This window comes from Massilia sp. (genome assembly GCF_031995545.1).
Classification (GTDB): Bacteria; Pseudomonadota; Gammaproteobacteria; order Burkholderiales; family Burkholderiaceae_D; genus Telluria.
Window position 1 is genome coordinate 224,587 of the sequence record NZ_DAMAGA010000002.1, and the last position, 109,096, is coordinate 333,682.

General features: G+C 64.0%; 107 protein-coding genes and 1 tRNA gene (1 of these 108 cut by a window edge). 41 read left to right on the forward strand and 67 right to left on the reverse strand.

What is annotated here, in order from left to right; all coding sequences use genetic code 11:
• The 4 genes from RTQ83_RS02900 to RTQ83_RS02915 form a co-directional block, all read right to left on the reverse strand.
• Nucleotides 1–2,465 carry the 5' portion of a tetratricopeptide repeat protein gene (locus tag RTQ83_RS02900; RefSeq protein ID WP_312511125.1) on the reverse strand. The gene continues 79 nt to the left of window position 1, outside the view, so the window shows 2,465 of its 2,544 coding nt (coding positions 1–2,465); its start codon is at nt 2,463–2,465; its stop codon lies off the left edge, out of view.
• Between the two features lie 8 nt (nt 2,466–2,473).
• Nucleotides 2,474–3,082: a toll/interleukin-1 receptor domain-containing protein gene (locus RTQ83_RS02905; RefSeq protein WP_312511126.1), complete on the reverse strand. Its 609-nt coding sequence runs from the start codon at nt 3,080–3,082 to the stop codon at nt 2,474–2,476.
• Between the two features lie 194 nt (nt 3,083–3,276).
• A complete protein-coding gene (locus RTQ83_RS02910; RefSeq protein ID WP_409456074.1) occupies nt 3,277–5,337 on the reverse strand; it encodes an ATP-dependent DNA helicase in 2,061 nt (686 codons plus the stop codon).
• A gap of 89 nt (nt 5,338–5,426) precedes the next feature.
• Nucleotides 5,427–5,627, reverse strand: a complete 201-nt coding sequence (locus tag RTQ83_RS02915) for a YdcH family protein (protein ID WP_005666222.1) — start codon at nt 5,625–5,627, stop codon at nt 5,427–5,429.
• A gap of 185 nt (nt 5,628–5,812) precedes the next feature.
• Here RTQ83_RS02915 and RTQ83_RS02920 point away from each other — a divergent pair, with 185 nt between their 5' ends.
• Entirely contained in the window at nt 5,813–6,601 is a 789-nt protein-coding gene (locus RTQ83_RS02920) for a serine/threonine-protein phosphatase (RefSeq protein WP_312511127.1), read from the forward strand.
• Between the two features lie 7 nt (nt 6,602–6,608).
• On the opposite strand, the gene RTQ83_RS02925 is transcribed toward RTQ83_RS02920, so the two are convergent.
• The 6 genes from RTQ83_RS02925 to RTQ83_RS02950 all read right to left on the reverse strand — a co-directional run bounded on the left by RTQ83_RS02925 (nt 6,609) and on the right by RTQ83_RS02950 (nt 14,558).
• Nucleotides 6,609–7,295, reverse strand: coding sequence for a hypothetical protein (locus tag RTQ83_RS02925; RefSeq protein WP_312511128.1), 687 nt, complete (start codon nt 7,293–7,295; stop codon nt 6,609–6,611).
• A gap of 14 nt (nt 7,296–7,309) precedes the next feature.
• The gene (gene zapE / locus RTQ83_RS02930) at nt 7,310–8,407 is read right to left on the reverse strand and encodes a cell division protein ZapE (RefSeq protein WP_312511129.1); all 1,098 of its coding nucleotides are present in this window, start codon (nt 8,405–8,407) and stop codon (nt 7,310–7,312) included.
• A 72-nt stretch (nt 8,408–8,479) separates the two neighbouring features.
• Entirely contained in the window at nt 8,480–9,916 is a 1,437-nt protein-coding gene (gene lpdA, locus RTQ83_RS02935; RefSeq protein WP_312511131.1) for a dihydrolipoyl dehydrogenase, read from the reverse strand.
• Between the two features lie 13 nt (nt 9,917–9,929).
• Entirely contained in the window at nt 9,930–10,283 is a 354-nt protein-coding gene (locus RTQ83_RS02940) for a PspC domain-containing protein (RefSeq protein ID WP_312511132.1), read from the reverse strand.
• 72 nt (nt 10,284–10,355) lie between these two features.
• Nucleotides 10,356–11,624, reverse strand: a complete 1,269-nt coding sequence (gene odhB, locus RTQ83_RS02945; protein ID WP_312511134.1) for a 2-oxoglutarate dehydrogenase complex dihydrolipoyllysine-residue succinyltransferase — start codon at nt 11,622–11,624, stop codon at nt 10,356–10,358.
• Between the two features lie 78 nt (nt 11,625–11,702).
• The gene (locus RTQ83_RS02950; RefSeq protein ID WP_312511135.1) at nt 11,703–14,558 is read right to left on the reverse strand and encodes a 2-oxoglutarate dehydrogenase E1 component; all 2,856 of its coding nucleotides are present in this window, start codon (nt 14,556–14,558) and stop codon (nt 11,703–11,705) included.
• A gap of 306 nt (nt 14,559–14,864) precedes the next feature.
• Here RTQ83_RS02950 and RTQ83_RS02955 point away from each other — a divergent pair, with 306 nt between their 5' ends.
• The 6 genes from RTQ83_RS02955 (at nt 14,865) to RTQ83_RS02980 (ending at nt 19,644) form a co-directional block, all read left to right on the forward strand.
• Entirely contained in the window at nt 14,865–15,569 is a 705-nt protein-coding gene (locus RTQ83_RS02955) for a PepSY-associated TM helix domain-containing protein (protein WP_312511136.1), read from the forward strand.
• Between the two features lie 27 nt (nt 15,570–15,596).
• The gene (locus RTQ83_RS02960; protein WP_312511137.1) at nt 15,597–16,121 is read left to right on the forward strand and encodes a DUF2271 domain-containing protein; all 525 of its coding nucleotides are present in this window, start codon (nt 15,597–15,599) and stop codon (nt 16,119–16,121) included.
• Nucleotides 16,122–16,141: 20 nt separating this feature from the next.
• Nucleotides 16,142–16,960 carry a DUF4198 domain-containing protein gene (locus RTQ83_RS02965; protein WP_312511138.1) on the forward strand — a complete coding sequence of 273 codons (819 nt, stop codon included), beginning with the start codon at nt 16,142–16,144 and terminating at the stop codon, nt 16,958–16,960.
• 12 nt (nt 16,961–16,972) lie between these two features.
• Complete coding sequence (locus RTQ83_RS02970) at nt 16,973–17,977, forward strand: FAD:protein FMN transferase (RefSeq protein WP_312511139.1); 1,005 nt, start codon at nt 16,973–16,975, stop codon at nt 17,975–17,977.
• Entirely contained in the window at nt 17,974–19,317 is a 1,344-nt protein-coding gene (locus tag RTQ83_RS02975; protein WP_312511140.1) for a sulfite reductase subunit alpha, read from the forward strand. The genes RTQ83_RS02970 and RTQ83_RS02975 overlap by 4 nt, the downstream gene beginning before the upstream one ends.
• Nucleotides 19,318–19,404: 87 nt before the next feature.
• Nucleotides 19,405–19,644 (forward strand): hypothetical protein, encoded by a 240-nt coding sequence (locus RTQ83_RS02980; protein ID WP_312511141.1) that lies wholly within the window; start codon nt 19,405–19,407, stop codon nt 19,642–19,644.
• On the opposite strand, the gene RTQ83_RS02985 is transcribed toward RTQ83_RS02980, so the two are convergent.
• The gene (locus RTQ83_RS02985) at nt 19,645–20,460 is read right to left on the reverse strand and encodes a YdcF family protein (protein ID WP_312511142.1); all 816 of its coding nucleotides are present in this window, start codon (nt 20,458–20,460) and stop codon (nt 19,645–19,647) included.
• A gap of 146 nt (nt 20,461–20,606) precedes the next feature.
• Between RTQ83_RS02985 and RTQ83_RS02990 the strand changes: the two genes are divergently transcribed.
• From RTQ83_RS02990 to RTQ83_RS03000, 3 genes are all read left to right on the forward strand, one after another.
• Entirely contained in the window at nt 20,607–21,041 is a 435-nt protein-coding gene (locus RTQ83_RS02990; protein WP_312511143.1) for a hypothetical protein, read from the forward strand.
• A 103-nt stretch (nt 21,042–21,144) separates the two neighbouring features.
• On the forward strand, nt 21,145–21,609 hold the full coding sequence (locus RTQ83_RS02995; RefSeq protein ID WP_312511145.1) for a DUF421 domain-containing protein: 465 nt from the start codon (nt 21,145–21,147) through the stop codon (nt 21,607–21,609).
• A 177-nt stretch (nt 21,610–21,786) separates the two neighbouring features.
• Nucleotides 21,787–22,395 carry a CHRD domain-containing protein gene (locus RTQ83_RS03000; RefSeq protein WP_312511146.1) on the forward strand — a complete coding sequence of 203 codons (609 nt, stop codon included), beginning with the start codon at nt 21,787–21,789 and terminating at the stop codon, nt 22,393–22,395.
• On the opposite strand, the gene gluQRS is transcribed toward RTQ83_RS03000, so the two are convergent.
• Together gluQRS and RTQ83_RS03010 are read right to left on the reverse strand one after the other, a co-directional pair.
• Nucleotides 22,379–23,308, reverse strand: coding sequence for a tRNA glutamyl-Q(34) synthetase GluQRS (gluQRS, locus tag RTQ83_RS03005; protein WP_312511148.1), 930 nt, complete (start codon nt 23,306–23,308; stop codon nt 22,379–22,381). The genes RTQ83_RS03000 and gluQRS overlap by 17 nt on opposite strands.
• Before the next feature lie 115 nt (nt 23,309–23,423).
• On the reverse strand, nt 23,424–23,915 hold the full coding sequence (locus RTQ83_RS03010) for a nuclear transport factor 2 family protein (protein ID WP_312511150.1): 492 nt from the start codon (nt 23,913–23,915) through the stop codon (nt 23,424–23,426).
• A gap of 125 nt (nt 23,916–24,040) precedes the next feature.
• On the opposite strand from RTQ83_RS03010, the gene RTQ83_RS03015 reads away from it, so the two are divergent.
• Nucleotides 24,041–24,454 (forward strand): hypothetical protein, encoded by a 414-nt coding sequence (locus RTQ83_RS03015; RefSeq protein WP_312511151.1) that lies wholly within the window; start codon nt 24,041–24,043, stop codon nt 24,452–24,454.
• Between the two features lie 300 nt (nt 24,455–24,754).
• Here RTQ83_RS03015 and rnk read toward each other — a convergent pair whose 3' ends face one another.
• The 8 genes from rnk to RTQ83_RS03055 form a co-directional block, all read right to left on the reverse strand.
• Entirely contained in the window at nt 24,755–25,162 is a 408-nt protein-coding gene (rnk, locus tag RTQ83_RS03020) for a nucleoside diphosphate kinase regulator (RefSeq protein ID WP_312511152.1), read from the reverse strand.
• Nucleotides 25,163–25,586: 424 nt separating this feature from the next.
• A complete protein-coding gene (gene gltA / locus RTQ83_RS03025; RefSeq protein ID WP_312511153.1) occupies nt 25,587–26,888 on the reverse strand; it encodes a citrate synthase in 1,302 nt (433 codons plus the stop codon).
• Nucleotides 26,889–26,979: 91 nt separating this feature from the next.
• On the reverse strand, nt 26,980–27,258 hold the full coding sequence (locus RTQ83_RS03030; RefSeq protein ID WP_312511154.1) for a succinate dehydrogenase assembly factor 2: 279 nt from the start codon (nt 27,256–27,258) through the stop codon (nt 26,980–26,982).
• Nucleotides 27,259–27,485: 227 nt separating this feature from the next.
• Nucleotides 27,486–28,196 (reverse strand): succinate dehydrogenase iron-sulfur subunit, encoded by a 711-nt coding sequence (locus tag RTQ83_RS03035; protein WP_312511155.1) that lies wholly within the window; start codon nt 28,194–28,196, stop codon nt 27,486–27,488.
• Between the two features lie 51 nt (nt 28,197–28,247).
• Entirely contained in the window at nt 28,248–30,026 is a 1,779-nt protein-coding gene (gene sdhA, locus RTQ83_RS03040) for a succinate dehydrogenase flavoprotein subunit (RefSeq protein WP_312511157.1), read from the reverse strand.
• Nucleotides 30,027–30,028: 2 nt separating this feature from the next.
• The gene (gene sdhD, locus RTQ83_RS03045) at nt 30,029–30,397 is read right to left on the reverse strand and encodes a succinate dehydrogenase, hydrophobic membrane anchor protein (RefSeq protein WP_290417034.1); all 369 of its coding nucleotides are present in this window, start codon (nt 30,395–30,397) and stop codon (nt 30,029–30,031) included.
• 3 nt (nt 30,398–30,400) lie between these two features.
• Entirely contained in the window at nt 30,401–30,826 is a 426-nt protein-coding gene (gene sdhC / locus RTQ83_RS03050) for a succinate dehydrogenase, cytochrome b556 subunit (protein ID WP_312511159.1), read from the reverse strand.
• 287 nt (nt 30,827–31,113) lie between these two features.
• Complete coding sequence (locus RTQ83_RS03055) at nt 31,114–31,878, reverse strand: GntR family transcriptional regulator (RefSeq protein WP_312511160.1); 765 nt, start codon at nt 31,876–31,878, stop codon at nt 31,114–31,116.
• A 269-nt stretch (nt 31,879–32,147) separates the two neighbouring features.
• Between RTQ83_RS03055 and RTQ83_RS03060 the strand changes: the two genes are divergently transcribed.
• The 4 genes from RTQ83_RS03060 to acnA all read left to right on the forward strand — a co-directional run bounded on the left by RTQ83_RS03060 (nt 32,148) and on the right by acnA (nt 37,612).
• A complete protein-coding gene (locus RTQ83_RS03060) occupies nt 32,148–33,137 on the forward strand; it encodes a malate dehydrogenase (RefSeq protein ID WP_312511161.1) in 990 nt (329 codons plus the stop codon).
• Between the two features lie 97 nt (nt 33,138–33,234).
• Nucleotides 33,235–34,227 carry an aldolase/citrate lyase family protein gene (locus RTQ83_RS03065; RefSeq protein WP_312511163.1) on the forward strand — a complete coding sequence of 331 codons (993 nt, stop codon included), beginning with the start codon at nt 33,235–33,237 and terminating at the stop codon, nt 34,225–34,227.
• Nucleotides 34,228–34,234: 7 nt separating this feature from the next.
• Nucleotides 34,235–34,792 carry a hypothetical protein gene (locus RTQ83_RS03070; protein ID WP_312511164.1) on the forward strand — a complete coding sequence of 186 codons (558 nt, stop codon included), beginning with the start codon at nt 34,235–34,237 and terminating at the stop codon, nt 34,790–34,792.
• 111 nt (nt 34,793–34,903) lie between these two features.
• Nucleotides 34,904–37,612 (forward strand): aconitate hydratase AcnA, encoded by a 2,709-nt coding sequence (gene acnA / locus RTQ83_RS03075; protein ID WP_312511165.1) that lies wholly within the window; start codon nt 34,904–34,906, stop codon nt 37,610–37,612.
• Between the two features lie 129 nt (nt 37,613–37,741).
• On the opposite strand, the gene RTQ83_RS03080 is transcribed toward acnA, so the two are convergent.
• The 6 genes from RTQ83_RS03080 to RTQ83_RS03105 form a co-directional block, all read right to left on the reverse strand.
• On the reverse strand, nt 37,742–37,999 hold the full coding sequence (locus RTQ83_RS03080; RefSeq protein WP_312511167.1) for a PAAR domain-containing protein: 258 nt from the start codon (nt 37,997–37,999) through the stop codon (nt 37,742–37,744).
• A 20-nt stretch (nt 38,000–38,019) separates the two neighbouring features.
• The gene (locus RTQ83_RS03085; protein WP_312511169.1) at nt 38,020–39,699 is read right to left on the reverse strand and encodes a DUF2235 domain-containing protein; all 1,680 of its coding nucleotides are present in this window, start codon (nt 39,697–39,699) and stop codon (nt 38,020–38,022) included.
• A complete protein-coding gene (locus tag RTQ83_RS03090; RefSeq protein WP_312511170.1) occupies nt 39,699–40,316 on the reverse strand; it encodes a DUF3304 domain-containing protein in 618 nt (205 codons plus the stop codon). The genes RTQ83_RS03085 and RTQ83_RS03090 overlap by 1 nt, the downstream gene beginning before the upstream one ends.
• A 48-nt stretch (nt 40,317–40,364) precedes the next feature.
• On the reverse strand, nt 40,365–41,192 hold the full coding sequence (locus tag RTQ83_RS03095) for a DUF4123 domain-containing protein (RefSeq protein ID WP_312511172.1): 828 nt from the start codon (nt 41,190–41,192) through the stop codon (nt 40,365–40,367).
• Nucleotides 41,189–43,864: a type VI secretion system Vgr family protein gene (locus tag RTQ83_RS03100; RefSeq protein WP_312511173.1), complete on the reverse strand. Its 2,676-nt coding sequence runs from the start codon at nt 43,862–43,864 to the stop codon at nt 41,189–41,191. The genes RTQ83_RS03095 and RTQ83_RS03100 overlap by 4 nt, the downstream gene beginning before the upstream one ends.
• A gap of 238 nt (nt 43,865–44,102) precedes the next feature.
• Nucleotides 44,103–44,786, reverse strand: a complete 684-nt coding sequence (locus RTQ83_RS03105) for a Fe2+-dependent dioxygenase (RefSeq protein ID WP_312511174.1) — start codon at nt 44,784–44,786, stop codon at nt 44,103–44,105.
• Nucleotides 44,787–45,159: 373 nt separating this feature from the next.
• Between RTQ83_RS03105 and RTQ83_RS03110 the strand changes: the two genes are divergently transcribed.
• Entirely contained in the window at nt 45,160–46,410 is a 1,251-nt protein-coding gene (locus RTQ83_RS03110; protein ID WP_312511175.1) for a DUF2863 family protein, read from the forward strand.
• A 144-nt stretch (nt 46,411–46,554) separates the two neighbouring features.
• Here RTQ83_RS03110 and RTQ83_RS03115 read toward each other — a convergent pair whose 3' ends face one another.
• The 7 genes from RTQ83_RS03115 to RTQ83_RS03145 all read right to left on the reverse strand — a co-directional run bounded on the left by RTQ83_RS03115 (nt 46,555) and on the right by RTQ83_RS03145 (nt 51,906).
• Nucleotides 46,555–46,728, reverse strand: a complete 174-nt coding sequence (locus RTQ83_RS03115; protein WP_312511176.1) for a hypothetical protein — start codon at nt 46,726–46,728, stop codon at nt 46,555–46,557.
• A 12-nt stretch (nt 46,729–46,740) separates the two neighbouring features.
• Complete coding sequence (locus tag RTQ83_RS03120) at nt 46,741–47,709, reverse strand: UDP-galactopyranose mutase (RefSeq protein ID WP_312511177.1); 969 nt, start codon at nt 47,707–47,709, stop codon at nt 46,741–46,743.
• A 413-nt stretch (nt 47,710–48,122) separates the two neighbouring features.
• Nucleotides 48,123–49,274 carry a serine hydrolase gene (locus tag RTQ83_RS03125; protein ID WP_312511178.1) on the reverse strand — a complete coding sequence of 384 codons (1,152 nt, stop codon included), beginning with the start codon at nt 49,272–49,274 and terminating at the stop codon, nt 48,123–48,125.
• Nucleotides 49,271–49,747, reverse strand: coding sequence for a CYTH domain-containing protein (locus RTQ83_RS03130; RefSeq protein ID WP_312511179.1), 477 nt, complete (start codon nt 49,745–49,747; stop codon nt 49,271–49,273). Before RTQ83_RS03130 ends, RTQ83_RS03125 begins: the two co-directional genes overlap by 4 nt.
• Nucleotides 49,748–49,751: 4 nt before the next feature.
• Nucleotides 49,752–50,873 carry a M14-type cytosolic carboxypeptidase gene (locus RTQ83_RS03135; protein WP_312511180.1) on the reverse strand — a complete coding sequence of 374 codons (1,122 nt, stop codon included), beginning with the start codon at nt 50,871–50,873 and terminating at the stop codon, nt 49,752–49,754.
• A gap of 123 nt (nt 50,874–50,996) precedes the next feature.
• Nucleotides 50,997–51,401, reverse strand: a complete 405-nt coding sequence (locus tag RTQ83_RS03140; RefSeq protein ID WP_312511182.1) for a hypothetical protein — start codon at nt 51,399–51,401, stop codon at nt 50,997–50,999.
• Between the two features lie 190 nt (nt 51,402–51,591).
• Nucleotides 51,592–51,906 carry a KGG domain-containing protein gene (locus tag RTQ83_RS03145; RefSeq protein WP_312511183.1) on the reverse strand — a complete coding sequence of 105 codons (315 nt, stop codon included), beginning with the start codon at nt 51,904–51,906 and terminating at the stop codon, nt 51,592–51,594.
• 351 nt (nt 51,907–52,257) lie between these two features.
• On the opposite strand from RTQ83_RS03145, the gene RTQ83_RS03150 reads away from it, so the two are divergent.
• The 5 genes from RTQ83_RS03150 (at nt 52,258) to RTQ83_RS03170 (ending at nt 57,516) form a co-directional block, all read left to right on the forward strand.
• On the forward strand, nt 52,258–53,157 hold the full coding sequence (locus tag RTQ83_RS03150) for a hypothetical protein (RefSeq protein ID WP_312511184.1): 900 nt from the start codon (nt 52,258–52,260) through the stop codon (nt 53,155–53,157).
• Nucleotides 53,158–53,432: 275 nt separating this feature from the next.
• Nucleotides 53,433–54,443, forward strand: a complete 1,011-nt coding sequence (locus RTQ83_RS03155; protein WP_312511185.1) for a glycosyltransferase family A protein — start codon at nt 53,433–53,435, stop codon at nt 54,441–54,443.
• Between the two features lie 7 nt (nt 54,444–54,450).
• Complete coding sequence (locus RTQ83_RS03160; RefSeq protein WP_312511186.1) at nt 54,451–56,064, forward strand: glycosyltransferase; 1,614 nt, start codon at nt 54,451–54,453, stop codon at nt 56,062–56,064.
• Nucleotides 56,061–56,951 (forward strand): SDR family oxidoreductase, encoded by an 891-nt coding sequence (locus RTQ83_RS03165; RefSeq protein ID WP_312511187.1) that lies wholly within the window; start codon nt 56,061–56,063, stop codon nt 56,949–56,951. Before RTQ83_RS03160 ends, RTQ83_RS03165 begins: the two co-directional genes overlap by 4 nt.
• A gap of 1 nt (nt 56,952) precedes the next feature.
• Nucleotides 56,953–57,516 carry an HAD family hydrolase gene (locus RTQ83_RS03170; protein WP_312511188.1) on the forward strand — a complete coding sequence of 188 codons (564 nt, stop codon included), beginning with the start codon at nt 56,953–56,955 and terminating at the stop codon, nt 57,514–57,516.
• 130 nt (nt 57,517–57,646) lie between these two features.
• Here the strand turns inward: RTQ83_RS03170 and RTQ83_RS03175 are convergent, their stop codons facing one another.
• Nucleotides 57,647–57,907 (reverse strand): hypothetical protein, encoded by a 261-nt coding sequence (locus RTQ83_RS03175; protein ID WP_312511189.1) that lies wholly within the window; start codon nt 57,905–57,907, stop codon nt 57,647–57,649.
• 156 nt (nt 57,908–58,063) lie between these two features.
• On the opposite strand from RTQ83_RS03175, the gene cadR reads away from it, so the two are divergent.
• On the forward strand, nt 58,064–58,474 hold the full coding sequence (gene cadR, locus RTQ83_RS03180) for a Cd(II)/Pb(II)-responsive transcriptional regulator (RefSeq protein ID WP_312511190.1): 411 nt from the start codon (nt 58,064–58,066) through the stop codon (nt 58,472–58,474).
• A gap of 28 nt (nt 58,475–58,502) precedes the next feature.
• On the opposite strand, the gene RTQ83_RS03185 is transcribed toward cadR, so the two are convergent.
• Nucleotides 58,503–58,742: a hypothetical protein gene (locus tag RTQ83_RS03185; protein WP_312511191.1), complete on the reverse strand. Its 240-nt coding sequence runs from the start codon at nt 58,740–58,742 to the stop codon at nt 58,503–58,505.
• A 258-nt stretch (nt 58,743–59,000) separates the two neighbouring features.
• Between RTQ83_RS03185 and RTQ83_RS03190 the strand changes: the two genes are divergently transcribed.
• The 7 genes from RTQ83_RS03190 (at nt 59,001) to RTQ83_RS03220 (ending at nt 66,199) form a co-directional block, all read left to right on the forward strand.
• The gene (locus RTQ83_RS03190; RefSeq protein WP_312511192.1) at nt 59,001–60,008 is read left to right on the forward strand and encodes a transporter; all 1,008 of its coding nucleotides are present in this window, start codon (nt 59,001–59,003) and stop codon (nt 60,006–60,008) included.
• 117 nt (nt 60,009–60,125) lie between these two features.
• Nucleotides 60,126–62,957, forward strand: a complete 2,832-nt coding sequence (locus tag RTQ83_RS03195; RefSeq protein ID WP_312511193.1) for a PAS domain S-box protein — start codon at nt 60,126–60,128, stop codon at nt 62,955–62,957.
• Nucleotides 62,958–63,026: 69 nt separating this feature from the next.
• Nucleotides 63,027–63,608 carry an XRE family transcriptional regulator gene (locus RTQ83_RS03200; RefSeq protein ID WP_312511194.1) on the forward strand — a complete coding sequence of 194 codons (582 nt, stop codon included), beginning with the start codon at nt 63,027–63,029 and terminating at the stop codon, nt 63,606–63,608.
• On the forward strand, nt 63,605–64,129 hold the full coding sequence (locus RTQ83_RS03205) for a GNAT family N-acetyltransferase (RefSeq protein ID WP_312511195.1): 525 nt from the start codon (nt 63,605–63,607) through the stop codon (nt 64,127–64,129). The genes RTQ83_RS03200 and RTQ83_RS03205 overlap by 4 nt, the downstream gene beginning before the upstream one ends.
• A 157-nt stretch (nt 64,130–64,286) precedes the next feature.
• Nucleotides 64,287–65,444 carry a HAMP domain-containing sensor histidine kinase gene (locus RTQ83_RS03210; protein WP_312511196.1) on the forward strand — a complete coding sequence of 386 codons (1,158 nt, stop codon included), beginning with the start codon at nt 64,287–64,289 and terminating at the stop codon, nt 65,442–65,444.
• 54 nt (nt 65,445–65,498) lie between these two features.
• On the forward strand, nt 65,499–66,056 hold the full coding sequence (locus RTQ83_RS03215) for a cysteine hydrolase family protein (RefSeq protein WP_312511197.1): 558 nt from the start codon (nt 65,499–65,501) through the stop codon (nt 66,054–66,056).
• 66 nt (nt 66,057–66,122) lie between these two features.
• Nucleotides 66,123–66,199, forward strand: a tRNA-Pro gene (locus tag RTQ83_RS03220).
• Between the two features lie 132 nt (nt 66,200–66,331).
• Here RTQ83_RS03220 and RTQ83_RS03225 read toward each other — a convergent pair.
• A complete protein-coding gene (locus tag RTQ83_RS03225) occupies nt 66,332–68,227 on the reverse strand; it encodes an MFS transporter (protein WP_312511198.1) in 1,896 nt (631 codons plus the stop codon).
• Between the two features lie 299 nt (nt 68,228–68,526).
• Here RTQ83_RS03225 and RTQ83_RS03230 point away from each other — a divergent pair, with 299 nt between their 5' ends.
• A complete protein-coding gene (locus RTQ83_RS03230) occupies nt 68,527–68,706 on the forward strand; it encodes a hypothetical protein (protein WP_312511199.1) in 180 nt (59 codons plus the stop codon).
• A gap of 69 nt (nt 68,707–68,775) precedes the next feature.
• On the opposite strand, the gene RTQ83_RS03235 is transcribed toward RTQ83_RS03230, so the two are convergent.
• Together RTQ83_RS03235 and RTQ83_RS03240 are read right to left on the reverse strand one after the other, a co-directional pair.
• Nucleotides 68,776–70,095 (reverse strand): homoserine dehydrogenase, encoded by a 1,320-nt coding sequence (locus RTQ83_RS03235; protein ID WP_312511200.1) that lies wholly within the window; start codon nt 70,093–70,095, stop codon nt 68,776–68,778.
• 77 nt (nt 70,096–70,172) lie between these two features.
• Nucleotides 70,173–71,396, reverse strand: a complete 1,224-nt coding sequence (locus RTQ83_RS03240; protein WP_312511201.1) for a pyridoxal phosphate-dependent aminotransferase — start codon at nt 71,394–71,396, stop codon at nt 70,173–70,175.
• Nucleotides 71,397–71,534: 138 nt separating this feature from the next.
• Here RTQ83_RS03240 and RTQ83_RS03245 point away from each other — a divergent pair, with 138 nt between their 5' ends.
• The 9 genes from RTQ83_RS03245 to RTQ83_RS03285 all read left to right on the forward strand — a co-directional run bounded on the left by RTQ83_RS03245 (nt 71,535) and on the right by RTQ83_RS03285 (nt 79,416).
• On the forward strand, nt 71,535–71,915 hold the full coding sequence (locus tag RTQ83_RS03245) for an Mth938-like domain-containing protein (protein WP_312511202.1): 381 nt from the start codon (nt 71,535–71,537) through the stop codon (nt 71,913–71,915).
• Between the two features lie 279 nt (nt 71,916–72,194).
• Nucleotides 72,195–72,638, forward strand: coding sequence for a peroxiredoxin (locus RTQ83_RS03250; protein WP_312511250.1), 444 nt, complete (start codon nt 72,195–72,197; stop codon nt 72,636–72,638).
• 238 nt (nt 72,639–72,876) lie between these two features.
• Complete coding sequence (locus RTQ83_RS03255) at nt 72,877–74,724, forward strand: PhoH family protein (RefSeq protein WP_312511203.1); 1,848 nt, start codon at nt 72,877–72,879, stop codon at nt 74,722–74,724.
• Between the two features lie 125 nt (nt 74,725–74,849).
• Complete coding sequence (locus tag RTQ83_RS03260) at nt 74,850–75,620, forward strand: hypothetical protein (RefSeq protein ID WP_312511204.1); 771 nt, start codon at nt 74,850–74,852, stop codon at nt 75,618–75,620.
• 64 nt (nt 75,621–75,684) lie between these two features.
• Nucleotides 75,685–76,041: a YciI family protein gene (locus RTQ83_RS03265; protein ID WP_312511205.1), complete on the forward strand. Its 357-nt coding sequence runs from the start codon at nt 75,685–75,687 to the stop codon at nt 76,039–76,041.
• Nucleotides 76,042–76,180: 139 nt separating this feature from the next.
• Complete coding sequence (locus RTQ83_RS03270; RefSeq protein ID WP_312511206.1) at nt 76,181–76,597, forward strand: YciI family protein; 417 nt, start codon at nt 76,181–76,183, stop codon at nt 76,595–76,597.
• Nucleotides 76,598–76,620: 23 nt separating this feature from the next.
• Nucleotides 76,621–77,049, forward strand: coding sequence for a VOC family protein (locus tag RTQ83_RS03275; RefSeq protein WP_312511207.1), 429 nt, complete (start codon nt 76,621–76,623; stop codon nt 77,047–77,049).
• Nucleotides 77,046–78,380: an RNA polymerase sigma factor gene (locus RTQ83_RS03280; RefSeq protein ID WP_312511208.1), complete on the forward strand. Its 1,335-nt coding sequence runs from the start codon at nt 77,046–77,048 to the stop codon at nt 78,378–78,380. Before RTQ83_RS03275 ends, RTQ83_RS03280 begins: the two co-directional genes overlap by 4 nt.
• A gap of 142 nt (nt 78,381–78,522) precedes the next feature.
• Nucleotides 78,523–79,416, forward strand: coding sequence for an MBL fold metallo-hydrolase (locus RTQ83_RS03285; RefSeq protein WP_312511209.1), 894 nt, complete (start codon nt 78,523–78,525; stop codon nt 79,414–79,416).
• A gap of 65 nt (nt 79,417–79,481) precedes the next feature.
• Here the strand turns inward: RTQ83_RS03285 and RTQ83_RS03290 are convergent, their stop codons facing one another.
• The 7 genes from RTQ83_RS03290 to rpsF all read right to left on the reverse strand — a co-directional run bounded on the left by RTQ83_RS03290 (nt 79,482) and on the right by rpsF (nt 84,278).
• A complete protein-coding gene (locus tag RTQ83_RS03290; protein WP_290416992.1) occupies nt 79,482–80,492 on the reverse strand; it encodes an inorganic phosphate transporter in 1,011 nt (336 codons plus the stop codon).
• Between the two features lie 22 nt (nt 80,493–80,514).
• Entirely contained in the window at nt 80,515–81,141 is a 627-nt protein-coding gene (locus tag RTQ83_RS03295) for a DUF47 domain-containing protein (protein ID WP_312511210.1), read from the reverse strand.
• An 83-nt stretch (nt 81,142–81,224) separates the two neighbouring features.
• Nucleotides 81,225–82,622 carry a replicative DNA helicase gene (locus tag RTQ83_RS03300; protein ID WP_409456071.1) on the reverse strand — a complete coding sequence of 466 codons (1,398 nt, stop codon included), beginning with the start codon at nt 82,620–82,622 and terminating at the stop codon, nt 81,225–81,227.
• A 98-nt stretch (nt 82,623–82,720) separates the two neighbouring features.
• Nucleotides 82,721–83,173, reverse strand: coding sequence for a 50S ribosomal protein L9 (gene rplI, locus RTQ83_RS03305; protein ID WP_312511212.1), 453 nt, complete (start codon nt 83,171–83,173; stop codon nt 82,721–82,723).
• A gap of 39 nt (nt 83,174–83,212) precedes the next feature.
• A complete protein-coding gene (rpsR, locus tag RTQ83_RS03310; RefSeq protein ID WP_036249492.1) occupies nt 83,213–83,503 on the reverse strand; it encodes a 30S ribosomal protein S18 in 291 nt (96 codons plus the stop codon).
• A gap of 31 nt (nt 83,504–83,534) precedes the next feature.
• Nucleotides 83,535–83,831, reverse strand: coding sequence for a primosomal replication protein N (gene priB, locus RTQ83_RS03315; RefSeq protein WP_312511216.1), 297 nt, complete (start codon nt 83,829–83,831; stop codon nt 83,535–83,537).
• Between the two features lie 51 nt (nt 83,832–83,882).
• Nucleotides 83,883–84,278 carry a 30S ribosomal protein S6 gene (gene rpsF, locus RTQ83_RS03320; protein WP_312511218.1) on the reverse strand — a complete coding sequence of 132 codons (396 nt, stop codon included), beginning with the start codon at nt 84,276–84,278 and terminating at the stop codon, nt 83,883–83,885.
• A gap of 315 nt (nt 84,279–84,593) precedes the next feature.
• Between rpsF and lexA the strand changes: the two genes are divergently transcribed.
• A complete protein-coding gene (gene lexA / locus RTQ83_RS03325) occupies nt 84,594–85,223 on the forward strand; it encodes a transcriptional repressor LexA (RefSeq protein ID WP_312511220.1) in 630 nt (209 codons plus the stop codon).
• A gap of 67 nt (nt 85,224–85,290) precedes the next feature.
• On the opposite strand, the gene RTQ83_RS03330 is transcribed toward lexA, so the two are convergent.
• The 21 genes from RTQ83_RS03330 to RTQ83_RS03430 form a co-directional block, all read right to left on the reverse strand.
• Nucleotides 85,291–86,019 carry a sel1 repeat family protein gene (locus RTQ83_RS03330; protein ID WP_312511222.1) on the reverse strand — a complete coding sequence of 243 codons (729 nt, stop codon included), beginning with the start codon at nt 86,017–86,019 and terminating at the stop codon, nt 85,291–85,293.
• Nucleotides 86,020–86,140: 121 nt separating this feature from the next.
• Nucleotides 86,141–87,382, reverse strand: a complete 1,242-nt coding sequence (locus RTQ83_RS03335; RefSeq protein ID WP_312511223.1) for a cystathionine gamma-synthase family protein — start codon at nt 87,380–87,382, stop codon at nt 86,141–86,143.
• A gap of 4 nt (nt 87,383–87,386) precedes the next feature.
• The gene (gene purF, locus RTQ83_RS03340; protein WP_312511224.1) at nt 87,387–88,907 is read right to left on the reverse strand and encodes an amidophosphoribosyltransferase; all 1,521 of its coding nucleotides are present in this window, start codon (nt 88,905–88,907) and stop codon (nt 87,387–87,389) included.
• A gap of 83 nt (nt 88,908–88,990) precedes the next feature.
• Nucleotides 88,991–89,479: a CvpA family protein gene (locus RTQ83_RS03345; protein ID WP_312511225.1), complete on the reverse strand. Its 489-nt coding sequence runs from the start codon at nt 89,477–89,479 to the stop codon at nt 88,991–88,993.
• A 28-nt stretch (nt 89,480–89,507) separates the two neighbouring features.
• Nucleotides 89,508–90,497: an SPOR domain-containing protein gene (locus RTQ83_RS03350; RefSeq protein ID WP_312511227.1), complete on the reverse strand. Its 990-nt coding sequence runs from the start codon at nt 90,495–90,497 to the stop codon at nt 89,508–89,510.
• Between the two features lie 12 nt (nt 90,498–90,509).
• On the reverse strand, nt 90,510–91,808 hold the full coding sequence (gene folC / locus RTQ83_RS03355; protein ID WP_312511228.1) for a bifunctional tetrahydrofolate synthase/dihydrofolate synthase: 1,299 nt from the start codon (nt 91,806–91,808) through the stop codon (nt 90,510–90,512).
• A gap of 99 nt (nt 91,809–91,907) precedes the next feature.
• On the reverse strand, nt 91,908–92,780 hold the full coding sequence (gene accD / locus RTQ83_RS03360) for an acetyl-CoA carboxylase, carboxyltransferase subunit beta (protein WP_312511230.1): 873 nt from the start codon (nt 92,778–92,780) through the stop codon (nt 91,908–91,910).
• Between the two features lie 126 nt (nt 92,781–92,906).
• Entirely contained in the window at nt 92,907–93,185 is a 279-nt protein-coding gene (locus RTQ83_RS03365; protein WP_312511231.1) for a hypothetical protein, read from the reverse strand.
• Nucleotides 93,186–93,385: 200 nt separating this feature from the next.
• Nucleotides 93,386–93,676, reverse strand: coding sequence for a hypothetical protein (locus tag RTQ83_RS03370; RefSeq protein ID WP_312511232.1), 291 nt, complete (start codon nt 93,674–93,676; stop codon nt 93,386–93,388).
• A 301-nt stretch (nt 93,677–93,977) separates the two neighbouring features.
• The gene (trpA, locus tag RTQ83_RS03375; protein ID WP_312511234.1) at nt 93,978–94,775 is read right to left on the reverse strand and encodes a tryptophan synthase subunit alpha; all 798 of its coding nucleotides are present in this window, start codon (nt 94,773–94,775) and stop codon (nt 93,978–93,980) included.
• A gap of 84 nt (nt 94,776–94,859) precedes the next feature.
• Nucleotides 94,860–96,122 carry a tryptophan synthase subunit beta gene (gene trpB, locus RTQ83_RS03380; protein WP_312511235.1) on the reverse strand — a complete coding sequence of 421 codons (1,263 nt, stop codon included), beginning with the start codon at nt 96,120–96,122 and terminating at the stop codon, nt 94,860–94,862.
• The gene (locus RTQ83_RS03385) at nt 96,094–96,891 is read right to left on the reverse strand and encodes a phosphoribosylanthranilate isomerase (RefSeq protein ID WP_312511251.1); all 798 of its coding nucleotides are present in this window, start codon (nt 96,889–96,891) and stop codon (nt 96,094–96,096) included. Before RTQ83_RS03385 ends, trpB begins: the two co-directional genes overlap by 29 nt.
• Nucleotides 96,818–97,618: a tRNA pseudouridine(38-40) synthase TruA gene (gene truA / locus RTQ83_RS03390; RefSeq protein WP_312511236.1), complete on the reverse strand. Its 801-nt coding sequence runs from the start codon at nt 97,616–97,618 to the stop codon at nt 96,818–96,820. The genes RTQ83_RS03385 and truA overlap by 74 nt, the downstream gene beginning before the upstream one ends.
• A gap of 28 nt (nt 97,619–97,646) precedes the next feature.
• A complete protein-coding gene (locus tag RTQ83_RS03395; protein WP_312511237.1) occupies nt 97,647–100,694 on the reverse strand; it encodes a FimV/HubP family polar landmark protein in 3,048 nt (1,015 codons plus the stop codon).
• Between the two features lie 330 nt (nt 100,695–101,024).
• Entirely contained in the window at nt 101,025–102,152 is a 1,128-nt protein-coding gene (gene asd / locus RTQ83_RS03400; RefSeq protein WP_312511252.1) for an aspartate-semialdehyde dehydrogenase, read from the reverse strand.
• A gap of 23 nt (nt 102,153–102,175) precedes the next feature.
• Complete coding sequence (gene leuB, locus RTQ83_RS03405; RefSeq protein ID WP_312511238.1) at nt 102,176–103,246, reverse strand: 3-isopropylmalate dehydrogenase; 1,071 nt, start codon at nt 103,244–103,246, stop codon at nt 102,176–102,178.
• 16 nt (nt 103,247–103,262) lie between these two features.
• Nucleotides 103,263–103,910, reverse strand: coding sequence for a 3-isopropylmalate dehydratase small subunit (gene leuD / locus RTQ83_RS03410; RefSeq protein WP_312511239.1), 648 nt, complete (start codon nt 103,908–103,910; stop codon nt 103,263–103,265).
• A 48-nt stretch (nt 103,911–103,958) separates the two neighbouring features.
• On the reverse strand, nt 103,959–104,081 hold the full coding sequence (locus tag RTQ83_RS03415; protein ID WP_312511240.1) for a hypothetical protein: 123 nt from the start codon (nt 104,079–104,081) through the stop codon (nt 103,959–103,961).
• Nucleotides 104,082–104,123: 42 nt separating this feature from the next.
• Nucleotides 104,124–105,524: a 3-isopropylmalate dehydratase large subunit gene (gene leuC / locus RTQ83_RS03420; protein WP_312511241.1), complete on the reverse strand. Its 1,401-nt coding sequence runs from the start codon at nt 105,522–105,524 to the stop codon at nt 104,124–104,126.
• A gap of 234 nt (nt 105,525–105,758) precedes the next feature.
• The gene (locus RTQ83_RS03425; protein WP_312511242.1) at nt 105,759–107,672 is read right to left on the reverse strand and encodes a chemotaxis protein CheA; all 1,914 of its coding nucleotides are present in this window, start codon (nt 107,670–107,672) and stop codon (nt 105,759–105,761) included.
• Nucleotides 107,672–108,529, reverse strand: a complete 858-nt coding sequence (locus RTQ83_RS03430) for a protein phosphatase CheZ (protein ID WP_312511243.1) — start codon at nt 108,527–108,529, stop codon at nt 107,672–107,674. The genes RTQ83_RS03425 and RTQ83_RS03430 overlap by 1 nt, the downstream gene beginning before the upstream one ends.
• A gap of 407 nt (nt 108,530–108,936) precedes the next feature.
• On the opposite strand from RTQ83_RS03430, the gene RTQ83_RS03435 reads away from it, so the two are divergent.
• The coding region (locus RTQ83_RS03435) for a universal stress protein (protein WP_312511253.1) at nt 108,937–109,096 on the forward strand (160 nt) is incomplete at its 3' end.

The window sequence follows — 109,096 nt, forward strand, 5'->3', positions numbered from 1 at the left end:
GACAGCAGCGCATCCTTGTCGCCCTCCTGCAGGTAGACCTGCTTGATCATGGCGGCCCCGCGCCGCCGAAGCGGATGGGCGGCGCTGGGACGCAGCACCGAGGTGCGCAGGCTGTCCGCCAGCGCGCGCGCCTCGCCCGGACTGCGGCTGTCGATCAGGTCCTGCAGCTGCGCCAGCTTGTGGCCGAGGCTGTCGCTCACGTGACCGGCCTCGCTGCCCTCGCGTGCCGGGTCGCGCTCGTGCTGGCGGCGTGCATCGTGCGCAGGCCTGCCATGCGCCATGCCATGATCGGATCCGGACATACCCGGCGCGACACCGTCGCTCGCATCCGGCCGCGCCTTCTCCGGTCGTGGCACGTCCGCGCCCGGCAAGCCATGCCGTACCGGATCATGCTTCAGCGTGCCCGGTCGGCCGGACTCGTCCGCTGCCGCGCCGGCCACTCCGGCGCGGTCCTTCCCCCACCCTTCCGCCTCCTGCAGGCGCTCGCGCAATTCCGCGACCTGCTCGCGCAGGCGGCGCGCGGCCTCGGCTTCGCCCTGCTGGCCGAGCGTCGACGCCAGCCGCAGCTGCATATTGAGCGTCTCCGGATGCCCCGCCCCCAGATGCCGTTCGCGCGTGCGCGCCAGCGATTCCTGGATGCTGCGCACCGCCGCCAGGTCGCCCTGCGCGGCCAGGATCTCGGCCAGTGCCTCGCGTGCGCCGAGGGTGCCGGCGGCGTCCGGCCCGTCATGCCGCTCGCGGGCGCGCAGCACTGCTTCCAGCATGCGCCGCGCATTGCCGAGTTCGCCCGTCTCACCAAGCAATAGCGCCAGCCGCTGGCCGCAGCGCAGCGTGTCCTGGTGTTCGCTGCCCTGCTGCTGCCGGCGGCCATCGAGTACGCGTTCGTAGACGATGCGCGCGCGCGTGTATTCGTGCTGCTGCACCAGGCTCTGGGCCAGGTCTTCGAGGCAGCCGAGGGTCGCCAGGTGATCGTCGCCCAGCGCGCGCTCGCAGGCCGCCACCACCTGCTCGTGCAGGGCCAGCGCGCGCTCGCCCTCGCCCAGGCCGGCCAGCGCACGCGCCAGTTGCGAGCGTGCGGCCAGCGTCTCGGGGTCGTCAGTGCCGGCACTGCGGGCACAGGACTGGACCAGCAGGTCATACTGGCGGCGCGCATCGTGCAGGCTGCCGCTTTCCAGCAGCAGTCCAGCCAGTGCGGCGCGCGCGGCGCGCGTCGCGCCATGGTCTTCGCCGAGGCAGCGTTCGCGCAGCGCCAGGCTCTCCTCGAAGCAGGCGCGCGCCTCGTCGCGCCGCCGTTCACGCCGGCACAGGGAACCGAGACGCGCCAGCACGTCGGCCAATGTACCGGACGCGGCCTGCGCATCCGGCGCTGCGATATGTGCCTGCGCCTCTGCCTGCGCCTGTGCCTGCGCCAGCGCCGCGCGCAGGCGGATTTCTTCGAGCGACTGCCACGGGAAGTGCCCCGGCGCCAGCCACTCGCCCAGTTGCGCGGCAAAGCGCGCCAGCGCGCGCCGGTCGCCACCCGTGCCGGCGGTGGACACGGCATCGGCCAGCGCCAGCTGCACCTCGTCGAAATAACTGTCGAGGTTGACACGCGACCAGCCGTAGCACGAGCGCAGCAGCGCTTCCAGGCGCGGCTGGTAGCCGGGCGTGCCGTTGCGCGCATCGCCGCGGCGCCAGCGTCCGTGCGGATCGCTGCGCGCGCCGTCGACGCTGCAGGCCAGCGGATACACCATCAGCGGCCGCTGTTCGTCCTCGTGCGTGCAGCGGTAGTCGATCGCGCGCCGCACCACCCCTTCGAACCCCTCCAGGCTGCCGGGGGCCGGCGTGAACAGGCCGGCCAGGCGGTCGGGCAGCAGCGTCGAGCAGACCGTGACGGTGGGCGAGCGTCCGGCGCCGGTGGCGACCAGCACATGGCGGAAGTGCTGCGACAGGCGCGCCGCGAAGCGCCGGAACAAGGCCGGACAGGCGTCGAACAGCGCTTCCCAGTCGAGCTGACCGGTGCGGTCGGCATAGCTGCCGTCGAAGCGGCCGGCCCGCATCAGGTACAGCGGGCGGCGGCCGTCGGCGCGTTCGATGTGGGCCTGCCAGGCGGCGGCATCGATCACGCGATCGGCCAGTTGGTCGGACTGCCCCGCCGATCCGCGCAGCTGCGCGCGGCAGGCTTCGAAGAATTCGAGCAGGCCGGCGCGCGGCGTACCGGTGCCGGGATCGGAATCCGCGTCGGCGTCGGCATCGGCCTCGGCGCCCCAGTCGTCTTCGGCGGGCAGCGCGAAATGGCGGTGTAGCGCGGGCGCTTCCAGGTCCCAGTCGAGCACCAGCACCGGCGCGCCGGCGTCGAGGCCGGCCAGGTGCAGCGCCAGCGCCGCCAGCGCGGCGTTGCGCGCGGCGCCTCCTTCGTAGGCATAGAATGTCGTCACCTCGCCGGGCTCGGCCAGCGGCTGGAATGCAATGCGGTTATGGTCCATGTGGCTCCTCAATTTTTTGGGAAAGTCAGATCTGGAACGTCGCGCCATTCGGGTGGGACAGCGGGCAGCACGAATTGGTTGCAATCATGGTCGGGCGGCGTGTGTTTTTTCTGGCAGGCGTAATGCGTGGCGATGCGCTTGACCATCTTGTCGATGTCGGGCAGGAAGTCGGGATTCGACTTCAGGTCGGCGGTGGCCATGGTGTAGTGCGAGAAGTCGACATAGAACGTGGACTCGGAAATCTGGCGCGGCAGCGATTCGGGGTGGCGCGTCATGATCACCGGGATCACCAGGCGGCTGGGCAGCACGTACCACTTGCTGCGCTCGGCTTCGAGCAGCTGCATGGCGGCGTATTCGCGCCGGGTATAGGCGTGGGCTTCGTACTTGGGCGTGTAGATCAGGATCATGCACACGCTCTCGCACATGGCACGTGCGATCTTGCGATCGAGGTCGTCCCCACCGCCGAGCTGCTCGGTGTCGACGAAGAGCTCGTCTTCGTTGTCGAAATAGGGTTCGAGATAGCAGCGCAGCGCGTCCGCCAGGCTGGACTTGAATCGCCGCATGAGCTCGTGCCGCCCATGCGCGTAACTGAAGAAACAACCGTAACGTATCGCCATGCTGGTCCCCGGTCCGCGGCGCTCCAGGCGCTCGCAACGTCATGACTCTAGCGCGCCGACCTCACCGAGCTTTGCGGATGGACAAGCGGACACGGGCCTTCCGCGCAATGCGGAAGGCCCCCGTTCTCATAGGAATTGTGTGGTGGAATTAATGCTCGAGGCCGCTGTCGGAACGGCGCCCGAGCCGCCGCGGATCAGGCCGCGTCCTGGTCGTCCCGGTCGTCCTGATCGGCCGGCTGGGCGGGACCGTCACGGAAGAACCGGATCACGTCTTCCTGCACCCGGGTGCGCTTGAACGACGGCAGGCTTTGCCAGATGCGGCGGCCATACGGCTTGGTGATCAGGCGCGGGTCGCAGATCATCAGCACGCCGCGATCCTCGACGTCGCGGATCAGGCGGCCGGCGCCCTGCTTGAGCGTGATGATCGCTTCCGGCAATTGATGGTGCATGAAGCCGTTCAGGCCCTGCTTTTCCATCACCTCGATGCGCGCCGCCAGCACCGGGTCGTCCGGCGGCGCGAACGGCAGCTTGTCGATGATCACCAGCGACAGCGCATCGCCGCGCACGTCGACGCCTTCCCAGAAACTCTGGCTGCCGACCAGCACTGCATTGCCGGCGTTGCGGAACGAATCGAGCAATTCGGTGCGGCCGCGCTCGCCCTGCACGAACAGCGGGAAGTCCCAGCCGCGCTCGGCGAACTCGGCGCGCAGGCGCTCGGCCACCTTGTTCACCGCGCGAATGGTGGTGCACAGGAAGAAGGTGCGCCCGCCCGCGGCCTCGATCACCGGCAGCGCGCAATCGACCACGGCGTCGGTGTACACCGCGGCCTGCGGTTCCGGCAGGCCGGTCGGCACGTACAGGATGCCCTGGTTCTCGTAATCGAACGGGCTGGGCCAGGTCTTGGCCGGCTCGCCGGTCAGGCCCAGCTGATCCGAGAAATGCTTGAAGTCGTTCTTCACCGCCAGCGTGGCCGAGGTGAAGATCCAGCTGCGCGGCGTGCCTTCGCGCTGGCTGGCGAAGATCGGCGCGATCGACAGCGGCGTCTTGTGCAGCTGCAGCGAAGACGCGAACGCCTCGGCCCACAGCACGGCCTGCTCCGATGCCTTGGCCTTCGGGTCCAGGCGCCAAGCCTCGAAGGCGGCGGCCAGCTCGATCGCGCGCACGCGGCAGGCCTCGACCGTCTCGGCGCGCGCGGCGTTTTCTTCGAGCACCGTGATCATGCCCGAGAGCTCGTCCTTGAGCTTTTCCAGGGCCGGGAAGAACTGCGAAGTCGGCATGATCTGCGGCAGCGACAGGCGCAGGTTGCCGTCGCCGAAGCTCAGGCGCAGGTCGCGCGCGGCCTTCTCGACCACGGTCACCACCTTGGCCCAGTCCGGACCGCCGCGCGCATGCGCCAGGCCCTCGGCCAGCACGTCGCGGCACAGTTCCAGCACCTGCGAGGTCGACACCGACTGGCCGAAGAACAGGGTCGCGGTGTCGGGCAGCTGGTGCGCCTCGTCGAAGATGATGGTGTTGGCCGACGGCAGCAGCTCGGCCACGCCGGTATCCTTCAGCGCCACGTCGGCGAAGAACAGGTGGTGGTTGACCACCACCACATCGGCCTGCTGTGCTTCACGGCGCGCCTTCATCACGAAGCAGTCCTGGTAGTACTGGCACTCGGCGCCCATGCAGGTGTCGCGGGTCGAGGTCACCAGGTTCCAGACAGTGGCGCTTTCCGGCACCTTGGCCAGCTCGGCCTTGTCGCCGGAACTGGTCATCTTGATGAAGCGGGAAATTTCGCGCAGGTGGCCGACGTCGTCGCGCGAAGTCAGGCGTCCGTTCTGCAGCGTGCGTTCGAGGTGGAAATGGCAGACGTAGTTCGAGCGGCCTTTCAGCAGCGCCACCGAGACCGGCGCGCGCAAGGCGGCGCGCACGGTCGGGATATCGCGCAGGAACAATTGATCCTGCAAGTTCTTGGTCCCGGTCGAGACGATGGTCTTGCCGCCCCACAGCAGCGCGGGAACGAGATAGGCGAAGGTCTTGCCCGTGCCCGTGCCGGCCTCGGCCATGAGCACTTGCTGGTCGGCGATGGCCTGGGCGACAGCCTTGGCCATCTCGGTCTGCGAGCGGCGCGGCTTGAAGGTGCCGACGGCGGGCGCGAGCGGACCGCCGGCGCCGAACAGGCGGTCGACGTCGGCGTCGTACTTGCCGGCCGGCGCGCTGGACGCATCAGGCGCGCCGGTCTCGTCCGTCGTCGCGGGAACGATGACGGGCACGGCGGACTGTTCGGCCGGGCCGGAGCCGGGCAGAGGATCGGGTAGATGGTCGGTCAAAATCGTGTTCTGTTGGGCCTGGATGAAGCGCGTCAGGCCGGGATGTCGGGGACCAGCTGCATCTTGAGCAGCGTAATATGGTCTTTGAGCTGTAGTTTACGCTTTTTCAGCCGGCGCAGTTGAAGCTGGTCAGCATGACCGTCGGCCGTGAGCAGCGAGATGACGGCGTCGAGGTCGCGGTGCTCCACATCGAGTTCGATAATACGGCGCTGGATGTCCTGGACGTCGGTCATGATTACTGTTCCAAACAGTGTTAAGCGAAAGTGGAATGCGGCGGGCGGGGCCGGCTGGATGGGCGAAAACATTAGCGCGCTGGCAACTTGGCTTGCAAGGCGGCGGCTTCTCGGTGCATAGTTTAATGCAGGCAGAGGTTGCCGCCAACAAAGAATGGCGTAAGCGCTACGGAAAACACGGATTTATGACTGCATACAAGATCGAAGCGGGAACCGCGCAACACATCGGCAATCGCCCCCAGCAGAACGACCGCGCCGCCCTGTTCACCGGCGCCCGCGCACCCGGCTATGTGCTGGCGGTGCTGTCGGACGGCATCACCGGCGCCGCCGGGGCCGACCAGGTGCTGCATACGGCGCGCCAGGTCTTCGACGAATTCAAGCCGGGCGACGGGGCCGACAGCGAGCGCCTGGCGCGCCTGCTGCACGAGATCATCAGCGAGACCCACACGGTGATCAAGATGAACGCGATCGCCAGCAAGACCGAGATCCAGGCCAGCTTCGTCGGACTGGTGCTCAGCCCGCATGGCGAAGCGGTGTGGGCGCACGTCGGCGATTCGCGCCTGTACCGCTTCGAGGACGGCGCCTGCGCGCTGCGCACCGGCGACGCGGCGTACGTCGAGCACCTGATCCTGAGCGACCGCCTGCCGCCGGACGCGGCGCGCAACCACCGCCGCTCCAAGCTGCTGCTCAATGCGCTGGGCAATAGCCGCAAAGAGCCGTTCGTAACCACCGGCAGCCATACCGGCCTCAAGGCGGGCGACAGCTTCCTGCTGTGTTCGGATGGGCTGTGGCACTTCTTCACCGATGCCGAACTGGGCGGCGTGATCGCGCGTTCGACGCCACGCCAGGCCTCGGAAAAACTGATCGAGAAAGCCGCCGAGCGCTCGCAAAGCAAAGGCGGCAATTGCACCATGGCGATCGTGAAGCTGGTGAAACCGGCCCAGGACGGCTCGTTCGCCGGCCCGGGCCGCTAGGGTTCGCTTATTCCCCGGACGTCGGCGCCGGTGCCGGCGCTGCAGTCCCGTTCGCCTTGGCGGCTTCTTGCGCCGCACGGCGTGCCGCCTTGGCCTCACGCTCGGCAACGCGGCGCGCCACTTCCTTCTGGCGCTCTTCCGACTTGCGCTTGCGCTCTTCATACGCGGCGACATTGGCCGCGCGCTTGGCCGCATCGTCCTCCGACCGCGCCGCATTCTCCTGGGCGCGCCCCTTGCTGCGCGACTGGGTCGTGGCGCGTGGCGGCGGCGTCGGCTCGACCTGCTTGGTGGCCGGCGGGTTGGCGGCCAGTTCCGCTTCTTCCTTTTGATAGGCCGCTTCGGCCTCGGCCATCGCGCGGTCGCGTTCCTCGACCTTGCTGCGGCGCAGGTAGCGCTCGGCCTCGATCTCGATCGCGCGCTGGGCCAGCAGCGCCACGCGGCGCCGTTCATTCGCCTGGTCCAGGCAGCGGTTGACGAAGAATTTGTCGTAGCACACTGCCTGGCGATCGGCGAAGCGCGCTTCGATGGCGGCGCGCTCGGCGGCGACGGCGGCCAGGCGCCCTTCGGCCTGGGCGACGGACGTGCTCGGTTCGGCCGGCGCTTCGGTGGCGGTCTGGTCGACGGTCGAGCAGGCGGCCAGCAGCGCCGCCAGGCATACGCCGGCCAACAGGCGCAGCGTCGGGTGGTAGTTCATGGTGGTCCTTTCGGTCAGGCGATGGCGTCGGCCGCGCCGCGCCGTTCTGCGAGCATGTATTCGCGCGACTGCATCTCGATGATACGCGATACGGTGCGGTGGAATTCGTTTGCCAGCTGACCTTGCGTGTACAGCTCTTCCGGCTCGACCGCGGCCGACATGATCAGCTTGACCTTGTGGTCGTAGAACACGTCGATCAGCCAGGTGAAGCGGCGCGCTTCCGACGACTGGCCGGCCGACATCGCCGGGATGCCGGACAGGATCACGGTGTGGAACTGGTGCGCCAGTTCCAGGTAGTCGTTCTGCGAGCGCGGGCCGCCGCACAGGGTAGCGAAGTCGAACCAGATCACGCCGCCGGCGCGGCGCAGTGCGCGGATCTCGCGTTTTTCGATGTGCACGACCGGCGCCTCGTCGGCGGTATCGGCCACTTTGGCGTAGGCGTCGCGCAGGGCTTTGTCGGATGCAGCGTCGAGCGGCATGTAATAGGCCTCGACCTGTTCCATGGCGCGCTTGCGGTAGTCGTTGCCGGCGTCGACGTTCAGGATGTCGAGCTTGTCCTGCAGCAGCGCGATGGTCGGCAGCATGCGGTCGCGGTGCAGCCCGTCCGGATACAGCGTCGACGGCTCGTAGTTCGACGTCATCACGAAGCTGACGCCGTTATCGAACAGGGCCTTGAGCAGGTTGTACAGGATCATCGCGTCGGCGATGTCCGAGACGTGGAATTCGTCGAAGCAGATCAGGCGGTATTTCTTGGCGATGCGCTTGGCGACTTCGTCGAGCGGATCGGCCACGCCTTTCAGCTCGTCCAGTTGGCCGTGCACGGCGCGCATGAATTCGTGGAAGTGCAGGCGCGTCTTGCGCACCACCGGCACCACCGAATAGAACGAATCCATCAGGAACGATTTGCCGCGCCCCACCCCGCCCCACATGTACACGCCCTTCGGCACGTCGGGACGGTTGATCAGGCGCTTGAAAGCGGACGACCGCTGGGCCTTGTAGTCGACCCAGTCGTCGTACGCCTGTTGCAGGCGGTCCACCGCCATCTGCTGCGCAGGGTCGGACTGGAAGCCGCGCTCTTTCAGCGCGTGCTGGTAGTACTCTTGAACATTCATAGACGGCGCGATGCAAAAAAGACGTGGGGTGGACGGGGACGCGCGTCCCCGTCCACCCCACGATTGAACGACTTAGAAGTTAAGCGAACGCTTGTCCACCGCCAGCGCGGCTTCCTTGGTCGCTTCCGACAGCGACGGGTGCGCGTGGCAGATGCGGGCGATGTCTTCCGACGACGCCTTGAACTCCATCGCGACCACGGCTTCCGAAATCAGCTCGGACGCCATCGGGCCGACGATGTGCACGCCCAGGATTTCGTCGGTGGTGGCATCGGCCAGGAACTTGACCATGCCCGAGGTGTCGCCCAGCGCGCGCGCACGGCCGTTGGCCATGAACGGGAAGGTGCCGGCCTTGTACTGCACGCCTTCTGCCTTCAGCTGCTGCTCGGTCTTGCCGACCCATGCGATTTCCGGCGAGGTGTAGATGACCCAAGGGATGGTGTTGAAGTTGACGTGGCCGTGCTGGCCGGCGATGCGCTCGGCAACCGCAACGCCCTCTTCTTCCGCCTTGTGCGCCAGCATCGGGCCGCGCACGACGTCGCCCACTGCCCACACGCCCGGCAGGCTGGTGCGGCATTCGTCATCCACCACCACGAAGCCGCGCTCGTCGACCTGCAGGCCCACGGTTTCCACGCCCAGGCCGATCGTATTCGGCACGCGGCCGATCGAGACGATCAGGCGATCGAACTCGGCGGTTTGCGCCGCGCCGGTGCTGTCGGCATATTCCACCGTGACGCTGTTGGCGTTCTTGGTGATGGCGCCGATCTTGCAGCCCAGGTTGATCTTCAGACCTTGCTTGGTGAACAGCTTGTGCGCTTCCTTGGCGATCTGCTCGTCAACCGCGCCCAGGAAGGTCGGCAGACCTTCCAGGACGGTGACGTCGGCGCCGACACGGCGCCACACGCTGCCCATTTCCAGGCCGATGACGCCGGCGCCGATCACGCCCAGCTTCGACGGCACCGCGTCGATCGCCAGTGCACCGGTGTTCGACAGGATCAGTTTCTCGTCGAACTCAGCACCCGGCAGTTGACGCGCGTTGGAACCGGTCGCGACGACCACGTTCTTGGCGGTGATGGTGTCCGTGGTCGGGCCCGACACATTGATGGTGTAGCCCGCATCGCCCTCAGCCTTGCCGGCGAACGCGCCGCGGCCGTGGAAGAAGGTGACCTTGTTCTTCTTGAACAGGAACAGGATGCCGTCGTTGTTCTGCTTGACGATGGTGTCCTTGCGCTTGAGCATGGTGCCCAGGTCGAGTTCCAGACCCGAGACCTTGATGCCGTGGTCGGCGAAGGCGTGGCCGGCGTGCTCGAAGTGTTCCGACGATTGCAGCAGTGCTTTCGACGGGATGCAGCCGACGTTGGTGCAGGTGCCGCCCGGAGCAGGCTTGCCGGCAGCGTTGCTCCACTCGTCGATACAGGCGGTCTTGAAGCCCAGCTGGGCCGCGCGGATGGCGGCGATGTAGCCGCCAGGACCGCCGCCGATCACGACGACGTCAAATTGTTTATCGCTCATTACTAATTCCTTTTTATTCTTCCGGAATGAATACCCACAGCAGCAGGTATATCAGGACGCCGAAGCCGAAGGTCAGCACGAACAGCACGAAGATCAGGCGCCAGACCCAGGATTCGAGTCCATAGGTGCGCGCCAGGCCGCCGCACACGCCGCCCAGCCAGCGATCCAGCCGCGAGCGGCGCAGGCCGCTCAACAGGTCGTCGCGATGGGTGGCGAACGAGGTCGAATCGCGCGCCACGTGCTCCTTGCTCAGGCTCACGGTGGCAGCGCCGGACAGGATGCGGGCCTTGGCCTGCTCGAATTCGGCGTCCGACAGCGCGCCGGCCTGGTGCAGCTCGTGCAGCCGCTTGATTTCGTCTGACAGCATGTCATTCTCCGGCAAACAGCAGCTGGAGCGGCCTGTGCCGCGCCAGCTTGTTTATAGGCTCACCTGTGAGGATTACAGGTCCAGCAGCAGGCGGGCCGGATCTTCCAGCGCGTCCTTCATCGCGACCAGGCCCAGCACGGCTTCGCGGCCGTCGATGATGCGGTGGTCGTACGACATGGCCAGGTAGTTCATCGGACGGATCACGATCTGGCCGTTTTCGACCACGGCGCGGTCCTTGGTCGCGTGCACGCCCAGGATTGCCGACTGTGGCGGGTTGATGATCGGGGTCGACAGCATCGAACCGAACACGCCGCCGTTCGAGATCGAGAAGGTACCGCCCGACAGATCGTCCAGGGTCAGCTTGCCGTCCTTGGCTTTCTGGCCGAATTCACCGATCTTCTTCTCGATTTCGGCGATCGACATCTGGTCGGCGTTGCGCAGGATCGGCACCACCAGGCCACGTGGCGAACCGACAGCGATACCGATGTCGAAGTAGCCGTGATAGATGATGTCGTTGCCGTCGACCGAGGCGTTCAGGATCGGGTACTTCTTCAGGGCGGCCACGGCTGCCTTGACGAAGAACGACATGAAGCCCAGCTTGACGCCGTGTTCTTTCTCGAACTTGTCCTTGTACTTGTTACGCAGTTCCATGACCGGAGCCATGTTCACTTCGTTGAAGGTGGTCAGGATGGCGTTGGTCGATTGCGATTGCAGCAGGCGCTCGGCGATACGGGCGCGCAGGCGGGTCATCGGTACGCGCTCTTCCGGACGCTCGCCCAGGTTGGCCGGTGCCGGTGCGGCGACTTGCTGCAGCGGTGCTTTCGCAGGTGCGGCGGCCGGTGCAGGAGCAGCTGGCTTGTTGGCGACGGCGTTCAGGGCATCGCCCTTGGTCACGCGGCCATCGCGGCCCGAGCCTTCGATACCCGAGGCGTTCATGTTGTTGTCGGCCAGGATCTTGGCAGCGGCAGGCATGGCGACGCCGGCTTTCGACTGGTCGGCCGACGGTGCTGCGGCAGCGGCGCTCGGTGCGGATTCGATCGGCGCGTTCGGCGCAGCCGACGGGATCGCTTTCACTGGCAGCGGGCTGGTCTGGGCCGAGGCTTCGGTATCGATGATGGCGATGACTTCATTGGCGACGACGGTGGCGCCGTCGGCCTTCAGCAGTTGCACGATCACGCCGGCGCTTGGGGCCGGCAGTTCCAGGACCACCTTGTCGGTCTCGATGTCGATCATGTTCTCGTCGCGCGAAATGGATTCGCCGACTTTCTTGTGCCACGACAGCAGGGTTGCTTCTGCGACCGATTCCGACAGGACGGGGACCTTGACTTCGATTTGTGCCATGTATAACTCCGATGTTGTATTCGAGTATTTATTCTGTGCAAAAAGCCCCACGCCTACGCAGACGTGGGGCCGGTGCCATTACTTCGTCAGGATGAAACCCTTGAGTTTCGAGAACGCGGTGTCCAGCAGTTCCTTCTGCTGCGCCACGTGCTTGTCGGCATAACCGACCGCCGGCGATGCCGACGCTGCACGGCCGGCATACGCCAGGCGCTGGCCATCTTCCAGGCCTTCGAAGATGTTGTGCTGGATCTGGAACCATGGACCCTGGTTCTGCGGCTCGTCCTGGACCCACACTACTTCGGTCGCGTTCGGGAACTTCTTCAGTTCGGCGGCGAACGACTTGTGCGGGAACGGATACATCTGCTCCATGCGGATGATCGCGGTGTCGCTGGCGTTGCGGGTCTTGCGCGAGTTGACCAGGTCATAGTAGACCTTGCCCGAGCAGACCAGCACGCGCTTGACCTTGCCTGCGTCGATCTTGTCGTCGCACTCGCCGATGACGGTCTGGAAGCCGCCCTTGGCCAGGTCGCCCAGTGCCGAGCCGGCATCCTTGTTGCGCAGCAGCGACTTCGGCGTGAAGATCACCAGTGGCTTACGGAACTGGCGCACCATCTGGCGGCGCAGCAGGTGGAAGATCTGCGCGGCCGTGGTTGGCTGCACGACTTGCATGTTGTTGTCGGCGCACAGTTGCAGGAAGCGCTCGATACGGGCCGACGAGTGCTCCGGACCCTGGCCTTCGTAGCCGTGCGGCAGCATCATGACCAGGCCCGAGGCGCGGCCCCACTTCACTTCGCCGGAAGCGATGAATTGGTCGATGACCACTTGCGCGCCGTTCACGAAGTCGCCGAACTGGGCTTCCCAGATCGTCAGCGTGTTCGGTTCGGCGGTCGAGAAACCGTACTCGAAGCCGAGCACCGCTTCTTCGGACAGCACCGAGTCGATCACGGTGAAGTCGGCCTGGTTGTCCGAGACATTCGCCAGCGGCAGGTAGATGCCCTGGTCCCAGCGTTCGCGGTTCTGGTCGTGCAACACGGCGTGGCGGTGCACGAAGGTGCCGCGACCGGCATCCTGGCCCGACAGGCGGATCGCGTAGCCCGACGACAGCAGCGACGCGAAGGCCAGGTGTTCGCCCATGCCCCAGTCCAGGTTCATCTCGCCGCGGCCCATGGTGGCGCGGTCGGCCAGCACTTTTTCGACCAGCGAGTGCGGCTTGAAACCTTCAGGCACCTTGGTGATGCGTTCGGCCAGGCGCTTCAGTTCGGTCAGCGGCACGGCGGTGTCGGCGGCATCGGTCCACTTCTTGTTCAGGAACGGCGCCCAGTCGACGGCGTACTTGTTCTTGAAGTTGGTCAGCACAGGGTCGACCGTGTGCTTGCCGGCGTCCATCGCGTCGCGGAAGGCAGCGACCAGCTTGTCGCCCTCGTCCGCCGGGATGGTGTTCTGCGCGGCCAGCTTTTCCGAGTACAGCTTGCGCGTGCCCGGGTGCTTGGCGATCTTCTTGTACATCAGCGGCTGGGTCAGCGCAGGGGTGTCCTGCTCGTTGTGGCCCAGTTTGCGGTAGCAGATGATGTCGACCACGACGTCCTTGCCGAATTCGGCGCGGTAGTCGAGTGCGATCTGGCTGGCCAGCACGACGGCTTCAGGATCGTCGGCGTTCACGTGCAGCACCGGCGCTTCGATCATCTTGACCACGTCCGAGCAGTACAGCGTCGAACGGGCGTCGCGCGGATCCGAAGTGGTGAAGCCGATCTGGTTGTTGATGACGATGTGCACGGTACCGCCGGTACCGTAGCCGCGGGTCTGGGCCAGGTTCAGGGTTTCCATGACCACGCCCTGGCCGGCGAATGCGGCGTCGCCGTGCACCAGGATCGGCAGCACTTCCTTGCCCTTGCGGTCGCCGCGACGCATCATGCGCGCCTTGACCGAACCTTCGACGACCGGGTTGACGATCTCGAGGTGGGACGGGTTGAAGGCGAGGGACAGGTGGACCGGACCGCCCGGGGTCGAGATATCGCTCGAGAAGCCCTGGTGGTACTTGACGTCGCCGGCCGGCAGGTCGTCGGCGTGCTTGCCTTCGAATTCTTCGAACAGGTCGGCCGGGCTCTTGCCCAGGGTGTTGACCAGCACGTTCAGGCGGCCGCGGTGGGCCATGCCGATCACGATTTCCTGGATGCCTTTTTCACCGGCACGCTGGATCACTTCGTCGATCGAGGCGATGAACGATTCGCCGCCTTCCAGCGAGAAGCGCTTGGCGCCGACGTACTTGGTGTGCAGGTAGCGTTCCAGGCCTTCGGCCGCGGTCAGGCGCTCGAGGATGTGCTTTTTCTTTTCGGCGCTGAAGGTCGGGGTCGAGCGGATCGACTCCAGGCGATCTTGCAGCCAACGCTTTTCGGTCGGGTCGCTGATGTACATGAACTCTGCACCGATCGAACGGGTGTAGGTGTCACGCAGCATGTTCAGGATGTCGCGCAGCGGCGCGGTTTCCTGACCGAAGTAGGTGTTGCTGATGTTGAAGACGGTGTCCATGTCGGCTTCGGTGAAGCCGTAGAACGCCGGATCGAGTTCCGGCAGAGGCGGACGTTCCTGGCGCTGCAGCGGGTCCAGGTTGGCCCAGCGCGAACCGAGGTAGCGGTAGGCGGCGGTGATTTGGGTGACGGCGACGCGTTTGCGGCCCAGTTCGGAGTCGGCGGAAGCGACCACGGTACGGATCGGGCCCTGCTTGGCGCGTTCCGCGAACGAAGCGACGACCGACGAGTGAACCACATCGGGGCGGCTCGAGCCGTCGACTGCCGGCACGTGCTGCATCTGGTCGAAGTAGGCGCGCCAGTTTTCGGGCACCGACGTCGGATTGTCCAGATAGGCTTCGTACAACTCTTCCACGTACGGCGCATTACCGCCGAACAGGTACGAGTTGGCGTTATATTGTTGCATCATTCTTGCTCACCTTTCTTTTCGCGCTTCGCGAGGTTGGGGCGGGTTGTTTAACCTTCCGCGACACGGCCTGACCGGTTAGCGGATTGCACTTCAAGACATCAAGTTGTGGGGGAAGGACTGTTCAAGACCAAAATCGTGTGCAAAATCCTGCCAATTTGCGCTGAGTATTGTAACGCATCATTTCATGCAGGGCAGGTCATCAAAAGAGAAATTATTTATTTCAAAATGTGAATAAGACCACGCTGCGTACGTGGAATTTCGTACCGACGAGTTGACCGTGTAAATGATAATCGTTATCATTTACTGATGGATTCTTCCCTGCCCTCCGCTGCCGTTTCGACTGCTCAGCCTGCTGCTTCGGCCGCTGCTTCGGCCGCGTCTCCAGGCACGCTGCCGGGCGCCCGGCGCGCCATCTGGCTCAAGCAGCTGCACACCTGGCACTGGATCAGCTCGGCGATCTGCCTGATGGCCATGCTGCTGTTCAGCTTTACCGGCCTGACCCTGAACAACGCCACGCTGATCGAAGCCAAGCCCGAAGTCACGCGCCAGAAAGCCTCGCTGCCCGAGCCGCTGCGGGTCCAGCTGCACGCCTGGGCCGAGGAACATGCCGACGCCGAAGTGCCGCTGCCGAGCGAGCTGGCGGACTGGACCAACCGCACCTTCCCGGTCGACGTGCGCGGCAAGCGCGCCGAATGGACCCCTGACGACGCCTACATCGCCCTGCCCCGCCCCGGCGGCGACGCCTGGCTGCGCATCGCGGTCGACGGCGGCGCCGAATACGAGGCTACCTCCCGCGGCTGGATCTCGTGGCTGAACGACATGCACAAGGGCCGCAACACCGGCGCCGCCTGGAGCTGGTTCATCGATTTCTTCGCCATCGCCTGCCTGGTGTTCTGCATCACCGGTTTCCTGATCCTGAAGTACCACGCCGCCAAGCGGCCGTCGACCTGGCCCGTGGTCGGGTTCGGCATCGTGCTGCCGGCCGTGCTGGCGCTGCTGTTTGTCCATTGATTTCAACAACCTGAGAGAAGACCAAGAATGAAATTGTCCAACGCCCTATCCCGCTCGCTCGTCCTTACCCTGCCGCTGGCCTCCAGCTGGGCCATGGCGGCCGACCTGTCGGTGAAGTTCGACCTGCCGCAGCTGAACGTGGCCGAATACCACAAGCCCTACGTCGCGATCTGGATCGAGCGCGCCGACCAGAGCGTGGCCTCCAACCTGGCCCTGCTGTACGACGTCAAGAAGAAGGACAACGCAGGCGAGAAATGGGTCAAGGACCTGCGCACCTGGTGGCGCAAGGCCGGCCGCGAAGCCACCCTGCCGATCGACGGCGTCAGCGGCGCCACCCGCGCCGCCGGCAGCCACACGATGAACTTCAATGCCGCCCGCAATGGCCTGGATAAACTGCCGGCCGGCGAATACAAGCTGGTGGTGGAAGCGGCGCGCGAAGCCGGCGGACGCGAACTGGTCAAGGTGCCGTTCAACTGGGCCGGCAAGGGCAAGCTGGCGGCCAATGCCGCCGGCAAGGAAGAACTGGGCGCGGTATCGCTGCAGATCCAATAACAGAACAACAGGAGACCACCATGCAACCACGTTCCATGAAATTCATCGCCCTCGGCCTGGCCCTGGCCGGCCTGTCCCTGTCGGCGCAAGCCCACCGCGGCTGGCTGCTGCCGAGCAACTCGATGGTCGAGGCCAAGGAAGCCTGGGTCACGCTCGACGGCGCGATCTCGGAAGGCCTGTTCGAGTTCCACCACGTGCCGCTGCGCCTGGACGGCTTGACGATCACCGATCCGGACGGCGTCACCACCCAGGCCACCGGCGCCGTGCTCGGCAAATACCGCAGCACCATCGACGTGCGCCTGCCGAAGGACGGCACCTATCGCCTGGCGATCGTCAACAAAAATGTGTTCGGCAGCTACAAGCTGAACGGCGAAACCAAGCGCTTCCGCGGCGTCGAAGGCAGCCCGGGCGCGCAGATCCCGGCCGGCGCCACTGATGTGGAAACCAGCACCACCCACGCGCGCCTGGAAACCTTTGTCTCGGCCAACAGCACCAGCGAAGGGGCGCTGAAGCCGAGCGGCACCGGCCTGGAGCTGGTGCCGGTGACCAATCCGACCGACCTGCGTGCGGGCGAGCCGATCCGCTTCCGCTTCCAGCTCGACGGCAAGCCACTGGCCAATTTCCCGTTCAGTATGGTGCCGGGCGGCGTCAAGTACCGCGGCACGCTGGGCGAACTGCGCTTCACCACCGATGCCAAGGGCGAGGCCAGCTTCACGGTGCCGAGCGCGAACATGTACTGGCTCAGCGCCAAATACCCGTACGAAGCGGCCCAGGGCCGTCCGCAACCGGGTGCGCGCCGCTACAGCTACGCCGCCACGCTCGAAGTGCTGCCGCAGTAAGGTGCACACAAGATGCGCGACGTGATCGTTCCTCTGCTGGTCGACGAGGCCTTGCCGCCGGGCGGCAGTACCTTGTTCACGGCAAGCGGGCGCAGCATGGGCACCGGCTGGTCGGCGCGCATGATGCTACCGCCCGGCGCCGATGGCGCCGCGCTCGGGCGTGCGCTGCAGGCCGAGCTGGACGAGATCGTCGCGCAGATGAGCCACTGGGACAGCGATTCGCTGCTCTCGCGCTATAACAAGGCGCCGGCCGGCAGCTGGCATGCGCTGCCACCGCAGTTTTATGAGGTGGCCGCGTACGCGCTCGGCATGGCCGACGACACCGGCGGCGCCTACGATCCGGCCGCCGGCGAACTGGTGCGGCTGTGGGGCTTCGGGCCGACAGCCCGCTACGATCAGGCCGGCTTCCAGGCACCCGACGCCGCACGCATCGATGCCCTGCTCGCGCGCCGCAGCGAGCGCCAGCCGCAACTGGACCATATCCACTGCCGCCTGCTGCAGCCGGGCGGCGCCAGCCTGGATTTTTCGTCAAGCGCCAAAGGCTACGCGGTCGACCGCATGGCTGCCTGTCTCGAAGCGCGCAGCGTGCGCCACTTCGTGGTCGAAGCCGGCGGCGAGCTGCGCGGCGCCGGGGTCAAGGACAATGGCGAGCCGTGGTGGGTCGAGATCGAAGCCGTGCCGGGCGCCACTGGCAACCAGGTGGTGGTCGCCCTGCACGGGCTGGCGGTTGCCACCTCGGGCGACTACCGCCAGTATTTCCAGCACGGCGAACGGCGCGCGGCGCACACGCTCGATCCGCGCAGCGGCCGGCCGGTCGCCAATGACGTCGCTTCGGTGACGGTGCTGGCGTCCACCTGCATGGCGGCCGACGCGCTGTCGACCGCGCTCACCGTGATGGGCCCGCAGGAAGGCATCGTCTTCGCCGACGCGCGCGGCATCGCGGCGCGCTTCCTGGTGCGTGGGGCAAGCGGCCTGAACGAAACCGTGTCGGCCGCCTGGCGCAACCTGCTGCAATGATGCTGACCATCGATCCTCTGCGCTGGGGCGGCGCGCTGGCCCTGTCCGGCGCCTGGCTGGCCATGTGCCTGAACATCTGGCGCGTGCGCCTGGCGCAGGCGCGCACGGCGCACGCGCATGCCGACTGGCTGGTGGTGCATGCCTCCCAGACCGGCAGCGCCGAATTCCTGGCCGAACGCACCGCCGCCACCCTGGCGCTGGGCGGCCTGAATGCGCGCGCCGCCTGCATGTCGACGCTCGACGCGGCTACCTTGCAGGCCAGCCCGCGCATCCTGTTCATTTGCAGCACCTACGGCGAAGGCGACGCCCCCGACACCGGCGCCCGTTTCGCCGGCGAGACCATGGGCGCCCTGCCCGACCTGTCGCACCTGCACTATGCGGTGCTGGCACTGGGCGACGCCACCTATGCCAGCTACTGCGGTTTCGGCCGCGCACTCGACGCCTGGCTGGGCGCACGCGGCGCCACGCCGCTGTTCGAGCGGATCGACGTCGACCGCGGCGCACCAACGGCGCTGGCCGAATGGCAGCACCACGTCGGTCGCCTGGCCGGCACCAGCGACGCGCCCGACTGGGAAGCGCCCGCCTACGGCGAATGGCGCATCGTCCGGCGCGAGCTGATGAATCCGGGCAGCCTCGGCGCGCCCTTGTACCGGCTGGCGCTGGTGCCGTCGTCCGGCATCCTGCCGGTATGGGAAGCGGGCGACCTGGCCCAGGTCAGCCCGCCGGTCGACCCGGAGCATCCGCGCGAATACTCGATCGCCTCGCTGCCGGAAGAAGGCAGCCTGGGTCTGATGGTGCGCCTGCAGCGGCGCGCGGACGGTTCGCCCGGCGTGGCTTCCGGCTGGCTGTGCAGCGATGCGCAGGAAGGCGACACGATCCGGCTGCGGGTGCGCGCCCATGCGCGCTTCCGGCTGGGAGGCAATGCGCGCCGGCCACTGATCGCGATCGGCAACGGCAGCGGCCTGGCCGGGCTGCGCGCGCTGCTCAAGGCGCGCATCGATGCGGGCGAGCGGCGCAACTGGCTGCTGTTCGGCGAGCGCAATGCCGAACACGATTTCCTGTGCCGCGACGAGCTGCAGACGTGGCAGGATGGAAGTAAGCTCGAGCGGCTCGACCTTGCCTTCTCGCGCGATGGCGGCGAAGCGCGCTACGTCCAGCACTTGCTGCTTGCGCAGGGCGAGGTACTGCGGCGCTGGGTGGCCGAGGGCGCGGCGATCTATGTCTGCGGCAGCCTGCAGGGCATGGCCGGCGGCGTGCACGAGGCTTTACAGACGCTGCTCGGCGCCGACGTGGTCGAGCGCCTGATGGAAGACGGACGCTACCGGCGCGACGTCTATTGAGCGCACGGCTGCGCACGTCGGCTTGCCATCTCGGCAATAAGCCTCTACATTCGCGGCAACACTCTTTGTAGCCATTGACCGGAAACCATGTACGCACTGTCGCTCGCGCTGTCGATCCTGACCTTCTTTACCGCCTGGCTGATGCTGCCGGTGCTGATCCTGCCGCCGCTCGCGTTCTACGTCGGTTACAAGGCATACAAGGCGCGCCGGCGCCAACCGGGGCCTTACAGCCTGGCAGGCAAACTGCTGTCGATCTTCCCGATGGCATTCGCCGTCGCCACCTTCGTACTGCTGTTCTACATGATTAACATCGGCTATAACGCCTGACTACGAGGCCTGGCCGAAGCGCAGCCGGTACCAGCCGATCCCGAGCAGCTCGTACACCGCATACCACGAGCGGCGCATGCCTTCCGCGCTCGGCAGCCAGGCGCGCAGGCCCCTGGCCTGGTCGCTGAAGAACATGGTCGGCGCATCGACCACCTCGAGTCCGGCGCGTTCGAACACGGACCTGGCGCGCGCCATGTGCATCGCATCGGTCACCAGCAGCACGCGCTTGACGCCATCCTTGCGCAGCAGCGCCGCGCTGTAGCTCGCGTTCTCCCCCGTATCGCGCGAATTCCCCTCGACCCATTGCACCGGCACGCCGAAATCCTCGCGCAGTGCCGTCGCCATCGCATCGGCCTTGGTGTACGCACGGTCCTCGGGCTTGGGATCGGCGCCGCTGGAACCGTTGCCGCCGCTGACCAGCAGCGGCAGCCCGGTACGCCGCTGCAGGTGGGCCGCGTAGCGCAGCCGCGCCAGGGCGATGTAGTCGGGAATGTCGCGTTCGCCGTATTCGGGCGCATCCTGCAGCCGTCCCGCAGCCAGTACCACGATTGCCTGCGCGCCCGCGCTTTCCGGCGCCAGCAGCGGCGTCGTCATCCGTTCCAGCGGCCTGACCAAGAAGCCGGCGCCGGCATTGCTGGACAGGATCGCCAGCGCCGCCAGTCCGGTGCCGGCGACGACACGCCCGGCGCGCGGAAAGGGGCGCCACAGCACCAGGCCGATGACGATCACGAAGAACAGACTGGTGGGAGGAAGAATCAGATCGCGGGGAATGGCGTTGAGCAGATTGAGCACGGGTTCGCTGGTAATGAAAGGCATCGCGGGATGCGGGCGCCCTGAGTAGACCGTAAGGAATATGATGACGTCAAGAAGCTTTTCAAAATGATAGGCACAAGAGCAAGACAGCCGGTTACGGTGGTGTCAGGATTCGATCGATGCCACCGGCCGCCGACAAGGAGCACATAATGAAGTCATCGATACCCGTCATCCTGTTCGCCCTGCTGGCCTGCGCCGGCAGCACCGCCGGCGCCAAGCAGGCCCGTGTCATCATCGAATGCAGCGTCAGCCACGACGATTGCATCAAGAAATCCACCAAGCGCGAGGCGCCGGTACTGCCGCCCGACCAGCCCGGCGTGGCGGAAATGGGACCGATGGCCGGTCCGATGGTGGCGGCGCCACCATCGCTGGCGGCGCACGCGATGCCTCCCGGGCCTTCCGCACCGGCCACGTCCGTCATTGCGCCCGAGATTCCCGCAGCCGCGCACGCCGCCTGCGCCAGGCGCAAGAACGGCAGCAAGATGACCGTGAAAGTCGGGGCGGAGCAAACCCTGACCGGTACATGCAAGAAGGAAGACGGCAAGATGCGCTTCAAGATGCGCAACTTCCAGAACAACAGCTGAGCCAAAGCGCTGCGCGCCGGTGGGCGACGGCGCACGCTTGAAACTCGCAAAGTTGGCAAAGTGATTACAATGCACTGACCAGCTTCATGCCTGCGGAGGGCATATGTTCGACCTCGATCTTGATTGGTGGGAATTAGTCGCACGCGGCGCGATCGTCTATCTGGCGCTGCTGGCCATGATGCGCTTGTCCGGCCGGCGCACGGTCGGCCAGTTCACGCCGTTCGACCTGCTGGTGGTGATGCTGCTGTCCGAAGCGGTGTCGAATTCGATGACCGGTGGCGACGAATCGCTGTTCGGCGGCCTGATCATCGCGGCGACGCTGGTGTCGCTGACGGTGCTGTTCGCTTTCCTGACCTCGCGCAGCAAGAAGCTGGAACAGATCATCGAAGGCAGTCCGGTGCTGATCGGACGCGACGGCGTCTTTTTCGACAATGTGCTGAAAAGCTGCCGCCTGTCCCAGAGCGACGTCGAGGAAGCCTTGCGCGAAGCCGATTGCCCGCGCCCCGACATGAAATGCGCCTTCCTGGAGGCGGACGGCCGCATCAGCATCATGCGCAATCCGTCGTAAAAACCGTACAGCGCCGCGGGCGTTTCGCCGACCTTCCCTAATTGAACTGACGAGATTTCTCGTCGGCTTTTGAACGCCCGTACCGTGTGGGCGGCCGCTTCTTGCTGTGCTAATTTTTTGGGCGGCGCTTCCGGCCGGAAGCGCGATTGGAATCCTTTCCTAATCAGGAGGTATGCCATGAAGAAAGCCCACACTCTGCCCAGGATAGCTGCGATCGTCCTGGCGGCGGCGACCCTGTTCGGCGCCACGGCGAGCCAGGCCGTACCGGTCACCTACCGCGCCGTGGCGAGCGGCCCCGGCGAAGACATCCCCAACGGTTCGCCAGGCTCGAGCGTCACGACGTTCGAGATCGACGACATGATCCTGCGCGCCGAGGTGCCGTTCCGCGACCTCAGCAGCCCGACCATCAGCGCCCACATCCACTGCTGTACGACGGATGCGTTCCGCGGCGTGGCGCAGATCGCGGTGGCCCTCGCCGACTTTCCGCTGGCGGTGCGCGCCGGGGAGTACAGCCGCACCTTCGACCTGGGCGACGCCGCGATCTACGATCCGGCCTTCCTGGCTGCCTACGGCGGCACGCCGCAACTGGCCAGCGGCGCGCTGATCGATGCCTTCAACGCCAACCAGGCCTACATCAACATCCACACCGAGCGCTATCCCGGTGGGGAGATCCGCGGCTTCGCCGTGGCCGCCCCGATCCCGGAACCGGCCACGTGGGGCATGCTGGGACTGGGCCTGGGAGTGCTGGCGTTGTACGGGCGGCGCCGGATCACGCCGCAGGTATAACGGCCTCGCGTTGCGCCAGCAGCCTGCCCCAGGCCGGGACCGCCGCCCGCCAGAATTCAAGGCGCGTCGCTCCCGGCCCGAGGGCGGGATTCAGTTCAAGTCCCAGCGCGCCTGCCGCCGCCAGCAGCGCGGCCACGGCCGCCGGTTCGTCATCCGCCGTCACTGCCAGCGCGCCGGTCTGCTTCGACAGCTTCTCTCCATTCGCATTGCGCACCACCGGCACGTGCAGGTAGCGCGGCGTCGGCGCCCCGAGCAGGCGCTGCAGAAAGATCTGGCGCGGCGTCGAGTCAAGCAGGTCGGCCCCGCGCACCACGTCGGTCACGCCCTGCTCCCAGTCGTCCACCACCACCGCCAGCTGATAGGCCCAGAAGCCGTCGGCGCGCTTCAGGACGAAGTCGCCCGAGTCGCTTGTCAAGTGCTGGGTATTGCTGCCGGCGAAGCGGTCGATGAAGGTAATCTCATCCTGGCCCGCTTCGGGCACGCGCACGCGCAGGCTGCGCATGCTGCGGCCCGGCCCCAGGCCGTGGCGGCAGGTGCCGGGATAGATGGCAGCGCCGTCAGGCGCGAAGCCGAGGCGCGAATCGGCGATCTCGCGCCGGTTGCAGCCGCAGGGATAGGTGTCTTGGGCGATGCGTTCGGCGGCGGCCTGGTACAGCTGCTTGCGCCGGCTCTGCCAAACGATCTCGCCGTCGGCGTGCATGCCGAGCGCGTCGAGCAGCGCCAGAATGCCCTCGGCCGCGCCCGCTACAGTGCGGCCCTCATCGATGTCCTCGATGCGCACCAGCCAGGTGCCGTCGTGGTACTTGGCGTCGAGATAGCTGGCCACCGCGGCCACCAGCGAGCCGGCGTGCAGCGGGCCGGTCGGGGATGGCGCGAAGCGACCGATGTAGGGGGTGGAACGGGGTGAAGTCACTTGCGGAAGATATCGTTGTTGCGGGTGAGCGGCTACCTTAGCATACGCGGTGAGCGCCGGCGGCCACCGGCGCCCGGGCGCGATCAGATGGTGAGCCGCCTCCTGATCGGCAGGATTACTTCTTCGCCTTTTTTTCGTGCTCGGCGATGATGCCGGTCACCTGCTCGACCACATCGTTCGGCACCGCGACCGCCAGCTGGTAGTGGACGATTTCAAAGCCGGTTTTGGTCTTGCGGATCACGCCGCTCGCCACGCACGGGCCCAGGTTTTCGGTATGCAGCTGCTCGTCGAACCAGATCAGCGACTTGTCCGGGGTCGAGTAGACGTTGCGTTTGGTGGCCCTGAAGGTCCAGGCTTTCTTGGCGTCGAAATAGGGCTTCGACCATTTGCGGAATTCGTCGCGGGTCCAGACTTCGGTGCGGTCGGTGCCGATATACACGCCGTCCTTGGCGATCTTGTCGAAGTAGCTCATGCGCGTGTTGGCGGCGTCCTGGTGCCAGCCGTCGAGGAAGGCATTGACGTCGCGCGTCAGGGTGGCATCGGTCGCGGCATGCGCGGTACCCAGCATGCTGAGGAACAGGAAACAGGCGGTCAGGAAGCGCTTCACGAAAGTCCTTTCGGTTGAATGGTTGACCGGATATTGTACACACGGAAATGTGTTGAATCGTGCAATCCACTGGGACAGTCGATGCCAGTGTATATTTGCCAATATCGTCATGATGAGGCTGTGCGATGAATCGTTTCCGGCTGGGCTCGTTTCGTAGTGTGGTACTGCGCCCGGTAGCTGGCGCGTTAATCCTGGCGCAAGCCAATGTGCTTGCGCAGGAACTGCCTGCCTCCCCTGCCGCCGACCTGCAGCAGGCCGTGCGCGAGCGCCCGCTGGAGCAAGCGGTACGCAGCGCCCTGCCCGACCTCGCACAAGAGGCCACGAAATCCGAGGCCTCGCTGCAGGGAAAAGAAACCGCGCTCAGCGGGGACAGCTACAGAGCATTTGCCCGTGAGTTTGCAGAAGCGAAAGTGCCGTATTGCCTGCACCGCGACGGCCTCAAGCGCCAACCGACCGGCATCGGACCCTTCGTCATCGGCGGCTATCTGGCCCTGCCCTTCATCTTTGTCGCACGGGCGCGTGCCAAATGTCTGTTCTGATCGCACAGGCTTGCAAAGAATCTCGCTTACATCCGCCGCATGAAATGCGCGTGTTCAGCCAGGCGATGAACGCCTGGCCCCTTACCCGGGGTCAGATCCGAAATACCCGGGGTCAGATCCGAAAAGTTGACACGAGCTTAGCAGTAATCCAGGCCGATTTTAATCACGCACTAATGTTCAGTTCGTGTCTACTTTTCGGACCTGACCCCGATTTTGGCCCTAATGTTCAGTTCGTGTCTACTTTTCGGACCTGACCCCGATTTTTGACCCCGATTTTGCTGACCTCGCTTGTGCGGCGGCTCAGCGATGCAGCTCGCCAGCCCGCTCCGGCTGGTAGTCGATGTCGAGCACGTTCGCCTCGAAGGTACCGCCATCGGGACGCTGCCAGGTGATGCTGTCTCCGATGCGCAGGCCCAGCAGGGCCGTGCCGACCGGTGTCAGCACCGACAGTTGCTGGTCGCTGTCGTGCATGTCCTTCGGATAGCTCAGGGTCATCGTGACCGTTTCGCTCGATCCGCTGAAGGCAAAGCGCACGCGCGAGTTCATCGTGACCACGTCGGACGGCATTTCCCATGGCTCGACCATGTCGGCGCGGTCGAGTTCGCCCATTAGCGCGTCGCGCGCATTGGCCTGGGCGGCGGGCAGGCGGTCGAGGATGCGTTCCAGGCGGTCGAGGTCGAGCCAGGATACGGTGATCGAAGGTTTCATTGTGTTCTCCACGGTGTGGCCGGATGACGGCCAGTGACTTGAAGCCGGCGGCTTGGCCGGCGCGACGGTGCGATGGAGGTGGCTCGGGAGGACGGGCAGGCGACTGCGCGCCCGTGGTTCCTCACCGAGCCCGCGAAAGCCGGGCGCAGTGACGAACGATGAGGTGTGCCGCTCGGCACGCGATGGCGGCATCCATGCGGCTGTCCGCGCACGCGCCCGCCACGCCTGGATTCAGGCGCGGGACGGTGTGACGAACTGGCAGGCGAGACGAATGCATGGCGGACAGTAAAGACGAATAGAACCAGTATAGTCCGCCAGTCGTGATTGCGCCATCATGAAGGAGACGACGAGGTCGACGGCACGGTCTGGAGCGGCCATAAAAAAAGCGGGCCGCAGCCCGCTTCCTGACGTTGCAGCGTCTCGATTAACGCTTGTCGATCGACGGCACGTCACGCGCCGGCGAACCGACGAACAGCTGACGTGGACGGCCGATCTTCTGTTCCGGATCGGCGATCATTTCGTTCCACTGCGCGATCCAGCCGATGGTACGTGCCATGGCGAAGATGCCGGTGAACAGCGAGACCGGGATGCCCAGTGCCGACTGCACGATGCCCGAGTAGAAGTCGACGTTCGGGTAGAGTTTACGCGACACGAAGTATTCGTCGTTCAGGGCGATCTTTTCCAGCTCCATCGCCAGCTTGAACAGCGGGTCGTCCTGCAGGCCCAGTTCGTTCAGCACTTCGTGGCAGGTTTCGCGCATCAGGGTGGCGCGCGGGTCGAAGTTCTTGTACACGCGGTGACCGAAGCCCATCAGCTTGACGCCCGAGTTCTTGTCCTTGACCTTCTCGATGAAGGCAGGGATGTTCTCGACCGAGCCGATTTCCTTCAGCATGGTCAGCGCCGCTTCGTTGGCGCCGCCGTGGGCAGGGCCCCACAGGCAGGCGATGCCGGCTGCGATACAGGCGAACGGGTTGGCGCCCGACGAACCGGCCAGACGGACGGTCGAGGTCGATGCGTTCTGCTCGTGGTCCGCGTGCAGGATCAGGATGCGGTCCAGGGCGCGCACCAGCACGTCGTTGACCTTGTACTCTTCGCACGGGTTACCGAACATCATGTACATGAAGTTGGCGCTGTACGACAGGTCGTTGCGCGGGTACATGAACGGCTGGCCGACGTTGTACTTGTACGCCATCGCGACCAGGGTCGGCAGCTTGGCGATCAGGCGGATGGCCGAGATTTCGCGCTGCTTGGCATCGTTGATGTCGAGCGAATCGTGGTAGAACGAGGCCAGGGCGCCGACGGTGCCGACCAGCACCGACATCGGGTGCGCGTCGCGGCGGAAGCCACGGAAGAAGAACTGCATCTGCTCGTGGATCATCGTGTGCTTGGTCACGGTGTCGCTGAACTTCGCCTTTTGCTCGGCGTTCGGCAGCTCGCCATTCAGCAGCAGGTAGCAGGTTTCCAGGAAGTCGCAGTTGACGGCCAGTTGCTCGATCGGGTAGCCGCGGTACAGCAGCTCGCCCTTGTCACCGTCGATGTAGGTGATGCTCGAGTTGCAAGCGGCGGTCGACATGAAGCCAGGGTCGTAGGTGAACTTGCCGGTCTGGCCGTACAGCTTGCGGATGTCGATGACGTCCGGGCCGACGGTGCCTTTGTAGATCGGCATGTCGACCGACGGGCTGCCGTCCGAGAACGACAGGGTGGCTTTGGTATCAGAGATATTCATGGCACTTCCTTCTTGTGGGAGTGGGTTCTACAAAATAAAACGAAACCTTACAAGACCCGGCTTCCACACGGCGGCCGGATCAAAATTTCGCTTACGCTTGCCGCAGCTTCGCCAGCAAGGCGCGCACATGCGGCAGGTCGACATCGCCCTCGGGCTCTACACGTCCCAGGAGCAGATCCATCAGCGGATTGTCCGCCAGGTCCAGCAAGCGGGTCAGCGCATCGACTTCCTCGTCGGTCAGTTCCTCTTCGTGCGCATCCAGGAAGCGCGTCAGGATCAGGTCGTTCTCGAGGAGACCCCGGCGTGCGCGCCAGCGCAGGCGGGCACGGTTGGTGGGGTCGGATTGATGCGCGTTTGGGCTGGCCGTCACACTATGTTCCGTTGTTGGTTCGACATCATAACCCGGCTGCCGCGATTCGGCAGTACGGTACTTTTACTGTATTGCAGCGCCTTTTTCAGCGGCGATGCGGGGGTAATGCACACGTGCGTCGGACGCGTGGACGGGAGCCCGTCCACCCTGCCGCGCTGCGACGCACGTCTGCATACCGGACTGGGAATGTGCGGCGCCCTGCTCTGGCGCCGCACGCTTCACGCCAATTAAATGGCGCGACGAACCAGCAGTTCCTTGATCTTGCCGATCGCCTTGTTCGGATTCAGGCCCTTCGGGCACACGTCCGTGCAGTTCATGATCGAGTGGCAGCGGAACAGACGGTACGGGTCTTCCAGGTTGTCCAGGCGCTCGTTGGTGGCTTCGTCGCGCGAGTCGGCGATGAAGCGGTAGGCCTGCAGCAGGCCGGCCGGACCGACGAATTTATCTGGATTCCACCAGAACGACGGGCACGAGGTCGAGCAGCAGGCGCACAGGATGCACTCGTACAGGCCGTCGAGCTCTTCACGCTCTTCCGGCGACTGCAGGCGCTCTTTCTCCGGCTTGATCGAGTCGTTGATCAGGTACGGCTTGATCGAGTGGTACTGCTTGAAGAACTGGGTCATGTCGACGATCAGGTCGCGCACCACCGGCAGGCCCGGCAGCGGACGCAGCACGATCGGCTGGGTCAGTTCGTTCAGGTTGGTGGTGCAGGCCAGGCCGTTCTTGCCGTTGATGTTCATGGCGTCCGAACCGCACACGCCTTCACGGCACGAGCGGCGCAGGGCCAGCGAATCGTCGACGTCCGACTTGATGCGCTGCAGGACGTCGAGCAGCATCTTGTCGGTGTCTTTCAGTTCGACGGTCACGTCTTGCATGTAGGGCTTTTGATCCTTGTCCGGATCGTAGCGGTAGATTTTCAGTTGGACGGTGCGTGCCATTTGATTACCTGTTCTATCAAGCCGGAGCTTTGCTCCGGCTTTACATCAATATTAGAAAGTACGGGCCTTCGGCTTGAAGGTGTCCACGGTCAGCGGCTTCTGCACCACTGGCTTGTACTCGAGACGGTTGCCTTCCGAGAAGAACAGGGTGTGCTTCATCCAGTTCTCGTCGTCGCGGTTCGGGTAGTCGCTGTGGGCGTGGGCGCCGCGCGATTCCGGACGCGCCGCGGCCGAGACGATGGTCGCTTTCGCGGTCTCGATCAGGTTGTCCAGTTCCAGCGCTTCGACGCGGGCGGTGTTGAACACGCGCGACTTGTCCTGGAACGAGACGTGCTTGCGGCGCTCGTCGAGCTTCATGATTTCCTTGACGCCCGCGTCCAGCAGTTCCTGGGTACGGAACACGCCGCAGTACTTCTGCATCGTGGCGCGGATGTCGTTGGCGACGTGCTGCACTTTTTCGCCGCCGGTCGCGTTTTCCAGCTTGTTCAGGCGGTCCATCGCGAAGTCGGACGCGTCCGCAGGCAGTGCCTTGTTCGAGCGCTGCTTCAGGTTCGAGGCCACCACGTGGTTGCCGGCCGCGCGGCCGAACACCACCAGGTCGAGCAGCGAGTTGGTGCCCAGGCGGTTCGCGCCGTGGACCGAGACGCAGGCGCATTCGCCGATCGCGTACAGGCCGTTGACGATCTTCTGGCCGCCAGTGCCGTCAGGCGCCACCACCTGGCCGTGGATATTGGTCGGAATACCGCCCATCTGGTAGTGGATGGTCGGCACGACCGGAATCGGTTCCTTGGTCGCATCGACGTTGGCGAACTTGTGGCCGATTTCCAGGATCGACGGCAGGCGCTTCTCGATGGTGTCCTTGCCGATGTGGCGCAGGTCCAGCAGCACGTGATCCTTGTTCGGACCGCAGCCGCGGCCTTCCTTGATCTCCTGGTCCATCGAACGCGACACGAAGTCGCGCGGCGCCAGATCCTTCAGGGTCGGCGCATAGCGCTCCATGAAGCGTTCGCCGTTGCTGTTGATCAGGATACCGCCCTCGCCGCGCACACCCTCGGTGATCAGGACGCCCGCGCCCGACACGCCGGTCGGGTGGAACTGCCAGAACTCCATGTCTTGCAGCGGCAGGCCGGCGCGCGCCGCCATGCCCATGCCGTCGCCGGTGTTGATGAAGGCGTTGGTCGAGGCCGCGAAGATACGGCCGGCGCCGCCGGTAGCGAAGATGGTGGTCTTCGCTTCCAGGATCATGATGTCGCCGGTTTCCATTTCCAGGGCAATCACGCCGACCACGTCGCCATCGGCGTCGCGGATGATGTCCAGGGCCATCCACTCGACGAAGAAGTGGGTGCGGGCGCGGACATTACGCTGGTACAGGGTGTGCAGCAGCGCGTGGCCGGTACGGTCGGCCGCGGCGCAGGCGCGCTGGACCGGCTTCTCGCCGAAATTGGCGGTATGGCCGCCGAACGGACGCTGGTAAATGGTGCCGTCAGGGTTGCGGTCGAACGGCATGCCGAAGTGTTCCAGCTCGTACACGACCTTCGGTGCTTCGCGGCACATGAATTCGATCGCATCCTGGTCGCCCAGGTAGTCGCCACCCTTGACGGTGTCGAACATGTGCCAGTACCAGTCGTCTTCGCTCATGTTGCCGAGCGAGGCGCCGATGCCGCCCTGGGCCGCCACGGTGTGGGAACGGGTCGGGAACACTTTCGACAGCACGGCCACGTTCAGGCCGGCTTCTGCCAGCTGCAGCGATGCGCGCATGCCGGAACCGCCGGCACCAACGATGACCGCGTCAAAACGACGGGTAGGGATTGCAGTTTTGATTGCTGCCACGATTACACACTCCAGAGAATTTGCACGGTATAGGCAACGCAGCCCACCAGCCAGAAGATGGTGATGAATTGCAGCGTCAGGCGCAGGCCGACGTTCTTGATGTAGTCCATCCAGATGTCGCGGATGCCGACCCAGACGTGGTAGTACATGCCCAGGAAGGTGACCATCGACAGCAGCTTGAACCACTGCCTGGCGAACAGGCCGGCCCAGCCTTCATACGTGAAATTCTGGCCGGTCAGGAACATGGCCAGCAGGACGACGGTGTAGACCGCCATGAGGATCGCGGTGATGCGCTGGGCCAGCCAGTCGCGGAAGCCATAGTGCGCGCCGACGACGAGGCGACGCTGGCCGATATTGTTCTTGCTTGCCATGATTTAAAACACTCCGAACAGTTTCAGGCCGACCACGGCGGTCAGCAGCAGGCTGATGATCAGCACCCAACGGGCGGTCGACTGGGCTGCATCCTTGTCCAGGGCAAAGTGATTGTCCATGAACAGGTGGCGGATGCCGGCGGTGAAGTGGTGCAGGTAAGCCCACGACAGGCCGAGCAGGATGATCTTGACCAGCGGGTGCGAGACGATGCCCTGGAAGTAGCCGAAGGTCGACTCGGACAACAGGCTCTGCTGGAACAGGTAGAGCAGGAACGGCAGCAGCAGGAACAGCCCGGCGCCGCTGACGCGGTGCAGGATCGACACGATCGCCGACGGCGGCATGCGATATTTGGTCGTGATGTCGCCGATGTCGACGTTGCGATACACCGGCCGCCCTTTGTTGCTTGCTTCTCTCACGGCTTCCGACATGATGGTACACCTCCCATTTATGACAAATTTTTGTATGAACCCTGCATTCTTGCCGATTTCATGACCCGGTCCGGGGAAACTCGGACAGGGTGAGCGGGACAGCGAGCGGCGAACCGGGTCATGTCCGTCGCGTACCCAAAACCAATATATTTTAATCGCATCAAGCGATCGTCGCAGCCGGGACTTTTATCCCTTCCACTGAATTTCAGAACTATTTGAAATAACAAAAACGGCTAAATATTTACCGTTTATTCATTTCCCGATTTTTATTCTTGTTTTTGTCTTTTTTATGACAGCTCATTCAGATAATGGTGTTTTGCCGTCGAATACATTTCGCGCCGCAGCTCCACCGCCTTGTCGCCGTAGGTGAACGACACGCGCTCGCCGCACAGCAGCGGCGTGCCTTCCGCCACCTTCAGGTGCTCGGCCGTGACGGCATCGGCCGCCACCGCGCGGATCTTCTCGGTGGCGCGGATCATGCGGGTGCCGAACTCGGTCTCGAACAGACCGTACATCGGCCCCTTGTACTCCACCAGGCGCTCCGCGCTCAGGCCCTTGAACAGCTGGCCCGGCAACCACAATTCTTCCAGGATGGTCGGCTGGCCGTCGAACGACTGCACGCGCTTGATGTACACCACCGCGTCGCCCGACTTCAGCTCGAGCAGGCGCGCCACCTCGGCCGGCGCACGGATGCGCTTGACTTCGAGGAAGCGGTTTTCGGGATGGTGGGGAACGCCTTCGTCAGGCATCAGGCGCAGGAAGCGGAAGTGGGCGCGCTCTTCGGCATGGCTGGCAACGAAGGTGCCCTTGCCCTGCCGGCGCACGACCAGGTTCTCGGCCGCCAGTTCGTCGATCGCCTTGCGCACCGTGCCCTGGCTGACCTTGAAGCGCGCGGCCAGTTCGACCTCGCTCGGCATCAGCTCGCCCGGCTTCCATTCGCCGGCCTGCAGGCTCTGGGTGATCAGGGCCTTGATCTGCTGGTACAGCGGCCGGAACGACGGCGAGCCGCTGGCTGAGGCTGGTACGGCAGGGTTGGACGGAGCGGAATTCATAGACCGCGATTTCACCACAAAAGCGCACGACCGTCCAGTGCAACTCTGTCAAACATATGTGTCTTATATAAGACATATGATATGAATTGACAGATGGAATGGCGGAGGAATACACTCGTGGCCGACCGGGCGTCGGCAGCGGCTTTCTTCCATATTGTACGCGCGCGACATCCGATTAAATTGGCATGCGCTTTTGGTATCATTGCAGCTTCACCGAAACGGCAAGTCCCAGGCGTTGACTGTTTTCATTCCCACTTTGGAGATTCATCATGGCTAAAACCCCAATGCGCGTCGCCGTGACCGGCGCAGCCGGCCAGATCGGCTATTCCCTGCTGTTCCGCATCGCCAACGGCGACATGCTGGGCAAGGACCAGCCGGTCATCCTGCAGCTGCTCGAGATCGACAACGAGAAAGCTCAAAAGGCGCTCAAGGGCGTCATGATGGAAATCGACGATTGCGCGTTCCCGCTGCTGGCCGGCATGACCGCCCACGCCGATCCGATGACCGCGTTCAAGGACGTCGACGTCGCCCTGCTGGTCGGCGCCCGTCCACGCGGCCCGGGCATGGAACGCAAGGACCTGCTGGAAGCCAACGCCCAGATCTTCACCGTGCAAGGCAAGGCGCTGGACGCCGTCGCTTCGCGCAACGTCAAGGTGCTGGTGGTGGGCAACCCGGCCAACACCAACGCCTACATCGCGATGAAATCGGCCCCTAACCTGCCGAGCAAGAACTTCACCGCCATGCTGCGCCTGGACCACAACCGCGCGCTGTCGCAAGTCGCCGCCAAGACCGGCAAGGCGGTCAAGGACATCGAAAAGATGGTCGTGTGGGGCAACCACTCGCCGACCATGTACGCCGACTACCGCTTCGCCACCGCCGGCAACGAATCGATCAAGGACCTGATCAACGACCAGGAATGGAACGCCAACACCTTCCTGCCGACCGTCGGCAAGCGCGGCGCCGCGATCATCGAAGCGCGCGGCCTGTCGTCGGCTGCCTCGGCCGCCAACGCCGCGATCGACCACGTGCGCGACTGGGTGCTGGGCACCAATGGCAAGTGGACCACCATGGGCATCCCGTCGGACGGTTCGTACGGCATCCCTGAAGGCACCATGTTCGGCTTCCCGGTCACCACCGAGAACGGCGAATACACCATCGTCCAGGGCCTGGACATCGATGCATTCTCGCAAGAGCGCATCAACCTGACCCTGAAAGAGCTGGAAGAAGAGAAAGCCGGCGTCGCTCACCTGCTGGGCTGATCCGCTCAACCACGGCGCGAGGCAACCGCCGCGCGCCAGCCGCGCCGCGCCCTTCATCCGGCGCGGCGCAGTACCGTCATATGTTGTCATAAGAGATATGCATCCTTCCGAGGTTTTATTCCAGGGCAAACGCCAGCCACTGCTCCTCCCCGCCTGCGATCATTACGCCGGCACCGAGAAGCTGATGCGCAAATCGATGGCCCTGCAACAAGAGCTTGGCCCCCTGTTCGACATCACCTTCGATTGCGAAGACGGCGCGCCCACCGGCGGCGAAGCCGAACACGCGGCGCTGGTGGCGTCGTTCATCAATAGCGATGACAACCGTTTCAACCGCATTGGCGCACGCTTGCACGAGCCGGCCAGCGAGCACTTTGCCAGCGACGTCGCCACCATCGTCGGTGGCGCGGCGGCGCGCCTGGCCTACGTGGTGCTGCCGAAAGTGGCGGGTGTGCATGAGGTGCGCCGGGCGATCGACCTGATCAACCAGCACGCCGGCAGCCGCACGGATCTGCCGGTGCACGTCCTGATCGAAACCCACGGCGCCCTGCGCGAAGCCTACGACATCGCCGCCCTGCCCCAGGTCGAATGCCTGTCGTTCGGCATCATGGACTTCGTCTCCAGCCACTATGGCGCGATTCCGGCCAGCGCGATGCGCACCCCGGGCCAGTTCACGCATCCGCTGGTGGTGCGCGCCAAGCTCGAGATGGTGGCGGCCTGTCATGCGCACGGTAAAGTGGCGTCGCACAATGTCACCACCGATATCAAGGACAGCGCCGTGGTCGCCAACGACGCCCAGCGCGCCGGCGCCGAGTTCGGCTTCAACCGGATGTGGAGCATCCATCCGGACCAGATCAAGCCGATCCTGAAGGCCTTCACGCCGCGCCTTTCCGAAGTCAATGAAGCAACCAATATCCTGAGCGAGGCCATGGCCGCGGACTGGGGACCGATTGCTCAACATGGCCGCTTGCACGACCGTGCGAGCTACCGATATTATTGGTCGGTGTTGCAGCGCGCTAAGCTGGCTGGCCTTGCGCTGCCGGAAGCCGCGGCGGCAATCGTCAACCTCCCGCATGCTCCCGATTCCCACTGACCCGACCATGGCCACCCTCCTCCCCAAACTGATCGCCGCCTGCGCCGTCGCGCTCGCGGCCGCCGGCATGTGCGCGCCGGCCAATGCCGCTGGCGCAACCACCACCGCCAAGGAAAAACATCCGAAAGCGGAAAAAGTCCTGAAGGCACAAGCCAAGAAGAAATCGTCGAACAAGGCGAAAGCCGGCGCAGCTGTTGCAGCAACCGCTGCCGCAACCGTGGTCGCCGCCGACCCGCTCGAAGTCGACGAGCCGGACATCACCGACACCAAGGTCACCGAATACGCGTGTGAACTGAACAACAAGGTCACGATCTACACCAACGAGACCGACGACAGCCATATCGCGCTGCGCTGGAAGCACCGCCTGCACCGCCTGTCGCGCGTGGGCACCACCACCGGCGCGCTGCGCTTCGAGAACCCGCACTGGGGCCTGATCTGGATCGGCATCCCGGCCAAGGGCATCCTGCTGGACTCGAAGCTGAACCGCCAGCTGGCCAATGAATGCAAGAACGCCGAGCAGTCGGCGATCGTCGCCGCGGCTCCGGCGGACGCAGTAAAGAGTTGAATCGAAAAGTTGATGCAAGCCCCGGTCCCGGCCGGGAAAACCGAATCGCCCGACGTTATGACGGCCGCATTTCTGCTGTTGAAATAACAATACCCCACTGAAGGAGAGATTATGTCTCGCAACACTCTGAACACACTGAAGGAATTCCCGATCGGCGGCGGCCAGAGCGGCCAGTTCCATTCGCTGCCGGCGCTGGCGGAAAACCTCGGTGTGAACCTGTCGCGCCTGCCGGTGTCGATCCGTATCGTCCTCGAATCCGTGCTGCGTAACTGCGACGGCAAGAAGGTCACCGAAGAGCACGTCAAGCAGCTGGCCAACTGGGGCGCGACCGCGGAGCGTACCGACGAGATCCCGTTCGTCGTCGCCCGCGTGGTGCTGCAGGACTTCACCGGCGTGCCGCTGCTGGCCGACCTGGCCGCGATGCGCAACGTCGCCGCCAAGACCGGCGCCGATCCGAAGAAGATCGAGCCGCTGGTGCCGGTCGACCTGGTGGTCGACCACTCGGTGACCATCGACCACTTCCGCGAGCCGAACGCGCTGGACCTGAACATGAAACTGGAATTCCAGCGCAACAACGAGCGCTACCAGTTCATGAAGTGGGGCATGCAAGCCTTCGACACCTTCGGCGTGGTGCCTCCGGGCTTCGGCATCGTGCACCAGGTCAACCTGGAATACCTGGCGCGCGGCGTCATGAAACAGGGCGACATGTACTACCCTGACACCCTGGTCGGCACCGACTCGCACACCACCATGATCAACGGCGTCGGCGTGGTCGGCTGGGGCGTGGGCGGCATCGAAGCCGAAGCCGGCATGCTGGGCCAGCCGGTGTACTTCCTGACCCCGGACGTGATTGGCGTCAACCTGAAGGGCAAGCTGCGCGAAGGCTGCACCGCGACCGACCTGGTGCTGACCGTCACCGAACTGCTGCGCAAGGAAAAAGTCGTCGGCAAGTTCGTCGAGTTCTTCGGCGAAGGTACCCGTTCGCTGTCGACCACCGACCGCGCCACCATCGGCAACATGGCGCCTGAATACGGCGCGACCATGGGCTTCTTCCCGGTCGACGAAGCGACCGTCGACTACTTCCGCGGCACCGGCCGTACCGAAGAAGAACTGGCCGCGTTCGAAGCCTACTACAAGGCGCAGGGCATGTTCGGCGTGCCGCAGGAAGGCGAGATCGACTACACCCGCGTGGTGGAACTGGACCTGTCGACCGTGACCCCATCGCTGGCAGGTCCGAAGCGTCCGCAGGATCGTATCGAACTGGGCCATGTGAAGAACACCTTCACCGAACTGTTCAGCAAGCCAACCACCCAGAACGGCTTCAACAAGAACCCGGACGACCTGTCGAAAGTCTACGAGACCACCAACGGCGTGCGCGTGAAGAACGGCGACATCCTGATCGCCGCCATCACCTCGTGCACCAACACCTCGAACCCGAGCGTGCTGCTGGCCGCGGGCCTGCTGGCCAAGAAAGCCGTCGAGCGCGGCCTGACCGTGGCGCCGCACATCAAGTCCTCGCTGGCGCCTGGATCGCGCGTGGTCACCGAGTACCTGACCGCGGCCGGCCTGCTGCCTTACCTCGATAAACTGGGCTTCGGCGTGACCGCCTACGGCTGCACCACCTGCATCGGCAACGCCGGCGACCTGACTCCGGAGCTGAACGCCGCGATCACCCAGAACGACATCGTCGCTGCCGCCGTCCTGTCGGGCAACCGTAACTTCGAAGCGCGTATCCACCCGAACATCCGTTCGAACTTCCTGGCATCGCCTCCGCTGGTCGTCGCCTACGCGATCGCCGGCAACATGACGAAAGACCTGATGACCGAGCCAGTGGGCAAGGACACCAACGGCGTCGACGTCTACCTGGGCGACATCTGGCCTTCGTCGCAGGAAGTCGGCGAACTGATGCGCTTCGCGATGAACTCGGAAGTGTTCAAGAAGAACTACGCTGACGTCAAGGGCAACCCGGGCGCACTGTGGGAACGCGTGTCGAGCACCGAAGGCCAGGTCTACAACTGGCCGGAGTCGACCTACATCGCCGAACCACCGTTCTTCAGCGACTTCGAGATGACCCCGAAAGCGGCCGCCACCGGCATCACCGGCGCCCGTGCGCTGGGCGTGTTCGGCGACTCGATCACCACCGACCACATCTCGCCGGCCGGCTCGATCAAGGAAGACGGTCCTGCAGGCAAGTGGCTGAAGGATCACGGCGTGCTGAAGGCCGACTTCAACTCCTACGGCTCGCGCCGTGGTAACCACGAGATCATGATGCGCGGCACCTTCGCCAACGTGCGCATCAAGAACCGCATGATCCCGCCGAAGGCGGACGGTTCGGCGGTCGAAGGCGGCATCACCCTGCACCAGCCGACCGGCGAACAGATGTCGATCTACGACGCAGCGATGAAGTACGTGGAAGCGGGCACCCCGACCATGATCTTCGGCGGCGAAGAGTACGGCACCGGCTCGTCGCGCGACTGGGCTGCGAAAGGCACCCAGCTGCTGGGCGTGAAGGCCGTGATCGTGCGTTCGTTCGAACGCATCCACCGCTCGAACCTGGTCGGCATGGGCGTGCTGCCGCTGCAGTTCATCGGCAACGACAGCGTCGACACCCTGGGCATCACCGGCAAGGAAACCTACGACCTGAAGGGCCTGGAAGGCGAGATCAAGCCGCAACAACTGGCAACCCTGGTGATCCACCGCGAAAACGGCGAATCGCAGGAAGTCAAAGTGCTGCTGCGCATCGACACCCCGATCGAAGTCGATTACTACAAGCATGGCGGTATTCTGCCGTTCGTGCTGCGTCAGTTGCTGGCGGCGTAATCGGGCAAAGTCTTTTCAATACGGGATGGTTGTATAAATAAAAAGGGCTGGAATCTGAGAGGGTTCCAGCCTTTTTATGCTCATGCTTCGATACCGGTATGTCGACAGTGTCGACATACCGGTAGGTATTCATATTGATGAAATCAGCTTGGCCCCGCATGCAGTAGTGTCCATGTGATAAGCGACTTGTTTTCCATGGTGTTTACGATCGCTACCATTTGGTTGGATCGGAAACATGCCTTTACATTTAGGACAATAGGTTGAGTCCCCTTCGACGGCCACAGGTTTGCCGAGAACAGTAAAATCATTTGTTGCGGAGGTGACCTTACCGCCATGGCTGGTCTTGTCACCTAGCCGAATAACCCCATGTCCGTTCTGATCTTTCATTTTACTCCTAACTGATTTGCTCAGGCGATGCTATCAGCCCCAGCCACACTCTCGTTTATAGCGATGAGGTGATCATCGGAATCTAAAAAGACTTTTCTATATCGCCAGTATCCAGATAGTTCTAAATGGTGCAAATTGAATCCTGCAAGGGAGTCATGCACATAATTATCGAACAATATGGCGAAAGATGGCAGTGTTGCCTTAGATTTTTTAGCAAGTGCCAACACTGACTGTGCTTCTGGCTCGAGAAATAGATTAGTGATTAAATCTTTCCTACCTCTAGTAAACGTGCGATCTTTAACAATTTCAAATATTCGCCTACCAACACCCATATCTTTAGTTCTTGTCATGGCATTAGCATCATTGATAAGACGCTTGTTAAAAGTTAGCAATATCTCTTTTTCTTCTTGGACTGCCCGCGTAACTTGATTTGATGTATGAAAACTTTCACGTATTTGCCAACGCCAGTTGAGATAAGGCTGGAGCCACTCGTACATCGGTCGCGGCGTCAGCGTTGCCTGTGAAATGAAATCATCATAAGACTTAATGACGTCAGAGTGAATCGCAAATGGATCACGTCCTATAGCTGATTCACGGTTTTTTTTCAATGGAACGCCAGCAGCTACAGCACAATCGAACATATGATTCAGCGGAATTTGGGATAGCTTTTTGGAGTCGTCGTCTACCGCGAGACCTAGTTCGCCTGGCCGGTAACCGCCGCCAACATCGCTATGGGCGCCTGGATAAGCATATTGTACCCATCCGGATGACATGCTATCTTTGCTTCCAAATGCATCCAAAGGAAAATTTCGTCGAAGTTCGTGCATTGCCACCATGTGCAGGCAGTTCTGAACTGAATTCGAGACGCGCAGTGATTTAGCACTGGCCCAGGACCCATGCCCACCAGTTGAGTTCTTAATTAGCGCTGTTGTACCTGACCAGAATCCTGCTGACGCGACAGTGTCAATTATTCCAAGGAAACGAAATTGTAGTGGAACGCCGGCTAAGCGACCATTGACGAGCAAATCATTTAGCCAGTTGCAAAATACCCGCGCTTCCGCTGCTCCCCTTGAGAAACCAAATACGTCAATGAAACATTCAGCAATATGCGGTTTGTAATTTTTTAGCTTCGCCTCCAGCGAATCCGATTGTTGCCTTAGAAAAAGATGGCGGATATTAACCCCTTCTGCTGCCCCCGTCACTAAGCTCATATCCATATCAAATTTAGCGAGGTGCTCGCGATCGGCAACACCGGTAAACAGAGATCTATTACGACATAAACCGAGCACGGTTTTCTCATCGAACAAATAACTCTTCATGGTTCGATAACTTAGGAAGTTAAAAACGGATAGCAACCCGAAGACAACCCTTCCCTCACAACCGAATGCCCATCCCGTACCGAGCTTACTCTCTCCATCTTCTCCTATTTCAGGAAAACTTGTTCCGACTCCAGGAATATAGACACGTTCGTAGCCGTCCTTCCTTCTATCAATATAACTCCTAAATAGACGTGCGATGTTTGTATCCGCCAAATGCGGCAAATCTCTATACATATTATTATTAGTACCATCGAAGAATAACCCTATGTTTAGGGTCACTTGGCACGATTTAACATCGCAACTCACTTTTGGAACCACTATCTTCATGTCACTGACAGGAGCTAGTTTCGTGGGCGAAGCAGAAATTGTCTCGTGACTCATTACCATCCCCCAAGATTTTTTTTATCAATATCTGCTTGTCTTGCGAACTCAGCAACCTCTTCTTCGCTGAAGAATTCTCTTATTATCTTGCCCGGCGACGCTAATTGAGCTGCCTGTGAATTACCCCATTGAATTGGATGTTTATCACTATCGAATCCAAAAGGAGTTACCACAATACGTACTTTCCCATCCGAAAAGAAATGAACCCAGAAAAGATCTGGCTCTTTATATTTTTCAACTGGAACTTGAGCTTGATATATTCCTACGAGCTCCGCAGTTTCAGACTGTAGCGGACTATGTGGCCTGACGATATGATGTACCTCCCAGCGTACTTCCACCTTCAAATCAGGAGTCCATTTTTTTGGAAGTATCAGACAACATACATTACTGCCACCGCCCCCACCCTCCCCAACGCCATCGCCAATTTTTTTATCAATATAAAATTGGCTAATCAGATAATCTGACCCAAGATGATGAACACCTTTGACAGTGACAGGCAACCCTTCATCACCTGCTAGTACGGAATTTTTCTTGACGCAAGACCAAATCACGCTGATTGCAATTGCGCACAAAAAAATCCTACCCCACGAGAAATTTTTTAATTGGCCAATTTTCATAAATTTCCTCGAAAATATTGATCAACCAATGCCATTGCCGTTGCAAAGTCATATCGAGCTCATCTGCCTGACCAGTTCTTGCAACCTTTCTCGAAATATCCCTGCCTTTTCAATTGCAAGAAATTCTTGAATAGCTTGTCCGCTAAAAATATTGCCGCGCGTAAAAATAGCCGCCTCTGTCAAAAATGTTAAACACAACTCATTTGAGTTATTTGCTGCACGCCAAATCTGGCGCGCAGTACATGCCCAAGTGTATTGATCAGCAGCGCTACCCGGAAAGTCAGCACCATGATGCATCATCCTCACCTTGGCAACGAAGTGGTCAGGCTCACTCGATTCCTCAAGGGCATCCAATTGATCCTGCTCCAAACATATTGGCGTCGGTACGCTTGAAGTGAAATGAATTAGCGGAAGTCGCACGATCAACCCTGATCGGTTGCAAATATTCCATTTTGTAATTGGCGAACTCATAGCTGCCCATTGCTCTGGATTTAAGATCGAGGGGAGTATCGCGAGCACGGCGCAATCAGCATACCTAAGCGTGAACTGTTTCCCCGCAGAGTCGAGAATAAAGGTAAAGCGGCGCAGATGTTGAGCGATCTGTTTAAAGTCCAGGCTAGTTTCGATGATCGATACGTGGAGCGCGGGCTTGCACGCATTCAAGTAACCCATGACCTGATCAAGGGCACCTTCTTCGTAAGCAGATTCGATATCCACCAGGAGTGGACTGACTTCCAAAGCACGTTCCGAATAAATCGGCTCTAGCCATTCAGGACGACTTTTCACATCAGCTTCGGTATAGCCTGCCGAAACTTCTTGCAGCAGTCCGTTATCAATCAGGAGATAGACAAACATCTCGCACCTATCATCATTCATTCCGCCTCCACCAGTGGACTATGTGCACGTGCGGCCGCGAGCATGCAAGGAATGCAAATATCATGATGCGGCAGTTCGTCGGGAAATTGCATCTCGGACGCTTTCTTCGCAAACGTCTGATGATCCGCGGCGTACACATGACTATTACCAGTTGTATTAGCAATGATCCCCTCAGCACTGATCTTCAACTCACTGCCACCGCCGTATATCCGTACACCTTTTCTAGCCTTGATATTGATCCAGTCCGTCGTGCTGATCAGCTCCATCACCTTCTTCGCAACCTGTTCAATTACGCCATCCTGGGCCTCAGTCCTTACGCCGCCACGTGCCGCGATATACTTCATTCCGCCATCGTTGGCAAACATGCTGATTCCCTGCCCCGCGCGTACTGATGTCTTCCCCCCGGTGGTCAAGGACGTATCCGCGACCGTTATGAAGTCGGCATTCTTTTCAGCACCAATTACCACGCTTTCCGCGCTCGCCATGATGATGCCAGCCGGGCCATCGATTGCCACAATCCCGGCTCCGCCTGAACCGCCGCCGCTTTCAACGGCGTTGGTGCCGTGATCGAGATGCCTGAGCTTGTCCAACAGTTCTGTCAATAGAGGACCGCTGGCAGGATCTTTCGCGTGGGCCTCCGCCAGCTTCGCGAGCTGATCGGATATGTCGCGTAATCCGTCTGCCAATCCGATGAGTTCTTCCCGGTCCAGCTGCTTGCCTTCGGCCTTGTTACGCGGGTCAGCCGTAATCAGCACGCCCTTGCCGCCTCGGATTGCCACGGCATGGTCGCTGCGCAACTCCGCACCCTCGCCCCGGGGCCGATGGCCCTCTCCCCGTGGATGCGTCAGCCAACCGAGATTCAGTTGTGAAGCGCCCTCGTCGCTTGCCAATTGGGCGCTGATTTCGCGCGGCGTATCGTCGAAGCGCAGCTGGTTCGCACGTGAACCCTGGATCTCTTCACTGCGCATCCCAGACAGTAACCGCGTCCGTGGCACATTCGCCCGCTCGCTCAAAGGCGGGGGGAGAGCCTGTCCGTTGTATAGCTGCGCAATGATGATCGGTTTGTCGGGATCTCCGCCGAGAAAGCCCACCAGAACTTCGGTTCCGACACGCGGCAACGCCAGCGTCCCGCAACGTGAACTGCTACTGCCAGCCCAATTTGTCCCTACTCTTACCCACGCGGAATCGCTATCCGTATTTGACGCACCGGCACCTTTTGCATGCTGGTGGTCAGCCTGACGCATTGCCGGGAAGCGAATCTTTACACGGCTGAACTCATCGCAATACACGACATCTTTTTCTCCGCCGACCACAAGGGCGGTCTGCAGACCCGGATCACGCAGGTCGGTACGCGGGTCAAATGCTGGCACAATCGGAATACCGCGTCGCACCGCATCGAACCGCAGATGAAACGCGGGCGATTCTGGGGCGCCGGCCGGATTGAAGCTGGTAACCGCGCCATGCCAGCCATTACGAGCGAACAGGTGCTGTACTCGCTCTTCCAGGCTCCTCGGCAAATTATTTCGTGCTCTGATATCAATCGATGTGATAACGAAGTCTCGCTCCGTTGCTGGATGCCGGTCGATCTCCGGATGCCCCTTGATCGTGAAGTATTCACCTGCACGAAAGTCGCGTACGCTTCCTTCGCCTGTAAAACGCTTCGCATCGAGCTCCTTGCGTTGCATACGCAACCGGCCCTGGCGGTACAATTCTTCGTCATCACCAGCTACATGGGGCGATTCGACAATAAACTCTTGCACGCTTCCAGCCAGCTCGTTGCCCAATGGGCCTTGGTTGGCCATGCCTGGAACCTCGGCATGCATAAAATCGATATTTGCTGATCGCTTGTAGTCCCAGCTGAATACATTCGCGCTGCCCGGTTGAAGCGTGCGAACACCTGCCCAACCTGTAATCGAGTCACGCTCTTCAGTGGCGTCGTTGCGATGGAACCGCACGACGCCGGCCGCGTTCTGATCAAAAATGCTGGATGCGTCGAACAACGTGAGTGTGTGCGCCTCCTGCACATCACCGGCCTGCTGCTCCGTTGGACGTGCACGATGACGGCCCGGCCGGAAGAACCAGCCGATTCCCGACCGCTTCAGCAGGCGGCGTACGAACGCCGCATCCGATTCGTTGAACTGAATTGTCTGTTCGCGCTCAGAGTGCGCCTCCATGTGAAATCCTGGCGCGAATTCATAATCAAACATCCCGGCCAGCGCGCTGTTCGAACGCGCCCATTCCTCCAGCACCACAGTTACGACCTGCGGCCAGCTCATCCTTCGGAAGATTCGGGTGTTGACACGCTGTTCCATGATCGCCATGACATCACGGATGACGATGCGATAGCTGGCGATTGATCCGTCGAATTCGCCAGAACTTGCCTGCGCGACAATTCCGCTGACCCGTCGTAAATACCCGCGGTCAGTGACAAATTCAATAGTGGCGACCAAACCGATTAATTCTTTTAGGGGAAGCGTGTTTGAAGTAGCCACACAATCGACCTGATAGTCGAGCCCGCCGCATACGGTTTCGCTCCCGCGGATAAACTGCGGAAGGAGGATATCGTTGATCTGCTTGCCTAGATGGAAAAGCTTGAGACGAATAGGGCGATGAGTGGTTTGCAGGTGTCTGTCCTCCTGCATAAGACTGACGAGTTCATCACCAATGTGCACGACGGTCTCCCATGATCCACTTCTGAATAAGCGTGCATTTTGGCAGTTCCGCCTCATTAAAAATTGAGCAAAAGCAATGTCCACCTGTCAGAATATTCCGAATAAACCTCACTGCGTCTCGGAAAAACAAAATGCCCGATGGAGCTCATCGGGCACTAAGGTAAAACGACAAGTAATCAGGCGATCACGTCAACCGCTCGATTGCTCGCAATCTCGAACGCAGTTGCTTTTTAGTGCATCACACCTCGGCCCACATCCGCAACAGGTTGTGATAATGCGCCGTCAGCCCCACCGTCGTCTCGGATTCGCCATGCTTGGCGCGCAGCCGCTGAATATGCGTATCGAGGTCGAGCAACATGGTCCGCTTGCCGTCATCGCGCACCATGCTCTGCGTCCACAGGAACGACGCCACGCGCTCCCCACGCGTCACCGGCTTGACCTGGTGAATGCTGCCGGACGAATACACGATTGCATCCCCGGCATCCAGCTTCACCTCGTGCGTCCCATACAGATCCACCACTTCCAGCTCGCCACCGTCGTACTCGTCCGGCCCGCTCAGGAACACCGTGGTCGACACGTCGGCCCGCACCGGCGCCGAGCCGCCGCGCTGGGCGCGGATCGCGCCGTCCACGTGCAGGCCGTAATGCTCGCCGCCGCTGTAGGCGTTGAAGTAAGGCGTCAGCACCCGCAGAGGCAACGCCGCGGCGAAGAACAGGGGATTGGCCATCAGCGCCGCGCTGACGATCTGGCCGAGCTCGAGCGCCAGCGGCGTACTCTCGCCCAACTGGCGGTTGCGCTTGACCCGCGCGCCCTGCGGCCCGACGCTTTCGCGGCCGTCGATCCATTCGGGAGATTGATCGAGGCGGGCGCGGATCTGCGCCACCTGCTCCGGCGTCAGCACGCCGGGAATATGCAGCATCATATTCAGTTCGTCTTTTTGAATGCAACAAAAAAATCCCCCCTGGCGGCGCCAGGAGGGGCAAATCCGGTTTCCCGGCGGGGGTGGTACTCCGTGAAACAATGCTGCCAAACCAGCTGCCGACGAGTTTCCCGGTCGCCGGCAGCCTCAATCGAATCACACCCAAACCCTGAACGCACCTTCAACTTGACTTTGAATGAGAATCGTTCTCATTATGTACCGACTCGCGCCGACATGCAAGCGCTGTCGTGCGCACCCGGGCGGTGCCGGCGGTATTCGTGACTTGTGGCCGAATCAACTACAATACCGGGGATATGGGTTTATCATGACCCACTGGACTTTCGATTCATTCACCGACAAGAGACTCACAAGCGCCATGCGTCGTCCTTCCAAAGATTCAACCAAACTCTCCGCAGAAAGCCAGCGCCTCGTCAGCCTCTCGCAAGCCCTCATGCAAGCTGCCAGCCGGGCCGAGGAACGGGCCTGGGAACGCCAGCTGGACACGCACCTGCAAAAGCTGCTCAAGCTCAATCATCAGGACAGCGTCGACAGCGCCCTGAATACCCTGTTCAAGGATGACCTCGCCTCTTACGACGTGCTGATGGATACCGTGGAAGCGGTCAGCGAATCGTCGTGCATGGTCGAACAGACCGAAAAAGGCGACGTCACCTGGCAGGCGCTCTTGATCGCGGCGCCGATCCTGGCCTGGACCCGTTTCTCCATCGCCACCGGCAATATCCCGTCGGACCTGCTGGCTACGCTCGGCGCCCACTTCTCCGGCCACCTGCTGGCCGAAGGCACGCGCATGGCGATGGCGCCGACCCTGTATTCGCTTGACCAGTTGCCGCGCACCCACTCCGAAACCTATGCGCTGACCCACAAGCTGGCCGCCGCCGCGCACAAGGGCGGCACCATCAAGCCGGCGCCAAGCGCCGAAGAAGTCCCGGCCTTCCTGGCCGACACCCGCTATCTGGTCGTGGCCGTGGTGGCGCCGGCCGGCGAGCCGATCTTCCGCTGGCAAGAGCCGCAGCACCAACTGCGCTTTGCCGAAGAACGCAACCGCTGCCTGGAACAATGGCGCGCGCAAGCCACCGCCAACGTCGCGCGCCTGCTGCCGGGCTGCGGCATCGAGCTGCTGCTGCCGGAAGCGTATTACGTGGCCTGCCGCGAAGCGGATAAACTGATCCGCCCGATCTCGATCCGCGCCGCCGTGCACTATCTGACCAACACGCTGGGCGTGGAAGCGTCCGACCTGCGCGCCGTGGTGGCGGGTTTCGGCGAGGAAGCGGCCGACATCCAGATCGACGAATACCGGGTTTCGTTCACGATGCGCCAGAGCGCCGACGTGGTGTACGGCATCGTCTGGCCGCTGTACGGCCAGGAAGACGAGGAAGGCACGCCGATGGAAGGCCCGCTGGCCGCCGCCGGACAGCTCCTGAGCCCGATCAACGAGATCATCGCCCACCTGAACGACGCCGGCATCGCCCACGTCAAACGCATCAACGAGCGCTATGCGGCCGAGTACTGCGACGATTGCGGCTCGCCGCTGTTCGCCGATCCTACCGGCGAGCTGGTGCATGCCGAGATGCCGGAAGACGCGCCGGCCGGGACCGAGCACTTCCACTGAACGCTCGCGGCAGGCCCGCCCGGGCCTGCCGCGCAGGCAGCCGCCATCGTGCTGCGCGAAGCTTGCCCGAAGCTTGAGCGCGATAAAAAAAGGGCGCCGCCCGCAGCAATGCGGACGGCGCCCTTCTTCTTTGGCGAGCGAAAATCAGGCCATCGGGTCGATGGTGAAGGCAGGCATGCGCGCGCCATTCTTCGCGCTTTCCAGGAACTTGTCCGAGGTCAGCAGCGCTTCATGGATGGTGACGTCCATGTCCAGGTAGCGGTAGGTGCCCAGGCGGCCGACGAAGGTGACGGTATCGTCCTGCTTGGCCGTGTTCACGTACAGTTCCAGCTACGCCGTCTCGCGGGTCTGGCGGATCGGGTAGTACGGGATGTCCTTTTCTTCGCACTGGCGGCTGTACTCGGCGTAGCAGATGGTCTTGTCGTGCTGTTCCCACGGCGAGAAGTGCTTGTGCTCGGTGATGCGGGTGTAGGGCTTTTCGCCATCGCAGTAATTGATCACGGCATTGCCCTGGAAGTCGCCGTCGGCGCGGAACACTTCGAAGTCCAGCGTGCGGTACGGCAGGCGGCCGTCGCTGTGCTTGAACCAGGCGTCGATCGGGCCGCTGTAGAACACGTGCTCGTAGTCGCTCTTGGTCGACGGATCGAACATGGTGTTCAGGTGCACGGTCACGCCCGGCACGTCCAGGATGTTCTGCACCAACTCGGTGTAGCCGTTGGCCGGCATGCCCTGGTATTTGTGGTTGAAGTAATTGTCGTCGTAATTGAAGCGCACCGGCAGGCGCTTCAGGATGCTGGCCGGCAGTTCGCTCGGCTGCAGGCCCCACTGCTTGATGGTGTAGGTCTTGAAGAAGGCTTCATACAGCTCGCGGCCGACGAAGCGCAGTGCCTGCTCTTCGAAAGTGGTCGGGTTTTCGATCGACTTGTCGCCCAGGTTGGCCAGGAATTCCTGCGCTTCGGCCGGACCCATGGTCTTGTTGAAGAACTGGTTGATGGTCAACAGGTTGATCGGCAGCGTGAACACCTTGTTGTCGGTGATCGCTTTCACGCGGTTGACGTATGGCTTGAACTCGGCGTAACGGTTGACGAATTCCCAGGCGCGCTCGTTGTCGGTGTGGAAGATGTGCGGACCATAGATATGCACCATGACGCCGGTCTCGCTGTCACGTTCCGAGTAGCAGTTGCCCGCGACGTGGGGACGCGATTCGAACACCTCGACCGTATAGCCTTCCTTGGCCAGCTGGTTGGCGATCACTGCCCCGGAAAACCCTGCGCCGACGATGGCGATATTCTTTTTCATCTTCTTGTGTCCTGGTGGTGTTGGCAATGCCGGGCCTGCGCCTGGCCTCGACTCGAACAAGGAGAAAAAAGATGGAATTGCCGAGTCGAACCAGGGTCACACGACACCGCATCGCGGATGGAATTAATGCCAAAAATATATCACCAGAATGGCGTTTTGCCCCGCACAATTGGACGTGTGTGTGGTTGTGTTGTAGCGCTGATATGGATGAGCTACGAAACAGGAAGATCAGAGGTCGTTAGGCAGTGATTTGATGGCTGAAAACCCACGTGCCGCAGCGCGACAAACGACGGTAGGGTTGGCGGCTCTGCCGCCGACGCGTCGATTGTTATCGGCTTCGATATCGCGCCGGATGATCTTGCCGGTAACGATCACCGCGTCGGCGGCGTAGCGCGGGGCCGCCTAGGCCAGCCCTACTTGCGGATCGCGGCAATCACGCGCTTGGTGAACTCGGCGGTATTGCCCGAATGCCAGCGCCAGACCACCACCAGGTCATGGTCTGGCGACACCACGATGGTATTGCTGCCCGCGCCCAGCGCCGCGAACGCATTCGCCGGCAGCCCCGGCAGGTTCTTGCCCTTGGTATTGAGCCACCACAGATAGCCATAGTCCGGCCCATGCGCGCTCGGCGTCAGAGCCTCCTTGACGTAAGCCGCCGGCAGGATCTGCCTGCCGTTCCATGTCCCCTGCCGCAGCCACAGATAACCGAAGCGCGCCATGTCCCAGCTGTCGATCCACATGCCGCCGCCCCAGCGCGTGCCGCCGCTGACCGACGGCACCTGCTTGCCGTTCAGCTCCACATAGCTGTTATGGTAAGGCAGCCATTTCCAGCTGCCGGAGCCGCCGATCGGATCCATGACCTGCTGCTGGAACACCTCCGGCACCGACTGGCCGAACACCTGCAGCAGCGACAGCGAGAAGCGGTTGATGCGGGTATCGTTGTATTCGTAGAAGCTGCCCGGCGCCTGCAATGCGCGCGGCTTGCGCTCGCCCTTGCCGAAGGCGGCCTTGCCGATGAAATTGCTATGCTTGCCCCACAGCGTGCCATCCCATTCCGACTCCTGCTGCAGGTGCTGCTTCCAGGTGATCGGCGCGTTCTGCGGCGCATCGTAGCCGCCGTCCTTGACGCGCTCTGCCACCCGTTCGTCGACCTTGATGCGGCCGTCGCGCACGGCGATGCCCGCCACCGTCGCCAGCATGCTCTTGGCCACCGAATAAGTCGGATCGACGAAACGCGTGTCGCCGAACTCGGCCACCACATACCCCTTGTAGATCACCACGCCATTGGTGTGCGCGCGCCGGGTCGGCATCGAACCCAGGCGCTCGCCGAAGATGGTTTCCTGGGTCGACAGGTCGAGCGGCCAGTCGGTTTCGTGCGATTGCGCGAACTGCACGGCGGCGGCCAGCGCCGCCGGGTCCATGCCGAGCTGGGCCGCGTCCTTGCGCGCCCATTCGCCGGCCGGCGGAAAGTAGGTCGCAGGATCGGCGGCGAAAGCGGACGGCAGCGCCAGCCCGATTGCAGTGGAAAGAGAAACAGCAAGCAGGCTGCAGCGCGACAGGGTCATCGTGGCTGGGTCCAGGTGGAGTAAGGAGAACGGATCAGGTTGGAGTTGTAATAGCGCTTGTCGCCGGTGACCTCGTCGGCGATCCAGTCCGGACGCTCGAACACGGCATCCTCGGACGGCAGTTCGATCTCGGCCACCACCAGGCCCGCGTTTTCACCCAGGAACTCGTCGACTTCCCAGGTAAAGCCGGCATGCTCGATGCGGCGCCGGTATTTCTCGACCAGCGGCCGCTCGCACAGCCGGTCGAGCAGTTCGGATGCGTCCTGCGTCGGGATCGGATACTCCCACTCGCCGCGCGAGGCGCCTTCGCTCTTGCTCTTGATGGTGATGAAGCCCTGCTCGCCATAGATGCGCACGCGCACCGTGCGCACCGGGTCCGACGTCAGGTAGCCCTGGCGCACCAGCACCGGCTCGCCCAGCGCGCGCCAGTCGTCGCCCACTAGCAAAAACTTGCGCTCGATCTCGATGCCCATGGCATCAACCCAGCGCTTGCAGGATCGGCTGCAGCATCGCCGCGCCCAGGCCGGCGCTGCGCGCGCCGTTCCAGCCGGTATGCGCGTCCGGCAGGTTGGCGTTGTCCTTGAACGGCATTTCCAGCGTCAGCGACAGGCACTTGAAGTGGTGGCCGACGTACTTCGACGCCAGCGTCAGCAGCTCGTCGTTGTACTTGCTGGCGGCGTAGCCGAATTCCTTCTGGAAGTCCGGACTGCAGCTGATGTAGTTGTCGATGAAGCTGCTCTGCTCCATCGCGCGCTCGGCGCCGAAATCTTCCAGCATCTCGCAGCCGGCCACGAAGTTGTACGGTAGTGCTTCGTCGCCATGGATGTCGAAGAACATGTCGATGCCGATCTCTTCGATCTTCTGCTTCACGCACAGCACTTCGGGACTGCGCTCGAGCGACGGGTTCATCCATTCGCGGTTCAGGTTGGCGCCGGCGGCGTTGGTGCGCAGGTTGCCGCGGATCGAACCGTCCGGGTTCATGTTGGGAACGATGTAGAACACGGCGCGCTGCAAGAGCTTGCGCGACACCGGGTTGGCGTTGTCGAGCAGCGCATCGATCATGCCTTCGACAAACCACTCGGCCATCGATTCGCCGGGGTGCTGGCGCGCGATAACCCAGATCTTTTTCTCGGCTTGTCGGTTGCCGATCACCACCAGATTCATGTCGCGCCCCTCGACCGTGGAGCCGATGTCGTGCACGCGCGCGATCGGATTCTCGGCCACTTCGCCCAGCAGGCGCAGATGGCGTTCCCAGCTGTACGGTTCGAAGTAGGCGTAATACACGCTGTCGAGTTCCGGCGTGTGGTTGATGCTCAACACCTGGCCATCGAAGGTGGTCGGCACGCGGAACCAGTTCTCGGTATCGTAGCTCGCCACCGCCTGGTAATCCTCGAAGCCCTTCGGATAAGTGGCCTGGCCGGCATTCAGGAAACGCATCGTGACCGCCTGGTCGCGCGCGCCCTGCAGGCGGAAGTGGAACCACTGGTGGATGTCGGCGTGCGAATCCTTGCGCAGGTTCAGGTCGATCCGGGCCGGGTCGGCGGCATTGACGACGTCGATGGAACCGGAGTCGAACATCGTGCTGATCTTGATGGGCATGGCGATCCTTTCATGGCTGCAATCGCTGGATCTCAGCGGCAGCTGCAATTGTCGGGTTCTGGCCGGCCATCATACCGGATCGGGCCTGCCGTCCGGATGCGCGGGGCCGGCCGGAGGCGAAGCTTATTCGGCTTCGAGGTTGATCAAATCCTTGGTATACATCTGCATGATCTGGCGCAGCAGTTCGACGTTGCCGCGGTCGAGCACCACGGTCAGGTCTTGTTTAGCATCCAGCGCGAAGGTCATGCGGATGGCGCCCGGCAATTCCTTGCAGTTGACGAACAGGGCGCGCGGCGTATTCGGATTGTCCCAGTCCATCTGGGTGATGGTCGGACCGGCCGGCGGCGCCTGCAGGCGCGGATCGCGGTTGGCCGGCAGGTGCTGCAGCAGCCAGAACACGATATTGGCCGGCACCTGGATGCACACGTCGCCGGCGCCGTGGTTGGAGAACTTGGTCAGCAACAGGTTGCCGATCCGGTCGCACGACATGGACAGGCTCTTGACTTGACGGATAACCGCTGGTTTCACGACGTTGATCCTTGGAATGTTGAAAAAGGCGCAGCGATTCTACCGCATCCGTCCTGTATTTAGAAACAAAACGGGGAGCCGAATTGGCTCCCCATGCGTGTGTGTGCATGTCCGTTCTTCCTGGCGCTTCACTGCCTGCTAGAAGCGCGCAGTGCGGCGCGGACGAAGCGACGGTTGTTGCGGCGCGAAATTACTCTTTCGAGCCGCCGCGGCTGCCACCCTGTGCGCTCTGGCGGTTGCCGCTCTTGCTGCTGGTACGCGAAGCGCCGCCGGCGCTGGCGCTGGCCGACTGACGGTTGCCATGGCTCATGCTACCGGCGCGGCGTGCCTCTTCCGAGGTGAACTCGTGGGCCGTACCCTTGGCGTGGGCGGCCTTGCCGCCCTGGCTGGCGATCTCGCGCTGACGCGCCGGATCCATCGACGCGAAGCCGCGATTGCGGGTACCGCTGCTCTGGCTGTTGCCCTGGTTGCCGGTTTGCTTGTTACCTTGGTTGCTTGAAGCCATGATGATCTTCTCCCTGTACGCTTTTTGAAACCGCCGCGTCCTGCGGCAGGCTGAAGACCCTTTCGCCGCCAGGTTTCACGCCGATGAGCGATGAGTCGGAAGTCATCTTAGGCATGCAATATAGATGCGACTATAGGAGCATTTCAGATGACTTTGTAGGACTACACGCGACAGAAAATGCACTTACGAAATTGACTTCCACCGGTCAATATAGTTTGGCCAGCCTCGTCAGAAGCAGTCCTACATAGTCCCCCTACCTCTTCCTATTCGTGCGGCTCGCGCGAGCGCGCATCATGGCACTATTGGACGGCCATGAGCCGTCTGCTTGATCCAACAAAACAGGAGGCCGATATGGATGCGAACCAACGTAGCGAGAGCAACAATCAGACTAATAATGGCGCCAACGAAAAATGGACGCCGGGCTCGAAAGGCAATACCACGGGCGGCACGAACGATCACACTTATCCGAAGGGCGCCAGCGAACAGCGTGGCATGTCGGGCACCGGCATGGCGCATTCGGGCGGACGTGACCAGGCCGGCCTCGGCGGCAGCCCGGACGGCAGCGGCCAGGCCGGCGACCTGCCGGGCGGCTCGATGCAGACCCAGCAAACCGGCGGTTCCGGCCCGCAGCAAGGCATCACCGACAGCCATCAGCGCCAGATGGAAATGCGCTCCGACGCCTGGGGCGAACTGGAGCAGCCGGTCGGTCACCGTGCGGCCGACTCCGGCACTTCGCTGCGCGACCACCCGGACAACCGCCAGGGCAACACCCAGGCCACCGAAGCGATGAACCCGCAGAACCCGGCCCAGCCCGAGCTGCGCAGTGGCGCCGGCGCGCGCGGCACCGAAGCCGGCGTGCCGGGTGCACAGCAGGGCGACATCTACGGCAACCGCCAGAGCGGTGGCATCGAGCGCATCGAAACCACCGGCGCCGGATCGAGCCAGGCCGGGCAGTCCGCCGACAGCACCGACCGCAGTGGCTCGCAGACCGGCAACGGGGCGCGCGACGCTGGCAGCCATGACGTGCACCAGTCCAACGACGTCGCCGGCGGCCTGCCACGCAGCCCGGGCGGTACCGGGCCGACCAGCGAAAACCCGGGCTACAAGCCGGGCGGCAGCATGCACGCCGAACCGAATCCGGTGCACCAGTCGAACGACGCGGCCGGCGGCTACCCGCGCAGCCCGGGCGGGGCCAACAAGCTGGCCGGGGATCGCAAGATGGATGACGATACCGGCTTTTCGCGCGGGTAACCTGCAAGTAACCTGATAGCGAGGCGCGAACGGCTCACCGCGAGCGCCGATCATCGGTAACAGCCGGACCGTCATCCCTGCGCGGAGATGACGGTTTTCGGCTGCCGAACACCGAACTATCGCGCCGGCCTCCTCCCCTGGCCAGCCCCACTTCCCGCCTGATTGATCCACCTCCAAGCTGTACAGATGTCGCGGAACCCCAGCCGTAACCCGGCAATCGAACCGCTCACGATCGTCACGATCAGGTGGCGAGCGAGACCAGGGGGAGACATCACATGCCAGCCACGGATGAGGTCCTGACCACCAATGCATCGACCACCGTCTCGGTCGTACTGCCGGCCTGCGGCCGCATGGATCTGCTCGATCGCAGCCTGGACGCGCTGATGCGCCAGACGCTCGACCCGCGCAGCTACGAAGTCATCGTCGTCGACGACGAACCCAATCACAACACCTTGCACCTGGTGGCCGGCTGGCGCACCCGCACGCTCGAGCGCGGTCCGCGCCTGGCCTATGTCGCCAACACCGGCCCGCGCGGACCGTCCGCCGCGCGCAACCGCGGCTGGCGCGCGGCGCGCGGCGCCATCGTCGCCTTCACCAGCGACGATGCGGTGCCCGCGCCCGGCTGGCTCGAGCACGGCCTGGCCGCCTTCGGCGACGGCACCGAGGTGGTATGCGGCCGCATCGAAACCCCGGTCCCGGCGCGCCCCACCGACCGCCAGCGCAGCGCCCATGCCCACGAGCGGGCCGACTTCAGCAGCGCCAACTGCTTCATCCACAAGCCGGTGCTCGAACGCCTGAACGGCTTCGACGAGCGCTTCAGCGTGCAGCGCGGGAGCGACGCCGACCTGCATTTCCGGCTGCTCGAACACGGCGTGCGCATCGTGCGCGCGCCGCAGGCTCTGGCCACCCACCCGGTGCGGCCGGCGCCGTGGGGCGCCAGCCTGCTGCAGATCCGCCACGCCGTGTTCGACGCCCTGCTGTACAAGAAGCATCCCGCCCTGTACCGCCAGCGGGTCGAGGCGCATCCGTGCTGGGAACACTACGCCATCGTCGGCGCGCTGCTATTGACGTTGGGCAGCTGGCTGCTGGGCGCGCGCTGGCTGGCACTAGCCGGCGCCCTGGCCTGGCTGGCGCTGACGCTGCGCCTGTGCGCACGGCGCCTGCATGGCACCGCGCACAGCGTCTCGCACGTGGCCGAGATGGCACTCACCTCGATCCTTCTGCCGCCGCTGGCCGTGTTCTGGCGTCTGGCCGGCGCGGTGCGTTTCCGCGTGCGTTTCGCGTGAGCGCGCCATGCTGACCGATGCGAATGGCAATGCAGACAGGAACGATCATGCGCAGACCGGCTCGGCCCTGGACGCGACCATGGCTGCGGCCTTGGCCATATCCCCGGTTGCTGTAGCGGCCGATAGCGTGCGTACCTTACTTGGCCTGTACGATGGCGCCCCGCCCGCCCCGCCGGCCCCGCCCGCCCCGCCAATACCGCGTCGCATCGCCATGATCAGCACCCATGCCTCGCCACTCGCCGCGCCGGGCAACATCGGCTATGGTGGCCAGAGCGTCTACGTGTCCCATCTGGCGCGCGAGCTAGCGCGCGCCGGGGTCGCGGTCGATATCTTCACGTGCAGCGATGCGCCTGGACAGCAGCCGATCGTGGACTGGATCGACGGCGTACGCATCATTCACGTTCCTCCCGGTCCGGCGCACCATGTACCGAAAGAAGAGCTGCTGACACACGCCGGCGCCGGTGCGCGCTTCGTCGACAGCTTCTTGACCCGCTTCGTCGCCCGTTTCATCGCCCGTTTTGCAAGGCGCCAGCAGGCGATGTACGACCTGGTACACGCGCACCATTTCGTGTCCGGCATGGTGGCCGCGCGCCTGAAGCGCAGCTTGAAGCTGCCCTTCGTGATCACTTTCCATACGCTCGGGCAGGTACCGCGCCGGGCCCCGGGTGCCGGCGATGGTGTTGCTACGCAGCGCATCCGCATCGAAACTACCCTGATGCACGAAGCCGGCCGCGTGATCGCCGCATGCCCGCAAGACCGGGTCGACATGGAGCACTTGTACCAGACGCCATCGCCTCGCATCGCAGTGGTTCCGTGCGGCTTCTCTCCCGCTGAATTCTGGCCGGTGCCGATGGGCGAAGCACGCCAGCGCCTGCGCATCGCCAGCGGATGCTTCGTGGTGCTGCATCTGGGCCGCTTGGGCCCGCGCAAGGGCATCGACACGGTGATCCAGGGCGTGGCCATGCTGCGCCAGCGTCACGGCATCGATGCCGAGATGATTGTTGTCGGCGGCGATGAATACCAGCCTGCCGGGGCCTTGTCGAGCCGCTCTAACGACAGGCCCGCCCCAGGTCTGCAAGTGCACGGATCGCGAGACAACATCCACGCGAGTCTTGCCCTTACCCAGCCTGCGGCAATCAGCCACGAAAGTGCGGAGCTGGCGCGCCTGCGCCAGCTTGCCCTCGCACTCGGCATTGGCGAGCACGTCCGCTTCGAAGGCTGTCAGCCGCGCGAGATCTTGCGCGACTACTACGCCGCCGCCAATGTGTTCGCCAGTACGCCCTGGTACGCGCCATCCGGCATCACGCCGGTCGAGGCAATGGCTTGCGCGCGAGCTGTCGTCGGCGCCGAGGTCGGCGGGATCAAGAATACGGTACGCGACGGCGTCACCGGCTACCTGGTGCCCGCGCGCGACCCGGAAGCGCTCGCCGATCGTCTGGCCCGCCTTCAGCGCCACCCTGAACAGGCCCAGCGCATGGGCCAGCTCGGACGCGTACGCGCCTGCGAACACTACACCTGGCAACGCGTCGCGCAGCAGCTGATGACGGTCTATACCGAAGTTCTCAAGGAAACCCGGGCGGTCCAGCGGTCCGCCATCCAATTTGGCCAGGAGAGCGCATGATGACATCCGCAGCGTCCGCAGCATCGGTAGCACCGGCAGCATCAGCGACTGCAGCGACTGCAGCGACTGCAGCCACAGCTGCAACATCGACCCCAGCCCCGGCCCTGGCGTCGACATCGGCGCGCCCTGCCTCGGCCTCGCCGCTGTCCACGTTATCCCATTCGATGTCACTCGACGGCAAGACCGTTCTGATTACCGGCGCGGCAAGCGGCCTCGGCGCATCGCTGGCGCGCGTGCTCGGCGAAGCCGGCGCCACCGTGGTTGGCGTCGACATCCAGGCCGGCCAGCTGTCCGACGGCATGGCGGCGCTGCGCGAACGCGGCGTCGATGCGCGCGGTTTCGCAGCAGACCTGGCCGATCCGTACGACGCGGCGCGCGCCGTTGATGCCGCGCTCGACGGCAACGGACGACTCGACATCCTGATCAACAACGCCGGCACCGACATCGCGCTGCCGCTCGACGAACTCAGCGACAGCGACTGGCAGCGCGTGATCGGCACCAACCTGAACGCCCCATTCGTGCTGGCGCGCCAGGCGGCATCCGCCATGCGGCGCCAGGGCGGCGGACACATCGTCAACATCGCCTCCACCGCCGCCAAGCGCGCCTGGCCGAATGCCACTGCCTACCATGCCAGCAAATGGGGCCTGCTCGGACTATCGCATGCGCTGCATGCCGAGTTGCGCCCCTTTGGCATCCGGGTCACGGCAGTGGTCGCGGGCGGCATGCGCACGCCCTTCCTGCTCGAACGCTTCCCCGAACTGGACACCGCTGCCCTGCAGGATCCGAACGACGTGGCCGACGCGATCCGCTCGGTGCTGCTGCTGCCGGCGTCGGCCGTGGTGGCCGAGCTGACCATCCTGCCGCTGCGCGAAACGTCGTGGCCGTGACATGAAGGCGATCTTCCTCGACAAGGACGGCACGCTGATCGACGACTTCCCCTTCAACGTCGAGCCGCGTCGCATCCGCCTGGTGAGTGGCGCCGGCCCGGCCTTGCGCCTGCTGGCAGGGCTCGACTATCGCCTGTTCGTGGTGTCGAACCAGTCCGGCATCGCGCACGGCTGCTTCGGCGAAGACGCGATGGGTCCGGTCGCCGACCGCCTGTCCGACCTGCTGTTTCGCGAACAGCTGTCGCTCGACGGTTTTTATTACTGCCCGCACCATCCGCTCGGGACGGTCAGCGACTATGCCTGCGCCTGCGCCTGCCGCAAGCCTTCGCCCGGCATGCTGTTGCGCGCCGCTCACGAACACGGCATCGACCTGCGCGCCTCGTGGATGATCGGCGACATCCTGCACGACGTCGAAGCCGGCAACCGCGCCGGCTGCCGCACGCTCCTGATCGACAACGGCAACGAAACCGAATGGCGCCTCGGCCCGCGCCGCCTGCCGACCCGCATCGCGCCCGACCTGTACAGCGCGGCCATGCTGATCGCCCGTCACGCAGACGAGCGATGAAGGCGAGCGCCGCTGGACACCTGCAGCGCGGCGCCGCGGCACCTCGTGTGGATCCGCCTCGATTCCATCGGCAACATGCTGATGTGCACACCTGCCATGCTGCCGCCGCGGCGCCGATCTTGCCTGTCAGTTATGCCATCGACCGTGCCTGCCAGCGATGCATTCGCTTGTGATTCCAATCGAGTGTGATGCCGATGGTGATGCCGATGGTGATTCTGATTACGCCTGCCACCATGCGACCTGCTACGTCTCCGATAACGCCGCCGGGTATGTCTTCGATGGCGTAGCCGGTAACTGCGTCGACCGCACCGCCTGCAACGCCGGCGCCCGCATCTCCATCCGCGCCTGCCGATGACTTCGATAAGACGACGCAAGGCTGAAGGAGTTCCAAGCTTACAGCACCTTGCGCAAGTGCGGATCGGGCGGCGCAGTGGAAGCATTGCAGGAGCCGGAACAGCAAGCGGACATGGCATTTCCAGAAGCGGATTCGATTACAATCCCTCCCTTGAAAACCCTATAGTGACTACAAGGTCAAGCGGAGAACGCGATGTCGATGCAGACGATGCGCATAGGCGAACTGGCGAAGATGGCGGGCTGCCAGCCCGAAACGATCCGGTTCTATGAAGCGAAGGGTTTGCTGCCGCCGCCAGTCAGGACCCAGGCCAATTACCGCCAATACGACGACAGCCATGCGGCGCGGCTGCATTTCATCCGGCGCTGCCGCTCGCTCGGCATGTCATTGAACGAAGTCGAGGCCCTGCTGGGCTACCAGGACCAGCCCGAGCGCTCCTGCAGCGGCGTCAACGACCTGGTCGACCATCAATTGAGCGAGATCGACCGCCAGATCGCGGAACTCGGCGCCTTGCGCGCCGAACTGTCGTCGCTGCGCGCACGTTGTGACGCGGTGCGTCCCGCCGGCCAGTGCGCCATCCTGCGCGAGCTGACCGAACACGCCTGATCCAGGGCGCCAGCGGCGCCCGTCAACTTCAGCCTGCCGCCTGCGCCAGTGCCGCCTGGTCGTCGGCGCGCACCTGCTCGCCCATCAGCACGCGGTGGATCACTTCGCCGTGGATGCCGTGCTGCTTGAGGAATTCCACCGCGCTGCGGGTGCCCATATTGGCCTGGATCTCCATTCCCTGGCGCACCACGCGCGTCGGGTCCGCATAGGGGGCCGTGGCCAGTGCCTCCACCGCAACGGCGCGGCGATCGATGTGCGAATCGTGCATGACTTCCTTTCCTGCGCCGGCCAAGGGGCCGGGCAGTTCGACAAGGCCATGCCCGCGGGAATAGCCGGATTCAAAAAAAACCGCCGACCGCGAGGCCGACGGATGAACGCACATCCCTACAGGATCACGCGGAGAGACAGCGGCAATCTTAGCGCGCAACGGTTTCAGCTTGATGACAAGCGCCCGCCATCCGCAGCCCACCCTTGCCGCGGCGGAACACTCTACAATGGCCCATCGCTGATTGCTACGGGACGACAGATGGCAGTATCCGAGTTCAAGTACGGCTCCGACGATTCGGGCCTGGTATGGGGCTTCCTGATCGGCGGCCCCAAAGCGGTGCCGGTCGGCGCCCAGGGCGCGGCCGACTGGATGCGCCAGCCGAAACCGGGCGAATTCCTGTGGCTGCACTTCAACCTGTCGAACACCGCCAGCGAACGCTGGCTGCGCGCCCACGCCGGCCTGGCCGACGAGTTCTACGGCACCCTGCACCAGGGTTCGCGCTCGACCCGCATCGAGATCGCCGACAACGCCCTGATCGCCGTGGTCAACGATGTGCTGCACGGCTTTTCGATCGACAGCGCCGAGATCTCGACCCTGTGGGCCCACGTCACCCCGAACCTGGTGATCAGCGCGCGGCGCAAGCCGCTGGCCTCGATCGAGCGCCTGCGCCAGGCGGTGCTGCAGGGCGAACCGCTGCGCTCGCCGGTCGAACTGCTGGTGCACCTGCTGCAAGACCAGGCCGACGTGCTGGTGAACATCGTGCGCGAGGCTGTGGCGCGGGTCGATACCATCGAAGACCGGCTGCTGGCCGGACGCCTGACGCGCAAGCGCGAAGACCTGGGCGCGCTGCGGCGGGTACTGGTGCGCCTGCAGCGCCTGCTGGCGCCGGAGCCGGCGGCGCTGTTTCGCCTGCTGCAGCGTCCGCCCACCTGGGTCGAGCCGGACGACCGCCAGGCGCTGCGCCAGGCGACCGAGGAATTCACGGTGGTGCTGAGCGACCTGGCTTCGCTCCAGGAACGGATCAAGCTGCTGCAGGAAGAGATCGCCGCGCGCGTCAACGAAGACAACAACCGCAGCCTGTTCCTGCTCACCATCGTCACCGTGATGGCGCTGCCGATCAACCTGATCGCCGGCCTGCTCGGCATGAACGTGGGCGGCGTGCCGCTGGCGCAGAACGAGCACGGCTTCTGGATCGTGCTGGTGCTGGCCGCCCTGTTCACTTCGGTCGCCGCCTGGCTGCTGCTGCGCCTGCAACGCCAGCGCTGACGTCCTGAGAAACCCTGCGGCGCGTGTGGCGCATTGCTACGCACCAATACTGTTGCGAGTTTGCCGGATAGGCCGTATCGTTCACGGCTGACCATACCGGCCGACTACACCGACACCTTGACCACATTGAACTCGAGCTACAGCTTTCTTGCCGGCGGCGGCGACATGGGCGCCCTGATGCGCGCCCACGATTGGCAGCACACCTCGCTGGGCTCGCCCGATACCTGGCCTTCGACCCTGAAGACCGTGGTGCGCCTGATCCTGTCCAGCAACCACCCGATGTTCATCTGGTGGGGCGACGACCTGATCCAGTTCTACAACGACGGCTACAGCTTCACCATGGGTCCGGAGCGCCACCCGTCGGCGCTCGGCCAGCCGGGCCGCGAATGCTGGGCCGAGGCCTGGGACCTGATCGGCCCCGACATCGAACGCGTGATGCGCGGAGAAGGCAGCGTCTGGCACGAAGACCGGCTGGTGCCGCTGACCCGTCACGGCGAACGCCAGGATGTGTGGTGGACTTACGGCTACAGCCCGATCGAGGACGAAGCCGGCATCCACGGCGTGCTGGTGATCTGCAATGACGTCACGCGCGACCACCTGCTGCGCGAGCGCCTGGAACAGACCAACCATGCGCTGATCGAGACCATGGACGACGGCTTTTGCCTGCTCGAGATGATCGACGACGCCGACGGCCACGCGGTCGACTACCGCTTCCTGGAAGCCAACCACGCCTTCGCCCGCCACACGGGCCTGGTCGACAGCGTCGGCAAGACCGCGCGCCAGCTGGTGCCCGACCTCGAGCAGAGCTGGGTCGATACCTATGACGCGATCGCGCGCAGCGGCGAGGCGCGCCGTTTCAATGAAGGGTCGGAAGCGATGGGGCGCTGGTTCACAGTGTATGCCAGCCCGATCGCGCATCCGGGCAAGCGCCGCGTGGCGCTGCTGTTTACCGACATCACCGAGCAGAAAAAGGCCGAACACGCCCTACAGCTGAGTGAGCTGAGCGCGCGCGCCGCCGCGGCCCAGGCTGAAGCCGCGCGCCAGCGCCTCGACGCGCTGCTGGCAGCAGCGCCGGTGGCGATCATTTATGCCGACGAGCATGGCGCGCTGTCGGCCGCCAATCCAATGTGCACCACGCTGTGGGGCGAGTATCCGATGTCGACCGGCCAGGACGGCTACGGCGAATGGCGCGGCTGGTGGGCCGACGGTTCGGCGCGCCACGGCGAGCCGGTGGCCGCACACGACTGGTCGCTGGCGCGCGCCCTGCGCGGCGTGGCGGTCGAGAGCGACATCATCGAGATCCAGCCGTTCGGCCGCCCCGGCGAGCGGCGCACCATCTTCACCCGTGCCAGCGCGATCCTGGACGACGCCGGCGCCATCCGCGGCGCGGTGGCGGCATCGATGGATATCACGGCCCAGGTCGACACCCGGCGCGCGCTGCAGGAAAGCGAAGGCAAGTTCAGGACCATGACCGAAGCCATGCCGCAAATGGTCTGGTCGTGCCTGCCCGACGGCGCGAACGATTATTCGAATGCCCGCTGGTACGAATTCACCGGACTGGACCACCGCAACCTGCGCGGCAGCGACTGGATCAACGTGATCCATCCGGACGACCTGGCGACGTTGAAGGCGCTGTGGCAGGACAGCCTGGCCACCGGTCACCTGTTCGAGCTCGAGCACCGCATCCGCCACCGCAGCGGCGAATACCGCTGGGTGCTCAACCGCGCGCTGCCGGTGCGCGACGAGGACGGGCGCATCATCCGCTGGATGGGCACCGTGACCGACACCCACGACCAGAAGCTGGCGGCCGAGGAGCTGCGCTCGGCCAATGCGCGCAAGGACGAGTTCCTGGCGATGCTGGCGCACGAGCTGCGCAACCCGCTGGCGCCGATCAGCACCGCCGCCCAGATCCTCAAATTGTCCGGCGGCGACCCGAAACGCATCGCCCAGGCCGGCGACGTGATCGGACGCCAGGTGCGCCACATGGTCGAACTGGTGGACGACCTGCTGGACGTCTCGCGCGTCACGCGCGGCCTGGTCGAGATCGAAAAAGTGCCGGTCGACCTGAAAGCCGTGATCCAGAACGCCATCGAGCAAGCCAGGCCGCTGATCGAAAAGAAGGGCCACACGCTGTCGACCCGCCTGGGCGAGGCCAACGTTACCGTCACCGGCGACCGCAAGCGGCTGGTGCAGGTGATGGCCAACCTGCTCGGCAACGCCGCCAAGTACACGTCCGACGGCGGCGAGATCACGGTGTGCGCCGCCGCCACCCCGGATACCGTCACGCTGAGCGTGCGCGACAACGGCATCGGCATCGACGGCGCCCTGCTGCCCGACATCTTCGAACTGTTCACCCAGGCCAAGCGCACGCCCGACCGCGCCCAGGGCGGGCTCGGCCTCGGACTGGCGCTGGTGCGCAGCATGGTCGGCCTGCATGGCGGCAAGGTCGAGGCCAGCAGCGACGGGCCGGGCCGCGGCAGCTGCTTCAGCGTCACGTTGCCGCTGCATGCCCGCCAGCCGGCGCCTGGTGCGCAACCGGATCCCGGCAAGCCGGGCCTGGCGCAGCAGCGTCCGCTGCGCATCATGATCGTCGACGACAACCGCGACGCCGCCGAGTCGCTCGCGATCCTGCTCTCGAGCGTCGGGCACACGGTGGCGGTGGAAGAGTCGCCGCTGGCGGCGTTGCGCCGCGCCGAAGGAGAAGCGTTCGACGTCTGCCTGCTCGACATCGGCCTGCCCGACATGGACGGCTATCAGCTGGTCGGCCGCCTGAACGCACTGCCGCAGACCGCGCACACGACCATGATCGCGCTCAGCGGCTACGGCCAGCCACAGGACATGGAAGCGTCGCGCCGCGCCGGCTTTGCGCTGCACCTGGTCAAGCCGGTCGACATTCCGCACCTGCTGGCCGTGTTCGATACGCTGGCGCGCGAGGACGACAAGCGCTGAGCACGCATTTCATGCCTGGCGCATGCCTTATCCAGTTTACAGGAATTCTTATTCCAATATACTGGACGCATGGACATCAACCAACTGATCGCCCGGCGCGTACGCGAACTGCGCGCCGAACGCGACCTGTCTCTGGCCGAACTGGCCGAACGTAGCGGCGTCAGCCGTTCTAACATCTCGCTGATCGAACGCGGCGAGAGCAGTCCCACCGCGACCGTGCTCGACAAGCTCAGCGCTGCGCTCGGCGTTACCGTTGCTTCGCTGTTCGAGCAGAGTGGACAAGCGCCCTCCCCGCTGGCGCGGCGTTCGGACCAGCCCGTGTGGACCGACCCGGGTTCGGGCTATGTCCGGCGCAACCTGTCGCCGGCCACCTGGTCGCCGCTCCAGCTGGTCGAGGTCGAGTTTCCGCCGGGCGCACGCGTCGCCTACGAGACCGGCGCACGCGAGGCCGACCTGCACCAGCAGCTGTGGCTGATGGCGGGGACCATGGAATTGACCGTCGGCACCAGCAACTGGACCTTGAACGCAGGCGATTGCCTGGCCATGCGCCTCGACCAGCCGATCGCATTCCATAACCCGGGACCGGCGAGCGCGCGCTACATCGTGGCGCTGGGCGCGCCGTCCGGCCAGGCACCCAGGAGAGAACCATGAATGCAGACATCGCCGTGCGCAGTCTCGGCGCCGCCAAAGTAGAAGCCCGCATCGGAGAACTCACCCGGGTGCTGCTCGACTGCGTCGAGGGCGGCGCCTCGGTCAGCTTCATGCGGCCGCTGGAGCGCAGCGCGGCAGATGCCTTCTGGCGCGGCGTGGCGGCCGCCGTGGCGCGCGGCGAACGGACGCTGATCGTGGCTGAGGATGAGGGCGTCATCGTCGGCACGGTGCAATTGATCACTGATATGCCACCGAACCAGCCGCACCGCGCCGACGTCGCCAAGCTGCTGGTACATCGGCGCACACGCGGATCCGGCGTCGGCCGGCGCCTGATGGAAGCGCTGCACGAGACGGCGCGCCTCCAGGGCCGCACGCTGCTGGTGCTCGACACCGCCAGCGCCACGGCCGAGCGCCTCTACGAGCGGCTGGGCTGGCAGCGCGCTGGCGTGGTGCCGGACTATGCGCTGCTGCCGGACGGCGGCCTGTGCGCGACCACCTTTTTCTATAAACGCATTGCCTAGCCTGCGGGCGCCCTGATGCCGCGCTCGCGGCAGCGCGATGTGTTGCTCCGACTGTTAAAGACAGACGTGCGGCGTCGTCACAAAGAGCGGCGACCGGCCGCCGTCTCGCGTAGGATGGCGCTTTGCATGCACGCCCACCCGAATGGAGAACACCCGCGTGACGTTTGCCAGTGACCAGAACGGCTCCCAGCATCCGCTGTCGCCCAACGCCCAGCGCATGCTCGCCCTGCGCGACACCGTCTTCGCGGTCTGGGAAGCGCGGGTGCGCGAACGCATCACGCAGGCTAGCCAGGTGCAGCATCCGATCCTGATCGATACGCTGCCAGTGTTCTACGACAATATCGCACAGAGCATCAGCCCCGACTATCCGCGCGCCTCGGCCGTGGATGGCACCACCGTGGCCGCCGAACACGGCGGCGAGCGGGCCCGCGTCACGGCCTATGACCACGCGGCCCTGATCGGAGAGTACCAGGCGTTTCGCTGGGCAATTTTCCATGTGCTGCTACGCGATGGAGTGGTGCTCGACCACCGAGAAACCGAGGCGATCCACGCTTCGATCGACTCCGGCATCCAGGAAGCGGTGCAGGCCTTTTCGCTGGTGCACAGCGGGTTTCGCGAACGCTTCGCCGCCGCCCTCACCCACGACATGCGCGGCCCGCTGACCGCCACCATGACGGCGCTCGAACTCATCTTGCTGGGCAATGACATCGAGCGCATCAAGCTGGTGGCCGCCAAAGCGCTGACCAATGTCCAGCGCATGGGCGGCATGGTCGACGAGTTGCTCAATACCATGGCGTTCCATAGCGGCGAGCAGATCCAGCTTGATGTGCGCAGCGTCGATATCTGCGAAGTGGTCAAGGAAGTGCAGGCCGATGCGTTGGCGGCGCACGGACCTCGCGTGCGGGTCGAGGCGCGCCCGCTCGTCGGTCACTGGGACCGGTTGGCGCTCAAGCGCGCCACCGAGAACCTGGTCGGCAATGCCGTGAAATACGGCGCGCCGGGCACGCCGGTCACGATCCGCATCGACGAAGTGCATGGCCGCCTGCTGCTGTCGGTGCACAACGATGGCCCCGCGATTCCGCCCGACGAGCAGGAATGCATCTTCCAGATGTACCGGCGCGCCGAGGCCGCCAGGCACGGCGCGCGCCAGGGCTGGGGTATCGGCCTGCCCTACGTGCGCGCGGTCGCGGAAAGCCACGGCGGCAGCGTCGGCCTGGACAGCAGCGACGAGCGCGGGACTACCTTCGTCATCGACATTCCGATGGACGCGCGCATCGTGCAGGATGCGCCAACTCTCGAGTCCGGCTTGTCCTGAGCGGTCACGCGCGCGGGCGCGGTAGAATTACCTGGCAGCCCTCCAGGAGAACCCATGCACCGGCAAGCAGCGCTGATCGTCATCGACATGCAGCAGGGAATGCGCTTCGACACCCTGCCCCCTCGCAACAATCCGGATGCGGAAGACCGCCTTGCGCACTTGCTGGCCGCCTGGCGCGCCGCCGGCCAGCCGGTGGTGCTGGTTCGCCACATCAGCCGCTCACCGGCGTCGGTGTTCGCGCCGGGCCAGCCCGGGGTCGAGTTCCAGCAGCGCTTCCTGCCGCTGGCCCACGAGCACGTGGTCGAGAAGAATGTGCCGGACGCCTTCATCAATACCGGGCTGGAGCGCTGGCTGCATGCGCGCGGTGTGCAGCGCGTGGTGATTGGCGGCGTCAGCACCAACAACTCGGTCGAGGCCAGCGCGCGCACGGCGGGCAATCTGGGCTTCGACACGGTTGTCGTGGCCGACGCCTGTTTCACCTTCGAAAAAACCGATTTCGGCGGCACCCTGCGCAGCGCCGAAGAGGTGCACCTGATGGCGTTGGCCAACCTGGATGGCGAGTATGCGCGGGTGCTGGATACGGAGACGGTGCTGCAGATCCTCGCCGGCTGACCGGGCGCGATGTTGTATAACAAAAACTCAACCATTCCGATGGCTCTGATATAATTCCAGGCTAGTCGGGGCGTAGCGCAGCCTGGTAGCGTACGTGCATGGGGTGCACGGGGTCGGAGGTTCGAATCCTCTCGCCCCGACCAAGAATGTGTAAGAAAAATGGGTCGAGAAGCCAGTCTTCTCGACCCTTTTTTCTTTTCAACATCAAGCAAGCCTGCCCGACCGGCGGGCCGGTCTGCCCCCGGCCGGCCCGTTTCTCTTCGTTGCCCCCGCTGTTACTTCCAGTCGCCGCGCAGCGCCAGCACCTGCTGGCGCAGATACTCCGGCGTCGCCTGCTCCGGCGCCACCGGCATCCCCACCGCCAGCGCCAGCTGCGAGCGCATGCCGCGCGAGATGCGTCGCTCGAACAGGTTGCCCTGGTCACGCGTGAACCAGCTGCCCCACAGGCCGCGCAGCGCCATCGGAATCACCGGCACCCGGCTGCGCTCGACGATCTTGGCGATGCCGCTGCGGAACTCGTTCAGGTCGCCGGTTCTGGTCAGTTTTCCCTCTGGGAAGATGCAGACCAGCTCGCCGTCATGCAGCGCGTGGGCGATGTCGACGAACGCCTTTTCCATGGTCCACGGGTCTTCCTTGGCCGGCGCGATCGGGATCGCGTTCACGGCGCGGAAGATCCAGCGCAAAAACGGCGTCTTGAAGATGCGGTGGTCCATCACGAAACGGATCGGACGCGGGCTGGCGGCATTGATCACGATCGCATCGACGTAGCTGACGTGGTTGCACACCAAAATTGCCGCGCCTTCGGCCGGGATGTGCGCGGTGTCGACCGTGCGCACCCGGTACACGGTGTGGATCAGCAGCCAGGCCAGGAAGCGCATCAGGAATTCCGGCACCAGCGAGAAGATGTAGACCGCCACCACCGCGTTGAGCAGGGCTGTGGTCAGGAACAGTTCCGGAATCGTGAAGCCCTGCCCCAGCAGCAGGATCGCCACGCCGGCCGATGCCACCATGAAGATCGCGTTCAGGATGTTCATGCCGGCAATGGTGCGCGAGACATGCTTCTGGTCGCAGCGGGTCTGGATCAGGGCGAACAGCGGCACGATGAAGAAGCCGCCGAACACGCCGATCAGCACCAGGTCGGCCAGGATGCGCAGCACGCCCGGCTGGCCCAGCAGCGTCATGAAGTCGACGCTGCCGGCCGCGGCGGCACTGCTGAAAGCTTGGCTGGCGAAGTACAGGTCGATACCGAACACCGACAGCCCGATCGAGCCGAACGGCACCAGGCCGATCTCGACCTTGCGGCCCGACAGCCGCTCGCACAGCAGCGAGCCGGCGCCGATGCCCAACGAGAACACGGTCAGGAGCAGCACGAACACGCTGTGGTCGCCCTTCAGATAATCCTTGGAAAACACCGGGAACTGGGCCAGCAGCAAGGCGCCGTAGAACCAGAACCAGGAATTGCCCAGCATCGACAGGAACACGGTGCGGTTCTGGCGCGAATAGGCCAGGTTGCGCCACGATTCGGCGATCGGGTTGCGGCTGATGCGCAGTTCGGGCGCCGGCGCCGGCGACGGCGGGATGCGCCAGCTGGCGGCCAGGCCAAGCACCGCGAACAGCAGCGTGGCGGCGGCCACCAGCATGATGCCGTTCGGCTTGTAGCCGACCAGCACCGCGCCCGCCACCTCGCCCAGCAGGATGCCGACAAAGGTGCCCATCTCGACCACGCCGTTGCCGCCAACTAGTTCGTCGGGCTTCAGATTCTGCGGCAGGTAGGCGTACTTGACCGGTCCGAACAGCGTCGAGTGCATGCCCATGCCGACCACGGCCACGATCAGCAGCCACAGCGTATGGGTCATCCAGCCGATACCGGCGATCAGCATGATGACGATCTCGGCGATCTTGACGATGCGCGCCAGCTTCGCCTTGTCATACTTATCGGCGATCTGGCCCGAGGTGGCCGAGAACAGCACGTAGGGCAGGATGAACAGGCCGGGGATCAGGTTGTTCAGCAGCGACGGGTCGAGCGAAGTCCAGTTCAGGGCGTCATAGGTCATGACCACCAGGAGCGCGGTCTTGAACAGGTTGTCGTTGAAGGCGCCCAGGAACTGGGTCCAGAAAAACGGACCGAATCGGCGCTGCGTCAGCAGGGAAAACTGGCTCGGTTGGCTCATGCTCGGGTAGCTCGGGTGTTGTGGAGTGCGTAATGTACAACGGCAAGACCGGCGCAACAAACGCTGTTTCTCACATTCACCACCGCGCGTGATTGCGTATCCGCAGACGATACCCGGGGTCGTGCCCGGCGATACGCGTCCTGGCTGGGACAGAACCGGGTCAGGGTTCGACCACAAAGCGCCGCGCCGGACAAGCGCCTGCGGCGAAAGTCCGGGCCCGGCGTTAATGTCGATTGAAACCGGTCAAACAGGACTGGATCCGGGAAAATGACGGCCGCTGCGCGGGGTAGAATCCGCAGATGACTTCAGCCAACTTCCACGTTTGCTACGCCAGCGTCGCCAATGCGCTGTTCGAGCACATCGAGCAGGACCTGCTGCTCCTGACGACCGCCCTCATCGATGAAGATGAGGATTTCATGTTTCGGCCGGAGCCGGGCGTGGCAGCGCTGGTGACAAGCGAAGGCATGCCGCCACCGTAGGCCACGTCACCGGCACTGCGGCCGCGCCGCGCAGAGAAAGGCGGCGCCACCGCGATGCGCCGGTGCTGCTTAGCCCAGCGACTCCAGGCGAATCCGCGTCACCTTCCCGATCACCGCCGGCAAGCCTTCGATCTTGGCGATCGCCGCATCGATATTCTTCTCGCGCGTCTGGTGCGTGAGCATGATGATGTCGATGTCGGTCTGGTTGCCCGGTTCCTTCTGCAGCACAGCGTCGATCGAGATGCCGGCGTCGGCCAGGATGCGGGTCAGGTCGGCCATCACGCCCAGCTGGTCCTGCACGTGCACGCGCAGGTAGTAGCTGGTGGTGATCTCGGACATCGGCACGATGGCGACGTCGGTCATCTGGTTCGGCTGGAACGCCAGGTGCGGCACGCGGCTGTACGGGTCGGCCGTCAGCAGGCGCGTCACATCGACCAGGTCGGCGATCACCGCCGAGGCGGTCGGTTCCGAGCCGGCGCCCTTGCCGTAGTACAGCGTGGCGCCGACCGCGTCGGCCTGCACCAGCACCGCATTCATCGCGCCCTCGACGTTGGCGATCAGGCGTCCGGTCGGGATCAGGGTCGGATGCACGCGCAGTTCGACGCCCTCGCCCGATTCGGTATGGGTGCGGCGCGTGATGCCCAGCAGCTTGATGCGGTAGCCGAGCTGCTCGGCGTAGCGGATGTCCTGCGCCTGCAGCTGGCTGATGCCTTCCACGTAGGCCTTGTCGAACTGCACCGGGATGCCGAAGGCGATCGCCGACATGATGGTCAGTTTATGGGCCGCGTCCACACCTTCGATGTCGAAGGTCGGGTCGGCTTCGGCGTAGCCCAGTTCCTGCGCCTGCTTCAGGACGGTGGCGAAGTCGAGGCCCTTCTCGCGCATCTCCGACAGGATGAAATTGGTGGTGCCGTTGATGATGCCGGCCACCGATTCGATGCGGTTGGCGGTCAGGCCTTCGCGCAGCGCCTTGATGATCGGAATGCCGCCGGCCACGGCCGCCTCGAACGCCACCATCACGCCCTTGTCCTGGGCCGCGGCGAAGATCTCGTTGCCGTGCTGGGCAAGCAGCGCCTTGTTGGCGGTGACCACGTGCTTGCCGTTGGCGATCGCCTTGAGTACCAGTTCCTTCGGCAAGTCGTAGCCGCCGATCAGCTCGACCACGATGTCGATGTCGGGATGGTTCACCACCTCGAACGGATCGGCCACCACCGTGACCGCGCCGCCGGTAAGCTGGCGTGCGCGCTCGGTATTACGCGCCGCCACCATCGCAATCTCGATGCCGCGGCCGGCGCGGCGCCGGATGTCTTCCTGGTTGCGCTGCAAAACATTGAAGGTACCGGCACCGACGGTGCCGATGCCCAGAAGGCCAACTTGAATCGGTTTCATGTAATCTGTTTCTCTATTGGTCCAGGCGCAAAATCCGGCACAAGCTGCAGCGCGCATTGCAACGCGCTGCAGCGTGCTCAGGCATGGCGCCGTCGGTAACCGTCGAGGAAGCGCGCGATGCGTCCGCAGGCGTCCGTTAAATCGTCGGAGTTGGGAAGGAACACCAGCCGGAAGTGATCCGGGGCGATCCAGTTAAAGCCGGTGCCTTGCACCAGCAGCACTTTTTCCTCGGACAGCAGTTCGCAGATGAACTGCTGGTCGTCCGTGATCGGGTACATCTTCGGATCGAGGCGCGGGAACATGTACAGCGCAGCTTTTGGCTTCACGCAAGTCACGCCCGGAATATCGGTAAGCAATTTGTGCGCGAGATCGCGCTGCCTCAAGAGGCGTCCGCCCGGCTTCACCAGGTCGTCGATGCTCTGGTAGCCGCCCAGCGCGGTCTGGATCGCGAACTGGCCCGGCGCGTTGGCGCACAGGCGCATCGAGGCCAGCATGTTCAGGCCTTCGATATAGCCCTTGGCATGGCGCTTCTCGCCCGACACCACCATCCAGCCGGCGCGGTAGCCGCACGAGCGGTAGTTCTTCGACAGGCCGTTCAGGGTGACGAACAGCACGTCATCGGCGAGCGACGCCAGCGAGACGTGTTCGGCGCCGTCGTACAGGGTCTTGTCGTAGATCTCGTCAGCATAGATGATCAGGCCGTGCTGGCGCGCCAGCTCGATGATCTCGAGCAGCACTTCGCGCGAATACAAGGCGCCGGTCGGGTTGTTCGGGTTGATCACCACGATCGCGCGCGTGTTCGGCGTGATCTTCTTGCGCATGTCTTCGATGTCCGGCATCCACCCGGCCTGCTCGTCGCACACGTAGTGCACCGGCGCGCCGCCGGCCAGGCTGACCGCGGCGGTCCACAGTGGATAGTCGGGCGCCGGCACCAGCACTTCGTCGCCGTTGTTGAGCAGGCCCTGCATCGCCATCACGATCAGTTCCGAGGCACCGTTGCCGAGGTAGATGTCGTCGATGCCGACGTTCGCGATGCTCTTCTGCTGGGTGTAGTGCATGATCGCCTTGCGCGGCGCGAACATGCCCTTCGAGTCGGTATAGCCGGCGGCATTATGCATGTTGCGGATCATGTCGCTGACGATTTCGTCGGGCGCGTCGAAGCCGAACACGGCCAGGTTGCCGATGTTCAGCTTGATGATCTTCTGGCCGTCGTCTTCCATCTGGCGCGCCTTGTCCAGGGCGGGCCCACGGATCTCGTAGCAGACGTCGTCGAGCTTGTTCGATTTGAGAATCGGTCGCAAAGTAACCCCTGGTGAAAGCGTGCACTGTTGCAGTGCGAAAAATACCATTCTGCCGAAAGCCTCGGGAATAGGCAACCTCGGGCAACCATGCCGATCCGGTACAATGAATCTCCCAGTACCTCAGCTCCAGGCCAGACGATGAAGCTTCATTCCGACAATACTCAACAATACCAGACCGTGACCGGCTACGACGCGGGCGTCGTGGAGATCAATGCCCAGCCCTTCGACTACAGCCTGACCGTGCTGCCCGAGGTGGCGCCGCAGCCATGGCACGTGACGCGCTTCGAAGACCTGAGCGCCGAGCACTTCGAGCGCATCGCGGCCGACAAGCCGGACGTGGTGATCCTCGGCACCGGCGAGCGCCAGCGCTTCATCCACCCGCGCCTGATCGCCAGCCTGTCGGAATTGCGCATCGGCGTCGAATGCATGGATAACCAGGCCGCCTGCCGCACCTATAATATCCTGATGGGCGAAGGGCGCAAGGTCACGCTGGCGCTGGTCATCGGCGCCAAGAACTGACGCTTTTGTTGCTGCGCAGCAGACGGCAGCTGGTCTTGAAATAAGGCAACTTGGACCATATTTGCGACAAGATTGCCAAATTGCCCACCCGGGACTGGCGGCGAGCGGCACGGGCGATTATTATCGCAATGCCGCTCCCTGCCCTTTCGCCAGGGAGGACATGAGACCCGGCGCACCGCGCCGAACCGCCAGGAGAATCCCGTGGCCGAGAGCCAAACCGCAAACGCAGTATCTGCCGACAACGCTGCAAACAGCGCTGCCGGCAGCGCCGCCGCATCCATCGCGCCGTTCAACGCCCCGATGACCGGCGGCCAGACCTTCGCGCTGGAAGGACGTCCCGCCAGGTACACCGTGCTGTACTTCTACCCCAAGGACAACACGCCCGGCTGCACCACCGAAAGCATCGCCTTCCGCGAAGCCTATCCGCAGTTCCAGGCGCTGGGCGCCGACATCTTCGGCCTGAGCCGCGATTCGCTGCGCTCGCACGAAAACTTCAAGTCCAAGCTGGGCCTGCCGTTCGAGCTGATCTCGGATCCGGAAGAAGCCGTGTGCAGCCAGTTCAATGTCATGAAGCTGAAAAATATGTATGGCAAACAAGTACGTGGCGTCGAGCGCAGTACGTTTGTCATTGACGCTCAAGGCCGATTGGTGAAAGAATGGCGTGGCGTGAAAGTCAACGATCACGTCACCGAAGTGCTGGAATTTCTGAAGAGCCAGCCCTGAATATGGATGGCTCCAGTTTGTTTAACCTGCTGGATCGCTATCGTTTATTTTGAGTCAACCCGCAACACATCCGCATCATTCCAATCTGGTTGCCCGCCGGACCCCTCACCCGCTTTCATCGGGTCCGGCCGTGTCGCAACAGTTTCTTCCGCAATCCCAAGTTGCATCGACCCCGTTCGCAGCGCGCCAGCGTGGCCCGCGCGCATTCGGCCTCCCCTTTTTTTAAATTGAGAACCTGATGCCACTGCCCAAAATTCCTACTCAACCGGCGACCATGCTGCTGGTAAAAGATTATCCCAAGGCGGAACCCGGCAAGAGCCCGGTGCGCCCGGTATCGGCGAAGACCGATGCCGAGGTCGAAGACCTGATCAGCGGCCAGGCCGTTCCCACCCCTAAGTCGCGTGCCCGCCGCAAGGCGCAGGACACGCTGGCCGCAGCCCAGGCGCCGGCTGTCGCCGCCAACCAGCCAGGCGCAGCGGACAAGGCGGCCAAAGGCGGCAAGTCGAGCTGGCCCGCCGCTGCTGCGAATACTGCCGCTGCCGCGAATGCTGCCGATCCTGGCGCCGAGCCGATCGGCGCCAAGCTGCGCGAAGCCGATGCCGGCCAGCCGCATCCGGTCAAGCACAAGCCGGTCGAAGTCACCGTCAAGTCGTCCACCAGCCGCAAGGCCGACCGCGCCGGTTCGACCAAGGTGTTCGTGCTCGACACGAACGTCCTGATGCACGACCCGACCTCGCTGTTCCGCTTCGAGGAACACGACGTCTACCTGCCGATGATGACGCTCGAAGAGCTCGACAACCACAAGAAGGGCATGAGCGAAGTCGCGCGCAATGCGCGCCAGGTCTCGCGCACGCTCGACGCCCTGATCGCGAATGTCGACGATGACGCGATCGAATCCGGCATTCCGCTCTCGAAGCTCGGCAACAAGGACGCCAAGGGCCGCCTGTACTTCCAGACCCGCCTGAACGGCGCCGCCCTGCCCGAAGGCCTGCCGTCGGGCAAGGCCGACAACCAGATCCTGGGCGTGGTACGCGCGCTGGAAGGCCAGATGAACGGGCGCGCCATCGTGCTGGTGTCGAAAGACATCAATATGCGCATCAAGGCGCGCGCGCTGGGCCTGCCGGCCGAGGATTACTTCAACGACCACGTGCTGGAAGACACCGACCTGCTGTACTCGGGCATCGTCCAGCTGCCGAACGACTTCTGGGACCTGCACGGCAAGGACGTCGAATCGTGGCAGGAAAACCGCAACGGCAATTCGGCGACCTATTACCGCGTCACCGGTCCGCTGATTCCGACGTTGCTGGTGAACCAGTTCGTGTACCTGGAACCGAAGGATGGCGAAGCGCCGCTGTACGCCCAGGTCAAGCAGATCAACGGCAAGACCGCCGTGCTGCAGACGCTGCGCGACTATAGCCACAACAAGAACAATGTGTGGGGCATCACGGCGCGCAACCGCGAGCAGAACTTCGCCCTGAACCTGTTGATGAATCCGGAAGTCGACTTCATCACCCTGCTCGGCCAGGCCGGCACCGGCAAGACCCTGCTGGCGCTGGCCGCCGGCCTGGCGCAGGTGCTCGAGACCAAGCAGTACAACGAGATCATCGTCACCCGCGTCACGGTGCCGGTGGGCGAAGACATCGGCTTCCTGCCGGGTACCGAGGAAGAGAAGATGTCGCCATGGATGGGCGCCTTCGACGACAACCTCGAAGTGCTGATGAAGTCGGATGGCGACGCCGGCGACTGGGGCCGCGCGGCAACGCAGGACCTGATCCGCTCGCGCATCAAGATCAAGTCGCTCAACTTCATGCGCGGCCGTACTTTCGTGAACAAGTTCCTGATCATCGACGAGGCGCAGAACCTGACGCCGAAGCAGATGAAGACCCTGGTCACGCGCGCCGGTCCCGGCACCAAGATCCTGTGCCTGGGTAACATCGCCCAGATCGACACGCCGTATCTCACCGAAGGCTCGAGCGGCCTGACCTACGTGGTCGACCGCTTCAAGGGCTGGAGCCACGGCGGCCACGTGACGCTGGCGCGCGGCGAACGCTCGCGCCTGGCCGATCACGCCAGCGACGTGCTCTGATCCCGGACGGACCCGCCTGCCCTCGTACGATGGGCGGGCATCCATCGCAACGCCCGCCCTCAAGCGGGCGTTTTTTATGCGCCACGCATTTGTCTTCATGCGTGCATCTGCAAGAACAATGAACGATGCCTTTTGTCCTGAAACTTCTGCTGGTTCCATCCCTGATCGCCCTCGTCACTCTGGCCGGACGCCGCTGGGGTCCGTCCGTGGCCGGCTGGCTGTCGGCCTTCCCCATCGTCTCCGGCCCGATCCTGCTGGCGATCGCGCTGGAGCAAGGCAGCGACTTCGCCGCCGTGGCTGCCGCCAATACCCTGCTCGCGGTGCTGGCGGTGCTGGTGTTCAGCGTGGCCTATGCGCGCATGGCGGCGCGCGCCGGGGTGCTGGCCTGCCTGGGCGCGGCGCTGCTGGCCTGGGGGCTGGCGGTGGCCGTCCTGCAGGGTGTGCAACTGGCGCCATGGATCGGCTTCCTGTTGGTAGCGGCCGGGCTGCTGGCCGCGCCGCGTCTGATCGGCCAGCCACCAGCGCCTGCTGCCATCAACGCCGGACCGTCACGCGATCTGCCGTGGCGCATGCTGGCCGGCGCGGTGCTGACGCTCGGCGTGACCGGGGCTGCGAGTGGGCTGGGGCCGGCATTGAGCGGTCTGTTCGCCATGTTCCCCGTGATGAGCACGGTGCTGGTCGGCTTTTCGCACCGCGCCTCGGGCGCCGGATTCGCGGTCGCCCTGCTGCGCGGCATGGTAGGCGGTTACTACGCTTTTGCCGTGTTCTGCCTGACCCTGGCGCTGCTGCTGCCGGGACGCGCACCCGGTCCGGTATTCCTGCTCGCGACCGCCTGCGCACTGGCGGTGCAGCTCGGCGTACGCGGCCTGACGCAGGCCAGAGCGCGCCGACCCTGAGCTTGCCACACCGTCCCGGTCCGCGCGTAGAATGGCCGGGATCCCCCATCCGCAGGAGACATCGATGCCTCATATGCTGCTGATCCACGAACCGGTCGGACAACGCGCCGCCCGCACCGAAGCCGAAGGCCGCGCGGCCTACGACAGCATGCTGCGCTGGGGCGCCGAATTGCGCGATCGCGGCATCCTGATCGCCGCCGAGTCGCTGGCCGCGCTCGACGGCGCGGCGCGCGTCACCGCAGCAGGCGGCAAGGCGCGCATCGTCGATGGTCCCTTCGCCGAGGTCAAGGAGATGGTGGGCGGCTTCTTTTTGCTGGACGTCGCCACACGTGAAGAAGCGATCGCGCTGGCCGCCGAGTGTCCGGCCGCGGCCTGGGCCACGGTCGAAGTGCGCGCGCTGGCGCCATGTTACCGAGATTGATCAAGCCGGTTCGGCCTGCATCAAACGCAGTTAGGGACATATTTTTCAGGCCTGTTGTCGAAACCGCAGTACTCCCTTCGTCGTAGCGCATGAAGGCAGGCACACGCCGGCTTTCCATCGACCACAACAGGAGAACCCCATGCGTTTCATGATCATCGTAAAAGCCACCGCCGGCACCGAAGCCGGCGTGATGCCCGAAGAGTCACTGTTCGCCGCCATGGACGACTACCACCAGGAACTGGCGCGCGCCGGCGTCCTGCTCGACGGCAGCGGCCTGAAACCGAGCAGCCAGGGCTGGCGCATCCGCTACGGGAGCAATGGCCAGGGTGAACAGCGGCGCATCATCGACGGCCCCTTCGCCGAGACCAAGGAACTGGTCGCCGGCTACACCCTGATCCAGGTGCGCTCGCGCGAAGAGGCGCTGGAGTGGACGCGGCGCTTCCCGAATCCGCAAGGCCCGGGCATGGAGGCCGAGATCGAAGTGCGCCAGCTGTACGAGATGGACGACTTCCCGCAGACCGAGACCATCAAGCGCATGCGCGGCATGTCGGCTTGAACCATTGCGAAAGGATCGGACCCATGAACAACAACCAGATGCTGGTCAACCTGCCGGTCAAGGACCTGCAGCGCAGCAAGGCCTTCTTTTCCGCCCTCGGCTACGGCTTCAAGCCCGAGTTCACCGACGACAAGGCGGCCTGCATGATCGTCAGCGAAGACCATAGCTATGTGATGCTGCTGGTCGAGCCCTTCTTCCAGAGCTTCATCAAGACCCCGGTGGCGGACGCGCGCAGCAACACCGAAGTGCTGATCGCGCTGTCGCGCCCCGACCGGGCCGCGGTGGACGACACCGTGGCGCGTGCGCTGGCGGCCGGCGGCGGCGCAGCCGGCGAGGTCGCCGACTACGGCTTCATGTACCAGCACTCGTTCGCCGATCCCGATGGGCACTTGTGGGAAGTGTTCTGCATGGACGGCATGCCGCCTGCATCCGCTACGGCCACGCCGCAGTGAGCGAAGCGGTCGGACAGACGCTGGCGGCGCTGTGGCGGATCGAGTCGGCGCGCATCGTCGCCGGCGTGGCGCGCATCGTGCGCGACGTCGGGCTGGCCGAGGAATTGGCCGGCGATGCGCTGGTGGCGGCGCTCGAAACCTGGCCGCGCGACGGCATCCCCGGGCGTCCCGGCGCCTGGCTGTTCACGGCCGCGCGCAACGGCGCGCTCGACCGCCTGCGGCGCGACCGCGTGCTGCGCGCCAAGCTCGCGCAAATCGGCCACGACCTCGAGGCGCAGGAAGCCCTGAGCGTGCCCGACTTTGTCGATGAGCTCGATGCGCGCCGGCGCGATGTGCTCCAGGACGACCTGCTGCGCCTGATGTTCACGGCCTGCCATCCGGTGCTGTCGCTCGATGCGCGCGTGGCGCTCACGCTCAAGCTGCTGGGCGGCCTGCAGACGGCCGAGATCGCCCGCGCCTTCCTGGTGCCGGAAGCAACGCTTGCCCAGCGCATCGTGCGTGCCAAGCGCCTGCTGGGCGAGGCACGGGTGCCGTTCGAGCTGCCGCCGCCGAACGAACTGGGGGGGCGCTTGGGAGCGGTGCTGGAAGTGGTGTACCTGGTCTTCAACGAGGGCTATGCCGCCACCGCCGGCGAAGACTGGCTGCGCCCGGCCCTGATCGACGAGGCGCTGCGCCTGGGACGGATCCTGGCCGAACTGGCGCCGGACGAGCCCGAAGTGCACGGCCTGGTGGCGCTGATGGAGCTGCAGGCGTCACGTGTCAAGGCGCGCTTGGACGGCGCCGGCCGTCCGGTACTGCTGCTCGACCAGGACCGCTCGCGCTGGGACGGCGTGCTGGTGCGGCGCGGCCTGGCCGCGCTCGAACGCGGCTTGCGCCGCACCAACCCGGAGCCGGCTGCGTCAGTGCCCCACGGCGACGCAGGCCAGACGCACGCGGCGGCGCGCGGCCCCTACCTGCTGCAGGCGCAGATCGCCGCCTGCCACGCCCGCGCCCACCGCGCCGAACTGACCGAATGGCATGCCATCGCGGCGCTGTACGGCGAGCTGGCACTGCGCCAGCCGTCGCCGGTGGTGGAGCTGAACCGCGCGGTGGCGGTCGGCATGGCCGAGGGTCCGGCCGCAGGCCTGGCCCTGGTCGAGCGCCTGCTGGAAGACGCCCGCCTGGACGGCTACCACTGGCTGCCCAGCGTGCGCGGCGACCTGCTGGCCAAGCTCGGGCGCGGCGAGGAGGCGCGCCGCGAATTCGAACGGGCGGCGGCGCTGACCGCCAACGCGCGCGAACGCGAACTGCTGCTGGCACGTGCCGGCGCGCGTGGCAGCGACGCCACATAGCCGTGCGACACGACTGATCGCACGCAAACCGGAGGCGCTCCCGTTGACTAATGCCACGAGGACACAAACCCGTTATGATCGAGAGTATCTAGAATCGGGACTTGCCTGAACAATCCCGATCGTTCCTGGCCAGGGAGTCTCCATGAAATTCCGCTTCTGGGGCGTGCGCGGGTCGATCCCCTCGCCCGGCCCGCGCACCGCGCGCTACGGCGGCAACACCACCTGCATCGAGGTGCGCACCGGCGGCGGCACCCTGCTGGTGCTGGATGCCGGCACCGGCCTGTTCCCGCTGGCGCAGCAGCTGCTGAAGGACGGGGCGGCGGTCGACGCCAACATCTTCATCACCCACAGCCACTGGGACCATATCCACGGCCTGCCATTCTTCACGCCGCTGTTCGTCAAGGGGAGCCGGGTGTGCCTGCATGGCGCGCGCGATCCGGTCAGCGGCCACGGCATCGAACACGTAATGGCGGTGCAGTTGCAGAACAGTTATTTCCCGGTAGACGAGGCGCAGATGGGCGCCACCATCGCCTATCGCACGCTGGAAGTCGGCGTGCCGGTCGAAGTCGGCGATGCGCTGGTGTCGAACGTGGTGATGAACCATCCGGTGATCAACCTCGGCTACCGCATCGCGAGCCGGGGCAAGTCGCTGTTCTTTACCGGCGACCACGAACCGTGGCACAACCCGCATCCCCTTGGCGACCCGCGCCATGCGCCGTTCGAAGCGCATCTGTTCGAGCGCCAGCAGGCGATGGACAGCGGGATGCTGGGCGTCGACGCCCTGATCGTGGACTGCTCGTACACGCGCGACGAATACGCGGCGCGCGCCGGCTGGGGCCATGGCACCTTCGACGGCGCGATCGCCATGGCACTGCGGGTCGGCGCACGCACCCTGTACTGCACCCACCACGAACCGACGCGCGGCGACGACGAACTCGAAGCCGTCTTCGCCGAGGTGCTGGCGCGCCACGCCGGCCAGCTCGGCCATCTGCAGGTGCACCTGGCCCATGAAGGCCTGGAAGTGTCGCTGGACTGAGACCGCCGCACCGGCAAAAAAAAACGGAGCCAGCGGGCTCCGTTCTTATCTACGCACAGCGTTTCTTACATGATATGGGTACCGATCCACCACGCGATCGCCGCCATGAAAGCCGACGCCGGAATCGTGAAGATCCAGGCCCACACGATATTGCCCGCCACGCCCCAGCGCACCGCCGAGGCCTTCTGCGCCGCGCCCACGCCGACGATCGCGCCGGTGATGGTGTGGGTGGTCGAGACCGGGATACCGAAGGCGCTCGACATCAGCAGCGTCACGGCGCCGCCCGATTCGGCGCAGAAGCCGCCGACCGGTTTGAGCTTGGTGATCTTCTGGCCCATGGTCTTGACGATGCGCCAGCCGCCGAACAGCGTGCCGAAAGCAATCGCCGCGTAGCACGAGATGATGACCCAGGCCGGCGGGTGGGTGTCGGCGGCGTTGGTATAGCCGGCCGCGATCAGCAGCATCCATATGATGCCCATGGTCTTTTGCGCGTCGTTGCCGCCGTGGCCCAGCGAGTACGCTGCGGCCGAAGCCAGCTGCAGGCGGCGGAACCAGGTATCGACCTTGCGCGGCGTCGACTTCACGAACAGCCATGAGACGATCAGCATGATGATCGAACCGAGCACAAAGCCGAGCAGCGGCGCGACCACGATGAAGGCCACGGTCTTGATCAGGCCGCCGGAGATCAGCGAGCCGGTGCCGGCCTTGGCCACGGCCGCGCCGACCAGGCCGCCGATCAGGGCGTGCGAGGACGACGACGGGATGCCGTAGTACCAGGTGATGATGTTCCAGGCGATCGCCCCGACCAGGGCGCCGAAGATCACGTAATGGTCGACCACGTGCGGGTCGATGGTGCCCTTGCCGATGGTCTGCGCCACCTTCATGTTGACCACGAAGATCGCGATGAAGTTGAAGAAGGCGGCCATCGCGACCGCAGTTTGCGGCTTGAGCACGCCGGTGGAGACCACGGTGGCGATCGAGTTCGCCGAATCGTGGAAGCCGTTCATGAAGTCGAACACCAGTGCCAGCAGCACCAGCAGACCCAGCACGTAAATGCTGATGTGGAGAGTTTCCATCATTGTTCCTGTACGTGCGCGCTTACGCGTTCTCGACGATGATGCCTTCGATGATGTTGGCGACGTCTTCGCAGCGGTCGGTCACGGTTTCCAGGATCTCGTAGATCGCTTTCATCTTGATCAGGTTGCGCACGTCCGGTTCATCGCGGAACAGCTTGGACATGGCGGCGCGCATCACATGGTCGGCGTCCGACTCGAAGCGGTCGATCTCTTCGCACAGGGCGACGATCTTCGGCGCGTTGTCCATGTCGTGCAGCAGGCCGACGGCTTCCTGCACCTTCTGGCAGCACGACAGGCACAGCTCGGCCAGGCGCTTGGCTTCCGGCGTCACGGCGTGCAGGTCGTACAGCGACACGGTCTGGGCCGCGTCTTCCATCATGTCGAGGATGTCATCCATGCGCGTGATCAGCTTGTGGATGTCGTCGCGGTCGAGCGGCGTGATGAAGGTCTTGTGCAGCAGGTCCACCGTGGCATAGGTGATCTTGTCGGCCTGTTTTTCGATGCTTTCGACCGCATGGGTGCGGGTTTCCAGATCGTCGAAATTGGTCATCAGCCCGACCATTTCCTGTGCGCCCTTTACGCACAGTGCAGCGTGCTGGTTGAACAGGTCAAAGAACTTGCCCTCGGTGGGCATGAAGCGTCCAAACATTGTTTTTCTCCGTGACTTTCGTCAGTTACTCTCTTGGGACTGGCACGCCGCCCCGGATAGGCGGCGGGCCAATGGGGTGCGGATCAGTCGCCCTGGTAGATGGCGAGGTTGCCGCTGTAGTTGCCGAACTTGGTGTATTGCCCGATCCAGGTCAGGCGGATCGCGCCGATCGGACCGTTACGCTGTTTGCCGATGATGATCTCGGCGGTGCCCTTGTCGGGCGAATCCGGGTTATAGACTTCGTCGCGGTACAGGAAGATGATCACGTCGGCATCCTGCTCGATAGCGCCGGATTCGCGCAAGTCGGACATGACGGGACGCTTGTTCGGACGCTGTTCCAGCGAGCGGTTCAACTGCGACAGTGCGATCACCGGGCAGTGCAGTTCCTTGGCCAGGCCTTTCAGCGAACGCGAGATCTCCGAGATTTCGGAAGCGCGGTTGTCGCCCGGCTGGCTGCCCTGCATCAGCTGCAGGTAGTCGACGATGATCAGGCCCAGCTTGCCGCACTGGCGGGCCAGGCGGCGCGCACGGGCGCGCATCTCGATCGGGTTCAGCGCCGGCGTCTCGTCGATGTAGAGCTGGGCGTCGTTCATCTTCTGGATCGCGTGCGTCAGGCGCGGCCAGTCTTCGTCGAGCAGACGGCCGGTACGCAGGCGGTGCTGGTCGAGCTGGCCGACCGAGCCCAGCATACGCATGGCCAGCTGGGCGCCGCCCATCTCCATCGAGAACACGGCGACCGGCAGGCCGGCCTCGATCGCGACGTTTTCGCCGATGTTCACCGAGAACGCGGTCTTGCCCATCGACGGGCGGCCGGCCACGATCACCAGGTCGCCCGGCTGCAGGCCGGAGGTCATGCGGTCGAGGTCCAGGAAGCCGGTCGGCACGCCGGTGATCTCGCCCTGGTTTTCGCGGCTGTACAGTTCGTCGATACGCTCGACCACCTGCGTCAGCAGCGGCTGGATCGGATTCCAGCCCTGGGCGCCACGCGCGCCCTGCTCGGCGATGGCGAAGATTTTCGATTCCGCCTCGTCCAGCATCTGCTTGACTTCCTTGCCTTGCGGATTGAAGGCATTGCCGGAAATCTCGTCGGCGACGGTGATCAGTTTGCGCAGGATGCCGCGGTCGCGCACGATCTCGGCGTAGCGGCGGATGTTGGCGGCCGACGGCGTGTTCTGCGCCATCGCGTTCAGGTACTGCAGGCCGCCGACCTCCTCGGCCTTGCCGAGCTGGTTGCAGGCCTCGTAGACCGTGATCACGTCGGCCGGTTTGCCGGAGTTGATCAGGCGGATCATCTGTTCGAAGATGATGCGGTGGTCGTAGCGGTAGAAGTCGTCCGCGTGCATGAAATCGGCGATCCGGTCCCATGCCGCGTTGTCGCGCAGCAGGCCGCCAATGACGGACTGTTCTGCTTCGATGGAGTGCGGGGGGATGCGGAGCGATTCGAGCTGCGGATCGGCGGGTGCTGCGTTCATGGGCGGCATTATACCTTCTCCTGTCACACGGCTGTCATAATTGGAGAGTTTCAAAAGCAAAAAAGCCGGGCGAACCCGGCTTTTTGAACTACTGGAACAACAATCGCTTAGGCAGCTTCGCCCACGACAGCGATGGTGATCTCGCTCACGACGTCGGTGTGCAGGGCAACCGAAATCGGGAACTCGCCAGTGGTCTTCAGCGGGCCGGTCGGCAGGCGCACTGCCGATTTTTCGACCGGGAAGCCTTGCTTGCTCAGCGCTTCGGCGATGTCGAAGTTGGTGACCGAACCGAACAGACGGCCGTCAACGCCGGCTTTCTGCGAGATGGTGACGGTCATGCCGTTCAGCTTGTCGCCTTGGGCTTGAGCGGCTGCCAGCTTCTCGGCGGCTGCCTTTTCCAGTTCGGCGCGCTTGGCTTCGAACTCGGCCACGGCCGACGAAGTAGCACGGCGTGCCATTTTTTGTGGGATCAGGAAGTTACGTGCGTAACCATCCTTGACCTTGACGACGTCGCCCAGGTTGCCGACGTTGATGACTTTTTCCAACAGAATAACTTGCATGTTCTTATCTCCAGGATATCTGACTGTCGCGACCGACGATTAAGCGTTGTGCAGGTCGGTGTACGGCAGCAGCGCCAGGTAACGGGCGCGCTTGATGGCGGTGTCGACCTGACGCTGGTAGTGCGCCTTGGTGCCGGTCAGACGTGCTGGCATGATCTTGCCGTTTTCCTGGACGAAGTCCTTCAGGGTGTCGACGTCCTTGTAGTCCACTTGCTCAACGCCGGCGGCGGTGAAGCGGCAGAACTTCTTGCGCTTGAACAGCGGGTTCTGCTGCTTGCGCTTGAGTTTTTCTTTAGCTTTGTTTTTGTCGAACTTTTTACCGAATGCCATTTCGAGGCTCCTGTATATCTAAAATTGCCGATTACGCGGCACTGAATTCAATGATGTGAAACACCAGGGCTTTGCTGTTGCGGTTTTTCCGTGCGAGGAATCCGGTGAAGCGGTAGCTGGCGCCGAGCTCGGCGCTTCCGAACCGGCCCGAAATCTCGCCCGCGGCGAACGCGGGGACTTCGAACTCGACCAGCCTGTCGACCCCTGCTTCTTCCTGGTGCGAACTGTGCATCAGGACAGCGGATACGATCGGCACGCCGGCCGGGGTATAACGCAACACGTCGCGCTCGGCGATGGTCGCCACGAGCTGGAGATGATTCTGTTCCAACTGTTACCCGGTTCTACTGCTTACGGCTTATTACGAATTCCTGGGAAAAACTTAGGCAGCGGCCGGTGCTGGAGCTGCTGCAGGAGCAGCGGCTTCTGCGCGGTGGCTCTTGGCTGCGTCTTCGCGCTGGACCGACTTCATCATCGGCGACGGTGCGGTTTCAGCTTTCTTCATCTTGACGGTCAGATGACGCAGAACGGCGTCATTGAACTTGAATGCGGTTTCCAGCTCGACCAGGGTCTCGTTGTCGCACTCGATGTTCATGCAGATGTAGTGTGCCTTCGGCAGCTTCTGGATCTGGTAAGCCATCTGGCGACGGCCCCAGTCTTCCACGCGATGGATGTTACCGCCGCGGGTCGTGACCGTGGTCTTGTAACGCTCGATCATCGCCGGAACTTGCTCGCTCTGGTCCGGGTGGACGATAAAAACGATTTCATAATGACGCATGCATTACTCCTTGAGGACGTTTAAACAAATGCCCACCCCGGCGTCAAGACGAGTGTGGGAAGGGAAAGCCCGACATTATAGCGCGGATTTCAAGGAAAGGAAATCGGATTGTCAAGACCGGCCTTCGCCGGCCGCGAGCGCTGCCGCGCAATTTCGCCGCGCCACCGCTGCATGACAAGCGAATTCGTGGCGATCCGCCCTCTTCTTCGCTCTTGGCGACGGGATTTTCAGATTTTTTTATGAATTCCCTTGCACATACACGAATACTGTACAAAAATACAGTCTACTCTTCTAACCCGTTGCTGCAACACATTTATGCTCAAGCTCACTGCAAGGCAAGAACAGATCCTGAACCTGATCAAGGAAGCGATCGAGAACACCGGGTTCCCTCCGACCCGGGCCGAGATCGCGGCCGAACTGGGCTTCCGTTCGGCCAATGCTGCCGAAGAACACCTGCAAGCGCTGGCGCGCAAGGGCGCCATCGAAATCGCCCCGGGCACCTCGCGCGGCATCCGCCTGGTCGGCGCCAGCGTCGAACAGATTCCGATGCCGCCACCGTCGATGATGCAGCTGCCGCTGGTCGGCCGCGTCGCCGCCGGCAATCCGATCCTGGCGCAGGAACACGTCGAAGCCACCTATAACGTCGATACCGCCATGTTCGCGGCCCGGCCCGACTTTTTGCTGAAAGTTAAAGGCTGGTCAATGCGCGACGCCGGCATCATGGATGGCGACTTTTTGGCGGTGAAGAAGATCGACAGCGCCAAGAACGGCCAGATCGTGGTCGCGCGCCTGGGCGAGGAAGTCACCGTCAAGCGCTACCGCAAGACCGGCGAGCTGGTCGAGCTGCTGCCGGAGAATCCGGACTTCAAGGTGATCCAGGTGACGCCGGACGAAGAGTTCGCGCTTGAAGGCCTGGCGGTGGGCCTGATGCGCAGCTGGAACTGAGTTGTTTGCGGCGGCCGGATGGCTGCCGCTGTTCTTTGTGCCGTTCACATCGGCATCGGTACCTGCATCAGCGCCGGTCTTCGAAACTGCGCTCGCTCTTGGCCTTCTTGACCGTTGCATTGTGCTGGTCGATATACGTTTCGGTCGCGCTGCGCCATGCGGCGAAATCGGCCATGATCAGCTTCGAATTCACCTTCGCCTCTTCCGCGATGTTCAGGCGTACCCGTTCCAGGTGCGCATGCGAGGCTTCGGTTTCCTGCTTGCTCATCAGGCGCGCGATATCCTCGGGAATTTGCTTGGACAAGGGCGACACTTCGTTCAGGTGGGTCACCATCTTGTTGTAGCAGTTCTGCCAATTCGTCACCGCCGCGCCCACGCGCTCGATCTCGTCGTTGATCTTCGACACCGTCGGAATGCGCGGTGCCGGGCAGCGGTATTCGCCCGACTTCAGTTCCGAACCGTCATATCCTTTCACCCAGTAATCGATGTCGGCGCGGCGCTCGACGCGCTGCTTCATCACATCCAGCGACGCCTGTGCGATCTTGTTGCCCTTGGCCGCCGACTTCTCGAATAGCGCCTTGGCCCTGGCCTCGTCGACCTCGCCCGCCTCGCCATACCAGTACATCTGGCCCAGCAGTTGCTGGGCTTGCGGATTGCCGGCGTCGGCCAGCTTGGTATAGATCTTCAGCGCGCCCGCGTAATCCTTCTTGTCGAACAGGGCGTTGGCGTCCTCGAGTTCGCCGGCATACACGGTGCTGCTGACGAGGAGAGACAGGCAGAACAGAAAACGTTTCATGGTTGCGGATCGGAATGACAAATGACCGTTCCATGATAGCCCTGTTTTACGGCTGGGCTCAACCGCAAAACTGACAAGACCGGCATCGAGCCGGCCCTGTATCGCGGTGTTTTACCTGGCTTTACACATCCAGTGCCTGGCGGAAGTCGGCCACCAGATCGTCGGTGTCTTCGATCCCGACCGACACCCGGATCAGCGACTCGGCAATGCCCATGCTGGCGCGCCGCTCAGCGCCCATCTCGAAGAAGATGGTGTGCGCGACCGGGATCACCAGCGTGCGGGTGTCGCCCAGGTTGCTGGCCGGGATGCCCAGCTGCAGGCGGTTCAGGTAATCGAAGCAGTCGATCCCGTCCTTCAGCTCGAAGCTCAGCAGCGAGCCGCCGGACCGGAACAGTTCCTTCACGATGCCGTTTTGCGGGTGCGAAGCCAACCCCGGATAATGCACCGCCGCCACCCGTTCATCGGCTTCCAGCATCGTCGCCAGCGCCAGCGCATTGGCGCAGGTGCGCTCCATGCGCAGCGCCAGCGTCTCGGCGCCGACCGCGATGTGGTGCGCCGCTTCCGGCCCCAGCGCGGCGCCGAAGTCGCGCAGCGCCTTCGCGCGCAGCTGGGCCATGCCCTGATTGGCACCCGGCTGCTTGCGGAAGTTGGCGGCGATGTTCGGGTACGCGGCCCAGTCGAACAGGCCGGTATCGGTCAGCGCGCCGCCGAGTGCGATGCCGTGGCCGCCGATCGACTTGGTCAGCGAATTGACCACCAGGCCGGCGCCCACGTCCTTCGGGCGGAACAGCCACGGCGTGGTCATCGTATTGTCGACCACGTACAGGATGCCGCGCTCGCGGCATAGCTGACCGATGCGCGCCAGGTCGGCCACCTGGGTGCGCGGATTGGCGATGGTTTCGACGAACACCATGCGCGTATTCGGCAGCAGGGCCGCCTCGACCTGGGCCACGTTGGTGGCATCGGCGAAGGCCACGTCCACGCCCTGCCCCGCCACCGTCTGCCACAGGCTGTTGGTGTTCCCGAACAGGAAGCTCGACGAGACGATGTGGTCGCCGGCTTTCAGCAGCGCCTGGAACAGCGCGCCGATCGCGGCCATGCCGGTGCCGAAGCACAGCGAAGCCACGCCGCCTTCCATCTTGCTAATCTTGTCTTCCAGCGCTGCGACCGTCGGGTTGCCCTGGCGGCCGTAGCGGAAGCCCGGCTCCTTGCCCTGGAACACCGACGCCAGCTGGCGGGCGTCGCCATAGCCGAACGCCACCGAGGTGTGGACCGGCTTGTGCAGCGAACCCTGCTCGATCGGTTTACGCCGGTCGTTGTGCAGGATGGTGGTGGTGAAGCCGTAGTTCCTGGACTCGCTCATGGCCTTACTCTGCAGCCACCGGCGGGTTCAGGTTCAGCTGGGTACGCACCTTGTCTTCGTCCGACTTGCCGTTGCCGTGACGCGCCGATTCTTGGCGGTCCAGGTATTCCGGGGTCACGTCGCCGGTCACGTACACACCGTCGAAGCACGATGCCTCGAAGTTCTTGAGTTCCGGATTCACGTCCGAGATCGCGCGCTTGAGGGCGTCGACGTCCTGGTACACCACGCGGTCGGCGGTGATCTCGCGGCACACTTCTTCGGTCGTGCGGCCGTGCGCGATCAGCTCGTCGCGGGTCGGCATGTCGATGCCGTACACGTTCGGGTACAGCACCGGCGGCGCGGCCGAAGCGAAGAACACCTTGCGGGCGCCGGCTTCGCGCGCCATCTGCACGATTTCGCGGCTGGTGGTGCCGCGCACGATCGAATCGTCGACCAGCAGCACGTTCTTGTCCTTGAATTCGGAGCTGATCGCGTTCAGTTTCTGGCGCACCGATTTCTTGCGCATCCCTTGCCCAGGCATGATGAAAGTGCGGCCGATGTAGCGGTTCTTGATGAAGCCTTCGCGGTATTCCACGCCGAGCTTCAGCGCCAGCTGGATCGCGGCCGGACGCGAGGAATCGGGGATCGGCATCACGACGTCGATCTCGTCCACTGGAATTTCCGAGCGCACCTTGTCGGCCAGGTATTCGCCCATGCGCAGGCGGGTGGCGTAGACCGACGCGCCGTCGATCACCGAGTCCGGACGCGCCAGGTAGACAAATTCGAAGGCGCAGGGATTCAGCGACGGGCTCTCGGCGCACTGGCGCTCATGCAATTTCTTGTCGTTGTCGATGAAGATCGCTTCGCCCGGCGCGATGTCGCGCACGAAACGGAAGCCCAGGCCTTCCAGCGCCACCGACTCACTGGCCACCAGGTATTCGTTGCCCTGCTCGGTTTCGTTGATACCCAGGCACAGCGGACGGATACCGAACGGATCGCGGAACGCCAGCATGCCGTGGCCGGCGATCTGCGCCACCACCGCGTAGGCGCCGCGCACGCGCTTGTGCACCTTGGCCACCGCCTTGAACACGGCGTCGGCGTTGAGCGAATAGCCGTCGGCCGCTTCCTGGACCTCGTGCGCCAGCACGTTGAGCAGCACCTCGGAGTCGGAGCTGGTGTTGATGTGGCGGCGGTCGTTGTGGAACAGCTCGTCCTTCAGCTGGGCCTGATTGGTCAGGTTGCCGTTGTGCGCCAGCGTGATGCCGAACGGCGCATTGACGTAGAACGGCTGCGCTTCTTCCTCGCTCGACGAGCCGGCGGTCGGGTAGCGGCAGTGGCCGATACCGGTGTTGCCGTTGAGCGAACGCATGTTCCGAGTGCGGAACACGTCGCGCACCAGGCCGTTGGCCTTGAACATCGAGAACATGCTGCTGTGATTGGTCGCAATACCCGCTGCATCCTGGCCGCGGTGCTGCAACAGCAGCAATGCGTCATACAACAGCTGATTGACGGGAGAATGCGAGACGACGCCGACGATGCCACACATGGTGTGCTCCTAAAAGCTGGACTGCTTGATTACAAAAAAGTTCAAACCTGAACGTCCGATGAAGGGCGTTCAATAGAGGACATTCAATAATTCACATGCTGCGACAGGGCAGCGGGCAGGAAGGGCTTGACGGTGCGCGCGCCCGATTCCGCGATCGGCGACAGCAGCGCATCGCGCCAGAAAGCCTGTTGCGGGATCGCCGTCATCCCGCACAATATGACGCCGGCGAGCACGATTACAATGCCGCGTGCCAAGCCGAACAATCCTCCCAGGCCGCGGTCCGCCAGGCTCAGGCCGGTGGCTTCGACCACCGCGCCGATCGCCAGCGACAGCAGGCCCATCAAAATTCGTACGCCCAGGAACAGCGCGATGAAGGCCACGATCAGGCGCGCGGTGGCGCCGGGAATCACTTCCGGCAGCAGCGGCGCCAGCTCGGCGCCGTAGGCATTGGCCACCACGAAGGCCACGATCCAGCCCAGCAGCGACAGGATTTCCTTGACCAGGCCGCGCAGCGTGCTGATCACGACCGACGTGATCAAGACGAACAGCACCAGATAATCGAAGATCGTCACGCCGCGAGCAGGGTCTTGAACAGGATTCTTACAGCGGCACCATCGAGCCGGACAGGCCGATGCCGCCCAGCTTGGCGCGTACCTGCTCCGCTTCTTCCTTGCTGAACGGACCCACGCGCACGCGGATCAGTTCGCCAGACTTCTGGGTGAACGACGACACGCCGGCGGCGCGCAGGCGCTCCTGCAGTTCCTTGACCTTTTCCTGGCTCGCCAGGGCGGCCACCTGCACCACGTAGCGCGGCGACGGGCCGGCCGAGGCGGCGGCAGGGGCCGGGGTTGGTACCGATGCGGGCTTGCCTTCCAGGATCGCGATGGCGCGTGCGGCGTCATCCTGGCGCGGCGGCTTTTCGGTCTTCTCGACCACTTTCTCGGCTTTCGGGTGCGTCTCGGCTGGCTTGGCCTCCGCTACCTTGACCGGTTTCTTCTCTTCGCGCTTTTCAGGCTCGGGCTTGCGCGCCGGCTCGGGCTTCACCGGTTCCGGTTTCAAGGCCGGCTTCTGCTTTTCGAGGTCGAGCGTGCGCAGCGGCGGCGGGTCGCCGGCGGCCGGCGCGGTCGGCGCAGGCGTCACAGCGGCTGGTGTGCGCGTGGTGGTGGCGGGCGGCGGCGGCGCCGGTTCGTCGCCGGCGGCGGCCGACGGATCGATGATCTCTTCGTCGCTGTCGACGCTCGCTGACGCCGGCACCTGTTCGGACGGCACCGGCAGCGGCGCCGCCTTTTCCTTGTCCGGGATATTGATCGCGATATCGGTGGCGAGCGGTTTGGGCTCGGAATCGAGCAGCATCGGCAGCGCCACGATGGCCGCCAGCGTCAGCGCGACCGCGCCGACCAGGCGGCGGCGCGCGCGCTTCTTCTCGGGCAGCATCGGGTCGCCGCGGCTGGATCTGGCGCCGTCTCCGGCGCTGCTTGCGCGCTTGGAACGGGCGCGCTCGGTATAGGCGGCATCGTCGTCCTTGACGAAGTGGCCACTGTCCCGGACAGTTTCTTGCTTGTTTTTATTGCCGAACGAGAACAAGCCCATGCGATTCAGGTATCAATGTAAGGAGGATTTGCGGGCCGCCATGACGCCGGCGACCGTGTAGAACGAGCCAAAGACCACAATTCTATCATTCTCCTCTGCCCGGCTCAGCGCATTCGCGTAGGCCTCGGCGGGAGTGGCGAACGCGGTGACCGAAAAGTCACCTTCCCTGGCGCCGGCCGGGGCTTGCGCCGCCAGCTTTTCCACCAGCGCTTCAGGCTGCGCCGAACGCGGCGAATCAAGGCGCGTGACGCACCAGTGGTCGATCAGGCCGGCCATCGGCGCGATCACGCCGTCGATGTCCTTGTCGTCCATGATGCCGAACACGGCGTAGGTGAAACGGTGGAAGCCCATATTGCCCAGGTTCTGGGCCAGGGTGGCGGCGGCGTGCGGGTTGTGCGCCACGTCCAGCACCTGGGTCGGGCGGCCGGCCAGCACCTGGAAGCGGCCCGGCAGTTCGACCATCGCCAGGCCGGCGCGGGTTTCCTGGGCGCCGCACGGCAACTGCATGCGCAGCGCTTCCAGCGCGGCCAGCGCGGCCGAGGCGTTGAGCAGCTGGTTGGCGCCGCGCAGGGCCGGATATGCCAGCGAATTGCGGCGCATGCCGCGGCCGCCGTAGCTCCACTGCTGCTGGTCGCCCTGGTAATTGAAATCGCGGCCGATCAGCCACAGGTCGGCGCCGATGTCTTCGGCGTGCTTGATCAGCGATTGCGGCGGCATGGGGTCGCTGCAGATCGCGGTCTTGCCGGCGCGGAAGATGCCGGCCTTTTCAAAACCGATTTCCTCGCGCGTGTCGCCGAGGTAGGCGGTGTGGTCGATGTCGATGCTGGTCACGATCGACACGTCGGCGTCGATCACGTTGACCGCGTCCAGGCGCCCGCCCAGGCCGACTTCGAGGATGGCGACGTCGATCTCGCTCTTCGAGAGCAGATGGGCGATGGCCAGCGTGGTGAATTCGAAGTACGTGAGCGAGACGTCGCCGCGCGCCGCTTCGACGGCGTCGAAGGCTGCCACCAGCGCTTCGTTCGAGGCCATCTCGCCATTGATGCGGGCGCGCTCGTTGAAGTCGAGGAAGTGCGGCTTGATGTAGAGGCCGACGCGGTAGCCGGACTGCAGCAGCACCGATTCCAGCATGGCGCAGGTCGAGCCCTTGCCGTTGGTGCCGGCCACCATGATCACCGGGCAGCCAAATGCCAGTTGCAAACGTTCCTTGACGGCGCGGACGCGGTCCAGGCCCATGTCGATATGGGTTTCGGCATGGCGCGACTCGAGCAGGGCCAGCCAGTCGGGCAAGGTGGTCGGTAATGATGACATGGGGTCGGTACGGAGGGGGACGGGAAGAAGGCGTGCGATGTTACGCGAAGGATCAGTGCAGATGACGCGGCATCCGCACTGATTCCGTGATGGCTGTGCTTACGCCAGGACTTCGGTCGCCTGGTTTTGCAGCAGGGCCAGCAGGCGCGCGATTTCTTCGCGCATCTTGCGGCGGTCGACGATCATGTCGACGGCGCCCTTCTGGACCAGGAACTCGGCGCGCTGGAAGCCTTCCGGCAGTTTCTCGCGCACGGTGTTCTCGATCACGCGCGGGCCGGCGAAGCCGATCAGCGCTTTCGGTTCGGCGATGACGACGTCACCCATGAAGGCGAACGAGGCCGAGACACCGCCCATGGTCGGGTCGGTCAAGACGCTGATGAACGGCAGCTTCTTTTCGGACAACTTGGTCAGCATGGCAGTGGTCTTTGCCATCTGCATCAGCGACAGCAGGCCTTCCTGCATGCGCGCACCGCCGGTGGCCGTAATGCAGATGAACGGCACCTTCTGCTCCAGCGCGACCTGGGCGCCGCGCACGAAGCGCTCGCCGACCACCGAGCCCATCGAGCCGCCCATGAATTCGAATTCGAAAGCCGCAACCACGACCGGCAGGCTCATGATCGAGCCGCCCTGGACGATAAGGGCATCGGTTTCGCCGGTGGCGTCCATGGCCGACTTGAGACGGTCAGGATACTTCTTGCTGTCCTTGAACTTCAGGGTATCGACCGGCAGGGTTTCCTGGCCGATGTCATAGCGGCCGCCTTCGTCGAGCAGCGCGTCGAGGCGCTCGCGGGCGCGGATGCGCATATGGTGGTCGCACTTTGGGCACACGTGCAGATTGGACTCGATGTCCGCACGGTACAGCACCGACTCGCACGACGGGCACTTGACCCACAGCCCTTCGGGCATGGTCTTGCGGTTGGCGGCGTCGGAGCGCTGGATCCGAGGGGGCAGCAGTTTTTCCAACCAGCTCATGTTCTCTCCTTTACGGCGATTCTTTCAGGTGGGGCGTAGTGTAGCCGCTCAGGCGCAGCTTGTCGAATGGTGGCAAGCTGCCAATGTTTTTGATTCAATATGCCTGCGCCGTCCCGCCCGCCGCACTCAGGAGCGATCCGCCACCTCGGCTGTCGTGAATTCGAAACCGCCGATACGCGCCGCGATCAGGTTGTAGACCCAGGCGCCGATCAGGGTGAACAGGAAGCCGAAGAAGGCGTATAAGACCGGCATCAGGATCAGGATCAGCAGGCCCGGCGACTGCTGCTCGCCTGCGAGCGCCGACAAGGCCAGTATCACGATGAATGGGAAAGAGCATACGAAGTACAACGCCGCCATTACCTTTGCCGACTGTACCGCCGATACGTTCACGACCTGTTTCTTCACGCTGTCACTCCTGTCAGTAAGCCACATGGCGCGCTTACTCTACAGCACCAGCATGCCTGCACGAATACTGTCCCGCGATTCTATTCACCCTGCCTAAAATCAATTTTAAAAAAATTAGGGTCAGAGTCGAATTGTTTGACAACTTTTGAAGTTGCCCGACAATTCGACTTTGACCCCAATTACGGATAAATTGATTTCGGTTAGGTTGCTTCAGGGACGACTTCGCTGGTCGTGAACTCGATGCCGCCATAGCGGGCTGCGACGATGTTATAGAGCCAGGCAGTGAGCAGGCCGCCGAGGAAGGCGGCTGCACCGTAAAGGATGGGCATCAGGACCAGCAAGGCCAGGCCTGCCAACAGGCCCACCGAGGCTTCTAGCATGATCGCCCACGGCAGCATGATTAGTAAGAACGGCAGGGCCAGCAGAAAGTAGATCGCCCCGAATGTTTTGCCGCACTGGAGAATCCCAAAATGCTTGATCCGCTTTTTCAAGATGAGCTCCTCTAATAATTGAAGGTGAGCATCAATTTATCTTGAGAAACTCGTGGAGCGGCAGGGTTGGCGCAAGTTCAGACATGCGCTACAGCAAGCAGCGTTTTCGTATTTTACAAATCTCGCTCGAAATAACGACGAGCCCGCGCCGAATTAAGCGGCAGGCCAAAAAGTTATCAAACAATTCGACTCTGACCCTAATTATTTTGCAATTTAGTTAATGCAAGAGCGACCTAATTAGGGTCAGAGTCGAATTAAGGCGTGAGCAATTGCTCAACAATTTTACTCTGACCCTAATTGTTTAGTTGTCGAGGGCGGTGCGGATGCTGGTGGTGAAGGCGCGGACGGCGTCGACGGCCTGGTCTTTCGGGGTCGATTCGATTTCCTGGATGATGCGGCTGCCGATGACGACGGCGTCGGCGACCTGGGCCACGGCTTTCGCGGTGGCGCCGTCGCGGATGCCGAAGCCGACGCCGATCGGGAGCTTCACGTGTTCGCGGATGGCGTTCACGCGGCGGGCCACGTCTTCGGTGTCGATGGCGCCCGAGCCGGTCACGCCTTTCAGTGAGACGTAGTAGCTGAAGCCGCCTCCGTGCTGGGCCACCTGCTTGACGCGTTCCACCGTCGAGGTCGGGGCCAGCAGGAAGATCAGGTCGAGGTCGGCTTCGCGCATGGCGGCGGCGAAGTCGGCGCATTCTTCCGGCGGGTAGTCGACCACGATGGCGCCGTCGGCGCCGGCTTCCTTGGCGCAGCGGATGAATTCCTGCTGGCCGATGCGCTCGATCGGGTTGGCATAGCCCATCAGGACCACCGGCGTGGTCTGGTCCTTTTCACGGAACTGACGCACGAAGCCGAACACGTCTTTGAGGCCGATATTGAACTGCAGCGCGCGCTCGCAGGCGCGCTGGATCACCGGGCCTTCGGCCATCGGGTCGGAAAACGGCACGCCCAATTCGAGGACGTTGGCGCCGCCCTCGACCAGCGCGTGCATCAGCGGCACGGTCAGTTCGGGACCGGGGTCGCCTGCGGTGATGAAGGTGACCAGGCCGGTCTTGTTGTGCGCCTTCAGGGCGCTGAAGGTTGGTGCGATACGGGACATGGGATGCTTTCTGGTTGGAGTCATGGATAGGGAAACCTGGTTGGCGCGACCACACAGGGCCGCGCCGCGATATCGGCAAATGCGTCAGCCGAAATCCAGCCCCATCCTCTGCGCCACCGTGTGCATGTCCTTGTCGCCGCGGCCCGACAGGTTGACCAGGATGATGTGCTCCTTCGGCAGCGTCGCCGCCAGCTTCACGCCGTAGGCGATCGCGTGCGACGACTCCAGCGCCGGGATTATGCCCTCGATACGGCAGCAGTCGTGGAAGGCCTGCAGCGCTTCCTCGTCCGTGATCGACACGTACTGGGCGCGCGCCGAATCCTTCAGCCAGGCGTGCTCGGGGCCGACGCCCGGATAATCCAGGCCCGCCGACACCGAGTGGGTCTCGATGATCTGCCCGTTCTCGTCCTGCAGCAGGTACGTGCGGTTGCCGTGCAGGACGCCCGGAATCCCGGCCGTCAGCGAGGCCGCGTGCTTGCCCGAACCGAGCCCCTCGCCCGCCGCTTCGACGCCGACCAGCTGCACGCCCGGCTCGCCGATGTAGGGATAGAAGATGCCCATCGCGTTCGAGCCGCCGCCGATGCAGGCCACGACGTAGTCGGGCTGGCGCCCGGTCATGGCCGGCATCTGGACCCGGCATTCTTCGCCGATCACCGACTGGAAGTCGCGCACCATCATCGGATACGGGTGTGGGCCGGCCACGGTGCCGATGATGTAGAAGGTGTTTTCGATGTTGGTGACCCAGTCGCGCATCGCTTCGTTGAGCGCGTCCTTCAGGGTCTTGCTGCCCGACTCCACCGGCACCACGGTCGCGCCGAGGAGCTTCATGCGGTACACGTTCTGCGCCTGGCGCTTGACGTCTTCGCTGCCCATGTACACCACGCACTCCAGGCCGAAGCGGGCGCAGATGGTGGCGGTGGCCACGCCATGCTGGCCGGCACCGGTTTCGGCGATGATCCGTTTTTTACCCATCCGGCGCGCCAGCAAGGCCTGGCCGATCACGTTGTTGATCTTGTGCGCGCCGGTGTGGTTCAGGTCTTCGCGCTTGAAATACAGCTGGGCGCCGCCGGCCAGCTCGGACCAGCGCCGCGCGTGGTACACCGGCGACGGACGGCCGACGAAGTGCGCCAGCTCATAGCGGAATTCTTCGAGAAACTCGGGGTCTTGCGCATACTTCGCGTACGCTTCGTTGAGCTCGGCCAGTGCGTGCGACAGGGTCTCGGCGACGAAGCTGCCGCCATACGGGCCGAAGTGCCCGCTAGTGTCGGGCAAGGCGTAATCCGGAGTCTTGAACAGGGGCGCCGCGCTAGATGCAGCATTAAGCGCGGCCTTGATGGTTGCAGTCATGATGGGTCTCTTCTGTGATGATGACATTGGCGGCCCGCACCGCCGCGGCGAACGCGGCGATTTTGCGGGCATCCTTGATGCCCTTCGCTTTCTCGACGCCACTACTGACATCGACGGCAAAGGGCCGAACGCGTTCGACTGCGTCAGTCGCGTTTTGTACGCTCAAGCCACCACTCAAAACGACCCGAGGCGCGAGCTCTTTTGGGATGAGAGACCAATCGAAAACCTTTCCTGCGCCACCGTAGGCATCGACCCAGGTGTCGAGCAACAGGCCCGTGAACCAGGGACTGGCGGCGCGGTATGCAAGCTCACATTCTAGCAAAGCCGATGGCGACGTGTCCGGCCTGACGCGGTAGGCACGCACGAACGGGCGTTGCACCGCCGCCGCGATCGCCGCGCACCCCTCAACCGTTTCGTCGCCGTGGAACTGGATCAGGCCGAGCGGCATCCGCGCCGCCACCTGTTGTACCTCTTCCAGTGAAGGATTCACGAACAGCGCCACTGCGCCGACGAACGGCGGCAAGGCGCGGCACAGCTCCCCCGCCCGCTCGGGCGTGACGTAGCGCGGGCTCTTCGGATAGAACACGAAGCCGAGGGCGTCGGCGCCGGCATCGACCGCCGCGCGCAGGTCCTGCTCGCGGGTGATGCCGCAGATTTTCAGACGGGTGCGTTGCATGTGATTTTCTGGATGAGTCTTACAGCCACGGCATCGGCGCCGACGCCTCCTGCGGAAGCTGCCACTTCGGATCGTACTCGATCCTGGCGAAATACAGGCCGTCCGGCATGAAGGTCGGCGCGGCCACGTCGCGCGAGCGGCTCTCCAACACTTCGCGCATCCATTCCGGCTCATTGCGGCCGGTGCCGATATAGATCAGCGAGCCGACGATGTTGCGCACCATGTGGTGCAGGAAGGCGCTGGCGCGCAGCGTGAACACGATGATGTCGCCGTGGCGCCGGATGCTGACCTCGTGCATGTCCTTGACCGGCGTATTGGCCTGGCAGCCGGAGGCGCGGAAGGCCGAGAAGTCGTGGGTGCCGAGCAGGTGGCGTGCGCCCTCCTGCATCCGTTCCACATCCAGCGGGCGGAATACCCAGCCTGCGCGGCTGGCCAGCAGCGCCGAGGGATTCGGATGGTTGTACAGCACGTAGTGATAGGTGCGCGAGCGCGCCGAGAAGCGCGCGTGGAAGTCCTGGCCATCGGCGTCCGGCGCCACTTCGGCGGCCCAGCGCACCACGATCGAGTCGGGCAGGAAGGCGTTCACGCCGCGCACCCACGATTGCGCCGGGCGATCCAGCTCGGTGTCGAAGTGGACCACCTGCTCGATGGCGTGCACGCCGGCATCGGTGCGGCCGGCGCAAGTGGTGTGCAGCGGGACACAGGCGAACTTTTCCAGCGCCATCTCCAGCCGGTCCTGGACGGTGTTACGTGCCGGCTGTTTTTGATAGCCGTTCCAACCGGTGCCGATGTACTGGACACCCAATGCGATACGAGTCATTCTTGCCTTGATCTTTACTTCACCTGCTTCACGCCAGCAGTTCGCGCATGGCGTTGGCCTTGCTTACCTGTTCGCTGCTGCCGCCCTTGATGACTTCATCGAGCAGCTCGCGCGCGCCTTCCTTGTCGCCGATCTCCTGGTAGGCGATCGCCAGATCCAGCTTGGTTTCCATTTCCATGTGTTCGGGCGACATCTGGGCCGCAGCGCCAGCGGCGTCGGCGCCGGCCAGCGCCGGCTGGGCGCCCGCATCGCCCGGCGGCAGGTCGAGATCGAAGTCGGACAGGTCGAACGAAGGCTCGACCGGCGCGCCGGTGAGCGCATCGCGCATCGCCGCCGGCTCGATTTCCTGCGGCGCCGGCACCTGGGCCGGGGTTTCCGGCAGGTCGAACAGGGCGAACGGATCGTCCTGCTGGGCGCCGAAATCCTTCGGCGCAGCGGCCGAAGCCGGAGCCGCCTCGGGCGCCTTCGGCTCGGACGGCAGGCCGAAGTCCATGCTGTCGAGGTCGAACAGCGGGTCTTCCGATGCGCCGGCAGGCGCCGGACGTGCGGTCGGCTGCTCGAGCGGCGCGGCCGGCGTGACCGGCGTGGTCGGCGCGCCGAAGTCCATCGAGTCGAGGTCGAACAGCGGATCGGCGGCCGCATTCGACGGTGCGGTCGGCTGCGGCGTGCCCGGCAGCGACGGCAGGCCTTCGAAGTCCTTGGCCAGGCCGGCCATGTCGACCGGGGTGGCCTGGATCTGCGACTGCGGCGACAGGTCGAGCGTGAAGTCGTCCTCGTCGTCCAGGCTGGCGGCCGGCTGGGCTGGCGCGGCCGGCGCGGCGTCGAAGTTCATGTCGAAATCGAGGTCGTTCGGGTCGTCCGCCGGCTTGGCCGGATTGGCCTGAACGGCCGGCGCCGGGGTATCGAATTTATCGAGGCTGAATTCCAGGTCCGGCACGGCGGTCGCATCCGGGTCGGCGCGGCCGGTCGCCGGCGTGGCGTCGGTCACCGGCTCGAAGTTCAGGCCGTTCAGGTCGAAGTCGAGGCCATTGTCGTCGGTGCGTGGCGGCGCGGCCGGCTCGTCCTGCGGCGCGGCGGTGCGGTCGTGGTCGTGCGCCAGCGTGCCTGCAGCAGCGCCCGCGGCCAGGCCGGCCGCGGCGCCGGCAGCCACCGGCGCACCGCCACGGAAGGCGTCCTCGAACTGCTGCGACAGCATCGCCTGCTGGCTGCGTTCCTGCGGCGACGGAGTCGGCGCAGGTGCCGGTGCAGCGTTGGCGTACAGCGGATTGGCCGGATCGATGCCCAGGCCAAGCGCCGCGGCCTGTGCCCACTCATCGCCCTGGCCACGGGTCAGCCCGTGCAGCTCGCGCGCCTGCGATTCGAAGGCGCGCAGGTCCTTGCGCGCGGCGTAGATCTCGAGCAGCTTGAGGCGCACCGCGTGGCGTTCCGGATGGGTGCGCAGCGCTTCCTTGAGGATTTCCTCGGCCTGGGCGTCGCGGCCGTAGGCGATGTAGACGTCGGCTTCGGCGACCGGATCGACTTCATTGGTGTCGAGCTGGCTGGCCGACGGCGCGAAGCTGGAATTGAACACGCTGTTGTTGGTGTCCACGCTCTGGCCGCCGCTCTCGGCGAACAGCGAGGCACCGGCGCCGGCGGCCGCATTGGGGCCAGATGCGCCCAATACCGACGGCTCGGCCTGGACCGGCTTGATCGGTGCGGTCTTGCGCTTGCGGCGCTGGGCGACGCCGAGTGCAGCCAGCAGCAGCACGGCGGCGCCGGCGGCGATGTAGTGGAAGTTGTCGATGATGGTGTCGGCCAGGCCCGGCTCCTCCGGCGCCGGCTCGGGCTTGGCGGGACGGATGCGCGGGGCCGGTTTCGGCACGGTCGGCGGCGGGGTTTCTGCAGCAGGCGCCTTGGCCGACTGCTGGGCCTCGGCGCCGCTGCGGCTCTCGACCGTCATCAGGTTTTCCAGCTCGCCGACGTTCTTTTCGAGTTCCTTGACGCGCGCCTCGGCCTGGGCCAGTTCGCGCTGCTTGGCGACCGTGTCCTCGACGCTGGCGGTGCCGCCCTGCGGTGTGCCGGCGGCGGCCGATTCGGCCTTCGACAGGCGCAGCTTGTCCTGGGCCTCGTTGGCGGCGGTCGGGCGTTCTTCGACGCGCGCGGTGACGCGGCCGCTGGCGCTCTGGCCGCTCGGTGCGGCCGCGGCGGGCGTGCTGGTGGCGACCTGGCCGGCCAGCTTGTTGCGGTAGGCATCGAAGTCGGCCGCGTGCGCGACCACCACGCCGCGCGCCTCGCCCTGGCTGGCGCCGCCACGCACGCTGTCGGCGTCCGGCACGCTCAGGATCTGGCCCGACTTCAGGCGGTTCATGTTTTGACCGATGAAGGCGTCCGGGTTGGCGCGGTACAGCGCGACCAGCATCATGTCGAGCGAGATGTCGGCCGGCTTGACGCGGGTGGCGATGCCGCTCAGGGTGTCGCCGCGGCGCACGCGGTAGTTAGCCGGCGCGTCAGAAACTGCGGCGCGCGGAGCCGGTGCGGCGGCCTGGCGTGCCGGGGCTGGCGTCGGCGCTGCTGCCGGCGCCGGGGTTGCCGGTTCCGGTGCGGTCTGTGCCGGCGCCGGAGTCGGCGTTGCAACCGGCGCCTGTGCACGCGGCTGGGCTGCCGGCGCGGCTGCCACCTGGGCCGGCTGCGTGTTGCGCAGTTCGGGTGGGTCGAGCAGGAAGGTGTATTCGCGCACCAGGCGGCCGTTATTCCACGACAGCTCGAGCAGCATGTCGACGAACGGCTCGTTCAGCGGCTGGGTCGAGGTGACGCGGATGACCTGGCGCCCGCCGCGGTTCTCGACCGCGAAGCGCAGCGACAGCAGCGCCGGGTTGAATTCGATGTTCGCCGAACGGAACGCTTCGGGTGAAGCCAGCTTGACCGCCATGCTGGCCGGGTCTTCGCCGCTCCCGCTCGTCAGTTCGATCTCGGCGCGCAATGGCTGGCCGAGCGCCGACAGCACCGTCAGTCTGCCCAGCCCGGCCGCGTTGGCGGCGGTAGACAGGAACACGGCACTGGCCACGGCAGCGGTGAGCGATTTCAGCGCGAATGCCATGAGCGGAGAACGGTGAGAAGGATGCATAGTGAGAGGCGAAGTTAGTTGGCCGAGGGAAAGACGGTATCCCGGAGTCTCAACATAACATCATGCTCTGGAGCACGCAAGCTCTCGACGCACGCAGGAGGGGGTGAAAACGCGGTTCTGTGGTGGGAAATTGCGCGAATGGGGGCGTTCGGTATCGCGTGGGCATTTCAGTTGCCGGAGTGGCAACGGTTAGTCAGACGCGTCGGCGGCCGAGCCGCCAACCCTACGGGATTAGTCCATCGTAGGGTTGGCGGCTCCGCCGCCGACGCGTTCAACGTACGTCTGAATTGACTGCGAAACGAATCAATGTTCCAACACAATGCGCAGCATGCGGCGCAGCGGCTCTGCCGCACCCCACAGCAGCTGGTCACCCACGGTGAACGCCGACAGATAATCCTCGCCCATCGACATCTTGCGCAGACGCCCGACCGGAATCGTCAGCCCGCCGGTAACAGCCGCCGGCGACAGATCGCGCATCGACGCTTCACGCGTGTTCGGCACCACTTTCGACCACTGATTGTGCGAGGCGATGATATCGGTGATCTCGTCCAGCGGCACGTCCTTGGTCAATTTGATGGTCAGCGCCTGCGAATGGCAGCGCATCGCGCCGATACGCACGCACAGGCCATCGACCGGAATCGGTTTGGCATCGAAGCCTGCGCCGCGGCCCAGGATCTTGTTGGTCTCGGCGCCGGCCTTCCACTCTTCCTTCGACTGGCCATTGCCCAGGTCCTTGTCGATCCACGGAATCAGGTTGCCGGCCAGCGGCACGCCGAACTGCTTGGTTTCGTCAGCGGACAAGCCATGCTGGGTCGCCAGCACGGTGCGGTCGATCTCGAGGATCGCCGACGCCGGATCGTCCAGCAGCGACTTGACCGAGCTGTTGATGGTACCGAACTGGGTCAGCAGTTCGCGCATGTGCTGGGCGCCGCCGCCCGATGCCGCCTGGTAGGTCATGGAGGTCATCCACTCGACCAGGCCCTGCTCGAACAGGCCGCCCAGGCCGATCAGCATGCACGACACGGTGCAGTTGCCGCCGATGTAGTTCTTGACGCCGCGCGACAGCGCGTTATCGATCACCGAGCGGTTGACCGGGTCCAGCACGATGACGGCGTCGTCGTTCATGCGCAGGGTCGACGCGGCGTCGATCCAGTAGCCGTTCCAGCCGGCCGCGCGCAGTTTCGGGAACACCTCAGTCGTGTAGTCGCCGCCCTGGCAGGAGATGATGATCTCGCATTTCGACAGTTCGGCAATGTCGGTAGCGCTTTTCAGGGTGGTTTCATTTTTCGCCATCTTCGGCGCGGCGCCGCTCGGATTCGAGGTGGTGAAAAACACCGGCTCGATATGGTCGAAATCGCCCTCTTCCTGCATGCGCTGCATCAGGACCGAGCCGACCATGCCGCGCCAACCTACCAGACCTACTAATTTCATCATCTTCCTTGGTTAGTTACGTTTTATGCGAGCGCCGCGACCACCGCGTTGCCCATCTCTTCGGTGCCCACTTTCGTGGTCCCTGCTTCAAAGATATCCGGCGTGCGCAGCCCTTGCGCCAGCACGCGCTTGACCGCGTTCTCGATGCGGTCCGCCTGCTCGGTCAGGCCGAGCGAGAAGCGCAGCATCATCGCGGCCGACAGGATGGTGGCCAATGGATTCGCCACGCCCTGCCCCGCGATGTCCGGCGCCGACCCGTGCGACGGTTCGTACAGGCCTTTGTTGTCGGCGTCGAGCGACGCCGATGGGAGCATGCCGATCGAACCGGTCAGCATCGCGGCGGCGTCCGACAGGATATCGCCGAACATATTACCAGTAACGATCACGTCGAACTTCTTCGGCGCCCGCACCAGCTGCATGGCCGCGTTATCGACGTACATGTGTTCAAGTTCGACGTCCCCGTATTCCTGGTGCACCTCGGTGACGATGTCGCGCCAGAACTGGAAAGTCTCCAGCACGTTGGCCTTGTCGACGCTGGTCACGCGCTTGCCGCGCTTCCTCGCGGCCTGGAACGCCACGTGGGCGATGCGGCGGATCTCGCCTTCGGCGTAGCGCATGGTGTCGAAGCCCTCGCGCTGGCCCTTGAACGCGCCGTCCGGGCATTCGCGCACGCCGCGTGGTTTACCGAAATAGATGTCGCCGGTCAGTTCGCGGATGATCAGGATGTCCAGGCCGGAGACAACTTCGGGCTTCAGGGTCGAGGCGCCGGCCAGCTCCGGATACAGGATCGCGGGACGCAGGTTGGCGAACAGGCCCAGTTCACGGCGCAGGCCGAGGATGGCCTGCTCGGGACGCAGCGCGCGCTCGAGCGTGTCGTATTTGTAGTCGCCGACGGCGCCGAACAGCACCGCGTCGGCGTCCTTGGCCAGCTTCAGGGTCGCTTCCGGCAGCGGGTGGCCATGCGCGGCATAGCCGGCGCCGCCGACCTCCGCGCTTTCCATCTCGAACGGTTCGCCGAGCGCGTTCAATACCTTGACCGCCTGCGCGGTGATCTCCGGGCCGATGCCGTCGCCCGGCAGGATCGCAATCTTCATGTGCTGCTTTCTTGTTTTAGATGGTATTGGCCAGCCACGGCTGGGCCGCGATGTGGCGCTGTTCAAAGGCGCGGATGTCGTCGGCGTGACGCAGGGTCAGGCCGATATCGTCGAGACCATTGAGCAGGCAGTACTTGCGGAACTCGTCGATGGCGAAACCGTACGTCAGACTGCCATCGCTGGTACCGATGCGCTGCTGTTCCAGATCGACGGTCAGGGTGAAGCCTTCGTTCGCCTGCACCGCCTGGAACAGCGACTCGACTTCTTCTTCGCTCAGCGCGATCGGCAGCAGGCCGATCTTGAAGCAGTTGTTGAAGAAGATGTCGGCGAAGCTCGGTGCCACCACGGCGCGGAAACCGTACTGCTGCAGGGCCCACGGCGCGTGCTCGCGCGACGAACCGCAGCCGAAATTCTTGCGCGCCAGGAGGATCGAGGCGCCCGCATAGCGCGGCTGGTTCAGCACGAAGTCCGGATTGACCGGACGGGTGCTGCAATCCTGGCCCGGTTCGCCGTGGTCCAGATAGCGCCACTCGTCGAACAGGTTGGGGCCGAAGCCGGTGCGGCGGATCGATTTCAGGAACTGCTTGGGGATGATGGCGTCGGTATCGACATTGGCGCGGTCGAGCGGCGCCACGATGCCCTGGTGTACGGTGAATTTATCCATCTGTGTTCGTCGGGCGCCGCGGCGGGCGCCCTGCCCTTCGTATGTGTTTTATTTGCCGCCGGCGCTGGTGACCACCTGGCCGACCTTCGAGACATCGCGGCCGATGCCGGAAATGGTGTTGCAGCCGGCTAGCAAAACAGCGACGAGCGAGAGAGCGAATACTTTTTTCATGATCTGTTCAAAAATTAAAACGGTAATACAGGCTATAACGCATCAGAGCGCACGTACGTCGACAAAGCGCCCTGCAATACCTGCCGCAGCCGCCATCGCCGGCGACACCAGGTGGGTGCGTCCGCCCTGGCCCTGGCGGCCTTCGAAGTTGCGGTTCGAGGTCGACGCGCAGCGCTCGCCCGGGTTCAGACGGTCGGCATTCATCGCCAGGCACATCGAGCAGCCCGGCTCGCGCCACTCGAAACCGGCGGCGACAAAGATCTTGTCCAGCCCTTCACGCTCGGCCTGTTCCTTGACCAGGCCCGAACCCGGCACCACCATCGCCAGCTTGACGTTGGCGGCGCGCTGGCGGCCGCGCACCACATCGGCGGCGGCGCGCAGGTCTTCGATGCGCGAGTTGGTGCACGAGCCGATGAACACCTTGTCGATGGCGATTTCATCGATCGGCGTATTCGGCGCCAGGTCCATGTAGGCCAGCGCCTTTTCGATGGCGCCGCGGCGCACCGGATCAAGCTCGTTCTGCGGATCTGGCACGCGGCCGTCGATCGCGGTCACCATCTCGGGCGAGGTGCCCCAGGTGACCTGCGGCTGGACGTCTTTCGCGTCGAGTTCGACCACGGTGTCGAAGCTGGCGCCGTCGTCCGAATGCAGCGTGCGCCAGTAGCTGACAGCCTGCTCCCATTGCTCGCCCTTGGGCGAGAACGGACGGCCTTTCACGTACTCGATGGTGGTGTCGTCCACGGCGACCATGCCGGCACGCGCGCCCGCTTCGATCGCCATGTTACAGACCGTCATGCGGCCTTCCATCGACAGTGCGCGGATCGCAGAGCCGCCGAATTCGATGGCATAACCGGTGCCGCCGGCGGTGCCGATTCTACCGATCACGGCCAGCACGATGTCCTTGGCAGTCACGCCCGGATTGAGCTCGCCATCGACCCGCACCAGCATCGACTTCGACTTCTTGGCCAGCAGCGTCTGCGTGGCCAGCACGTGCTCGACTTCCGAGGTGCCGATGCCGTGCGCCAGGCAGCCGAAGGCGCCGTGGGTCGAGGTGTGCGAGTCGCCGCACACCACCGTCATGCCCGGCAGCGTGGCGCCCTGCTCCGGCCCGATCACGTGCACGATGCCCTGGCGCTTGTCGTTCATGTCGAAGTAAGTCAGGCCAAACGACCTGGTGTTGGCGTCGAGCGTCTCGACCTGCAGGCGCGAGGTCGGGTCGGCGATGCCGGCGGCGCGGTCGGTGGTCGGCACGTTGTGGTCGGCCACGGCCAGGTTCGCCGAGGTGCGCCATAGTCCGCGGCCCGCTTCGCGCAGGCCGTCGAACGCCTGCGGGCTGGTCACTTCGTGTACCAGGTGGCGGTCGATATAGAGGACGGTGGTGCCATCGGCGTCGGCACGCACGACATGGGAATCCCAGAGTTTGTCGTAGAGCGTTTTTTGCATGGTCAATCCAGTGTTGCAGTCTTGTAGTGCGCGGGCCGCAGGAGCGGGCCTGCGCGACCGGGTTTTCGATTATGCCATAATCGTGCACTGCAGCACCAAGCCAGTGCGGCGCATGATTATGCCAACGACCTTACCATGTGGTAAATAATATTTGCAAGGGTTTGGGGCGATGCAAATAAAAAAAGCCTGTGTCGATGACACAGGCTTTTCTCTGCGCTTTTGCGCGGATTTGCTTTATGCAGCCAGTCTGACGCTGCTGCGGCAGCCATCCATCAGGAACGACAGGCCCACCACCAGCACCAGTTCGCCCTCGGCCGAGCGCGCGGTACCGGTGATGCCTTCCACCGTCAGCGCCGTCATCGGCTTGATCACCAGGTCGGCGGTGCCGTCGACCGCTTCCATCGCCAGGATGTACGGCTGCGGCGCGTTGATCACGATGCCGACCTTCTCGGCCGCCGCTTCGTAGCCGAGCGACAGCGCCAGCGAGCGCACCGGCAGCGGACGGCCCTGGTCTTTCAGCACCGGGGCGCCGCCGACGCACATGAAGTCTTCCGGCAGCTCGACCACGCGCTCGACGACGGCCATCGGCAGCGCCAGCTGGGCGCCCGAGGTCGACACCAGCATGGTCGGCACGATCGACAGTTCGATCGGCAGGCGGATCGCGAACTTGGTGCCGCGGCCCAGCAGCGAATCGATGCGGATCGCGCCACGGTTCTTCTCGACCGCGGTCTTGACCACGTCCATGCCCACGCCGCGGCCCGACACCGAGGAAGCGACTTCCTTGGTCGAGAAGCCCGGCAGGAACACCAGCTGGTAGGCGTCGTCGTCGTTCGGGGCGCCGTTCTCGCCGATCAGGCCCTTGTCGATCGCCTTGCGGCGCAGCTTGACCGGGTCCATGCCCTTGCCGTCGTCCTGCAGCACGATCATGACGCTGTTGGCTTCCTGCCAGGCTTTGAGCAGGATGAAGGCCTTGGCCGGCTTGCCGGCGGCGACGCGTTCTTCCGGCGACTCGACGCCGTGGTCCAGCGCGTTACGCAGCATGTGCACCAGCGGGTCGTACAGGCTGTCCACCACCACGCGGTCGACTTCGGTCTCGGCGCCTTCGATGGTCAGTTCGACGTCCTTGCCCAGGTCCTTGGCCAGCTCGCGCACCAGGCGCGGGAACTTCTGGAACAGGCGGCCCACCGGCTGCATCCGGGTCGCCAGCGTGGCGCGCTGCAGTTCGGCCGAGTAGCGCGAAGCGCGTTCCAGGGTTTCGGTGAGCGTGGCCATCAGCACGGCGGCCTGGCCTTCGAACTTGAATTGCTGCAGGCGTTCCAGCAGCACGGCGGCCTGGTTGGCGGCCTGCACCGATTCGCCGGCCACTTCCAGCAGCGCGTCGAGCTTGACCGCGTCGATACGGATGCTTTCGTCCTTGGCCGGGGCGGCGGCGGCAGGCTTGGCGTCGTTGCGGCGTTCGACGCCGTCCCAGTTCTTGGCGCCGGCGGCAGGTGCGGCAGCAGCCGGTGCAGCGACAGCGGTACCTGGCGCAGCTTCAGCGGTTGCGGCCGGCGCGGCGGCGGCGGCTGCCACCGGAGCGGCAGCGGCAGGTGCGCCCGCAGCGATCGCGTTCGCGGCAGGCACCACGGCGTTGTACATGCCGGTCCAGTCCAGGCCGTCTTCACCGGCGGCCGGTGCGGCGGCTGCGGGCGTAGCGGCGACTGGCGCTGCGGCAGCCGGAGCCGGAGCGGCGGCGGCCGGCGCGGCAGCCGGTGCGCTGTCGGCCTTGCCTTCGATCGCGTCCACCAGGATGCGTTCAAGGTCGGACGGCATCTGCGCCAGGCCTTCCGGCGGCGTGCCGTTGTTCAGGTCGTTCAGCTGGTCGGCCACGAAGCCCGAGGCCTGCAGCGCGGCTTCGATCGCCAGCGGCGTCACCGGCGCGGCGCCGGTGCGCAGCGCGTCGAACAGGTTCTCGGTCAGGTGGCAGGCGGCCACCAGCGCAGGCAGGCCCATGAAGCCGGCGCCGCCCTTGATCGTGTGGAACGACCGGAACACCGCGTTCAGGGTTTCCTTGTTGTCGGGGTCGCGTTCGAGGCGCAGCAGGTGCTCTTCTACATTAACTGCCAGATCCATCGCCTCGACGACGAAATCCTTGAGCATATCGTCCATTAGAATCCCAGATCGGCAAGAAGATCGTCAACGTTGTCCTGGTTCAGCGCCGCTTCCGGCACCGACGGGCCCTGCATCAGCGGCTCGGGCGCCGGCTGTGCTTTCTGCGCCAGTTTTTCCTTGATGTCGGCCGGCGCGTTGTCGCGCAGCAGCTGGGCCAGTTCACCCTCGACGGTCTGGGTGATCTTGACCACTTTCTTGATCAGCTGGCCGGTGATGTCCTGGAAGTCCTGGGCCATCATGATCTCGAGCAGGCGCGCCTTCTCGGATTCGGTGGCGACATTCACCTGGGCCGCGAACTGGCGCGAATCGCCGGCCAGGGCCTTGAATTCGTCCAGGCTGAGCTTGCCTTCGAAGAGGTCGGCCCAGCGGGTTTCCATGTCCTTGGCCTGCTTCGACAGCAGGTCCTGGGCCGGCATGCCTTCGTCCAGGGTATTCAGCACCTTGTTGGCGGCCTGTTCGGTCAGGGTGGCGACGTATTCCAGGCGATCCTGGGCGTCGACGATCTGCGACGAGGCTTCGTTGAGCGCCTTGTCGTAGCCCAGTTCGCGCAGCGAGTCGTGCAGCAGGCGCACGATGCCGCCCAGGCGCTCGAACATGCCGCCGGTTTCGTGGCCGTCATCAGCGCCGGTGGCACCAGCGGCGGCCGGGGCAGCGGCCACGGCGGCAACCGCGACTGCGGCAGCGGCCGGGGCGGCGGTGGCCGAAACCTGGTCGAACAGCGACTCCAGGTCGTCTTCATCGGCGGCTGCGGCGGGCGCAGGCTCGGGTGCCGCGGCAGGAGCTGGCGGGGCGCTGGAGCGCTGCGCCGCCACTTCCTCGAATAGTGCGTCGAAATCGTCAGCGGCGTCGGTCATAATCCCTGCTTCTCCTAAATATAAATGCGCAATGAACTCTGCAATCCTGGGGGTCGTGCATCCATCGGGCCGCGTCCGGCGGCACTGAAAGATGGTCGTGAATTGACTGCGAGTGTAGCAGTGTGGTTGCCGTAGGTAAATCTCAGAGACGGCAATGCAACAAAATGGACAGGAAAACTTAATTCCGCGACAATCAAAACAGGCGGTTCCTGATGCTTTTATTACGGCCAGTGTTGTATTTTGTGCGCCCCGGCCCCCATTGCTGTGGCAATGTTGCATTGGAACAGCGCATTGGAACTGCGTTACCGGTCCGGTCGGCCGTTTGACCGAACTCAAGGGTTTTAGTCTCAGCAATCGTCGCCATGCACGGAGCCGTCCAGAATGGCACAGCAAAGGGAGGAGCCAGCATGTACCGCAAGATCCTGATTACCACCGACGGTTCCGCCGTGTCGCAGCATACCGCCTGCGCCGGCGTCAAATTCGCGCAACAAATGGGCGCCGAAGTACTCGCCCTGTTCGTCGCGCCGGAATACCAGTACCCAGTGTACGTCGAGATCATCCCGCCTT

Excerpts from the sequence above, each read along its gene's own strand:
- RTQ83_RS02905 (WP_312511126.1), bottom strand. The coding sequence starts at position 3,082 with ATGGCGATACGTTACGGTTGTTTCTTCAGTTACGCGCATGGGCGGCAC.
- RTQ83_RS02915 (WP_005666222.1), bottom strand. The coding sequence starts at position 5,627 with ATGACCGACGTCCAGGACATCCAGCGCCGTATTATCGAACTCGATGTG.
- RTQ83_RS02920 (WP_312511127.1), top strand. The coding sequence starts at position 5,813 with ATGACTGCATACAAGATCGAAGCGGGAACCGCGCAACACATCGGCAAT.
- RTQ83_RS02925 (WP_312511128.1), bottom strand. The coding sequence starts at position 7,295 with ATGAACTACCACCCGACGCTGCGCCTGTTGGCCGGCGTATGCCTGGCG.
- zapE (WP_312511129.1), bottom strand. The coding sequence starts at position 8,407 with ATGAATGTTCAAGAGTACTACCAGCACGCGCTGAAAGAGCGCGGCTTC.
- lpdA (WP_312511131.1), bottom strand. The coding sequence starts at position 9,916 with ATGAGCGATAAACAATTTGACGTCGTCGTGATCGGCGGCGGTCCTGGC.
- RTQ83_RS02940 (WP_312511132.1), bottom strand. The coding sequence starts at position 10,283 with ATGCTGTCAGACGAAATCAAGCGGCTGCACGAGCTGCACCAGGCCGGC.
- odhB (WP_312511134.1), bottom strand. The coding sequence starts at position 11,624 with ATGGCACAAATCGAAGTCAAGGTCCCCGTCCTGTCGGAATCGGTCGCA.
- RTQ83_RS02950 (WP_312511135.1), bottom strand. The coding sequence starts at position 14,558 with ATGATGCAACAATATAACGCCAACTCGTACCTGTTCGGCGGTAATGCG.
- RTQ83_RS02955 (WP_312511136.1), top strand. The coding sequence starts at position 14,865 with ATGGATTCTTCCCTGCCCTCCGCTGCCGTTTCGACTGCTCAGCCTGCT.
- RTQ83_RS02960 (WP_312511137.1), top strand. The coding sequence starts at position 15,597 with ATGAAATTGTCCAACGCCCTATCCCGCTCGCTCGTCCTTACCCTGCCG.
- RTQ83_RS02965 (WP_312511138.1), top strand. The coding sequence starts at position 16,142 with ATGCAACCACGTTCCATGAAATTCATCGCCCTCGGCCTGGCCCTGGCC.
- RTQ83_RS02970 (WP_312511139.1), top strand. The coding sequence starts at position 16,973 with ATGCGCGACGTGATCGTTCCTCTGCTGGTCGACGAGGCCTTGCCGCCG.
- RTQ83_RS02975 (WP_312511140.1), top strand. The coding sequence starts at position 17,974 with ATGATGCTGACCATCGATCCTCTGCGCTGGGGCGGCGCGCTGGCCCTG.
- RTQ83_RS02980 (WP_312511141.1), top strand. The coding sequence starts at position 19,405 with ATGTACGCACTGTCGCTCGCGCTGTCGATCCTGACCTTCTTTACCGCC.
- RTQ83_RS02985 (WP_312511142.1), bottom strand. The coding sequence starts at position 20,460 with ATGCCTTTCATTACCAGCGAACCCGTGCTCAATCTGCTCAACGCCATT.
- RTQ83_RS02990 (WP_312511143.1), top strand. The coding sequence starts at position 20,607 with ATGAAGTCATCGATACCCGTCATCCTGTTCGCCCTGCTGGCCTGCGCC.
- RTQ83_RS02995 (WP_312511145.1), top strand. The coding sequence starts at position 21,145 with ATGTTCGACCTCGATCTTGATTGGTGGGAATTAGTCGCACGCGGCGCG.
- RTQ83_RS03000 (WP_312511146.1), top strand. The coding sequence starts at position 21,787 with ATGAAGAAAGCCCACACTCTGCCCAGGATAGCTGCGATCGTCCTGGCG.
- RTQ83_RS03015 (WP_312511151.1), top strand. The coding sequence starts at position 24,041 with ATGAATCGTTTCCGGCTGGGCTCGTTTCGTAGTGTGGTACTGCGCCCG.
- rnk (WP_312511152.1), bottom strand. The coding sequence starts at position 25,162 with ATGAAACCTTCGATCACCGTATCCTGGCTCGACCTCGACCGCCTGGAA.
- gltA (WP_312511153.1), bottom strand. The coding sequence starts at position 26,888 with ATGAATATCTCTGATACCAAAGCCACCCTGTCGTTCTCGGACGGCAGC.
- RTQ83_RS03035 (WP_312511155.1), bottom strand. The coding sequence starts at position 28,196 with ATGGCACGCACCGTCCAACTGAAAATCTACCGCTACGATCCGGACAAG.
- sdhD (WP_290417034.1), bottom strand. The coding sequence starts at position 30,397 with ATGGCAAGCAAGAACAATATCGGCCAGCGTCGCCTCGTCGTCGGCGCG.
- sdhC (WP_312511159.1), bottom strand. The coding sequence starts at position 30,826 with ATGTCGGAAGCCGTGAGAGAAGCAAGCAACAAAGGGCGGCCGGTGTAT.
- RTQ83_RS03055 (WP_312511160.1), bottom strand. The coding sequence starts at position 31,878 with ATGAATTCCGCTCCGTCCAACCCTGCCGTACCAGCCTCAGCCAGCGGC.
- RTQ83_RS03060 (WP_312511161.1), top strand. The coding sequence starts at position 32,148 with ATGGCTAAAACCCCAATGCGCGTCGCCGTGACCGGCGCAGCCGGCCAG.
- RTQ83_RS03065 (WP_312511163.1), top strand. The coding sequence starts at position 33,235 with ATGCATCCTTCCGAGGTTTTATTCCAGGGCAAACGCCAGCCACTGCTC.
- RTQ83_RS03070 (WP_312511164.1), top strand. The coding sequence starts at position 34,235 with ATGGCCACCCTCCTCCCCAAACTGATCGCCGCCTGCGCCGTCGCGCTC.
- acnA (WP_312511165.1), top strand. The coding sequence starts at position 34,904 with ATGTCTCGCAACACTCTGAACACACTGAAGGAATTCCCGATCGGCGGC.
- RTQ83_RS03080 (WP_312511167.1), bottom strand. The coding sequence starts at position 37,999 with ATGAAAGATCAGAACGGACATGGGGTTATTCGGCTAGGTGACAAGACC.
- RTQ83_RS03085 (WP_312511169.1), bottom strand. The coding sequence starts at position 39,699 with ATGAGTCACGAGACAATTTCTGCTTCGCCCACGAAACTAGCTCCTGTC.
- RTQ83_RS03090 (WP_312511170.1), bottom strand. The coding sequence starts at position 40,316 with ATGAAAATTGGCCAATTAAAAAATTTCTCGTGGGGTAGGATTTTTTTG.
- RTQ83_RS03095 (WP_312511172.1), bottom strand. The coding sequence starts at position 41,192 with ATGAATGATGATAGGTGCGAGATGTTTGTCTATCTCCTGATTGATAAC.
- RTQ83_RS03105 (WP_312511174.1), bottom strand. The coding sequence starts at position 44,786 with ATGATGCTGCATATTCCCGGCGTGCTGACGCCGGAGCAGGTGGCGCAG.
- RTQ83_RS03110 (WP_312511175.1), top strand. The coding sequence starts at position 45,160 with ATGCGTCGTCCTTCCAAAGATTCAACCAAACTCTCCGCAGAAAGCCAG.
- RTQ83_RS03120 (WP_312511177.1), bottom strand. The coding sequence starts at position 47,709 with ATGAAAAAGAATATCGCCATCGTCGGCGCAGGGTTTTCCGGGGCAGTG.
- RTQ83_RS03125 (WP_312511178.1), bottom strand. The coding sequence starts at position 49,274 with ATGACCCTGTCGCGCTGCAGCCTGCTTGCTGTTTCTCTTTCCACTGCA.
- RTQ83_RS03130 (WP_312511179.1), bottom strand. The coding sequence starts at position 49,747 with ATGGGCATCGAGATCGAGCGCAAGTTTTTGCTAGTGGGCGACGACTGG.
- RTQ83_RS03135 (WP_312511180.1), bottom strand. The coding sequence starts at position 50,873 with ATGCCCATCAAGATCAGCACGATGTTCGACTCCGGTTCCATCGACGTC.
- RTQ83_RS03145 (WP_312511183.1), bottom strand. The coding sequence starts at position 51,906 with ATGGCTTCAAGCAACCAAGGTAACAAGCAAACCGGCAACCAGGGCAAC.
- RTQ83_RS03150 (WP_312511184.1), top strand. The coding sequence starts at position 52,258 with ATGGATGCGAACCAACGTAGCGAGAGCAACAATCAGACTAATAATGGC.
- RTQ83_RS03155 (WP_312511185.1), top strand. The coding sequence starts at position 53,433 with ATGCCAGCCACGGATGAGGTCCTGACCACCAATGCATCGACCACCGTC.
- RTQ83_RS03160 (WP_312511186.1), top strand. The coding sequence starts at position 54,451 with ATGCTGACCGATGCGAATGGCAATGCAGACAGGAACGATCATGCGCAG.
- RTQ83_RS03165 (WP_312511187.1), top strand. The coding sequence starts at position 56,061 with ATGATGACATCCGCAGCGTCCGCAGCATCGGTAGCACCGGCAGCATCA.
- RTQ83_RS03170 (WP_312511188.1), top strand. The coding sequence starts at position 56,953 with ATGAAGGCGATCTTCCTCGACAAGGACGGCACGCTGATCGACGACTTC.
- cadR (WP_312511190.1), top strand. The coding sequence starts at position 58,064 with ATGTCGATGCAGACGATGCGCATAGGCGAACTGGCGAAGATGGCGGGC.
- RTQ83_RS03185 (WP_312511191.1), bottom strand. The coding sequence starts at position 58,742 with ATGCACGATTCGCACATCGATCGCCGCGCCGTTGCGGTGGAGGCACTG.
- RTQ83_RS03190 (WP_312511192.1), top strand. The coding sequence starts at position 59,001 with ATGGCAGTATCCGAGTTCAAGTACGGCTCCGACGATTCGGGCCTGGTA.
- RTQ83_RS03200 (WP_312511194.1), top strand. The coding sequence starts at position 63,027 with ATGGACATCAACCAACTGATCGCCCGGCGCGTACGCGAACTGCGCGCC.
- RTQ83_RS03205 (WP_312511195.1), top strand. The coding sequence starts at position 63,605 with ATGAATGCAGACATCGCCGTGCGCAGTCTCGGCGCCGCCAAAGTAGAA.
- RTQ83_RS03215 (WP_312511197.1), top strand. The coding sequence starts at position 65,499 with ATGCACCGGCAAGCAGCGCTGATCGTCATCGACATGCAGCAGGGAATG.
- RTQ83_RS03225 (WP_312511198.1), bottom strand. The coding sequence starts at position 68,227 with ATGAGCCAACCGAGCCAGTTTTCCCTGCTGACGCAGCGCCGATTCGGT.
- RTQ83_RS03230 (WP_312511199.1), top strand. The coding sequence starts at position 68,527 with ATGACTTCAGCCAACTTCCACGTTTGCTACGCCAGCGTCGCCAATGCG.
- RTQ83_RS03235 (WP_312511200.1), bottom strand. The coding sequence starts at position 70,095 with ATGAAACCGATTCAAGTTGGCCTTCTGGGCATCGGCACCGTCGGTGCC.
- RTQ83_RS03245 (WP_312511202.1), top strand. The coding sequence starts at position 71,535 with ATGAAGCTTCATTCCGACAATACTCAACAATACCAGACCGTGACCGGC.
- RTQ83_RS03255 (WP_312511203.1), top strand. The coding sequence starts at position 72,877 with ATGCCACTGCCCAAAATTCCTACTCAACCGGCGACCATGCTGCTGGTA.
- RTQ83_RS03260 (WP_312511204.1), top strand. The coding sequence starts at position 74,850 with ATGCCTTTTGTCCTGAAACTTCTGCTGGTTCCATCCCTGATCGCCCTC.
- RTQ83_RS03265 (WP_312511205.1), top strand. The coding sequence starts at position 75,685 with ATGCCTCATATGCTGCTGATCCACGAACCGGTCGGACAACGCGCCGCC.
- RTQ83_RS03270 (WP_312511206.1), top strand. The coding sequence starts at position 76,181 with ATGCGTTTCATGATCATCGTAAAAGCCACCGCCGGCACCGAAGCCGGC.
- RTQ83_RS03275 (WP_312511207.1), top strand. The coding sequence starts at position 76,621 with ATGAACAACAACCAGATGCTGGTCAACCTGCCGGTCAAGGACCTGCAG.
- RTQ83_RS03285 (WP_312511209.1), top strand. The coding sequence starts at position 78,523 with ATGAAATTCCGCTTCTGGGGCGTGCGCGGGTCGATCCCCTCGCCCGGC.
- RTQ83_RS03290 (WP_290416992.1), bottom strand. The coding sequence starts at position 80,492 with ATGGAAACTCTCCACATCAGCATTTACGTGCTGGGTCTGCTGGTGCTG.
- RTQ83_RS03295 (WP_312511210.1), bottom strand. The coding sequence starts at position 81,141 with ATGTTTGGACGCTTCATGCCCACCGAGGGCAAGTTCTTTGACCTGTTC.
- RTQ83_RS03300 (WP_409456071.1), bottom strand. The coding sequence starts at position 82,622 with ATGCCGCCCATGAACGCAGCACCCGCCGATCCGCAGCTCGAATCGCTC.
- rplI (WP_312511212.1), bottom strand. The coding sequence starts at position 83,173 with ATGCAAGTTATTCTGTTGGAAAAAGTCATCAACGTCGGCAACCTGGGC.
- rpsR (WP_036249492.1), bottom strand. The coding sequence starts at position 83,503 with ATGGCATTCGGTAAAAAGTTCGACAAAAACAAAGCTAAAGAAAAACTC.
- rpsF (WP_312511218.1), bottom strand. The coding sequence starts at position 84,278 with ATGCGTCATTATGAAATCGTTTTTATCGTCCACCCGGACCAGAGCGAG.
- lexA (WP_312511220.1), top strand. The coding sequence starts at position 84,594 with ATGCTCAAGCTCACTGCAAGGCAAGAACAGATCCTGAACCTGATCAAG.
- RTQ83_RS03330 (WP_312511222.1), bottom strand. The coding sequence starts at position 86,019 with ATGAAACGTTTTCTGTTCTGCCTGTCTCTCCTCGTCAGCAGCACCGTG.
- RTQ83_RS03335 (WP_312511223.1), bottom strand. The coding sequence starts at position 87,382 with ATGAGCGAGTCCAGGAACTACGGCTTCACCACCACCATCCTGCACAAC.
- purF (WP_312511224.1), bottom strand. The coding sequence starts at position 88,907 with ATGTGTGGCATCGTCGGCGTCGTCTCGCATTCTCCCGTCAATCAGCTG.
- RTQ83_RS03350 (WP_312511227.1), bottom strand. The coding sequence starts at position 90,497 with ATGGGCTTGTTCTCGTTCGGCAATAAAAACAAGCAAGAAACTGTCCGG.
- folC (WP_312511228.1), bottom strand. The coding sequence starts at position 91,808 with ATGTCATCATTACCGACCACCTTGCCCGACTGGCTGGCCCTGCTCGAG.
- accD (WP_312511230.1), bottom strand. The coding sequence starts at position 92,780 with ATGAGCTGGTTGGAAAAACTGCTGCCCCCTCGGATCCAGCGCTCCGAC.
- trpA (WP_312511234.1), bottom strand. The coding sequence starts at position 94,775 with ATGTCCCGTATCGCACCAACCTTCAGCGCCCTGAAGGCGCACAACAAG.
- trpB (WP_312511235.1), bottom strand. The coding sequence starts at position 96,122 with ATGACTGCAACCATCAAGGCCGCGCTTAATGCTGCATCTAGCGCGGCG.
- truA (WP_312511236.1), bottom strand. The coding sequence starts at position 97,618 with ATGACTCGTATCGCATTGGGTGTCCAGTACATCGGCACCGGTTGGAAC.
- RTQ83_RS03395 (WP_312511237.1), bottom strand. The coding sequence starts at position 100,694 with ATGGCATTCGCGCTGAAATCGCTCACCGCTGCCGTGGCCAGTGCCGTG.
- asd (WP_312511252.1), bottom strand. The coding sequence starts at position 102,152 with ATGAAATTAGTAGGTCTGGTAGGTTGGCGCGGCATGGTCGGCTCGGTC.
- leuB (WP_312511238.1), bottom strand. The coding sequence starts at position 103,246 with ATGAAGATTGCGATCCTGCCGGGCGACGGCATCGGCCCGGAGATCACC.
- leuD (WP_312511239.1), bottom strand. The coding sequence starts at position 103,910 with ATGGATAAATTCACCGTACACCAGGGCATCGTGGCGCCGCTCGACCGC.
- RTQ83_RS03415 (WP_312511240.1), bottom strand. The coding sequence starts at position 104,081 with ATGAAAAAAGTATTCGCTCTCTCGCTCGTCGCTGTTTTGCTAGCCGGC.
- leuC (WP_312511241.1), bottom strand. The coding sequence starts at position 105,524 with ATGCAAAAAACGCTCTACGACAAACTCTGGGATTCCCATGTCGTGCGT.
- RTQ83_RS03425 (WP_312511242.1), bottom strand. The coding sequence starts at position 107,672 with ATGGACGATATGCTCAAGGATTTCGTCGTCGAGGCGATGGATCTGGCA.
- RTQ83_RS03430 (WP_312511243.1), bottom strand. The coding sequence starts at position 108,529 with ATGACCGACGCCGCTGACGATTTCGACGCACTATTCGAGGAAGTGGCG.